Consider the following 115,343-nt stretch of genomic DNA (forward strand, 5'->3'; position numbering starts at 1 on the left):
CGAGCAAGTGGTAGATTAGCTCTTGGGCGTGGGCAAGAATATCCATTGTTCTTGCAGAGTATTGGTTTCACGCCCCTTCTTCTCACCTTTCAAGCCTTGGTGCAAGATGTGAGCTATCCCACCATTTAGGAGAGTCTGGATTGCCGCAGAATCTAGCAAATCTTCATCTCCAGGTTGGGCATCGGTGTGAACTTGGATCTGGTTAGCATTAGGGTCAAAGGTGCCCCACTGTTGCACACCCACGGCGACAAACAGTTGTTCCACCCGTCCATAATAAGCCGCAGAAACTGCCTCTTTCAGATCGTGAGAATTCTTGCCAGTGCCGTTCAGCTCTCGGTAGTGCTCTACTGCTTGTTGTTGGGCTTGCTGGAAGAGAGGTTCCACAATCTGCCAAGCGGCGTCATGGAGATCTTCTGGCTGAGAGATTTTTTGGTTGCCGTTAATCCCTTCTTCCAGCAAGTGAGGGTAGGTGTTAGCTTCGCGATAGAGCGGAAGGAGATATTCCACTCCTGCCAAAACCAAAGGCGCTTTTTGACTCCGCAACGTCTCATGCAAGCTTTCATCTAAGCGATGGAAAAATTGCAGAATATCATTTTGCTTTGCGCCATCGTTGCCCTGACCGTGGAAAGTACCCGGTTGCTGGAATGAGTTGTTGGTACCACCCCGAGAAGTCGCGATTCGCTGCTCAATTCCCTGATCTGGCCCATCGTAATGCAGCGCCTCATTCAAGGTTTTGGGCATATTTTCTACCTTAAGTTCTTGAAGACTGAAGCGGCTGCCTTCAAAGAATTTCACTTCATCTTCTTGACTCAGGGTCAACAGATAGAATTTTCCATCGCCCGTTAAGAATGGCAGTAGGGGTTTGATGTGGAAGCGATCGGTGACGACTACCAACTCATTAAAGCTAGTCGGTAGACGATAGTACCGAAACACACCATTGGCGATAAAAATAGCCAAGCCGTCGCTTTGGTGTTGCCAAAAGTCCTCATGATCAAGGTCATGAGCGGGTTTGAGCAGATCCACAGCTTCGGTAGAGCGCATACCCTGGTTAACCAGTTGTTCTTCTGCTTGCCGAATCAAGTTTTTAAAGCGAATTGGGTTTTGCTGAGTTTCAGAGCCGAGGCGAACCATCGGCATGTATAGCGAAACACACACACCTTGGGTTTGTTCTACTAAGGTTTTTAATTCCTCAGTCGATAATATGTTCATAGCAAGTTGGGTCCTATATGCGTTCTCTTGCTAGTAATTGCTCACAGAAGCTTTGATGGGTGGTCGCAAAATTTCCCGATTCCCCAATCATCAAATCTCTGTCAGAGTGCTACGGTGCCTAACCTTAGCCTAGCGATCGCGCTTAGCTCGTCTCTCTACTGGTTGATGTCTGTTCTCTCAAGAAAACTACATGCAAGGTTCTGAAGCTCAAGATTTTGATGTGATTGTGATTGGCAGCGGGATTGGTGGCCTGACTGCTGCGGCTCTTTTGGCACGCTATGGCAAGCGAGTGCTGGTTTGCGAAAGCCATAATCTGCCAGGGGGAGCAGCTCAGAGCTTTACCTATCAAGGCTTTCACTTTGATGCAGGCCCCTCATTTTATGCAGGCTTGAGTGACCCCAACAGTTTGAACCCGCTACGCCAAGTTTTGGATGTCTTGGAAGAGAGGGTAGAGGCGATCGCTTATGATCCGCTGGGTCACTACCACTTCCCCGAAGGCACATTTCCGGCGTATTGCAATCCTGAACGCTATCGAGCCGCTGTGGCCCAAATTACTCCTCAAGGCGCTCAAGAACTTGCCCAATTTGAACGCAGATTGTTAGCTCTCTACGAAGCCTTGCGTGGCATTCCAGCGATCGCGCTGCGAGCTGATTGGCAAATTGGACCCATCCTAGCCACCCGTTACCTTCCCGCTTTGATCAAGCTATTACCGCAGCTAGGCATGATTCAAAGTTCAGTCGGCAAAATTATGGATCAAACGGTGCGAGATCCTTGGGTGCGGCGGTTAATTGATTTGGAGTGTTTTTTGCTGTCAGGACTGAAAGCAGCAGGCACGATTGCCCCAGAAGTAGCATTTATGCTGGGAGAGCGATCGCGATCGGTGATTGATTACCCTGTGGGTGGCAGCGGGGCGATCGTCCAAGCTTTAATTCGAGGCTTAGAGCGTTGGGGCGGCAAGCTGCGGCTCAAAACTCACGTGGAGCAAATTTTGGTTGAGAACGGCAAAGCCGTAGGAGTGCAACTGCGTAACGGTGAAAGCGTCAAAGCTCCGGTTGTGATTTCTAACGCCACGCTTTGGGATACCTATACCAAGCTACTCAAGCCGGAGAATTTGCCTACGGTCTATCGTGAGAAGGCGATCGCCACACCAGCAGTAGAAAGCTTCATGCACTTACACCTCGGTATCCGAGCCGATGGTCTAGAAGCTCTCACCGGACATCATGTGGTGGTGCATAGCTCTGAGCAAGATATCACCGTTCCGGGCAACACCTGCATGATTTCCATTCCATCGGTGTGGGATGCTGATCTGGCTCCAGCGGGTCATCATGTGGTTCATGCCTACACATTAGAACCCTTTACAGGCTGGCAGCGAGATGAAGACTACGAGGAGCGCAAAAAAGAGAAAGCTCAAACTCTCTTTCGTGCCCTAGAACGGGTAATTCCAGATCTGCGCGATCGCATTGTGGTTGAACTGATTGGTACTCCTCTCACCCATGCTCGTTACTTGCGCCGTTACCAAGGCACCTATGGCCCCGCGATCGCCGCTGGACAAGGCATGTTTCCCGGACCCCAAACTCCGATCGCAGGTTTATATCGGGTAGGAGACAGCACGAGTCCAGGAATTGGTGTCCCTGCAGTTGCCGCTTCCGGGATTTTATGTGCTAATACCCTCGTCTCCCCCCACCAAGTCAAGACATTGCTGGATCAACTACGGCTCTAAGAGTTATGAGGGCGAACCACCGTTCGCCCCTACAGGTATCTCTAATTCTCTAGCAAAAAGAGATGAGAGAGATGCGATCGCTCATCTCAAGCAGAATTAGCCAAGCAAACTAGAACTGTCAACGGCTCCTAAAGGGAGGGTCAAGTTAGAGGACGGATGCAGCGGATTGAGGAGGCTGCCATGTTCCTCGCTCAAGTTGTGGGAGCTTTTACTGCCTACAGGAAGTGCTTTGGCCGTCAATTGCACATCGTCAAAATCAACCTCAATCCCTGGTCCCTGCAACAAGTTGATCAGGCGAATTTCTAAGGATTGACCGATCACCGTATCAGTGGCAGAAGAGGTGTAAGTAATCTTGGAAGTTTTGAATTCTCCTTCTGGAATGTGCAGAGAATTATTATCTACCGCCAAAACTTGCCCACCTGCTAGCAACTCAACGCGGTAGCCTGAGAAGCCTGGGAAGGAAATTCCTGGAACTGGATCATCACCAGTGGGATTACCAACCGCAACCGAAAGAGTATAACGAGTGTTGGGAGCGAGCAGCGTATCGAGAGTTTGGCTTAAACCTGCCTCTCCACTCCCCACAGGATCAACTAAGAAGCTATAGCCAACATTATCTCCCTCTGGAACGCCACCAGGGTAATTGTTGAGGGAGGGGTTAAAGACACCCGTTGCCGAAGAGTCGTCAGTTGTTACATCAGGAATAATGTCATTGGGGTCGTAAACGTCCCAACCAGGCGGTGGCTCAACGGTAAAGGTAAAGTCTTCCTGAGCTGGGTCTTCAAAGCCAGCGTTCTCGATGGGAATGTTGATCTTCGAGTTAGCGCTGTCTATGTCTTTGAGCAAATCAGCAAGTTTGTTAAGGTCAACTATGCCACCTAAACTAGGCTGAAGTGCTGTCAGAATGGTTTCAGCAGATTCAAGCTGCTCCTCAAATGATGCACCTGTTGTATCTTTTTGACCTGCTGCTAGAGAGCGTACGAACTGAGAAATGCTGCTGGCACGGTCCAGGATAGATGGAAAGGTAATGCTACCAAAGGCGTTGTCAGAGTCAGTGAGGTTAAATAGCTCACTGGCTTGAGCAACAATTCCTTGAATGTCAGTCAAATCAACAATTGATGAATCTGTCTCTGGCATAGCTGGAAGTGTCTCCCTATGGGTCTTAAACTAGCGAACCTGTCGAAGGGGGCAACTTACTGCTACTAAAATACCCAGAAATGCTACTTTTCTTTCATTTACTCGAATATGCTCTTGAATCCTATGCCGCCTTCCATTTAGCAGCACAGAATCTTTCCATCCGCAAGCTCAGTTACGACCCAGGTTAGATTAAAGTTGCCACTGTAGTAGTGGGCTGCGATCGCGACTATTGAAATCCTGCCATGCTGACTTTTTTACGTTTGTTCCTTGTCTTAGCTTTACTGTTAGTGGAACTTGTCTGGTTTAGCCAACCAGCGATCGCTCAAGAGTATGAAGGCTGCTGGATGCTGAACTCCGCAGGAGCAGTGATTGACTTAAATGGCTCAGTTTGCCCGCGATCGCCTGCCGCATCTGGACTGACACCACTGATGTTCTCCAATTTGCGGGTTGAGCCTACCGCCAATGGCTTGGTTGCCGTGTCAGGTAGCGTGACGAATCGCAATAATCAGCCTATCCCTCTGGTTTTAGTGGAATACAAACTGGTAGATCAGCAAAGCCAGGAGGTTCTCTACAAAGGAATTTTGCCGCTGGAAATTCCTGGGGCATTACAAGCTGGAGCATCAGTCAACTTTAGCCGTGTCTTGAAGGCTAATCGATTGCCCCAAAAGCCTCTAAATGAAATCACAGTTCAAGTTGCCCGTTATCTTTGATTGGCTTTAGAGCTTTGGGCGCATTTCGGGCGATCGCCTGCCCCTACTCAATTTTGTAGAAAGGCCGAGATCTCTTTCTGAGTTTCGTTAAAAGCTTGATTCACTTCTACCGGGGATTCACCGATAGGCTCTATCATAGTTTTTTTGCCCCAAATTGCAGCAGCAAGCCGAACTTCTCGCCCAGATTTTAGCGTTAGAGCAAGATAATCTCGACCTACATTCACAGATGCGATCGCCGAGATTGGAAACTCAGTCACTGCAATTGGGGGTTTACCAGAGCGCTGTCTGCACGTCACCGTAGCCCAATCTTTCGTCTTATTAAATCTCACAGTATAAATTTCTTCTTTTGCCAGTGACGTATCTACCGCCCGCAATATTACAGCAATAACCATACACCCAAGCACAAAGAGAAATGGCCGATCTATGACGGGCAAAACTCCTGACTGAATCTGAAATGAGGTCTTGCTGGGATTTTGAATAAATTGATTCGCTCTTTTCTTTTGAAAGCGGAGATAGTCATCTGGAAAAGAGATGTCTCCTGCATCAGTCGTCAAGATTACGGTGAAACCGTTACAACTCGATTTTTGCGTGCGGCTAAACCCACAGATGCTTTCGGAGCGAGCCGCTTTTAGTTGAATGTCTCGCTCTAGGGCTAAACCTGTAAATGAGCGGTACGTTAATCTACAACTTGGAGTTTGGGTGCCACCTGGACAAACAATTTCTGGCTTAAAACTAAACCCGACGATCGCTCCTAAGCAGAGGAGCAACAGCCAGCCACCTGCAACCAACCAGCGACCTGTTTGCCGATGGCAGAGCACAAGTTCTTGATAGGTTTGTTTCAAAATTCTCACTGAAGGAACTCTGTGATTACCTGGCGGCCTTTTTCGAGCGATCGCTTTGTCTGAAGGGGTATCCAAAGAAATTCCGCAACTCGCACCTGTTTGCCTGATTTCAGTTTTAGGAGCAGGCAATTAGGGATAAATCGACGTAAATGAACTGTTTCAATGTCTGCGATGGGAAGCTCTGTGGTGACTACCTTTGTGCCATAGATCTGTGTGCAGGCAATCGTCACCCAACCGCTCGATTTATTAAACTGGCACCTGTAAATTTTTTCTTGTCTTAGACAATTAGACAGCAGAATAAACATAACAAAGGGCAGAATAAAAAATACAAGATTATAAGGAGGATGATTCAACGACCAACCATAGATCTCAAGCTGTAACGAAGACGAATTGGATTGGCTGATAAATTGATTCACAACATCAGCTAGGAGATCGGCTTCCATTCCCAAAACATAAACTTTACCCCGCTGAGTTTCTAATACATTTACTTCGCCAAAGCAGTCTGTCCAGCCAAGCTGAGGAGGTACACAGATGGGCGATTTATAAACTGCTTGAACTTGAATCTCGCTTTCTGAGGTGAGACCGCTCAATGAGCCATAGGTCAGAGTGCAGTTTAATGCTGCTTTCGGTAGGGTTGCAGTTCGTTGACAGGAGATCTCTGAAATAATGCTGGTTTTAAGGGCTGCTGCCACACCAACTGCCAAACAAGCGATCGCGATCATCCATCTCCCTGGTTGTCGATGATAAATGATCAGCTCTTGAGGCGACTGGCTAATTTTCATGCAGCCTGAGAACGATGTTTATGACAGATAGAATTCCCAGAAAAAAGATAAATCGATGTCTTAGTAAGAATAGTGTAGCGATCGCCCTAGCTACTCTACTCACAGCTTGTAGCTATCGAGTTTCATTTACTCCACCCAGTCAACCAAAACCTACTTCACAATTGAAACTACAGCCTACTCTGACCCCAGTAGAAGCGTTAGAGGCCGCTTTTTTCAACAAAGATTTTGCCCAAGCCAAACGGTTATTAAAGTCTGTATCGGCTCAAGACATTGAGCGCTCTGAATTAATGCTGAGAGCTGTTCAGACCAATCAGCCAGAGCTGATTCAACTCATGCTTAAGCGGGGCGCAGACCCTAATGCTAATGACGGTGTTTCACCCCTGCGACAAGCTGTACGTACAGGAAATGATCCGCTGGTTCGATTGTTGTTGAAGCACAGTGCAGACCCGAATCAGCAAGATGGGAATACAGATTCTATTTTGCAAGAAGCCTTGTTCAGCAACTCATACATTAGCTTTCTAGATTGGACTAGCCACATAGATCGGTTTCCTCAAGTCAGCGATCAGGGTATGGAAACAATCCGCTTAATCCTTAAAGGAGGAGCCAATCCAAACGACCGCGATCGCGCCAATGGGACAACAGTGCTAATGGTCGCCGCAGGGCACGGCAACAAAGAACTGGTGGAACTGTTACTGCAACAAGGTGCGAATGCAAAAGCAGCTAATGCCTATGGAGAGAATGCACTGCACTATGCCGCTTGGCGGGGTAATTCTGCGATCGTGCAACGACTGCTGTCTGAAAAAGTCAATGTCAATCCTACCCATCACTTGGGGCGGACTCCGCTGATGTTTGCAGTGCGGCGAGGCTCATTACCGATCGGGAAACTTCTACTAGCGCAGGGGGCAAGAGTTGATGCAGCGAGTCGCGAAACTTTTGTGGAACCTCATCGGTTGAGATATGGCTATTACTCTGTTCTGGATCACGCGATCGCCACAAACCAGCCAGAGATTGCTGCTTTATTAAAGCAAAAAGGCGCTAAGCCATACGAGCAAAAATAACTTTACGGGGTTTTTAGCAGGAGAATTATTGCTCCTTTAGGATGACAGTCACTTCAGTTTTTGGCTAACGTGTAGCAGATCTAACAAACTCTAGTTAGGGACTATTTCCCTCACTCGCTATTAAGAAAACTGCTATTAAGGAAGCTTATGAGTCACTCCCCTCTCTTCGACAATTTGGCGCGGGCTATCCGGGTTGCTTTATTTTGCGATCGGCAGCAGATTTCAACTAGCCAAGGTTTAGAGTGGCTCGCCGCGATTGAGGAAGCTGCCGATCGCCAACGGTTGCGTCGCCGGGAGTTGTTAGCGTTAGGCGGTTTGGGAATTGCGGGCGCGATCGCGGGTCACATGGGTCAGGTCAGTGCTGCACCCAAACCGAAATCAAGTGCCACTGTGGGAATTGTAGGAGCAGGATTTGCGGGATTGACTTGTGCCTACGAACTCCAACGTAATGGCATTCTTGCCACCCTCCATGAAGCCAGCGATCGCGTCGGGGGCCGTTGCTATTCATTGGGTAACAATTTCTTCCCTGGGCAGGTAGCGGAGCGGGGAGGTGAGTTTATTGATAACTTGCACAAAACCCTGATCGGCTATGCTCGCGAATTTGGTTTGACGCTAGAAGATGTCAACAAACAACCAGGAGAAGTTTTCTACTATTTCAATGGTCAGCGCTACCCAGAATCAGTGGTAGTGGATGAGTTCCGAGCTTTGGTCTCAGCTATGCAGGCAGACTTACGGACGCTCTCCGGTGAGCCTAGCGCTGATAGCCACACCGAGGCAGATGTGAGACTCGATCGCACCAGCTTACAAGCCTATCTCGACAGCCGCCAAGCGGGTAATGTGGTGAAGGCAGCGATCAAAGCCGCCTATGAAGCGGAATATGGCCTACCGATCGCTCAACAAAGCTGCTTAAACTTCCTCCTGTTTATTCATGCCGATCGCCGTTCTAAATTCACGCCTTTTGGTGTCTTTAGTGATGAACGCTATCACGTAGTCGAGGGGAATGACAAAATCACTCAGGGGTTGCGCGATCGCCTACAAAGTCCAGTCAAACTGGGCATGAAACTGCTGCGGGTGCGAAAAACGGGCACCAATCAGATTGAACTCACCTTCCAGAGTGGCTCTCGCACCACAACCGCTACTTATAATGCGGTAGTTTTGTCCATTCCCTTCACGACACTACGTCAAGTCGAGTTGGATCCAAGCCTGGGTCTGCCTGCCTGGAAGGTTCAAGCCATCCAACAGCTGGGTTATGGCAACAATGCCAAGATGATGCTCGGCTTCAACGGGCGGCCTTGGCTCCCTGCCAGCAACGGCAGCTCTTACTCCGACCTGCCCAACCACCAATCCACCTGGGAAACCAACCCTGCTAAAGCCACCAGTACTCAGGCAATTCTCACCGACTACTCCAGTGGCGATCGCGCTCTGCGTCTCAAAGTCAGCAATGTGCAAGCCGAGGCCGATCGCTTCCTTACGGATCTCAATCGAGTGTATCCGGGGTCAAAAGCAGTCGCTACTAAAATCAATGGTCAATACCGCGTTCACCTAGAGCCTTGGCCCTCTAACCCATTGACCAAAGGCAGCTACACCTGCTACACGCCCGGACAATTTACCAGCATTGCGGGCAACGAAGGCAAACCCGTCGGTAATCTCCATTTCGCCGGAGAACATGCCAACTCTTTCTACGAATGGCAGGGTTTCATGGAAGGAGCCGCTCTCTCTGGCATTCAAGCCGCCAACGAAATTCTCCAAGACCTCAAAGTTGGGAGATTATAGGGATTCATCAGCTCCACGAATCCCATGCTAATTTGGCTCACCCAATTTAAGGGCGAACTAGCCGCGCTGAGTGCGGCATTTTTGTGGGCGATCGCGTCTGTCATCTACACTCGCATTGGGCAGCGGGTGCCTCCCTTGGTTTTGAACTCTGTGAAAGGCGTGATCGCGATCGCTTTCCTCGCCATTACCCTCTGGCTTCAAGGCAGTAGTCTACCCGACATTAACGTTACCGCTTTGGGACTATTGATCCTGAGTGGCGTGGTGGGGATTGGCTTTGGCGACACTTATTACTTTGCAGCACTGAATTTACTGGGGCCAAGGCGAACTCTGCTACTGGAGGCTTTAGCACCCCCGCTCTCCGCTTTCCTCGCCTTACTGTTTTTGCAAGAAACCCTAAAACTGAGCAATTGGTTGGGGATTTTCCTTACCATTGTCGGCGTGACTTGGGTAGTGAGTGAGCGATCGCTGACTGGAACAACCAACTCAGTGACAAATAAATCAGCTCATTCTTTACTAGGAGTTGGTTACGGTTTACTGGCAGCATTGGGTCAGGCAGGAGGGGCGGTGCTGTCTCGTGCCGCTTTAACTCAGAGCACCATTAGCCCCTTGTGGAGCACCCTAGTCCGTTTAGCCGCCGGGGTGTTGGTGATGCTGGTGTGGCTACTAGTGCGACGGCAAGCAGGATTGGTGATGCAAACCCTAGAGTTAGAGCGCGATCGCCGTCGAGGTATGTCTGGGCTAGGCGCGATCGCCGTCACTTCTTTTTTCAGCACCTATTTGGGCATCTGGTTGCAACAAACTTCGCTCAAATTTACGGCAGTTGGGGTAGCCCAAGCCCTCAGTTCCACTAGCCCCCTGTTCATTCTGCCGATCGCGATCGCAATGGGTGAAGTGGTTAGCAGACAGGCCATTCTGGGTGTTTTGGTCGCTTGGGCAGGTGTTTGGTTCTTGTTTAGTTAATGCTGGTTCGGCTACCGCTTCAGAGCTAAGGTTAAGCCATCCGCGATCGGAACCAGGCTGAGCGTGATGCGTTGGTCTTGGTGCAGCTTGGCATTGAAGACGCGAATCGACTCGGTGCGGTTGTCTTGCACTTGCGGGTCTGCCACCCGTCCAGACCAAAGCACATTATCGATCGCGATCAACCCACCCGGACGCACGAGTTGCAGCGATCGCTCGTAATAGTTCCAGTAGTTGCTCTTGTCAGCATCAATAAAGGCAAAATCAAAAGTTTCGGCCTCACCAGCGGCTAAAAGCTGGTCTAGGGTGTCTACGGCTGGGCCAATCCGCAGCTCAATTTTGTTAGCCACGCCAGCGGCTTGCCAGTAGCGACGGGCGATCGCGGTATATTCTTCGCTCACGTCGCAAGCAATGACTTTACCATCAACGGGTAAAGCCAGCGCCACCGCTAAGGAACTGTAGCCTGTAAATACTCCCACTTCCAAAGTCTTCTTCGCCCCCATTAGCTGCACCAATAGCGCCATAAACTGCCCTTGCTCTGGAGCAATCTGCATCTGAGCCATCGGACGTTCAGCGGTCTCCTGTCGTAGTTGCGCTAGAAGCTGCGGTTCCCGCAAAGAGTTGGACAACAGATAGTTATACAGTTGGTCTGTTAAATCAAGTGTTTTATTAGACATAGGGATGTTTTGCTTAAAAATGCAGCTACAAAATTACTATATTGAGTGTGATTTGCTGTAACTGGAAACTCAGAGGAGAGTGGAGTTTATGATCCGAGCGATTTTGGCATTAGTTCTGGTGGGGCTATTAACGGCTTGTGGCAACGGCATTCCGGGGCTGAGCGACCGAGTTGTTCAACAAGCGATCGCTCTACAAGTCAGCCAAACTCAGCAAACCCTCGCCCAACAACTCCGACTCAAAAAGCCCCCCAAAGTAGAAGTGAAGCAAGTCGCGATCGACCAGCAAGACTCCCTAAAGATTCAAGGCTTACCCGCTTACCATCTGCAAGGAACTTACGACCTCACCTTGAAGTTTCCCAGCCGCCAAGTCACTCAGGAAAAAAATCCGTTCGAGGTCTACCTGCAACAGCAACCCGACCAGAAAAATTGGAAGCTAGCTCAGCTTAGCAAATCGGATACAGAAGCTGAATCTACTTGGGTGACAGAACCCCTCCAGTAGACTTCAACTCATCAAATCCAATTTGCCAGAAGTCCCATAAACCTAGGGAGAGATTGACTATGGTTGGGCAAGTTGCGCGATCGCCATTGACCTTTGATCAGTTTGTCAACCAATATCCAGAAGATGGGGGACGCTATGAGCTGCGCAGAGTTGAACTTGATGGCGGATCAGGTGTTTGCAGCGGGACAGTAGGTGTAATTTTAGTGGAATCAACTAAAAATGTTTCAACTCGTTTGAAGAGTTCAGCTACTAAGTAGAAAATGCTAGTAGCCATAAACACAAAAACTTGATTCGCCCAAAAGGACGAATCAAGTTTTTGTAATGAGTTCTAAATTTGTGAGCATCAGTATTCTTTTGCTAGTTTAAATCTAGCAATCGCTAGAAGTATGGATAACCAAACACAACCCACTAAGGGCCAAATCCAAGTTGACATTTTAATGGCGGTGAGGGAACTAAAAGCCCAAATTCAGCAGCTGCAAGATGAGCCTTTAAATAGTAAAGAGTCCAACTTTGAGGACTATCTAAACCTTTTTATTCAACAAACTGAGGAAAAGGTCAAGCAGATAGAAGCAGAAGCAACACAACTGAAAGCACAAAAGAAGGCTCTGTATCAGCAGTTGTGGAGCCAGGCTAAGGAGTTGAAATCCTGCTATCAGGAATTGCAGCATACGAATCAAGAACTATGTCAGGCCTTAAACTCCGATCAAGTTTCTTATAATCAAGCGATCGCGAAAAAAATTTTCAATGAGGATGAGCCTATCAGAGAGGCTTTGGCCAAGTTGCTTCAACTAATTTATGGCCGAGATGGTAGCCCTAGAGATCTGGGAAGGCTGCGGAGATGTCCATCTCCGCAGCCTCGTATTTCTGGCACAGATAACACCTACCCTTTATCCAAACAAGCGATCGCATTTAAGGATGACCACGACCGCCTTAAAGCCCGATCTCTAGCGCTAAAAGCACAATTTCAAAGGTTGCGAACTCAATCTCAGGTATTGGCCGCTCAGTCTCGAGTGTTGCAAAGTCGATATCTTGAGTTAGAAACAGTTGAGCGCGATCGCAACTAGTAAATTCAACGAGCCTTACAGTAAGCCAGCGGTTTCGTAGAGCCTTCTCAGGGTCGCGGTAATTTTAGTGCCGTATTGTAAGTCAGCAGTCCAGCGACCACTCAGTTGATCCACCAAAGGGGCAATACCGCGAGTGACAAAGCGGAAGCGCGGGTCAACCACATCCTGAACTAAAGGCTCGGTGCTGGCATAGGCTTTGAGGTGCTGCACATGCGCCCGAACTCCAATGCGGGCACTGGGGAAAGACGCACCTACCTCAGCACCACCGACTGTTCCCAAGCCAGCAAAGTTGTTCTGCGAAGGTTTGATTTCACTACCAAAGCGTAAAAAGCCAGTCTCCACACACATTTGGCAGAAAGCAATATCGTAATTTACGCCTTCCACGCTGGCTTCTTCTCGGTACAGCTTCGGTAAGTCGGGAAACTGAGCTAAAGCATTCTCGTTGTTAGATTTGAGGAACATCATTAGCTGGACTTCCGAAGTGTTGCCGTTGCTAATGATGCGATCGAGTTGACCAGGACAAATTGAAAGGATCGATCGCAAAATCACTGTCCGGCTGACGCTATCCCAACCCACAGAAATATTAACCTCCCGCAGATCGACCGCTCGGATATAGACAATGTTGCGGTAGTTGATGCGGCGGATATTAGGGGCTTTGGTCAAATCCACCCGCAGGCGATCGGCCAAGTCAATTGGAATGTAAGCATTACCATTGACCACAATGCCCTGCTCACCATAAATAGAGCCATTAATATTGATGTTGGCGGGAGTATAGGTGCCCGTGGGTAAAGGTGTGGGCGTTGGCGTAGGAGTAGGGGTAGGTGTGGGAGTTGGCGTGGGAGTTGTCCCACTTACTGCTCGGCTCCAAGCTGCTAAACCGTCAGCCAGGCCCAAGGCAATATCGCGGCGACGATTTTGAATTAAAAAGCGATCGTCTGGATTGGTCAAGAAGCCTACTTCCATTAACAGAGAAGCAGGAATGATTTGGCGACAAAAAGCTAGGCTACCCACTCCGGTAGCAGTGTCGGGTCTAGCTCCTCGGCTTGGCAGTTGGGGCACCCGACGCAGCAGCGCCAGCAACAACAGCTCCGAGTGAGCTTTGCGCTCGTCATTATTGGCAATATAGAAAACACTGGCTCCCCTCACAGAGGGGTCAGAAAAAGCATCAGCGTGAATTTCTAGGGCTACGTCACCCACACGCCCGCGACTGTTGATCCAGGCGATGGTCCCCGCTAGGCTGAGGTCATCGGGTACGGCCAAAACTTCAAACGCCCGCGATCGCAGTTCAGCGACAATCAAATCCCGTAGCAGAATCAATTCTCTGGCTTCTGTGGTGCCGCCAGCGATCGCGCCTGGATCGATTCTGCCGTTCTCGTTTCCACCATGACCTGCCGAAATAAAGATTCGTCCCATCTGCGCTGTTTCCTCTAGAGCTAAAAATTATTGATATTTAGTGTCTGTTTAATAAAACTGCTGTAGCTTGACCTCTAGAACGGCCCTCTACCCATGACTCTGAATAAATGAAATTACCCTTAACGAATTGATTATGCCCAACCCAAAGCCAGAATACAGCTTCCAGGCAAGATCAACGTGATAATACTCGAACTTCAGCCGTTTGTACCAACGGGTTTAGGCAAATGAAGTCACAGCACGGCTTTTCTCAAAGCACAACGGCTTGGCTGAAACTGAGAGAGCGGTGACAATAGTAAGTGAGTTCTACTTTTCGGCACAGCGTCAATGGACATTCCTCGGCTGCATCCTGACACTATTGAGCAAGTCAAGCAAAAAGCTGACATTGTCGATATAGTTTCTGAGCATGTCGTGCTGCGGAAACAGGGCAAAGACTTTGTCGGACTCTGCCCGTTCCACGATGACAAGTCTCCGAGCTTCAGCGTCAGTCCCAGCAAGCAGTTCTACTATTGCTTTAGTTGTGGAGCAGGCGGCAACACGATCAAGTTTCTGATGGAGTTGGGCAAAAACTCCTTCAGCGATGTCGTGCTGGATCTGGCTCGCCGCTACCAAGTTAATATCAAAACTTTGGCTCCAGAACAGCGCCAAGAGTTGCAACGGCAGCTTTCGGTGCGGGAGCAGTTGTATGAGATTTTGTCGCTGACGGCCAAGTTTTACGAGCACGCACTGCGACAACCCCAAGGAAAGGTCGCTTTAGATTACCTACAAAACTCTCGGCACCTGAGCCAAGAAACGATTCAGCAGTTTCAACTCGGTTACGCTCCGGCGGGTTGGGAAACGCTGTACGGCTATTTGGTAGAGCAGAAACACTACCCGGTGGAGTTGGTAGACCAAGCTGGGTTAATTTTGCCGCGCAAATCTGGGGGTGGTTACTACGACCGTTTCCGCGATCGCCTGATGATCCCAATTTTGGACATTCAAGGTCGCGTGATTGGGTTTGGGGGCCGCACCCTGAGCGATGAGCAACCCAAATACCTCAACTCCCCCGACACCGACCTGTTTGACAAAGGCAAAACCCTATTTGGGCTAGACAAAGCCCGCGCCGCGATCGCCAAGCAAGACCAAGCGGTGGTCGTAGAAGGTTATTTTGATGTAATTGCCCTGCATGCCGCCGGGATTACCAACGCCGTCGCGTCTTTGGGTACTGCCTTGAGCGTGGCCCAAGTCAAACAACTGCTGCGCTACAGCGAGTCAAAGCAAGTTGTGTTTAACTTTGACGCAGATGCGGCGGGGGTGAAAGCGGCTGAGCGGGCGATCGGGGAAGTGGCTGACTTGGCTTATCAAGGCCAGGTGCAGTTGCGAGTCCTCAACATTCCCGAAGGCAAAGACCCGGATGAGTTCTTGCACACACATTCTTCAGAGCATTACCTCAGCCTGCTGGAAAGAGCTCCCCTCTGGTTAGATTGGCAGATTCAGCAAGCACTCCAAGGCCAAGACCTGAAGCAAGCTGACCAGTTTCAGCAGTCGATTCAGGCGATCGTCAAGCTCCTGGGCAATTTACCCAATACCCCTTTACGAACACACTATATTCATCAGTGTGCGGGGTTTTTGAGTCAAGGCGATGCCAGGTTTGCGCTGCAACTGGAAGAAAACCTCCGCACCCAAGTTCGGGGGCAACGTTGGCACGGGCGATCGCAAAAATGGGAAAAACCCACCGATTACAGCTTGCGAGAAGCAGCAGAAGCCCAACTACTCCGCATCTACGTTCATTGCCCTGCCCATCGTCTAGAAGTGCACAACGCCCTCAAAGAGCGTGAGCTGGAGTTTAGCTTGTCTCATCACCGCTTTTTGTGGCGGCAGATCCTAGACATTGAAGAACCAGAAAATCGAGAGCCTCAGGCCGAATTGTCTCAGTCTTACGCCAGTTGGGAAGAGCCCACAGAAGTTGACTTACTCACGGCCCTGCAGGACCGCTGCACTGAGTCGCCAGAGGAAATTAAGCGAGTTCTGCACATTCTGCAACTCGATGAAACAGGAAAGTTAGATATTCTCCGTCCGAGTCTAGCGATTCGCACCGCCACTGCTAGCCTAGAGCGGATTATGTGCGAGAAGCGTTGCCGTCACTTGCTGAAGATGTGGGAAGAAGCCACGCAAGCGATCTTAGCTGACCCTAACCAAGTACAAATCCTAGATTCTTTAGAACAAAGCCTAGATGCGGCCTTCGATGTCGAAGCCTTGCGGTTTCAGAAGCTGTTCTACGACGAAAGACGCTACCTGCAAGAACTCGATCGCCAACGCTGCGTCACCCCAGCCGATCTACTAGAAGTGCCGCAGTTGGGTTAGTTGCAATAGAGCGTGTCGCGGGTGTTGCGGCCAGTCACAGGGTTAGTGCCCTTCGCCACCTTGCAGAGCAAAGTTTGGGCATCTTGTCGAAACTCTACGTCGGTGAAGTCTGCGCCGTCAATCACGGCTCCTTCAAACTTGGCGTTGAAGGCAAAGGCTCCTTCTAGAATCGCATTGGTTAAATTTGCATCTGACAGGCGAGCCGTATCTAGCGTGGCGTTGCTGAGGTTTGCCCCTGCCAAATTGGCAGCTTCCAGATTAGCCCCAAAAAAGCTCACTCCGCGCAAATCACTCTGACTGAGATTGATGCCGCGCATATTGGCCTTAGTAAAGCTGGAGTCTACTAAAACACGGCCCGAAAAGTCGGCCCCCACCAAGAAAGCTTTGTTATAGTCCTCAGCCAAAGCAGGAGCCGCGATCGCCCCCCAAACCAGCAACCCCGCCAGAGTCATCCAGCATAAGCTGAAACAAGCAGTGGCTAGGCGTTGATACCAGGCTGTTTTCACTGGTTTCTGAATTGGCTGCTGAATCAATGGGAAACCGTACCTTCTGTCCATCTCGCGTACTTTACTAAGTGACTGTGACGAATCAGTGAGTCTGGGAGCCACATCAATCTATAGGCTAGCGCTAAGCGCAGCCTAGACTGACCTGAGCGGTCCCATCCCTGATCCTACCCGAAGCTGTCGGTCTCCTTGGTGAAAAAGCACTAGACTCGTAACGAAGGTTAAAGTCTGACTACTTCGTCCTGCGAGGAAATCTGAGTAAAATGCATGAATTCTGGCAAGCCTGAACCCTCGCGATCGCGCCGCTCGTCTCAATCTAAGAGCGAAATCGGGTTGCTAGGAGAAGCCTTTATTTCAGAATGGTTGCAAGCTCAAGGTTGGGGACTGCTGCATCAACGCTGGCATTGTCGTTGGGGCGAAATTGACCTGATTGCCCAACAACCTGCGGCCCAACAATCCACAGCACCGAGACCGATAGCACCTAGGCCTATAGCAACTAACCAGATGCGATCGCCCTCAGCCACGCTTGTATTTGTGGAAGTTAAAACTCGTAGCGGCAACAATTGGGATGCGGACGGTTTGCTAGCGATCACGGCCCAAAAGCAAGCCAAACTTTGGCAGACAGCAGAATTATTTTTGTCCAGTCATCCTGAACTCTCAGAATTACCTTGCCGCTTTGATGTGGCGCTGGTGGCGTATCAAACTGCATCAAAAGCGCGATCGCAACCTGAAAAACTTGGTGTCGATCAAGTTCAGGCTGCGATATTAGCAATGAATCATATGGTTAACCAGAGTCAAGCAGCGATCGCCCAAGGGCAACCTATTGCGATCGGAGGCTGTCAACTAAGCTTAAAAGATTATATCCAAGCAGCTTTCACTTAATTTGCCGTTGTCAGGCTGCTCGAACAAGTGCTGGAAATGACAACCAGCCAGAATTTGCCAGGTGTTGCACCCTAAGCTAGCGTCTCCGGACAATAGCCCAGTCCTAGAACAAACTGCTTGCGGAATTCTTCAATTTCACCGCGATCGGGGCTACCGTGAGAAACCACCGCTACTTGATAGCGCCGCATCACATCAATGGCAGACTGACCCGTTTCCAAGCTCCACAAAGCCATTTGAATACGAATTTCTGGCTCGTAGGGAATACCTAGCTCATTCAAGAAAGCTCGGAAATCTCCATCTTCTTGGGGGCTCAAGTAGCGATTCATCTTGACCTTGACGACCCAGCCATCAATCTGATGAATTACAGTCATGAATCGAACAGGCATTAGCGTGGTGCCATGTAGGTGTTCGACGACTCTTAGGGTGAGGCTGGCATTGCCAAGGTAGTAGAGATATTCCATGTTTCTTCGGACCCAGCGAATGCTACATTTCTATTCTTACGGGGATTTGCTGAAGCCAATAGGGGAGAAGCCCCCGACCTCCTATGGGGGGTTCCACCCAATGTTGTTATAAGTTTTGCACTTCATTGCTTGTCGCAGCCTTACGCTGGTATGAACTTCACGGCCAAACCTCACGATTTTAGTTCCTCAGATCAGCCTGTCACTCCGGCGATCGCATCCGAGCCTACCTCCGACCAATTACTGAGCGCCTATGACTACGAGTTACCAGAAGAAAGGATTGCCCAAAACCCCATAGAGCCAAGGGATCAGGCACGGTTGCTCGTCCTCGACTCCCCAACTCAGCATAGCCACCGCATCTTTCGGGACTTACCAGATCTCCTCCAATCGGGAGATTTACTAGTGCTCAACAATACCCGTGTGATTCCCGCCAGGTTGTACGGTCGTAAGCCAGGGGGTGCCGCGATCGAAGTTTTGCTCCTAGAACCCCAACCCCAACCTAATTGCTGGCTGGCTCTAGTCAAACCCGGTCGGCGGCTGAAACCCGGAGCGGCAATTGAGTTTGGTCCAGACCCAACTGAGCCACCGAGCTTAAAGGCCACGGTCTTAGCGACGGATGCGCCCACGGGAGGGAGGATTTTGCAGTTCGAGGTGCCCGATGGGGAGTCATTGCAAACACGGCTACAAGAACTCGGCCAAGTACCTTTGCCACCCTACATTACCCAATCGGAAGCAGAGCCAGAACGCTACCAAACGGTTTATGCCGCGCAACCTGGAGCTGTCGCAGCCCCAACCGCAGGCTTGCACTTTACCCCTGAACTGTTAGCACGACTACAAGCTCAAGGGATTGACCAAGCCTTTGTTACCTTGCATGTAGGAGTCGGCACGTTTCGGCCCGTCGAAGCGGAGGATATTACCCAACATGCCATGCATAGTGAGTGGGTAGAAGTTCCAGCCGAGACAGTCGCCAAAATTCAGCAGACCAAAGCCCAAGGCGGGCGCGTGATTGCTGTGGGTACGACGGTCGTCCGCACCCTGGAAGGAGTGGCGCAGCAAGCTGAGCAAAATGGCAACCAGTTTGGTGAATTGCAGCCCTACCAAGGCAAGGTGAATTTATTTATCTACCCTGGTTATCAATGGCGCGTGGTGGAGGGATTAATTACCAATTTCCATTTGCCTTGCTCCAGTTTGCTGATGCTGGTGAGTGCGTTGGTAAGTCGTCCGCGCTTGATGGCGTTGTACCAAGAGGCGATCGCGGAACAGTACCGTTTCTATTCGTTTGGGGATGCCATGCTGGTGTTGCCAGAGGCCAGAATCTAAATCATGGGCATGGGGCGATCGCTGATCTTCAAGCTAATCAGGCACTTGATTGCAATGCAATTTCCGCAGGTTCGGTGGATTACGACCGCAGAACTCGCTCAATGGCTCAGCAATCCTGTCCGATCGCAACCGCTCCTATTAGATGCTCGAACTAAAACTGAGTATGCTGTCAGCCATTTGGCAACTGCTCAACAAATCGATCTGATTGCGCCTGACTTGGCCGCTCTAGGCCAGATTGATCAGGATACGCCCCTAGTTGTCTACTGCTCGATTGGCTATCGCAGTGCTAGGGTTGCAGCTCAGTTGGCGCAAGCAGGCTTCACGCAGGTTTATGACCTGGAAGGCAGCATTTTTCAATGGGCCAACGAAGCACGACCGCTCTGGCAAGCCGAGCAGCCTACGACCAAAGTGCATCCTTACAACGCCCAGTGGAGCTTGTTGCTCAAGCCTGAGTATCGGGCGGAGTTGCAGGAAGAATTACCTCTAGATTGAAGGCTATGCCCTAATCTTCGTGCTCCTCCACCTGCTGGATTAATTTAGCAATCAAAGCAGTCCAGCCAGTTTGGTGACTCGCACCGATTCCAGCACCATTGTCGCCGTGGAAGTATTCGTAGAACAAAATCAAATCTTGCCAATGCGGGTGGGTTTGAAATTTTTCTGTGTCTCCATAGACGGGGCGACGACCGGCGGCATCTTGGGTAAAAATCTTTATGAGTCGTTGGGAGATTTCGCTAGCGACTTCCCACAAGTTCATCCATTGCCCAGAACCTGTCGGGCATTCCACTTTAAAGTCATCACCTAAGTAATGATGAAACTTTTGCAGCGATTCGATTAGCAAGAAGTTGATGGGAAACCAAATCGGACCACGCCAGTTAGAATTGCCCCCAAACAAGGCACTGGTGGATTCCGCTGGCTCATAATCAACGCGGTGTTCCTGACCCTGTGCTTCAAAAATGTAAGGATGCTCGGCGTGATAACGGGACAGAGCTCGAATGCCATAGGGACTGAGGAATTCCTTTTCGTCTAGCATTTTCTCTAGAATCCGCCGCAGTTTATCGCGATAAACGATCGCCAAAAGCCTGCGATCGCCGACCCCCTGCCGTTTCATACAAGCAATGTTCTGGGTCAGATCAGGGCGATTGCGAATAAACCACTCTGTCCGCTTCCAGAAACCAGGAAACTGCTCTAGGAGTTCCGCTTCGATCGTCTCCACTGCAAACAGAGGAATCAGGCCAACAATGGAGCGAACTTTCAAGCGCACTTGATGACCGTCTGGGAAATGAAGCACATCATAATAGAAGCCGTCTGCTTCATCCCAGAGGGAGGCTTCTTGTCGGCCCATGCGGTTCATAGCCTCCGCAATGTAGAGGAAGTGCTCAAAGAACTTACTGGCAATATCTTCGTAGATGGGATTGGATTTTGATAGCTCTAAGGCGATCGCTAGCATATGCAAGCTATACATGCCCATCCAACTGGTGCCATCCGATTGGTCAATGCGACCTCCGGTAGGTAGTTCGGAACTGCGATCGAACACACCGATATTATCCAGACCTAGAAAGCCACCTTGAAAAACATTATTGCCCGCTGCATCTTTGCGGTTCACCCACCAAGTAAAGTTGAGCAATAGCTTTTGGAATACTCGCTCTAAAAAAACACTATCGGCCCGACCGTATAGTTTCTGTTCAATCTTGTAGATTCGCCACGCTGCCCAAGCATGGACAGGAGGATTCACATCCCCAAACGCCCATTCATAAGCAGGCAGTTGGCCATTGGGATGCATGTACCATTCTCGCGTCAGGCGATCCAGCTGGTATTTAGCCAGTTCTGGATCAATCATGGCAATGGGAATCACATGAAAGGCCAGATCCCAAGCTGCAAACCAGGGATATTCCCACTTGTCGGGCATCGAGAGAATGTCATCATTAAATAAATGAATCCACTCAGAATTTCTCCCTTTCAGCCGCTCCGGGGATACGGATGGCTCAGCAGGCGCGTTTTTCAGCCATTCATCCACCACGTAGTAGTAGAATTGTTTGCTCCACAATAGGCCCGCAAAAGCTTGACGCTGGATGTTTTGCAAATCGGGCGATCGCGTGAAACAGCAAACCCGTTGGTAAAATTCATCGGCTTCCTGCTGGCGATCGCTAAAAACCCGCTCAAACTCAGCTCCCAAGGGAGAAGCGGTGACAAGCGCTGGAGCCACTTGATTTAATCTGAGTTGAATAGTTTGCGTCTTGCCTGCCTGTACCTGCAAGATATAGTGTGCTGCGGCTTTGGTGCCAACCAATTCAGGATTGACAGCAGTTTGCTCACCCTGAACTACATAGTTGTTGATGCCATCCTTGAGATAAGCCGAAACGTTAGGCGTTCCAAAGACACGCTCTGTATTGGTTTCATTTTCGGTAAACAGCAGGGCTGTAGGCGGGTCGCAATACAACCAGTAGTCACCCAAGCTGGAATGGGAGGCGGCAATGACGCTGTAATTGTCCTTGTCCTTAGATTTCGCTTTAGACAGTAAGGGCTTGTCGGAGTTGGGAAGAGAGGGACAAGCTTGCTTCTCACTCCCAGACCCCTTACTCCAAGACCAAGTGTTACGAAACCACAGCGTCGGCAATAAATGTAAGGTTTGAGCTTCTGGCCCGCGATTCGTAATGGTGATGCGCATCAGAATGTCTTCTGGAGCCGCTTTAGCATATTCAACCAAGACATCAAAATAGCGTTCTTCGTCAAAAATGCCTGTCTCCAATAGCTCAAACTCTAATTGATCGCGACCCCGACAAGCATTCTCGGCCACCAATTGCTCGTAAGGAAATGCCTGGTGTGGATATTTATAAAGGCATTTCATGTAGGAGTGCGTCGGCGTGTTGTCGAGGTAGAAATAGTATTCTTTAACGTCCTCACCGTGATTGCCTTCTTTCCCAGTCAAGCCAAACAGTCGTTCTTTGAGAATTGCGTCATTGCCATTCCAGAGGGCGATCGCAAAACAAAGCCGTTGATGATTGTCCGAAATGCCTGCGATGCCATCTTCTCCCCAACGGTAAGCCCGCGATCGCGCTTGGTCATGGGTGAAATAGTCCCAAGCTGCCCCACTAGCACTGTAGTCTTCCCGAACAGTTCCCCACTGGCGATCGCTGAGATACGGCCCCCATCTGCGCCAATGCGCTTGCCTATGACGGGTTGCTTCTAGCCGTTGAGCTTCTACGGTGGTGTTTTCTGTCATGGCTCTCTCAAGCGATCGCGTGCAGCAAAGTAAATCTTGGCTCAATCGGCCCTCGACTCTTAAACCCCAATCTTTAAAGTTGAGCCATTTTAACGCACCTGTCCTTGCCGACTCAGCCTCTGTCGAATTGTAGAGTTTGGGCTTGTACTTGCCTGTACTCATCTTTAGTTAGAGCCGTTTTAGCTTAAAGTTTCTTTACATCGGTCAGAAGGAGGGCCTATAGTTTCGCACCCTAGGCAGACTGCGGCTTAGAGGCAACTCGATACTATAGGGACATAACAAGTTTGTTAACAAGTTCGTTGAGGAATGTAAATATGGAATCTCGTCCTTCTGCTGATCTACCCACTGTTGCTAACGCTTATAACGGCAAAGATCGGAACGCCTTTTTGTTTGGTTGGAATCCCCAAGCCGAGCTATGGAACGGTCGTCTAGCCATGATTGGTTTCTTGGCATATCTGTTGTGGGATTTGAACGGTTACAGTGTATTGCGTGACGTGCTGCACTTCCTACCCCAATACATCGCTCGTTAGTCACTGGCTCGTTAGTAACTGACTGTTAATCATTGAATAAGTCATAAGCATCCAACCTTGTCGTTAGACTGGTGGCCTTAACTCAGCTTAAGTTGCCAGTCTGACCACAAGGTTTTGCTATGGCCCAATGTTCTATTCATCTAGAGTCTTGGAAGGGTTAAGTTGGAAAATCGACACATCCAACTCCACTTTTTGCATTAGTTCTGCCAGAAAGCCTTGGTTTAGGAGGCAGACGGGATTAAAGTAAATATTCTTCATAGAAATTGTTTACCCACGCTGAGCGGTGGCTGCTTAGCTTTGTATCTGCCTACTTAAGTCAATCGTTATCTGGAGCTGAAGATTTGATTTCCTCTGAGCAAGTATCCCCACCCGCTGCCCCATTAAAAGAAGAGGTAACGATCGCTGACCCCGCGAAAGAAGCAAACCGTAGCCTGATCACTGCAATAGGCATGTTGAGCCTTTGGGCGACGAGTTTAGCTTGCTTGTTGAGCTTAGATATCTCCGCGTGGCCCTTGTTGTGGAAACTGCCGCTGATGGTTTGGCAAATGTTTCTCTACACAGGGCTATTCATCGTCGCGCATGATGCGATGCATGGAGCAGTCTATCCCAAAAACTCCAAGATTAATGATGGGATGGGAGCGATCGCTCTGTCTTGCTATGCCCTGTTTTCCTTCGAGAAGCTAAAGCAAAAACATTGGCAACACCATCAGCATCCAGTGAGCGAACGAGACCCAGACTCCCATAATGGCAAGCACCAGAATTTTTTTGCTTGGTATTTTCAGTTCATGAAATCCCACTGGAGCTGGGTCAGAATATTGGCCTTAGTTGCGCTCTTTCACACCATTCGCTTGACGCTGGCTTTGCCAGCAGAAAACATGACGCTGTTTTGGGTCATTCCTTCGATCTCCAGCTCGGTACAACTGTTTTTCTTTGGCACCTACCTCCCGCACCGAGAACCAGAAGGAGGATACAAAAATCACCATCGGGCTCAAAGTAACCCCCTTCCAGTTTTCTGGTCTTTCATTACCTGCTATCACTTTGGCTATCACGAAGAGCACCATGAGTACCCGCAGCTAGCTTGGTGGCAGTTACCCGGAGCGGCTAAAGCGCAGGGAACGATCTGAGCAAACTATTTGCCAGATTTCTCGGCCTTGGTGTCAGTAGCTTTATCGCTCGCTTTGGCGTCATTCGGTTTATCTGATTTAGGGTCCGATGAAGCTTTAGAGTCCGGTGATTGGAGCGCTTGGTCCAGTACAGTCCGCGCCTCTTCTGCCTGGGCTCTAGCTTCTCGGTAACGGAGGTTGGTTTGAGCAAAGGTTTTCAAGGTTTTGAAGCCTTCTTTAAGGTTGGCGATCGCCTCCTCGCTCACCGACTCATCTGTGAACAGAATATCGACCTGCTCTCGCACTTTGACTGCTTCAGAACGCAATTCTTGCACCTTCAGCTTGAGCGTCGCCAAGTTGCTGAGAATTTGTACTGCCTGGGTGACAGCATCTTCGTCCGCAGAGACCGTTGAGCTTGGTTCTTTCACTTCAATAAATTGTTGAGGGCCAAATCCTTCTGCCAAATCGGTCGGTAACTTGCCTGAATCCATCAGCTCCATCAGCTGATCCATTGCCTTTTCACGGGCTTTGGCAGAATCTTTGCCAGAGACAGTCAGAATAATTTCAGGGCTTTGCGCTAGCGTATACTGAACCATAAACGTACATCTGTACTAAAGTCTTCTCTTCAATCTTAATGTGTTGCAGCCTAGGACTGCGGCAGTTGTCGAACGTGCTACTGGGGCTGGGTCCGAGCTTGTCTCACCATGGCAATCAAAGTTTGGTGAGCATCTTCCGAGTCTTGCAGTTCGTGGTCAAACTCAACCCGAAGCGGGGTTGCCGCTCCCTCAACCTGAGCCATCAAGTTCATCCCTTGGGCATCAATCGAAACCATCTCCGCCGCAGTGGTACTAGTCGCTCCAGCATAGGCTTTGGCATAAAGCACGATCGCTTCGGCATGGTCTTCGTTCATATGTTTGCAAATGCGATCGCTAATACTAGGGGTTAATGGATCAGCCATAACCAAATCTCCTCCATCAAATTATGAGCAAATCATGGGTACCTGTTGGGAAGTTTAGCAGAGGCAAGGGCTAGGGATGGTAAGCTCACAAAGGTCTTGGTTAATGCATTGGAGGAAGAACTGTGTTTGCTGGCAAACGGCCCACTAATCTTGGCGTTCAAAATGGTAGCTTAGCACCCTGCCCAAATACCCCCAACTGTGTCAATAGCCAAAGTACAAGCCCAACTTGTCAGATTGCCCCTTTGACTTACACCTCCACAGCAACCCAAGCGATCGCTGACCTCAAAACGGTGATCCAAAATCTGGAGCGTACAACCATCGTTACGGAAAGGCCTAACTACTTGTACGCAGAATTCAAAAGCGCTCTGATGGGGTATGTAGATGACGTGGAATTTTACCTGGATGAAGTTCAGCAAGTGATTCACGTGCGATCGGCCTCTCGCTTGGGCAAATCGGATTTAGGCGTCAACCGCAAACGCATCGAAACAGTTCGAGCCAAGTTGCAAGCTCTGCAAAGTCAAGGTTAGAACTAGAGCGCTGAGGGATAAGTGTCGGGCACTTCATTATCCTCGACAGGCTCATCGCGGTCTAGCGGTTCAACCGCACGGGTGTCATCAATATGAATGATGGCATCAAACTGGCTGGGTAACTGGGTGTGGAAATAGTGGCTTAGCCGCTCGGAGTGAGGACGGTAAATCACGCCGATTGCCCTCTCTAAGCGGGGTTTTCGTAGCTGAGCGATCGCCAGATTATCTTGGCGGAGATTCAACCAAAAGCGGGGTAATCCAGTTTCATGGAAAAGCGCTTCGTAGCTATTGGGCAGTGCAGGTCTGACTTGCTTGAGTTCAGCAGGGCCATCCCAATCGGTCGCTGCTGTGACGGTGCCAGTATAGGTGCTGAAGCCAACCAACACGGCATCTTCACCGTAACGCTCTCGTACCAGTTGCCCCACATTCCACTCACCCGCTTCTCCCATATCGGTAGCTCTAGCATCGCCTAAATGAGAGTTATGTGCCCAAACCACGATCTTGGCGGGTTGCTGCTGTTTTTCTAGATGGGCTGATAAGTGATCAAGCGTTTCTGCCATATGGCGATCGCGCAAATTCCAAGAAGACACTCTCCCTCGGAACATGGAGCGGTAGTACTCCTCAGCATTCTTGATCAGTCGAGCATTCTGCTCCGCATAGAAGAATTCATCCTCTGCTAAGGGGCCATCTCTTCGCGTATACTCACTCGCCTGTCTTTGCAACTCTAGAAGTTGATCTACCGCTCCACCTTCACAGGATTCCGCCATGCCAGAGCTGGTCGCATATCCGTAACTCTGAGAATCCTCCTCGAAATGCTCGAAACAAGCATAGCGAGAACGCGCTCGTTGTCCTGCTTCTGGATCAATTTGGTCGAGATACTTCAGCACTGCTTCAATGGAACTGTAAAGGCTGTAAAGATCAAGACCATAGAAACCAACTTTAGTCCTCTCTGGCGGCAAAGCTGCATTATATTGATGCAGCCAGTTAACGAAATTCAGCACGTCTGTATTTCGCCACATCCAAGTCGGGAAGCGATGAAAGTTACCCAGTGCTTCGTTACTGGTGGCATCCTCACTCATGCCTTGGACAAAGCGGTTAACTCGGTAAGCATCAGGCCAGTCAGCTTCTACTGCAACTGCTGCAAAGCCTTTTTCTTGAATCAACCGCTTGGTAATTTCAGCCCGCTGCTCATAGAACTCATGAGTGCCATGTGTCGCCTCTCCAATCAAGACAAACCGAGCATTCCCAACTAGATCCATCAACGGGTCGTAATCTGAAGCAGAACCTGAAAGAGGATGGGCGCATTGGCGTACTACATCAGCTAGTTCGGCGATCGATTTTTCTAGCATGGCTGAAGCCCTACCCGCAGACGAACTGCTAACGATTGCATTCATCCTAAGTAGCGAAAAGATTGCTGACCTCTGGCTAAAGGGCTTGCTCTAGAAACATTGCGTTCTATCTAGGGAATGAAAGGGTCTGCGGGATTGCAAAGTTGGTTGGAAGCCTCTATGACACAGCGAGATCAGGCAATACAAAAAAGAGAAGCCAAGGCATCCCTCAGCTTCTCTCAGTTAAAAGGAGGTGGGTCGATTACTGGAGCGGTCGGCCAGTATTTCCTGGTCTATTTGCAGTCATGGCACGACTGGCCATTTGATAGTGATTGTTGATGTTGGGCAGCAGGGCCGAGGCATACTGTTTCACATCAGCCGCTTTTCCTTGCTGAATTTCTGTCCGGTACAAAGCGATCGCTTGCATGTGCAGATTTTCTTGGGTACCCATATAGGCGCGATCGAAGTTTGTGCCCGAGAGCTGGGCCAATTGCTGAGCGATCGCTGCATTGAGAGGACCAGGATCAGTGGGTAGCGTGATCCGATGTTGGGCTGCCACTTGAGACAGGCGTTGGTTTGCCTGGGTATGCTCCCGGATCATCTGCTGAGCGTAGGTTCTCACCATCTGATTAGATGACTTTTGCAAGGCTAGCTCAGAGGTTTGAATCTCGGCATTATTCCCGCGAGCTGCCATCAGGACAAATTCGCGGTCTAAGGCAGTAGGTGCAGTCGCAACGCCCCGTTGTTGATTTGTTGTGCTTTGAGCAGGCCGATTAGCTGGGGTGCTAGGCCGAGGAGTCATCTGCGCCAGCACTGGAAAACTGATCAGTGATGTGAGGGCTGCTGCTCCCACAAGAGTAGTAGCTTTATTAAAGTAGTTGAGTCTTTTCATGGCGCTTAAACCTAGATGTGAAGAGTAAATTGAACCAGCTCGACCGTTTGAATCTAAAGTCATAAAAAACGACCGCCCCATAAGCAGAGTAACGACTGCTATCTAAGCAACCCTCTGTCTAAAGAGCGGAGATAAAGATTATGGGATCACAGGCTAGAAAATCTATTGCACTGTGTTGGCAGACTGATTAAACAATAGATCCCGCGATCGCTCAATATTGAGTGCTTGGTCTTTGAAAGCTTCTGCTTTCTCATAGGCTCGGATCGTGGCTGGGCGCGCTTTAATCGCTTCAAACCAGCGTTGCACCTGCGGAAAGTCTTCTAGCTTTTGGCCTTGCATTTCGTAGGGCACGATCCAGGGATAAATTGCCATATCCGCGATCGAATATTCTCCTGCGACAAATTCGCGATCGCTCAACTGCTTGTTTAACACCGCGTACAAACGAGCAGTTTCATTTACATAGCGATTAATCGCATAAGGAATTTTCTCTGGCGCATATTGGTTAAAGTGGTGGTTCTGACCTGCCATTGGTCCTAGCCCGCCCATTTGCCAAAACAGCCATTGCAACGTTTCAACACGACCTCGGAGATCGGCAGGAATGAACTGGCTAGTTTTTTCTGCTAAATACAGTAGAATCGCCCCAGACTCAAATACAGAAATCGGATCACCACCTCCCACAGGTTCACGATCGACGATCGCGGGAATCCGATTATTGGGAGCAATCTGGAGAAATTCGGGCTTGAACTGATCGCCTGCACCAATGTTAATCGGCACCAACTCATAGGGCAGATTTGTTTCCTCTAGAAACAAAGTGATTTTGTGTCCGTTTGGAGTCGTCCAGTAATAAAGCTCAATCATGATGCTGTCTCCTAATATTGCTTGGGAAAATTACACACCATATTGCTTAAACCAAGCCTGAAGCCGTTTCCAACCATCCTTCGCGTCTCTTTCGCGATAAGAGGGACGGTAATCGGCAAAAAAGGCATGAGGCGCATCAGGATAGACAATAATTTGGGATTTGCTGCGACCCAATTTCAGGCGATTGCGCATCTCCTCCACTGTCTCTAGAGAAATTCCTGTATCCTCTCCACCATAAAGTCCTAAAACTGGGGTCTTCAGTTGGGGCGCAATATCCACCGCATGTCTGGGCGTAAGAGGGCTGCGATCGCCTACCAAGCGGCCATACCAAGCCACGCCTGCTTTCACTTGCGGATTATGTGCAGTATACAGCCAAGTCATGCGACCGCCCCAGCAAAAGCCTGTAATCCCCAAACGCTTACCATTGCCCTTAGCCGACTTCACTGCCCAATTCACCGTGGCATCGAGATCAGACAGCACTTGAGCATCTGGCACTTTTGCCACTACCTTACGGATCTCGTCCACACTGCTTAGCTTCAGCACATTGCCTTGCCGCACAAATAATTCCGGAGCGATCGCTACATATCCCAATTGAGCAAAGCGACGGCAGACATCTTGGATATGCTCATGCACCCCAAAGATTTCTTGGATCACCAAAATAACAGGAAAATTTTGGCCTTTGGCAGGCATCGCTCTGTAAGCAGGAACGTTGCCGTCTTTGACCGGAATTTTTACGGCACCCGCAATCAATCCCTTGCCGTCTGTCCGAATAACTTTGGCCGAAATAGGTTCTACTGCTAAGGCAAAGCCAGTTGCCAAGGCAGCAGTCGTAATAAACTGACGCCGCGTAATTTCTTTCATGACCGAGCCTACATCCCCCCACTGAACACTGATTTCTAGTGTAGAAGGTCAGAAGTTTTTGTGATTTCGCTAAGCCAGTGCAACGCCGGATGTTGGAGGTGCAAAAGAAATATATATAATGACTACCTACCCTAATGAATGCTGCATTCAGCACCCATGTCAGAACATCCTACTCCTCCAACCACCAAACCCAACTCTCCCAATTTCTCCTCCGGGCCTTGCGCCAAGCGCCCTGGCTGGAGTGTGACCAATTTGCAAAATGCTTGTGTGGGTCGCTCCCATCGCTCTGCTGACGGCAAAGCTAAACTCGCAGAAGTCATCGATCGCTCTAAAAAAATCTTGGGTGTTCCTGCAGATTATCGGTTGGGCATTGTGCCTGCTTCCGACACAGGCGCGGTCGAAATGGCCCTATGGTCACTGCTAGGACCGCGCCCCGTCGATATTTTAGCGTGGGAAAGTTTTGGTCAGGAATGGGTAAAAGATGTTTTAGATGAGCTGAAATTACCAAATGTCAACCTAATCAAAGCTCCCTACGGCAGTCTACCCAACTTGGGCCAAGTGGATTTTAGCCACGATGTGGTGTTCCTCTGGAACGGTACCACCTCAGGCGTGAGAGTGCCCAACGGTGACTGGATTCCCAGCGATCGCCAAGGTTTAACCATTTGCGATGCTACCTCCGCAGTATTCGCAATGGACATCCCCTGGGACAAAATCGATGTCCTGACTTACTCCTGGCAGAAAGTCTTGGGTGGCGAAGCTCAACATGGCGTAATTGTTCTTTCTCCTCGTGCCGTCGAGCGCCTAGAGAGTTATCAACCCGCCTGGCCAATCCCGAAAATTTTCCGGCTCAGCCAAAAAGGTAAATTGATTGAGGGCATCTTCAAAGGTGACACCATCAACACACCTTCGATGCTGTGTGTAGAGGACGCGATCGACAGTTTGAATTGGGTCGAGAGTGTGGGTGGCTTATCTGGTTTGATTCAGCGCAGTGAAGCCAACCTCGGCGCGATCGCTCGTTGGGTAGAGCAACGCGATTGGGTAGACTTCTTGGCTGAAAAACCAGAAACTCGCTCTTGCACCTCGATCTGTCTAAAAGTAGCTGATCCTTGGTTTACAAATCTCAGTGCGGAAGACCAAGCGACTTTTGCCAAGAAATGGGCGAAAACTTTAGAAAAGCAAGGTGTTGCTTATGATGTTGCTCCCTATCGGGCTGCACCTCCAGGACTACGGATCTGGGGCGGAGCCACGGTAGAAACTTCCGACATCGAAGCTCTCCTACCCTGGCTTGACTGGGCCTACGTCGCTGTCAAAGCTGAATTCGCTGCTGTGGCCTGATTAACTCGCCTATCGTTAATCAGCAAGCCTGAGACGAGGCATCAATCATCGTAAGCGTTGCCCTATCTGTATCTCTAAACTTGATGAGACACAGATGGGGTCATCAGTTAGGCTAACTGCCTAAGCATCCATCAACGATACAATGCGTGAGAACCAATAAACGACTTCTGGATCGCAGCAGGTCGTAAGCCGAGCAATTTCTACCGCCATTTGGTATGCTGCTTCACCCTTGGGGTGATTAAAGAGACCTGCGTGATTCAGTAATGCCGCTTTCAAATCTCCTGGGTAAGCTGGTGTAGGTCGTGATTCCTTCATTTGCAAGCGTAGCAAAATCGGATTCCAATCAATCTCATTAGCGACAGGATGTGTATCCATAGCAACTTGTCATACTGAATTGTTTATATTTATAAGCTAGTTTCTAAAGACGATAGAAGCAAATGTATATAGTTCTTGAGTTGATAAATTTAATTGATTGAATTCTCTGTCTAAATACAGTTGACTAACTAAATGTGTAGCGCCAAGCGATTATTTAATTAATAATTCAATGTAAACACTGAGATTTTTGGCCATTAGCCTTAGTCGTCTATCCAAAGGTAGATCAAAGGCAGCGGTTACTTCTATAGAAATTACGTTTTTACAGCAATTGAGCAATCTAGAAGTTGGAGGCTGCGTCTTAGGCTCTGCTAATTTGACGCAGAATCTCAATATTCAGTTCTAATTTATTGCCTAGCCATAGAGCATGGTTTGTGTGGTCCAAGACATCATCGCCTGTCTCCGGATGCACCAAAACATCCAACCCCTCGCGATGTAGCATCAGCCAAGGAACAACCCTTACGAACTGATCGGGTAGGAAAGCAATCTGGTACATAGCTTGAGGATGAGGGCCAATCGGGCGATCGTGCCACCGTCCCAAACGCACCTCAAAAGCACCCAGCCCCTCGCGTACCCGCGCTGCAATATCACGAGTTTCAGGATCGTAGTAGATGTGAGCGTGGAATCCAGTGATTGTGGTTGTTGCTTCTACCATTTTTCTCGGCTCCACGACTGATCTCTTTTCACCGACTAGCTTACATCGATTTTCAAGGTATCCAAACTTTGGAAAAGCGTGGCAATGGCTTAAGTCAATTCACATAGCAATTTCCCCTTAAATCCTAATTTGAAAGGATCTAAAGGGAAGTTGTAGGATGTGAATTCGCCAACCGAGTAAACATCATGCTGAACGGCATGGTATTCAGTTAAGTTGGGATACTGTTCTGGCAAAGTTGAAATTCTGTATTTGAAGCTTACTGTAGCAGTTCAAATTGTTGCTGAATCCAGTTAAACCCTCTGCCAATACAACTTGAACAAACCTGGCCTTGACTCTTGCCTTGTTCGTTACAGACAATCACTTGCGCTTCCTTCATGGCAAACGATTGACCGCAGAGCTGACAAAGACTGCTTTTGGAGGGAAACTTATTCGGTTCAATTTGGAGCTGCATAATGTTTTACCAACTTATTTATGTTTGTAGTTCTGAGTTCTTACTAAAAGATTTGATCAAACGATTGATCTTAACAGTCTGGGTTGGCAATCATCCATAGGCTCTCATCAGCGATACACCTCACACCACGAATGCTGTTGTTATAAAGTATGCTGTACTCTTCCCCAAATGTCGTCTAGACAAAGATAGGATCTCTTTTACAGGATGCTGTATTCACTATCACACTGCTTGCCTTAAAGAAAGCCCTTGTACCATTCTTAATGTAATGATTGAGAGTCATCCAGGCTAGGGAACTAAAACACGACCTATTTGTTCTGCGCGATTATACTGTTCCAAAACTTGTTGCGCGATCGCCCCAGCTTTCCCTGCCACCGTCAAGGCAACACAAGCGCCCCCAAACCCTGCTCCTGTAAGCCTGGCACCAAATACACCAGGGGTTTTCTGCAAAATTTCAACTAGCTGATCTAACCCTGCGATCGAAACTTCGTAGTCATCCCTTAAGCTCGCGTGGGAATCGTTCATCAGTTCGCCAAAGCGCTCGGCTGATACACCCTCCCGAGCTTCTAGCACGCGGTTATCCTCTGTAATCACATGACGCGATCGCCGCTTGAGGAGTTCAGGGAGATGGGCAATCGCCTCGACATCACTAATATCCCTCAATGCCCTAACTCCCAACTGTTTCGCCGCTTCTTCGCATTCTTCCCGCCGTTGGTTATAGCCACTGCCTGCCAAAGTACGAGGGATACCACTGTCGATCACTAAAATCTCTGCGCCTGACGGAAAAGGGAGAAGTTCGCGATCGAGCGTTCGGGTATCCAGAAACAGGAGATGATCTGTATCCGCAAGGCTAGAGGCCATCTGATCCATAATGCCGCACTGCACCCCTGCATACTGTCGCTCGGCTTCCTGTCCTAGTTGGGCAATGCGAACATCATCAAGATCAAGCTCTAGCAGCGATCGCAAGCCCCGCAACATCGCCACTTCTAAAGCTGCACTGCTCGAAAGTCCTGACCCCATTGGCACAGACGAGGTGACATAGACATTAAGCGGTGGCACCGTGATTCCCTGTTTCTCCAGTACACCAATGCAGCCAAAGATATAACTCGCAAAGCTCTCTGGAATAGAGTCTGAGGCTTGCACATCGATCTGCTCTTCTAGCTCCTGCGAATAGAAATGATGTTGATCGTCAGGGCTTAGGCCAAGATAAACAGTGGTTTTTTGCGGGATAGCGGTTGGCAATACAAAGCCATCGTTATAGTCGGTATGTTCGCCCAGCAGGTTAACTCGTCCCGGCGCACTCGCTTCAACTTTGGGCGCAGCATTAAAGATCTGTTGAAAGTCCATATGAAAGCTTATAGTTGAGAATTTAAAGTTCTAACGGAACAGGTCGCGATCGCCCTTCTACCTCAACACTAGGCCAGTTCGGGTCAAAGGTAAGATCCTCTAAACTGCCATCTGGGTGCAGCACAAAAGTATCTTCAATTTTGCCTCCCCGCAGACTGGGATTCCAAGCGATCGCCATATTGGCCATGAGACAATCAGTGGTAGCTGGATTAGCCACCACCTCACGCGCCAGATAACCCGTCGTTCCCCCTTGATGATGCTCGTAAATCGATTGAGGATACCCTTGCTGTTCGTAAGCCTGTTGCAAGCTTGCATAAACCTGATTGAGGGGCGTACCTCTACGGCACTGCTCTAAAGCAGCTGCCTCAATCTCCCGAACCTGCCGATGCAGCTCCTTTTGCTCGGCTGCTAGAGAACCGAAGCAAATAAACCGAGTCAGGTTGGCGTAGAGTCCAAAGCCACGAGCACAAAAGACCATCATTACCACTTGACCAATCGGTGCGGCACTAGCAGTAGGATGGCGATAGAGCGGCAGACGGCGTTCTCCAGCAGCCAAAGTTAGAGCGGGATGTAACCCTCGCTTCCATAGGGCGGCGGCTCCTACTCCTGCCAATTGGTGTTCCGTCCAGTCAGGTTTGGCTTGAGTGAGTGCCTCGGTCATCGCTTCGCTAGCCAAACGTCCTACTTGACGGTAGCGATCGAGTTCACTAAGTAGAAGAGTGCGTTTCTGCTGCACCAAAGCAGTAGGTAAAAGCGCTTCAGGGCTATGAGGCAATAAACTCACAGGGCGATCGCTCAGAACTTTCCCCTCTCCAGTCACCTCCGCAACAAAAGCTTCGCGCTTGGTCGATTCTGCCCAAGGGTTGACCTGTAACTGATAAAATTCACCGCGGTCGCCTGTTAACTCCTCATCTCGAAAACGCTGAGCTTCAATTTCATCCGTGAGCACCCAAGCCCCATCAGGAGTCACCAAAACTTCGGCCACCCCAGACTCAGCCGCTAACAACACGGTGTTAGACGCACCTCCCGTTGCCCAAGCAAACCAATCCGTGCCACGTAAGCGAACTCCAGCCGCTCCAGTTTCCTCTAAAGTATCTCGAATGCTCGTAAGCTTCTCAGAAATTTCCGTTCCTGGTTGCATGACCATGGTTGATGGGTTGTTGAGGTTCTTTAATTACTGAGATAGCTGCAACTTGCATCTACAACATCAGCCCTTGGCAGGACTAAGCGGCAGGACTAAGCCAAATTACCCAGCTGTCAGGCTAGGCGTAGGCTGACTCTGCCAAATTCACCACCACGGCTTGGAGATCTTTAGCCTTTTCCTCTGGAAGGGCATCATTAGCAAACATTCCAGCCGCCAGTTCTGTACCCGCCAGATATTTGAGTCGATCAGCAGTGCGGTAGGGCGGATAAAACTCCGCGTGTAGATGCGATTCTGGGTGGAGTTGACCGTCAGTAGGAGCTTGATACCAAGCCATTAAGTAAGGAAAAGGCCGATTCCATAAACCGTCGAATTTTAGAGTAACGGTCTTCAGCGCCTTCGCTAAACTCCTCCGCTGCTCCTGAGTCAGCTCGCCCAAAGTCGGCACAGGTTGAATCGGAGCCACCCACACCTCATAGGGATAGCGGGCACAGATCGGCACAAAGGCGATCGCCCACTCGTCTCGATAAAGAATCCGCTGATCGTCGGTAATCTCTTGCTGAATTAAATCTTGTAGTAATCCCCGCTGATGCCGCTGGTAATAAGCTTGCTGCTGTTCTAGCATCCGAGCGGGCACCGGGGGCACAAAAGGATAAGCGTAGATCTGCCCGTGTGGGTGGTGCAGCGTCACGCCAACTTCAACCCCTTTATTCTCGAAGGGGAGCACGTACTGAATTTGAGCTTGATCGCCCAAGGCTCGCGTGCGATCGCCCCAGACTTGCAGCAGCAAATCGAGGTGATCCAGTTCTAAATTAGAGAGCGATTTACTCGGGTCTTGGGTAAAGACCACCACTTCGCAAGCACCATTAGCAGGCAGGGTATCCACAATAAGATGCGGTGGATCGTGGGCCTGGACTGCCATTGATGGAAAACGATTTTCAAATACCGCAATGTCGTACTGGCCTTGCGGAAGTTCTGTAGGAAATTCAGGGTTTGTGGTGGGGGCGAGTGGGTTGTACTCAGGGGGTGGCATAAAAGTTCGCCCCTGGCGATGGCTGGCATAAGCCACCCACTCACCCCGCAATGGATGCCAACGGAGATGAGGATTTGCCTGAATCGGCTCGTTACCAGGACTGGGAGCCTGGATGTCCGCTGCAATGGGGCATCTGCTGTACAGGGTGAGCTTGCGACCATCCGGCTTGAGGAGTTCCTGGAGGTACATTTTCTGCACTGGACCACGGGGTTGTAACTGATGGTGGCAGTATAGATCTCTCCACTTCTGGATTGTCCCTACCTAGAGTTGCAGATGCGATCGCCTCTAGCGGAAACTTCGGTGTGCGATCGGCGTACAGAAGACCATTGGCTTCCTGGAATGTATCTGTCAACTGGGTATAGCAGAAACCACTAAACATCTGAACCCGATTCACAGTTGAAAGCAAAGCGCTGTATTGCTGTTGCAGTTCCGAGGTGTCTGATGAGCGGGCATAACCCCAAGCTTTGTAAGCTTCCGTATCAGCGGGACGGGTATAAGCAATACCACCAAACTCGGTCAGCATAATCGGCTGGCCTTGATGAGGATAACAGTCCAGCGTTAAGACACGTCCTCCCGGTCGCTGATTGTGCAGCAAATCAGAAATCTTGATTTCTGGGCCATAGCGCTTGGCTAATCTTTGCGGGTTGTTGTCGTAATCGTGAATCGCCAGAATATCAGTAGTAGTGCTTTCCCAGCCATCATTGCCAATCACCGGGCGACTGGGGTCTAAGGTTTTAGTCAAGTAATAAAGTGCCTGGACATAGTGCTGATGCGCCCGAGTTTCAGTGAGGTTAGGCACACCCCAAGATTCGTTGAAAGGAACCCAAGCCACAATACAAGGGTGGCTAGCATCCCGCTCAATCACTTCTGTCCACTCTTTAGTGATCCGCTCCACAGCTTTGGGCGTAAAGCGATAGGCACTAGGCATTTCTTCCCAAACTAGTAAGCCCATCGCATCGGCCCAATAGAGGAAGCGAGGATCTTCAACTTTTTGGTGCTTGCGGACGCCGTTAAAGCCCATGAGCTTGGTCAGCTCAATGTCTTGACGCAGTGCTTCATCGGAGGGCGGCGTCATGAGCGTATCAGTCCAGTAGCCCTGATCCAGCACCAGACGGAGATAGTAAGGGTGCCCGTTGAGCATAAAGCGATCGCGCTGAATCGAGACAGTTCGCATCGCCGTATAGGACTTGACTTCATCTAACAACTCACCGTGACGCCAGAGTTGCACCTGAGCATCAATCAGAGTTGGTTTTTCGGGACTCCAAAGTAGAGCGTTGCGGTAATCATCAATGCCAGGGTCAGACAGCGCAATCCGCCGATGAATTTCACCATTGATCACTTCGTAAACATCGTTCACGAGTAAGCGACTATCTACCGTCAACCGGACACTGAGGCGCAAATCATCGCAGGTGTTGCCAGCAATCAGCGCTTCAAAGCCAATTTCCCAGCGCTCAAAGTGGGGAGTCCAGCGAATCTTTTCTAAGTAGGTTTCTGGCACCGTTTCGATCCAGACAGTCTGCCAAATGCCACTGGTGCGGGGGTACCAAATGCTGTGAGCCTCTAGCAACCAGTCTTGCTTACCTCTGGGCTTGGCGAGGTCTTGGGGGTCATCTTGTGCCCAAACGGTGACTCGCTGAGGGCCTTCAGGACGCAAAGCTGGGGTGATGTCAAAACTGAAGGAAGTGTGACCACCTTCATGTTCTCCAATGAACTGACCGTTGACCCAAACACGAGCGTGGTAATCAACCGCACCAAAATGTAGCAACACACGAGCAGGATGAGCGCTTTGAGTTGGGCTTAATTCAAAGTCGCGCTCGTACCAGCAGTTGGGATGAAACCCTGTGTCACCGATACCACTGCGTTGTGATTCTGGCGCGAAGGGAACTTCAATGGTGTGGGTCCACTCGGCGACATCGGTGGGCTGGACCCAGTTGCTTTCATTATTGAAGGCAAATTTCCAGGCTCCATTCAGGTTGAGCCAGTTAGCTCGCTGTAACTGTGGACGAGGATACCCCGTTTCAAGCTGGCGAAACATCGCGATCGCGCTGGAATCAGAGGGGGCATTGATTTCGAGGCTTCTGCCGAGTAATTTCATCAAACTTGAACCCTAGCTACTTAACGAAGAATGCCCTTTGCTACCCCTGATTTATCTATTTATCAGCTTCGAAACTAAAAATTTTTCGAGCCTTTATTTCTTCGGAAAGGAATTTTTAATTAGGGGAACTTCAGAGCAGTGAAAATTCATCAACAGTAACCCTACTCTTGTGTCCGAGCGAATTACTGCATTCCCTGACATAAACCGCTTTTATCAAGGTCTAGTCAAACTACCTATTTAAATCATACCTAATTACAATCATTCCTGAGATAGAAGCCTGAAATCAGGTTCAAAATTATGTTTGATTACCAAACCAAAATCCTTCTAGCAAGAAATTAAGAATACTTATAGTACGTTTTTGAATTGAATCTGAATAAATAGTGTGACAATCACTACTAACTATCAACACAAAACTTGACGATTCTCAAAGCTACAATTCACCAAATTGTTATTGAAAATTCTTAAAAAAATGGCTGATTCACCACAAATTATTGTTGGCAATAGTTACACCGAAGGAAAAACCCGTCGCGGTTGGTTTATGGGGTACTTTGTGACGCCAGCCGATGATCCCCGCGCTACGTCGGCTGTGGAGGTTAAGTGGGGGACTCACTCCGCTGGGGACAGTAGGCAAGAATGGGGAGTCAATCACCAGGCGACGACGCTTTCAATTTTGATCAAGGGTCGCTTTCGCTTGCAGTTCCCCGATCGCGAGGTAGTGCTGGCTCAAGAAGGGGATTACGCCCTGTGGTTGCCCGGTCTCTCTCATGGTTGGCTGGCAGAGGAAGATTCTACAGTGCTGACTGTGAGATATCCTTCTGTTCCAGAATCTTAAAAACTGTGAGACCTAGCCCCCAGTCCCTTCCCTGCTAGGGAAGGGGAGCCATATAGAACTAAGGCCCCTCTCCGATGCGGAGAGGGGTTGGGGGAGAAGGTCTGTTAGGACTCAAGCCTGCTCCCAAAGCTTCATAAGCTTCACATTGTGGCTACTGTGGCACAGGCGTATGCTGACCGTGCCGTTGTTGGTGCCATTGCCAAGCGTGAGTCAAAATTTGTTTCAAGTCAGCGTATTCGGGTTTCCAACCCAACACATTTCTGGCTTTGTCGCTGCTACCCACTAAAACCGGAGGGTCTCCAGGGCGGCGATCGCGCTCTACTACAGGAATTTCTCGGCCAGTGACTTCGCGAGCGGCTTCAATCACTTCGCGGACTGAGAATCCTAGGCCATTGCCTAAGTTAAATACGTCACTGGCTCCACCGTTTTCCAGATACTGCAATCCTTGAACATGGGCTTGAGCCAAGTCACTGACGTGAATGTAGTCACGGACGCAAGTGCCATCTGGTGTCGGGTAATCGGTCCCTAGAATCTGGATGGCGGGTAGTTTACCTAAGGCAGCCATCAACACAAGAGGGATTAAGTGGGTTTCAGGCGCATGGTCTTCACCAAGTTGACCATTGGGATGCGCTCCAGCCGCATTGAAATAGCGGAAGCGAACTGACTTCAGACCATAAGCTACATCAAAATCCGAGAGAATGTGCTCCACAGTCTGTTTTGTGGTGGCATAGGGACTGATGGGGTCTTGGGGATGCTCTTCTGTGATTGGCACAAACTTAGGAATGCCATACAGCGCACAGGTTGAAGAAAACACAAACTGCTTTATAGACGCTGCAGTCATCGCTTCTAAGAGCGTTAGCGTGCCTGTAACGTTGTTGCGGTAATACTTAGCGGGATCTGTAACAGACTCACCTACAGCAATGTAGGCCGCAAAGTGCATAACTGCGGTAATGGGATAGGTAGAGAATAGTTGATCGAGTAAGGCGCGATCGCTAATATCCCCTACTACTAGTTTTACTTGTAAGACTTCCTCAACAATTTCCCGATGGCCATAAGAGAGGTTATCTAAAACCATCACCTCATAACCTGCTCGTTGTAACTCCATAACAGCATGGGAGCCAATATACCCTGCTCCCCCGGTTACTAAAATCATGAGATTGGTGTGCCTTGATAGATAGGATGTGGATTTCTTTGGGTATTTCTATTTAAGAAACGCTTCAGAATTAAAAACTTAATTTGTCTTAATTCTAAAATAGATTTTTTATATCAATCAATAACATGCAAATCCTTAGATTAAAGATGAGTCAATATAAAATTCAAAGCCAAATCTAATTACTTGCATCAATTTAGTAATTGACATTTAACTTGACAGCCAATTTGGCAATTAACTCAGATTTCTCAAAAGCTTCATATCCTACTAATGACGTAAATCTGGGTGTCCCTAATTGTAGATATTGCAACAAAACTAGATAAAAAGCCAAAAACACTGATATTAAATCACTTTAGCGCCTACAAGGCCTCGAAGCTACAAGTTATTTTAATACTTATCTCTGTCTGAAGATAGATTTCACATCTACCGTTGAATAGAAGCTTTTAAAAGTAATAAGGAATTATTGTGAATTAAGATTAGAGCTTTCCACCTAAATAAAACTAGGTTGAATCATGACTCCACCTGACCCCGCATCAATCAGTAATAGTACTAAGATGAGACCTATAAGAAAGTTATCTTTGCAAGATACATCAACATCAGAATCGCAGACTGCTAGCTTTTCTCTTTCAGATGTTGAATGGTTCTTCCCAGGTACATCTGATTTGGTTTGTTTGTCCCACTTACGGTGGGATTTTGTTTATCAGCGACCGCAACATCTTTTAAGTCGTTGTGCTCAGGGACGTAGAGTCTTTTTTGTTGAGGAACCCATCTTTGAAGCAGGAGATGATTGGTGGCTGGAAGTCGGCAAACGGGAATGTGGCGTATCAGTAGTTGTGCCCCATCTCCCCAGTGGCTTGAAAGCAGAGATGGTCACTGCCATGCAACAGAGCTTGATAGATGATCTGTTTGCTGAGTATGCGATCGCCAACCCGATTCTTTGGTACTACACGCCGATGGCCTTGGCGTTCACCAGTCATTTGCAGGCCGCAGCAGTCGTTTATGACTGTATGGATGAACTAGCTGCCTTTAAGGGAGCCCCCCCGGAACTCAGAGAGTTTGAAGACCAACTATTCCAACGAGCTGATTTGGTATTTACAGGTGGCCAAAGCCTGTACGAAGCGAAACGCCATCAGCATCCTCATGCCTACGCCTTCCCTAGCAGCATTGAAGCAGAACACTTTGCCCAAGCTAGAATGATCAGCGCCGATCCAGCTGACCAAGCAGCTATTCCTCATCCTCGTCTAGGTTTCTATGGTGTTATAGACGAACGGATGAACCTGGATCTAATAGATGGCATTGCTCAAGCCAGACCTGATTGGCATTTGGTGATTATTGGTCCTGTAGTCAAAATCGATCCAGAGACTCTGCCCCGTCACCCTAACATTCACTATCTAGGTGGCAAATCCTATCCAGAGCTACCGCAATATCTAGCGGGATGGGATGTCGCTATGTTGCCTTTCGCATTGAATGAATCGACGCGCTTTATCAGCCCTACCAAAACTCCAGAATATCTCGCTGCTGGCAAGCCTGTGGTTTCTACCTCGATTCGAGATGTGGTGCGGCCCTACGGGGAGCAGGGTTTAGTTCATATCGCTGACACAGCATCTGAGTTCGTGACAGCAACCGAAGCAGCCATGCAACAGGCTGAGCAAGATACAGAATGGCGGCATCAAGTGGATGGTTTCTTGGCCCAAACTTCTTGGGATAAAACTTGGGCAGCAATGTTGCAACTGATTGAGTCGGCGATCGCGAGTAAGCAGGTCGAGTCAACGCCCAAGCCGACAGCCGTTCTCTCTGAATCCGTTTCGGGTGGCTAGCAAAGCCAGTTCATCACTAGTCTTCAAGCTCTAGATGACTAGATATAAAGTGACAGTGATTGATTTAAGACATAAGACCAATACAGACATTTACAAACCCTGCGGTGATGAGTCATAGGTGCCCAGATGCACTGTGAAGACGAATGACTCAGATGCCGAAACTAGAGCTTTCAGCGATGCCAAAGATGGCAACGAAAGCTCTCAACCATTTACTAAAAGAGAGGTACTTCAATGTTCGACTACCTAATTGTGGGTGCAGGATTCTCAGGTAGCGTTCTGGCGGAGCGCTTGGCAAGCCAGTTAGGCAAAAAGGTATTGGTTTGCGATCGCCGCAATCATATTGGTGGCAATGCTTACGACCATTACAACGATGCGGGCATTCTAGTACACAAGTATGGCCCTCACATCTTTCACACCAACTCGCGTGATGTCTTTGAGTATCTGTCCAACTTCACCGAGTGGCGGCGTTACGAACACCGAGTTCTAGCTAGTGTCGATGGTCAATTGGTGCCCATGCCCATTAACTTGGACACCATTAATAAGCTGTATGGCTTAAATCTCACTTCCTTTGAACTGAATGATTTCTTTGCCTCAGTTGCGGAACCTAAAGAATCTATCCGCACCTCCGAAGATGTAGTAGTTAGCAAAGTAGGACGGGAACTGTACGAGAAGTTCTTCCGCAACTACACGATCAAGCAATGGGGCATCGATCCCTCGGAACTCGATAAGTCGGTCACAGCTCGCGTTCCGACTCGCACAAACAGAGACGATCGCTACTTTACCGATACCTACCAAGCGATGCCATTGCACGGCTTCACTCGCATGTTTGAAAACATGCTGTCTCACCCCAACATCAAAGTGATGTTGAATGTGGACTACCGGGAAATCCAAAAGATGATTCCTTTCAAGGAAATGATCTACTCTGGCCCCGTGGATGAGTTTTTTGATTATCGCTACGGTAAGCTACCTTACCGATCCCTCGACTTCAAGCATGAGACGCTGAATGAATCTGTGCATCAGCCCGCAGCGGTGGTTAACTATCCCAACGAACATCTCTACACTCGTGTCACTGAATTTAAGTATCTCACGGGTCAGGAGCATACCAAGACCAGCCTAGTGTATGAGTATCCCAAGGCTGAGGGAGATCCTTACTACCCCGTACCTCGCCCTGAGAATGCTGAGCTTTACAAGCAGTACAAAGCGCTAGCCGACTCGACACCTGGAGTGCATTTCGTGGGGCGATTGGCTACCTACAAGTACTACAACATGGATCAAGTAGTCGCTCAAGCCCTATCTGTCTACGCCAAAATCACAGAGCGACCCAGTTGGCACCCCGAAGAAAGCGTTGCCGCTCGCGTATCGGCTAAATCTCCTAGCAGCGATCGCAGATCCGAAATCAACCTGGATCAAACTTCTCTCACCCATGCTGCCAATTCATCTCCTGCTAAAAACATAGAGAAGAATGGCTCCAGCAAATCCTTATCTACTAAGGCAGACTAGAACGCCTACTTTAGCGGTGGATCTTTCATCAGTCATCAACGAAAGATCCACCTGCTAATTGACCTTTAATGCACTTTTTAGCATGACCCAGAATAAACAAGCATGATAGCCAATACGAGGAGTGAGGAGCAGTCTTCTCCAGTTAATGTTGCGTCTAGTAACTCAGTAGCCAATAGCGCAAATTCAGCCGCTAACCTGGAGTTGTGGGCTGGTATTGAATGCACCGTAAATCGTATCGGCGACCAATACTTTGATCAACTAGAACGTAACGGTCACCTTAATCGGATCGAAGATCTAGATCTATTCGATTCTTTAGGCATTACAGCCATCCGCTATCCTGCCCTCTGGGAACGAATTGCTCCCAATGGATTAGCGCAAGCAGATTGGTCTTGGTTAGACCAGCGATTAGCGCGATTGGATGATCTAGGTATTCGGCCCATTCTGGGGCTTGTGCATCATGGTAGTGGTCCCAAGGATACCAGCTTGCTTGATCCCGCTTTTCCGGAAAAGCTAGCGGAATTTGCTCACGCGGTCGCAACTCGCTATCCCTGGATTACTCATTACACTCCAGTTAATGAACCCCTGACCACAGCTCGCTTCAGTGCTCTCTACGGCCACTGGTATCCTCACAAGCGGGATGGGCTAGCTTTTATCCAGGCATTACTCAATCAATGCCGTGCCGTTGTGCTTTCGATGCAAGCGATTCGGCAAATTAATCCAAGCGCCCAACTGGTACAAACCGAAGATTTAGGCAAGATATTCAGCACTCCTTTGCTGGCTTACCAAGCAGAGTTTGAGAACAATCGCCGCTGGCTCAGTCTTGACTTACTCTGCGGTCGAGTCGATCGCGAGCATCCTCTTTGGGAGTATCTGCGAGAGCTAGTTGGGATTGGCGAAGCCGAACTCACTTGGTTTTTGGACCATCCTTGCCCACCCGACATTATGGGCATTAACCGCTATCTCACGAGCGATCGCTTTTTGGATGAGCGGCTAGAACGTTATCCGGCTCATACCCACGGAGGCAACGGCAAGCATCAGTATGCTGATGTAGAGGCGGTCCGGGTTTGCGTAGAAGGAATTTGTGATGCCCAGATCCTACTGAAAGAGGTTTGGGATCGCTACCAGTTACCGATCGCGGTGACAGAGGTACATTTGGGATGCACCAGAGAAGAACAGTTGCGCTGGCTCAAGGAAATCTGGGAAGCAGCCCAACAACTGCGAACTGACGGTGTAGATATCCGAGCCGTTACTGCTTGGTCGCTACTAGGAGCTTACGACTGGAATAGCCTACTGACGCGCTCGGACGGCTACTACGAACCCGGTGTATTTGACCTCAGATCACCTCAGCCTCGGCCTACTGCCTTAGCTCAGATGCTACGTCAGCTAGCTGAAGGCAACGAATTCCATCATCCTTTGCTCGCTGTTCCCGGTTGGTGGCAACGCCCAGAACGGTTGCTGTATCCGCCTGTGAATTACACTGGAGAACCAGGAGATCAGCAGCTAGAAGGTAAGAATCAGAAGCCTGTAGCCAATAGGCAAGAGTCAGAAGCCAAGCATTGGAAGCCAAGAGTTGGAAGCCAAGCATTGGGAAGTGCTGAAACTTCTGCTGCCTCAACGCCACCGCTTTTGATCACGGGTGCAACAGGGACGCTCGGAAAAGCTTTTGCCCGCCTCTGCGAAGTCCGCGGTATTCCTTACCAATTGCTATCTCGTCAGGATATGGACATCACCAATCCAGATTCTGTCGATCGCGTCATCGCAGAGCTGAAACCTTGGGCGGTGGTGAATACCGCAGGCTATGTCCGAGTCGATGATGCGGAGCGAGAACCAGAGCTATGTCGCTTCATTAATACAGATGGAGCGGCAATTTTAGCGGAGACTTGCGCGAATCATGGAGCTGCCTTTGTTACCTTCTCTTCGGATTTAGTGTTCGACGGCAACCGAGCGGAACCTTATGTCGAAAGCTGTGAAGTGGCACCTCTAAATGTATATGGACACAGCAAAGCGATCGCTGAACAACGGGTACTTGCCAACCATCCCTGTTCCTTGGTGATTCGCACTAGCGCCTTTTTCGGTCCTTGGGATGAACATAACTTTCTCGCGATCGCCCTGCGCACTCTAGCTTCCGGTCAGCCCTTTATCGCAGCGGAAGATGCAGTAGTATCCCCCACCTATGTCCCTGATCTCGTCAATAACACGCTAGATCTTCTGATTGATGGAGAATGCGGTATTTGGCACTTGGCGAACTCAGGCGCGATCGCTTGGTCCGACTTAGCTCAAACTGTGGCGAATCTCGCCGGATTGGATACCGCAGTGATTGAAGCTCGGCCTACTAAAGATTTAGGCTGGGCTGCTCTTCGTCCAACTTACAGTGCCCTCAGCAGTGAACGCGGTATCTTGTTGCCATCTCTAGATGATGCGATCGATCGGTATCTTTGCCAGAGAGCGTAGACCTAACCCCTAGCCCCTTCCCTGCGGGGGGAGGAGAATAGATACGTAGGGCGATCGCTTATTGTTTGGCATCGGAATCAATCAATATCTTGAGGCGTTGGGCATCGCGGATGGCGTGGCCTTCCGGATCGTTGTTGAAATAGACATAGACATTAATGTCCTGCGCCAAGAACGAGTGAATCTGAGCCGCCCAAGTTAGCAATTCGGCATCGCTGTAACCTGTACCTTCCTGACCAGAGTGCATCCGAATGTAAGTCCAGGGAGCGGTGAGGCAAATGTCTAAGGGAACAGTGGGACTAACAGGGAGACACAGCGCCACTCCTGCTTTTTCTAATCGTTGGTAAACTTCTGGAATCAGCCAACTAGTATGGCGAAACTCTAATGTGTACTGCTGTTGCGGATAATTCTGGAGCAAGTCTAAAAATGGTTGTAGGCGATCGAGGTTGAGGTGCCAGGTGTGAGGAAACTGGAACAAAATCGGCCCCAGCTTTTCTTGCAGACCGCTAGCTCGCTCCATTAAGCGTTCTAAGGGCTCCTCAGGGTCTTTCAGCTTCTTCATGTGAGTGAGATAGCGGCTGCCCTTAACGGCAAATAAGAACTTGTCTGGAGTTTGGGTCCGCCAATGCTCAAACACCGATCGCTCTGGTAAGCGATAAAAGGAGAAATTGACTTCTACGCTAGGAAATTGCTCTGCATAGAAAGGTAACTGTTGCTCACCAGGCATTTGCGCTGGGTAGAACAATCCCATCCAATGTTTATAGACCCAACCACTGGTGCCAATTAACAACATGAGTTTCAATCGATTCGGCTAGCTTGGCGATCGCCAACTTTCCTTTTATGCTCTCCTATTAGACATCTCCAACCAACAAAGTATCTCTAGCGCGAGGGTTAGATAAGAATTCATAACCCCTTTCCAAACGGAGAGGGATTTAGGGAGAGGCCTGAAGGATAGAGGGCGATCGCACGGTTACAGCCCCTCCTCTAACTCCTCATCTTTGAAGAATATATTTTGTTTTGTGGCAAAGCCCGTAAGAATCAAGTTCCGCAGCGCTGACACCTCTTCATCTATTTTTTGCGCGTTATTTTCGTATTTTGTTGCTACGGTAGACAAATTGATATTTTTCATCCGTTGAGCCATTTGGCGTGAGAGCGTCACTTTCTCCTCCAGAGCTCGCACAGCCGACCATAAAGTATTTTCTATATTCTTAGTCTGCTCAGACAGAAAGATATTCGCTGTAAAAGCGTGCCCTATATGGCAGCGAAACCGCAGTAAATCCCCATCACCAATTTGCCAAATACTGCCGTTACACTCAGGACAGCTATAGGTTGTACGCTGTCCAATCTTCTCAACATTCTCTAGAAACTGCTGCGTATTCATCTGCTGTTCAGCAATACTAGATTCAAACTCTATTTCTTGAGTGATTGGATACGTTTTCTCCTCCGCTGCGGGTTCCTTGGTCAAAGACACCAATAATTCTGCAATCTCCGCCAAGCACAGGCAGTGGTCTACTGAGGCATACCTCAAGGCGCTGTTAGGCATGCTAGAATACTGTGCCTCGTGAGGATCTTGCACTATAGCAACTCCGCCCCGCTTTTTAACTGCTTGGAGACCTACAGTGCCATCATCCAGATAGCCTGTGAGCACCACACCTACGACTCTAGGACCATAGGCGCGCGCCGCTGAGCGGAACAAGGCATCGATCGCGGGTCTAAATCGATTCTCTTGCGGCCCCCGCACCACTCGCATTTGCCCTTGATACACCAACAAATGATGATCGGGTGGGGCAATGTAAATTCGCCCTTTTTGAAACTTCTCCCCATCTTGAGGGTGCGTAACTGGAAAATCACAAACATCTTCTAGGATGCTTGGCAGCAAACTAGGCTTATCTGGGGCAATATGTTGAACAATAAAGATGACAGCATTGAGGTCAGCAGGTAGGTTACCCACAATTTTGCTTAGTGCCTTCAGCCCACCCGCCGATGTACCAATCACAATGATGTCATGGCCGAACATAGGTACTTCTCATGGTGTTAACCGTCTACTGCTAATTCTAACCTTGGGAGCTCATACTTCTTCAGTCGCCAGGTATCCCACCTCCGGCGATCGCTTTAAGATTCCCCCAAAGATATTCTCAAGACAGTCCTAACTATTCCGCGATAGAGTTGACGTTTGTTCTAAGGCTAGTGCGATCGCTGCAATTAAAGTTTCTGGCTCAACGGGTTTAGCCAAATGTTGTTGAAAGCCAGCCGACAATACTTTTTGGCAATTGTCTTCAGTGGCATAAGCGGTGAGGGCGATCGCTGGCAGATCTCGATTTGGCCGAGAAGAACGAATCTGCCGAATTAAAGCATAGCCATCCATCTCCTGCATCCCAATATCACTCAGCAATACATCAAAATTGGATTGGCTCAGAGCTTGCAGCGCTGCTTGCCCAGAAGTGACAGCAGTAACGGCTGCACCTGCTTCTTCTAGGGCAAAAGTGATGAACTTTAGCGTAAAAGGCTCATCATCTATGACCAAAACCTGGGTGCCTGCCAAACTCTGCGCTCGGTCGGTTGATGAGTTAGGAGCCTCCGTTGGGGAAGTGTGCGGTATGAGGGGAAGCCGCACTGTAAAAGTTGCCCCTTTGCCTTCTCCAGCGCTGTTGACTGTAATGGTGCCCCCATGCGCTTCTACCAACTGCCGCGAGATGGATAGGCCCAGCCCCAAGCCACCAAATTGCCGTGTAATTGAACTGTCTTGCTGACGAAACCGATTAAATACGAACGGTAAGAACTCTGGATGAATTCCCTGCCCACTATCGGTAATCGTGATTTGAGCATATTGCTCAACTTGCTTCAGTTCTAACTGAATGTGACCTTTGTAAGGGGTGAATTTAATGGCATTTGAAAGCAGATTCCAAAATACTTGTTGCAGTCTGCCCGTATCACCAATGGCTGGCTCAACCGTTGGGTCTAGTTTTGTCTCTACTCGAATAGATTTTGCTTCCGCAGACAAACGCACCGTTTCTAACGCCGCAGTAATGGGGGTTGCCAATGATACTGAAGTGAGATTGAGAGTTAATTTACCTTGGACAATCCGAGAGAGATCGAGCAGGTCGTCTACGACTTGAGATTGGCGTTTCGCACTTTGCTCGATCGCATCTAACGCCTCTTGGCGCTTGGCTTCTGACAGCTGCTTAGTTCTCAACATCTTAGCCCAACCCAAAATGGGTGTCAGGGGAGTTCTTAGTTCATGAGAGAGCATCGCCAAAAATTCATCCTTGGTCCGATTCGCTGCTTCTGCTTCATTCCGCGCAGCTTGCTCTTGCTGTAATAAATGCTCTCGTTCTTGCTCTAAGCGTTTGCGATCGCTAATATCTCGTTGAATTGCTACAAAGTGGGTAATGGTTTGCTGAACATCCCGAATCGGCGTGAGGTTCCACTCCACATAATATTCGGTTCCATCCTTTCGGTAGTTGATTGCCTCACCGTGAAAAGGTTCTCCATCAATCAAATGCTGGCGTAAGTCTCGAAGCAGCTGGCGATCCGTATCAGGGCCTTGGAGTAACCGGGGAGTTTTGCCAAGCACCTCCTCGCTGGCATAGCCAGTCATCTCGCTGAAGGCTGGATTAACGTAAACGATTTCTGGCCCTGGCGGATCAACATGGGCCGTGGTAATGATAATGGAGTCGCGCGATTGCTGTACAGCAGACAGAAGCAGGCGAATGGCTTCCTCAGCAACTTGCAAATCTCTTAAAGCTGCGGTCAGCCTCTCCAGGGATTCTGTCAATCGGCTTTTTTGCAGCGATGGCAGTTGGGTAGCATCCTCTTGGAGTTCTGCTACTCGTTGCTGCACATCGTGAATCTGTTCAATAAACTCGTCCCCGTTCACGTAGATCCCTTCGTCCCATTACTTCACCTTTATTGTGAACACTTAAACGGATGAAAGTATTGATACATAGGGAGATTTAAGCAATTCTTAAGTCCATCAATTTTCCAGCTAATGACTGATTGCTGAGATTAGGCAGTCTAGGCAATATCAACTTCTGATTTGAGGCGCAGCACTGGAATTTGAGCGCACTCTGCTGTTTGTAGCTTCGCGATCGCTCTAACCCAATTTCTAAGCAGTTGTGGGGCAAAGTTGATAGAGCACGATGGTTACAAGTTGGATCAAACCTTGAGACTAGAAGCACACTTTACGGCTTGAAGGGCTTGCTCACGAATTTCTTTGGCTTGCAAAGTGCTAGCGACTTTCAAGGCTTGGGTGGGTTGCTGGAAGCGAGCATACTGCACTGCGATCGCCGTTAGTATACTGCCCCGGTCATCGGATGCCTCTATGACAGTTGCGCCATCGGTTCCGAAGCGATCCACCCGTGATTCCTCACCAGGAATGGTTTGGGCAACACGGAAGGCTTGCGCCAGAATTGGCAAGGCTTTGTCTACTTGTTGAAGTTCCCCGTAGCGTTGGGCGATCGCCAGCAGCATTTGAGTTTTGCGATCGGCAGCGGTGATTTGATCTACCACTGGCAACACCAAATCAAACCGATTCTGTTTCAGTAATGCAGTAGCGCTGCTTTGTAATCGGGCAACCCGAATTTCTGGGTTTTTAGTCGCTTGAGCCAATTGTAAAGCGCCGACATATTGCTCGGCTGCCATAAAGAGGGCGAAAGGATTGGGGTCTGGAGGTGCGATCGCTGGATCGCTCATATTGACATCCAGTTGGCTGACTTGCTGAAGCAATCTGCGAGTGGGTTCTGCTTGGTTGCTCTGAGCGTAGACGAGGGCAATCAGCGCTAAAGATTGGGGTTTGAAGCGATCGCGTTCGAGGAGATCGCCTCCTTCGCGTTTAATTCGCTCGTCGTAGGCTCGCAGCAATGGGTCGAGACTTTGTAAAGTTTGCTGGAGCAATTCATTCGCCCATTGGGTTTCACCTTGACGGTGAGCCTCACGGGCGATCGCGGTCATTAGCTTAACCTGTAATAAAGGGCGATCGCTGATGGGCAACTGCTTCGCCCACTGAAGGGCTTGACGGTGCTGTCCTGACTGGGCGTAAGCAGTGGCCATTTTTACTACCCGATCATCTTGTAGACCGTAATCCAGGGCGGCAAGGCGAGGCCATTCCTGACGAACCCAGTCAAACTGTTGCGTATCCATCACCAGCTGCAGCAAGCTCGGTGACACCAACTGCCGATCCCAACTTGGCGGCATCGCTTGAATGGTGCGGAGCCGCTCAGATAACAGTTGCCGCACTGAGTTGGTTTGCCCAGCTTGTGCATAGGCGATCGCCACAGCTCTAATAGCTTCAGTCTGAGACCCTTTCAGCGCAGTTTTGGCTAACTGGAAAGCTTCATCTCGCTGCCCCACTTGCAAATAGGATTCCACGAGCGCTTTTAGCAAAGCTTCCTGGGCAATCGAATCGCGTGCCACCGTGGGCGATTGTGCGAGTTGCACCGCTTGGCGTAGCAGTTGAGTGGCTTTTTGAGGTTGTTTGGCTTGGCTATAACCAACGGCGAGTTTTCCCAGAGCCAATCCTTTTTGTACAGGCGTGGCGATCGTTTGAGCCAGTTGTTCGGCGGTGTTAAGGTTTTGAGCGGCAATGTAAGCTTCTACCACGCCACGCTGAGCAAAAGATTGGGACTCAGAATTTTTAGGCAATCTAGCAACGGTTTGATTGGCTTTCGCATAGTCGCCAATCTGAGCGTAGATGGCTGCTAGTCGAGGCCAAAGTGCGGCTTGCAGAGACTCAGACGTGTTGGGTGGAATCTGCTTCATCGCTTGCTCAACTTGAGCTAAGACTGCCTGAGCCGTTTGGGCTTGGTTCTTACTGGCAGCACTGCCCGAACTCAGCGCCGCATAGCCTGCTGCCACATCCGTAAGGGCTTGGGCTGTAAAAATGGGGCCTTGAATCGAGCGAGCTGCCTGCTGTGCTTGGCTGAGTGCCAATTTTGCCTGTTGAGGCTGACCCAGCTTTACATAATGATGGGCGATCGCGGCTAAAGCTCTGGTTTTGACAAAACTATGGCTGGCGGTGAGGCGATTGGTGAGCTGCAAGAGCTGGTCTAGCAGTGGCTGTATGGAAGCAGATGACTTTTGCATCTCCGCTTGCTGCATCAACCGCTGTAACCGTGAAACCGAATGTCCTTCGTAGGGATCTAAAAGCCATTGCTGAATTAGTTCTGCTTTACCAGCATTGCTCAGTTGGAGGGCATTAGGGAAGGCTGCTTGCAAGTAGCGAGTTGCAGCTTTTGTATTTCTGTTATCTAACTCAATACGGGCTTGATCCAGAAGTGTTAAAACTTCATTGTCCTGTGGCGCTGCCAAATTGCAGGCTGCGACTGGAGGCAGTTGAGCGATCGCTTGGTAACTAGGGAGCGCAAGATTTTCGGCAATGGTGATCGTGAGGACGCTAAGAGAGAGCCAGAATTGGAACCAACGAGACATGCTGTGAGTCTTGGGGTAAGAGGAGAGTTGTAGAAGTAGACACAACTCCCACAGCTACCGTTCCCCATTAATTACCCATCCCCGGAAGTTGGAAAGTTTGGTGAATGCCAGCTGCAATCTGTTGAAATACCTGACTCGCCAAGGCGTTGGGGTCTGCGCTCGCAATCGGTTGGCCTGCATCTCCGCCTTGACAAATCGGAGCCGCGATCGGTACTTCTCCGAGTAAAGGCGCTTGCAACTCAGCCGCTAACTGCTGGCCACCGCCACTGCCAAAAATAGGGGTGCGATCGCCACAACTACCACAAACCAAATAACTCATGTTCTCGATAATGCCCAACACCGGAACTCCCACCCGCCGAAACATATGGATACTCCGGCGGACATCAGCAACCGCAACCTGCTGCGGAGTCGTGACCAACAAGACACCCCGAATCGGACTCTCCTGAATAATCGTGATTTGGGCATCTCCGGTACCAGGGGGGAGATCGATCAATAAATAATCTAACTCGCCCCACTCTACCTCTTGGATAAATTGGGTAATGATTTTGTGGAGCACAGGCCCGCGCCAAGCCAAGGGATGATCGGGTTCTGCTAATAGCCCTACTGACATTACTTTGATGCCGTGGGCTTCTAGAGGGATAAATCGCTGCCCTGCTGGAGTCTCCACAATCTGTACTTCTGTCTGGTTTAGCCCCAACATCTGCGGAATATTAGGACCGTAGACATCAGCATCCAAAATTCCAACCTTCGCTCCTTGTTGGGCCAGTGCTGCTGCCAAATTCACCGACACTGTTGATTTGCCTACGCCTCCTTTGCCGCTAGAAATCGCCAGTGTAGTTTTTACGCCTGGAATTGTGCAAAGCTGAACATAGAGTTTTTTGCACCAAGTTAAATCAGACAAACGCGATCGCACCTTGGCTTCTAGTTCCTGTTGATGAGTCCCAACATACAGCCGCAGATAAACATAATCCTCCACAATGCGGAGATTGCGCACCATACCCAGACTGACAATGTCATTCTGCAAAACAGGTTCTACTACCTGTTTGAGGCGAGCCACTACCTCTGATTGACGTGCCAGCAATGATGGATCAGGAGCAGCTTCAGGGGGTGCTTCGGCGAGACTAGGAGAACGAAAAGGAGAAGAGTGGCTAGACATTAGGAATCGCGTTGAGGGAGTTCTGAATTTTTTGGATAGCTCGTTGGGCGTAGATGCATACATCTCTGTCTGGATCATCTAGCGCCTGATTCAAGGGATTGATGGCCGCAGGATGCAATAGGTTGCCCAGAGCGATCGCCGCTTCTCGCCGCACATCAGAACACTCATCCGCTAAGGCCCTAACTAAGTCAGGCATCACCTGTTCATCAGGTGTCTGCTGAAGTGCTTGTGCCACAGCCTTTCGTACCTGCCAATGTTCATCGCTCAAGGCTTGCTGAAGCGTTGGGGTAGCGGCTGGTGCTGCATGAATTGCAAGAGACTTAGCTGCATTGCGGCGTACCTGCCAATCAGCATCAGTCGTCAGAGCTTGGCTCAACAGAGGCACCACTTCTGCATCAGCCAAATGCCCTAAGGTCAAAGCCGCCGCTCGTCGTACCGTTTCTGATGCATCTTGTAGGAGTGCCAAAGCAGGCTGGCAGCGATCGACTTGGTTTAGATAGCGCAAGGTCGTAATTGCTGCTTCTCGTAGTTCTGGTAGCTCGGCAGCAAAAAATGGCAACACATAAGGAAGAGATTGCACATCATGAATTTTGCGCAGCAGCACCAGCGCATGGAACTGTAGGTTAGTATCCTTTTGCTGCAAAGCATCCAGCAACAACAGTAGATGATCGGGAGAAACCAACTCGCCTAAAGCTGATTGCGCCTCCTCTCGAATTTCCTCATCAGGAGAAGTCAAACAACTGATTAGTGCTGGCACTGCGGCTGGATTGGCCAGTTCCCAAAGCGCTGTTACTGCCAATTTTTGTACCACAGGACTTTCATCTTGCAATGCTGTCATTAGTGGCATGAGAGCTTCTTCGTCACCCAAATGTTGCAGAGTTTTAACAGCTACCAAGCGATCGCTTACCTCAGGCGATCGCAACATCTCCAACCACGGCTCTAGCTCTTGATTCGTCTCTACAGACATCTCTCTTCCTTACCTTAACAAGAATGGAATTTTCACAGTGATCGCATTGGTGGGGCACTCCTTCTCGCAAGGTAAGCAGAACCAACACTCGTCATATTTCATGTAGGCTTTCCCTGTTTCAGGGTTTTTCGCCAAGACATCCAACGGGCAAACCTCAATGCAAGCTGTACACTTTTCCAAGCACTTCGACTCATCCACAATCACAGGCACATCTACCCGTTGTGTCGCTAACGCCATATAATATATTCTCCAAACTTACATTCCATTTCTCTATTTGTTGCTACAACTCTTAAGTAGCCACCTTTTCTATGCTTCACTTACGCTGTCGAACCTTTTTTGGAGGGAGTTTGAGGGATGCAACCGTCCCTCAACGGGGGTTTGGGGGCGAGTGCCCCGAGGCTCGGTTTCAACGAACCGCCACATCATAAACTTCTCGTTCCAAATCTACCTGCACCACATAAGGTTCTACAGGCCGCTTGAACAGATTCATCTCCCCTGTCTCATCTTGCTGCACAATGACATGGCAGAACCACTCTTCATTGTTCTTTTCTGGGCAATCTACGCGATAGTGATACAGACCCCAGCGGCTCTCGCGCCGATACAAAGAAGCTCTTGCCGCCATCTCTGCACAGTCGCGGATAAAATGAACCTCCATACAGCGCATTAATTCATGGGGATCGCGGGCTCCCATTTGGTCTAGGGCTTCGTGATAACGCACAAAATGTCTGAGGCCAATCTCCATTTTGTGATCTACTTTCGGAGGTTGCAGATAATCATTCACCAAGCGGCGTAGCTTAAACTCTACTTGCGTATGCGGGATACCGTCGGGGCGGCTTAAAGGAGCGTAGATGCGCTGTCTCTCGGCTTCCAGAAACTCTTGATCAGGCTCAACATGCTCTAAATCTTGGCCGTATTCCACGGCGTTGGTACCTGCCAAGCGACCAAAGACAAAGGCTCCAATCATATAGTTGTGAGGCACACTCGCCATGTCCCCCGCCGCATAAAGGCCAGGTACCGTGGTTTCAGCTTTTTCATTTACCCGGACACCAGAAGCACTATGACCGCTGCACAGACCAATCTCGGAGATGTTCATTTCGACTCCGTGGGTGCGATAGTTTTCACCTCGCCCCTCGTGAAATCTCCCTCGGCTAGGACGCTCATTCGCCCAAAGAACCGATTCAATCTCAGAAATTGTGTCCTCATCTAAGTGAGTCATCTTGAGTTGCACAGGGCCTTTACCAGAGTTCAGTTCCTTCCAAACCTCCAGCATCATCTGGCCACTCCAGTAGTCACAGCTAATGAAGCGATGTCCTTCTGCATTAGCGGTATAAGCCCCAAACGGGCTAGCTACATAAGCGCAGGCGGGGCCGTTGTAATCCTTCATCAAAGGATTGATCTGAAAACATTCGATGTTGGATAGCTCGGCACCTGCATGGTAGGCCATTGAGTAGCCATCCCCCGCATTGGTGGGATTCTCGTAGGTGCCATAGAGATAACCAGAAGCAGGTAAGCCCAAGCGCCCACAAGCCCCAGTACAGAGGATGACAGCCTTGGCTTGAATCACCACAAAATCACCATTGCGGACATCAAACCCAACGGCTCCGATCGCCCGACCGTCTTTGACTAAAATCCGCGTAGCCATGACGCGATTGGTGACTCTGGCCTTGTGACGCTTTACTTGGCGAGCCAAAATCGTCTTTAAGTCTTTTCCTTCAGGCATCGGCAACACATATTTGCCCACCCGATGCACTTGCTTCAAGTCGTAGTTGCCTTGAGCATCCTTTTGAAACTTAACGCCCCAGCTTTCTAGTTCTTGAATCGTTTCGTAACCGAGTTTGCCCGTTTGGTAAACCGCTCGCTGATCGAGAATGCCATCATTGGCGATCGTAACTTCTCGCACATATTGTTCTGGTGTGGAGTGACCCGGAATCACAGCGGTATTGACGCCATCCATTCCCATCGCGATCGCCCCGCTACGACGGATGTTAGCCTTTTCCAGGACTAACACATCTCCTTCCGGATTTGCTTGCTTAGCCTTGATCGCAGCCATTGTTCCCGCCGTACCGCCGCCAATCACTAGAACATCCGTCTTCAGCCATTGAGTATCCACTCAACCTATCCCTCTAGTAGCGATAATCTATTACTTCAGTAGTAAAAAACTGTCAGCAAGAATAACTTCAAAAGTTAGATCTTACTGAATCTCGAATAACGAAGAAACTAAAACTCATGTTTTCATTTTGAATCAAGAATCACTGTTTCTCTATCCACATTTTTTATTGACTGATAGAATACTTTGATATTGGCAAAATCAAGAAAATTTCAAATAAGGGTTGTGGGGCTGTGGAGGTTTATCAAGTTCGAGTTTTTCTGGAAGTTGCTCGATATTTAAGTTTTACTGAGGCGGCAGATACTCTGAACTTAACTCAGCCTGCGGTGAGTGCCAAAATTAAATCTTTAGAGTCAGAAATTGGCACTTCACTTTTTCATCGTTTAGGTCGCAAGGTTCAGCTTACAGAAGTGGGTCAATTTCTATTTACCGAAGGCCAAAAGCTGATTGATCTAGAGAACCATCTACTCAAGACGATTGAGGAAATTAAACAAGGAAAATTAGGTCAACTGAAGGTTGGCTGCACTACTGCGATCGCGGAACACTGGCTCCCAGAGGTACTCTTTCGCTATCGTCAGCAGTATCCTGATATTCAAACTCAGTGTGTTGTGTTTGATTCAGCCGAAAGTCTGCATCGAGCTTTAACGAGCAACCAAATTGATCTAGGTGTTTCAGAAATTGATTTGGGTGATTTTGCTGAAATCTCGGCTACAGCGATCGCCCCCATTCACTATGCTTTGATCGTGGCAACAAACCATCCTCTAACCAAACAGAAATGGTTAAGTTTAAAGGAGTTGCAAAAGCAAAGATGGGTGGTACTACCTGCTAGTTCTGCAAATCGTCTAGTTTTGGAATCTCGGCTAACCGAATTGGGGCGATCGCTCGCTGACTTTCCTCAAATTGAAACCGTTGATACTTTAAGCTTGGTACGGACTTATTTAACCCAAGGAAACTATGTAGGATTTGCTTCAGATTTAGAATTCAAGTCTGAACGACAATCCCGTATTTTGACGAGCATTCCGCTCCAAGAATTTCCTTTGCCAGGCAATGTATTTTTGTTGCTACCCCAGCGCTTAAGTCAGTCAGTTATACCACCCAGCGATCGCCCCAGTCGTAAATCTCCAAGCTTAAATCCGATCCAAAAGTTTGCGGCTCTCGTTCAACCCGCTCAAACTTCTACTTCTGAGTTAACGGCTGCGTCTCCTGCAACTGAACCCTCCGTGCGCCTGCGATCGCCCAGCTTAATTACGCGATCTCATCAAACTCACCACCCTGAAACGATCACCATTCGAATTGGGATACAGAATGCCACGATTCCCACGGTGACAGGAGGTTTAGTAATTCAGCGCTTGGGCTTGCTAGAACATTTCTTACCCAGGAGCGGTCGCTACAGTTCTACTCAATATCAAATTCAGTGGCAAGATTTCTCCCTGGGTGCCCCCATTATTCAAGGGTTACAGTCAGGGCAACTAGATATTGGCTTATTGGGTGATTATCCTTCTCTGCTCAGTGCCACGTCTCCCTTAGACTCTCCTCATCCAGTCTCTAAAACTCGCTTGGTCAGTTTTGTCTCAGCTAATCCAGATGGCTCTTGCAATGCTGTGATTGTGCCGCATGAATCTAAATTGCAGAGTGTAGAAGATTTGCGGGGGCGAGTGATTGCGGTTCCCTTCAGTTCCTCCGCTCATGGCATGGTGATGCGATCGCTCCAAGCGGCTAATCTTTTGTCAGACGTAACCATTGCCGCACTCGATCAAGCAAACTTAAATCGTCCTTTCCAACACCCAACCAAACTCGCCGATGGTTATGCTCACTTTGCTCCCTTCCACGCGATCGCTTGCCAGCAAGGAAAGTTCCGCTATCTGTTGGACGATGACTTAAGCGGTCTCCCGGCGTTTCATGCTGTCGTAGTGAGCGAAGTCTTAGCAGAACGACATCCAGAGATCGTGATTGCTTACTTGAAAGCCTTGCAAGCGGCTCAATATTGGTGCGCTAACACCTCTGCGGCTTTACCCTTGATTAGTCGTTGGACCCAACTTGATGCCGAAATCATTGTGCAACTGCTCAGCAGTACCTTCCAGAAGCAACAACCAGGACGTTTCTTTTCAGAAATGACCATTCGGCCTGATTGGATCGCTCAACACATCGCGCAACTCAGCTTGATTCCAGGGAATGAGAGCCTAAAAGCGATCGATCTCAACCAATGGGTTCAACCTGATCTCCTTCAAACCGCCAAAGCTCGGCTCTAAGTTACCCTACAGCACACCAAAAATCTACATTCTTTCCCTTCTTCATCCCTCCTTCTACACGTCCATACTCTTCAACGTTTCTTCTCGAATTAGCTCAAAGATCTGACGGTTGAGTTGCACAAATTCAGGAGATAAGATGTCATCAGTGTGGCGAGGGCGAGGTAATGGCACCATCAAGGTAGTCTTAATACGGCCTGGATTTACACCCATGACAAAGATGCGATCGCTTAGAAAAATGGCTTCTTCAATGTCATGAGTTACGAAAACAACAGTTGTCTTTAAGTCGCTCCAAATGCTGAGCAATAGCTCCTGCATCATGTGTCGGGTTTGGGCATCTAGTGCCGCAAATGGTTCATCCATCAGCAACACAGAAGGAGAATTCACTAAGGCTCGCACAATACTGGCTCTTTGCTGCATTCCGCCGGACAACTGGTGGGGATAGGAATGGCGATGCTTATAAAGCCCGACTCGATTTAGGTATTCATGCACCAGTGCTTCGCGTTCCGTCTTAGATAAACCGCGAATCTTTAAGCCAAATTCAATATTCTGAAAGGTTGTCTTCCAAGGTAATAGCGAATATTGCTGAAAGACAAAGCCTCGGTCGGCTCCAGGTTGATCGACTAAGCGTTGATCAACCGAGATATAGCCTCGATTAGGTCGAATGAAGCCAGCAATAGAGTTTAAGATTGTAGACTTGCCACAACCAGAGGGGCCGAGCAAACAGACAAATTCACCAGGATTAATCTTTAAATCGATCAATTCCAGAACCGGAATATGATGTCCCTGACGCTTGAAGGAAACTGACAACTGCTCAACTTCTACTAGCCCTTTTACCGAAGGCTTGCTCGTTCTTTCTACTAACTTTGTCATAGTTCTGCTATCTCTCCACACTCACGAATTCATTAGCAATCCCTAGCGCTATGAAGCTAAGTTCGTTGTTTCTGAGTGATCCGCCAGGGCATGAGTAAGCCAGTCAAGCGATCGACTAAGTAAGTACTAAACAATCCCATCAAACCAATCAACAACATACCCATGACAATGGGGGGATAGTTAGAAGTGACATAAGACTCCCAAGTGATATAACCCACACCGTAGCGACCTGCCAAGATTTCAGCCGTTACTAAACAAAACCAGGAATTCCCCATGCCAATCACCAGACCGCTAGCAATACAAGGCATGGCACCAGGGACCACAATATCCTTAAAGATATGCCACTGCTTAGCTCCTAGACATTGCCCCACTCGGAGCAAAATCACATCGGTTCCCTCCACCCCCCGAATTGTACTAATGAGGATAGGGAAGAAGGCTCCTAAAAAGGTGATGTAGATCATCCCTGCTTCGGACGTAGGAAACATCAAAATTGCTAAGGGAATCCAGGCAACGGCTGGGATAGGCCGCAGGATTTCTAGAGGCAGAAAGATTAAATCTTCTAGTTTCTGGAACCAGCCGATTAAGATTCCTAAGCTCACCCCTAATATAGTGGCAACACTAAAGCCAACTAACACTCGAATTGCGCTGGCCTGAATATGCACCATTGCGTTGCCCGTGAAGAATTCCACAGTCGCGTGAAAGACTTCTAATGGAGATGGCAAAAATTCAAAGCTGACAAAGAAATTAAACTTCGCCATACAGAGCAATTGCCAAATCCCAAAAAAGAGAACCAGAGAAAGGCATTGCCTGAGTACTTTACCTGTAGGAAAGGGCAAACGAGCAGACCGCTGACTACGTTGAGATTGGCTTTGCAGTTGGCTTACAAAGCCACTTAAGCTGCTGAGCCAGGTAGTTTTGCTAGAACGCTTAGAAGAGGAGGAGCTAGACATGCGACATCTTTCCGTGAAAGGAACTCAGGCAATACCCAAAATAGACAAAGTGTGATGTTTCAGGATAAATACGATTTACTTAGCAGCGATCGCGGCGGGCTGAGCACTTTGAGCATAGAGCGTCTGTAGACCATTAAAGTCAGCGACCTTAGTTCCTGCTTTCTCGGCAAAGGCTTGGGCATCGGGTTCTAACAGGAAAGCCGCTACTTCATCACCGTTCTGCACGTAGAAGGACTTTTCGGCAAACAACTTCCAGCCATTGGTGCGATCGTGGACAAACATGACACTAGGGGTTTTACCCTCTTTTTTGAGCTTGTCCAATGCCGTCACCATGTTTTCGATCGAAGCAAAGTTAATTACCTTATCTTCACCTTTAACCCAGACTTGAGCGGCTAACTTAGGCTCTGTAATCGGCTCTTGGGTCAGCGCATCTTTACCGCCGATCACATTCTGATCAGCAAGAGTGCCAAGTTCCGCTTCACTCACGCCCAGTTCTTTAGTTGCCTGTTTCAGATAGCTGTCATCCGCCCAAGTTGCGACATCATCTGGATTGACGCTGGCATCTAACTTGCCAATTTGCTTGAGGGTGGTGACGCTATTTTTGAGTGCTGTCAACTGGTAAGACTGAATTCTGGGATCAAGCTTCTGAATGCCAGAAGGCCCCAGAAACATGTAAACCACTTCTTTTTCAATCCCAGACCATTTCTGAATGTTGCTAGCTACAACTTCTGGCTGCTCGCGGAAGAGTTTGTTTGCTTCCAGCACCGCCTTCAGATACGCCACCACAATTTCTGGATTGGCTTCAGCAAAATCTGAACGCACCACTACCCCGTGAAAAGTGGGTGTGCCTGCTTGGGCACCATCCAAAATCTTGCGGGCGAAACCGCGAAATGGAAACAACTCGCCGTAAGGCACAAAGTCCGCATGGGCATCAATCTGGCTTTTCTGTAAGCTGCTGCCTCCCACTTCCGGAGACTGACTAACGAGCGTGACATCTTTTTGCGGGTCAATTCCTGCATCTTTGAGTGACTTCAGGATCATGCCGTGGGCCGAAGAACCGAACGGTACAGAAATCGTCTTACCTTTCAGATCTTGCAGCGTTTTGTAAGGGCTATCTTTGGGGACCACTACCGCGTTACCCGCGCCGTTGGGACTGTAAGCGAGGGTAGCAATGTATTTAGTTTTGACCCCATTTCCCTTCTTTTGAAATGTAGTGATGTTAATGGTAGAAGGGAAGTCTGCCATCATCCCAATATCAATTTGGTTCGCCAACATTTTGTTAGTCAATGGTGGCGCAGAAGTATAGCTAGACCACTCAATTTTGTATTCTGTATTGGCGTACTTTCCGGTTTTAGGTAAGTATTTCTCTAGCAGTTTTCCTTCACGAATTACCGAGCCACCTGTCACTGTATTGATGGTCTGATCTTGAGTGCCAATAGAAATACGAACTACTTTTTTTCCTGTATCAGCACCCGAACTATTAGTAGCTTCTTTGGAACAGCCACTACTAAACAGTAAGGACACTGTAATCAAACAGGAAACAGCACTTCTCCGAACAATTGAGTTCATAATTCACAGCAAGAACTAAGTTTTGAGCAATGATTCAGCGGCTCTAGAAGTACAGGAGCTTACCTGCTGCACTTGATTGCCGACTGCCCCAGAGCGATGAATGTAGGCACTAACAGGACCCTCTCCAGTAGAATCTTAGGCAGTATACCTTGAAACTACGGTTAATCGATAGGTTTTTTGTAGTTAGTGATTGATTAAGACAATGCCATAGGCAAAACCAAAGTTCAAGCAGGTAGTTCAAGCTGCGAACTCAATTAAATTTACTGACAGGAAAACCGCAAATGTATAGCTTTCAAGCAATTGCGCTAACAAACTAATCTGCGAACGCTTGGTATCGATAAACAAAACGATTGAGTTAATATATTTCTTCTATAGAAGTGCTCTATCTAGCTGAATGTTGTATCGATAAATACAAGCTCTAAATAAAGTCAGGAGTTTTTCATTCTACAGAAGCTAAATCTGAAGAATGACGGTTGTTTGGTGGAAGAGGAGGGGCGATCGCTCTCCACAATCACTCTCTACAATTACTGGCTTTCTAGGCCAGCTCGCTCTACAACTGCAAGGCATGATAGGATGCCATTGATCTAAAATACTATAACTTGATAGAGTTACCGTATATTTTATGCGGGTTTAGCTGGTTCCTAGTCTCCAGCGAAAAATACCTAAGCTTTTGAGAGGTCGAGCAACTATGGTGTTAGCGGATTTTCGGACAATTTACGAGCGAGATCCAGCGGCCCGGAATTGGCTGGAAATCTTATTTTGCTACCCTGGACTGCAAGCCCTACAGTTCCATCGCTTAGCCCACTGGTTACATGGTCTGAAAGTGCCTTTGGTACCTCGACTCATTTCTCAACTCAGCCGTTTTCTAACTGGAATCGAAATCCATCCGGGAGCCGAGATTGGCAAAGGAGTCTTTATCGACCACGGGATGGGAGTGGTGATTGGGGAAACAGCCATAGTGGGCGACTATGCCTTGATTTATCAAGGAGTTACCTTAGGTGGAACGGGCAAGGAAACCGGGAAGCGGCACCCAACGGTAGGAGACCATGTCGTGGTGGGCGCGGGAGCCAAGGTGTTAGGTAATATCCAAATTGGCCATCACACCCGGATTGGTGCAGGCTCAGTGGTGCTGCGAAATGTTCCTAGCTACAGTACTGTCGTGGGCATTCCAGGGCGGGTAATTCCTCAAGATCGCACAAGTGCCGGAATCCCAAGCAATAGCGGATTACGAGATGTGGAAGCGGAAGTAATTCAGCTATTGTTTGAGCGAGTTAAATTCTTAGAACAACAGATCGAGCAGTTGCAAGCGTCTGCTCCTTCACTTCCTGCCTCAAGCGAAGTAGGGGGGTCAAGTGAGAAAGCCAACTCTGACTTGATGATTGAAGAGTTTCTCAATGGAGCAGGCATCTAGCTTTCGTACCTGTCTTCTGAAGCTAGGTTCTCAAGCTAGAGATAAAAAACTTGAATAAACTCATTCAGATTTTCTATCAAAAAATTGACATTTATCTAAACCCCGGTTAGTCTATCGGGATATAGTATTTTTGAAGGCTATGTCTATCTCCGTGCTACCCCGAACTCAAGCCCCATCAACAAATTCCCGGCATTTTGCGCCGCGATCGCTGTTGCCTTTGGAAACGGAGAGCTGCTGGAAGATTGAGACGGGTGTAGTTAGAGCCTTGAGCTGGTTAGAGGATGGCACTGTCGTCACACTGGGCTTGTGGGGAGCAGGAGAAATTGTGGGCAAAACGTTAGCCCAAATCGATCCCTATCAATTGGAGTGTTTGACAAAAGTAGAGGCAACTCGGCTGCAAACCGACAATTGGCTGCAAACTCAATCCGCTTTGCTGGCTCATATTCAACAAGCTGGAGAGTTGACGCTAATTCGCAGCCATCGTCGCGTTGATATGATGCTGCTGAAGCTATTGAATTGGTTAGGCAAAAAGTTTGGTCGTCAAGTTGAGCAAGGACAACTGATCGATCTCCGCCTCACCCACCAAGATATTGCTGACATGCTCGGCTCCACTCGCGTCACTATTACCCGCACTCTCAATCAGCTAGAGCAACAGGGCTTGATTCGTCGCCTATCCCTTCAGCGCATTGTGCTGCAAGAAGAAGAAGTTTGGCACTATGAGATCTAGGGGAGATCTAGGGCAACCATGAGAGGACTATAACGAGTAGATTTTGATGTGGGTCAGAAGTTAATCTTTAGGCGGATGCGAATCGTGTCAACTAGTAGCGAAACTGTGTAGTAGTTGCCCCCTCCTAACCGCGATCGCGCCAGTTGTTCATGTCAACTAGATTTTTTGTATCCGTTGAAGAAAAAACACGGCTATTCCATGCGGAGCTGGTTAAAGCAGGGGTAGAGTATCAACAAGCAAGTCGGGTAGCCAAGGTGCTAGCCCAGAATCAGTTCGAAGAATCCTTGCCCCCTGAAGAAGCTCAACTGACTGAAGAAGCTTGCCGCATTTGGTTGCAGCATCGCCAGCGCCTAAACTTTATCGAACAAACTCTGGCTTCCTTTTCTGCCAAGCCAACTACTGAGATTTCTGCTACCAAGTTAACTGAGTCGAACTGCAAAAATTGTGCAGGTTCTAACCAATCGTTGGGTTGACGTTGCTAAAAGTTTGGCGGGTTTGGTAGAGGCGGGTCTTGTAATTAACTTTCTATGACTGGGGCACTCACAAGCGGCACCGCTAGCACCTTTAGGTGTTGGGTGGTTATGGATGCGATCGCGAGCTAGCATGAATGAGTAGCGCAACGATACAAGTTTTAACCAATGTCATCTATAACGCAGCAAACCGATTAGATTAGACATTAATTTAGAGCTGCAAGCATTCAGGGCATCTGGCAGGAGTTAATCACGATGGCAAGCAAGCAAATTTTGATGTTGGTGGGCGACTACGTCGAAGATTATGAAGTGATGGTGCCTTTCCAAGCGTTACAAATGGTTGGGCATACGGTACACGCAATTTGTCCCCACAAAGAAGCAGGCGACAAAATTCGAACCGCGATTCATGACTTTGAAGGTGACCAAACCTACAGCGAGAAACCTGGGCACAACTTTGAACTCAACGCCACCTTCGACTATATTGACGAAGCCAATTATGATGCCTTGGTGATCCCAGGGGGACGAGCACCAGAGTATATTCGTCTCAACTCGCGGGTGATTGAGATTGTGCGCCATTTTGCGGGTCACAACAAACCAATCGCGGTGATTTGTCATGGCCCGCAAGTCTTGGTAGCGGCTGGTGTGTTGGCGGGTAAGCGTTGTGCGGCTTATCCTACCTGCGCCCCCGACGTGAATCGGGCTGGAGGAGAATATGTAGAAATTGCTGTGCATGACGCGATCGCTGATGGCAATTTGATCTCAGCTCCTGCTTGGCCCGCTCATCCGCGCTGGTTGGCTGAGTTTCTCAAAGCCCTCGGCACCAAGATTGAGCACGAGCAAGAAGAGATGGCAGCTGTTTAATGTGAACTCCAGAATGAATATTTTTACTTACGCTCTCCATTTAGTCGGATCTGCGGCCACAGCCTATGTCTACGCTAGTCAAATTCGCGATCCCCTGACACGGCCTAATATTGTTGCGGGATTTCAATTAGCTGAGTCGGGCTCTGTGCCGTTTCTAGAAGCATTACGCGATCGCGCTGCTGCCGAAGGAGATACCTGGTTAGCGGAGAAACTAGGCCGTCATGCCGCAGATGAACGGCGACATGGGCAAATCTTTGCTCAAGCGTTGAAGCAACTCAACAAGCAAGTGATCGATTTCAAACAACTGGCGAAGCAATCCGAAGATCGCAAACCTGAAGAGCGCCGTAGTCCTTTCTTTGCTGCCTATTTTGAGGGCTATGCCCAGGCTGACCTCAAACCAGAAAACATAGATTGGGCTGTATTTATGGCCAGTACGTATATTCTGGAACTTGATGCCAGCAAAGACTTTGCCCGGATGGCTCAAGTTCTCCCTGACGATGATCTACGGAGTGCCAGCCTGAAGAAAGGGATGTTCAGTATCGCCAAGGATGAAACTGGACATGCCGCCTATCTGTATGAAGCGCTAGAGCGTCGCTTACCTGCTGCTCAAGTGGCTGCACTCGTGGATGAATGGCGATCGCGCAAAGTTAATGCTTTATTGGCAATGGTTGGGAGCCTAGTACAGAAGAGTGGTCAGATGCCTTCCTTAGTACAAGATGGCGCTCCCACAGAAGCCTCTTCTGAAGAACCCGCAATCCAGGTGGCAGCGTAACCGATACTTCTGGTTAATTCGAAAAAAGGCCTTGCACAATGTGAGCCAGAAAGCTGTAGGGGCAATCCCTTGTCTTTGCCCTTAAACATCATCCTGTTACTCTTCCTTGGCAAGTGCCGAAACCAATGCGGGCATATCCAGATTTCTCACAGTAACCCCGTAGAATTATTTCATCTCCATCCACCAGGAACGATCGCTTTTCTCTGGTGGGTAGTTCAATGGGTTGAGAGCCGCGTTGAGTAATTTCTAACAAGCATCCTTGAGAGCCTGGTTCTGCTCCAGAGATAGTGCCACTGGCAAGCAAATCAGCAGGACGGAGATTACAACCATTGCTGGCATGATGAGTGAGCATCTGAGCCAAGGTCCAATACATTTGCTGAAACGAACCCTGACTAAGCCGCACAGGCTCAATGCCTGCCTCTCGCATTTGAGCAGAACATAGAGATACTTCGACAGTGATGGCAATGCCTCCCTGTTGGCGATCGCGCTCAGAAGCTAAGTAGGGTAAAGGTTCTGGATCTCCTTCAGCCCGCTGAAACGCTGGACTCCGAAAAGGAGCCAAAGCTTCTAAAGTTACCACCCAAGGGGAAATGCTGGTAGCGAAGTTTTTGGCGAGAAATGGTCCCAGCGGTTGGTATTCCCAAGCTTGAACATCCCTGGCAGACCAATCGTTAACTAAGCACAGCCCAAACAGATAATCCTCAGCCTGGTCAATTGCGATCGCCTCCCCTAATTCATTGCCAACTCCTATGAAAGCTCCGACTTCCAGCTCGTAGTCCAACATTTGACTGGGGCCAAAGCTGGGCGCTGTGGCTTCTGGTGGTTTGCGTTGACCGTTGGGGCGCTTGATGGCTGTACCGCTGACCACAATGGAAGAAGCCCGCCCGTGATAAGCGATTGGTACATATTTGTAGTTAGGCAGCAAGGGATTGTCAGGACGGAACAGCTTGCCGATGTTGGTCGCATGAAAAATAAACGCATAAAAGTCTGTATAGTCAGCGATCGCCGCAGGTAATAGCATCTCTGCTTCCGACATGGGCAAGAGAAGATTGGAATTGACGGAAGCATTCTGCTGAGGCGATCGCAACAGCTCACTCAAGTGCTGCCGTAATGCCGATGCTGCTAAATTACCCAAAGCCATTAGAGCATTGAGATTAGAGTCTACACAAGCTGCCTGCAGGTTCCCAGGCAATCCTTCTAGAAGCCCACATTCATGACACTGGAGGAGATCTAAAATTTGCTCGCCGATCGCTACACCCAGCCGAGGATATTCGGTGCTGTTGTGTCTGCGAAACACCCCCAACGGTAGGTTTTGAATGGGAAAGTCTGTATTGGGTTGGTTAGCTGATTCTACCCAACTTCGCAAATTTGGATCATGCGTGGCATTGATGGCAAAAGACATAGCACTTTAAACCTTCCTTGTAGAGGCATAGCATTTGAACAGTGATTAAAAGGGGAAACAATTGAGGGTCATTCCAAATGCTATGTCCTTGAGGACAGATCGAGACTATTGAGTTAGCTCAACTTTGCACTGGACAAAGCATTCAGATCAGAGTTTACAGTCGGTGGTTTACACTGCTGGCTGGATGCTTTGTCCCTACGAGTTTTTAGAAAGTGTGAATTTATGCGTGGTGCATCAGTTCTTTGGTGGGCCAAGCGGTGAGTTGTGCGCCTTGCTGGTATTCCTCCAATGAGAAGGCATCTACTTGAATGGCTTCATTACGTGCAGATTCGGCTTCGCGGATTAGGGTGACTTCTGTTGCTGTAATCACTCCAGCTTCCAAAGCGGCATCGATCAACTTTTCGGGCTTAGCAGGTGGGAGTTTACCATCACGGATAGCCGCTTTGATCGTTTTGAGGATAACTTCGGCTTGGATAGACAGCTTAAAGGCTTGCTCCAATCGTCCTAGCGCTTCATCCGGATGCGAGGGAACGTAGATATTGGTGGTGAGGCGATCGCGTACTCCTTCGGGCATCTCCACCGCTTTAGCCAGTGTGCCGCCGAGTTCATCTGTTGGCAGGGTGCCGATAGGATTGAGCCGAGACCACCAAAGGATCGGCCCTCGGAACACTGGGCCAAGGATAGGGATTGATAGATTGGCAAATAACCCTTCAAATGCCAGTTGAATTTGAGCAAAGGCATACTGCATTGACCAATGCACCAGAGGGAGATCTTCTGGGTTGCGTCCCTCTGCCTCAAAGCGGCGTAAGGTAGCCATACCTAGATACATCCAGGAGAGCACATCGGCAAAACGCCCCGTCAGCTTCTCCCGTCGCTTCAAGGAACCACCAAAAGCAATCAGAGCGATGTCTGTGAGGGTGGCAAAGGTAGCAGATGCCCAAGCCAGTTTGCGATAATACTGTGCTGTAGGGCCAGATACGGGAGATTGAGCCAATGTTCCACGGGAAAGACTGAGCACAATCGACCGGATGGTATTGCGGACCATCAAGCCGATATGAGGCCAAAGAGCATGGTCAAAGGCGATCGCATCTCCTGCATTCAGCGCTATGACTTCTTGATAAACATAAGGATGGCAACGAATTGCTCCCTGTCCAAAGATCATCAAGGTGCGAGTGAGAATATTTGCGCCTTCTACTGTAATCGGTATGGGCATAGCGGTGTAGACGTTGGCTAAAAGGTTTCGCGGGCCTTTGCAAATCCCTGAACCGCCCAGAATATCCATGCCATCGTTGACTAACTTACGGGATAACTCGGTAAATTGATATTTGGCGATCGCGGAGACAACGGCTGGTTTTTCTCCGTTATCTACTGCCGCGCAGGTGTAGGCGCGGGCTGCTTCCATCAGGTAGGTCAGTCCAGCAATCCGGGCTAGGGGTTCCTCTACTCCTTCAAAGCGACCAATGGATAAACCAAACTGACGTCTAACTACCGCGTGGGCACTGGTAACTCGCGTGACCAATTTGGCAATCCCTGTACAGGATGCAGGAAAACTAATGCCTCGGCCTGCTGCCAAGCTTTGCATCAACATCTTCCAGCCTTGGCCTGCCTGCTCACTGCCACCAATAATTTGGTCAATGGAAACAACCACATTCTGCCCTTCTACCGGAGAGTTGTAAAACGGCACTCCCATAGGATCGTGGCGTTTACCCAGTACTAGACCGGGAGTATCCGCTGGAATCAAGGCACAGGTAATGCCGACATTCTCACCCTTACCTAAAAGATTTTCAGGGTCGCGGAGCCTGAAAGCCAAGCCGATCAGGGTAGCGATCGCCCCTAAGGTGATATAGCGCTTGCGGAAGTTCAACAGCAGATACAGTTTTTCATCTCCACCCCGGAACACAATGCCTTCTGAGGTGATACTGGCAGCATCAGAACCAGCAGTAGGTTCAGTGAGGGCAAAGCAAGGCATCTCTTCGCCCTTAGCTAATCGAGGGAGATAATACTCTTTTTGCTCTGGGGTGCCGTAATTCAGTAGCAGTTTCGCGGGGCCAAGGGAATTGGTGACCCCAACGGTGGCTGTATGGATAAACGATCGCGATGCTAATTTCACCATCACCGCACTGTAGGCCAAGTTGGAGAAACCCAACCCGCCGTATTCTTGAGGAATCATCATGCCGAAGAAGCGCTCTTGTTTGAGATAATGCCACACTTCTGGCGGCAAGTCTTTACGGCGATTGATCTCCCAATCCGTCGCCATACGGCAAACTTGCTCTACAGGCCCATCTAGAAATGCTTGACTTTCGGTTGACAGTTCTGGATACGACTCACTGTTCATCCGTTTCAGGTCAGGTGCGCCAGAGAAAAATTCTCCATCGACCCAAACTGTTCCTGCCTCGATCGCGGCTTTCTCGGTTTCAGAAATACTGGGTAATAGCTTCAGCGCTTGAATTGCATTCATCAAGGGAACTGTAAGGAGCGATCGCCGCAACAGAGGGAGATTCAGCACCAAAGCTACAATTCCGAATCCTATCCACAGCCAAGTAGGGGCTTGAAAAACTGCCAGAATACCCGTTGTATAAAGTGACCAAGCCCAGAGCGGCACTCCTAAATAAGCGAGAAGTAGGAGGAGAAAGAGGGAAAGAGAGAAGGCGATCGCCAATGGAATAGATATCATGGCTGTTCATCCAAATAGATGCGGATAAATGACCGATGATCGTTGGGCAACGGTAGGGGCGAAGCATTCGGTAGATTGCCATTGGGAGAAGCCGAAAGTCTTGTTCCGAATGCTTCGCCCCTACAAAATGGCAACATCCCTCAAGTTTTGCTTAAAGCATCAGGTTCTCAATCACGCCAGCAGCGCCCATGCCGCCACCGACACACATCGTCACCAAGCCGTAGCGCACACCGCGCCGTTTCATCTCGTGGAGAATTGTAGCGGTGAGTTTAGCTCCAGTCATGCCGAGAGGATGTCCTAGAGCGATCGCGCCACCATTGACATTAATGATCTCCTCGTTGAGACCCAGTTTACGGATCACAGCTAGAGATTGAGCGGCAAAGGCTTCATTGAGTTCAATTAAGCCAATGTCATCTAGGGTTAAACCGACTTGCTTGAGTACCCTGGGAATTGCTTCTACAGGCCCAATCCCCATCACTTCCGGAGGTACGCCAGCCACACTGAAACCTAACAATCGTCCCATTGGTTTCACGCCTAGCTCATCCATCTTGCGTTGGCTCATGATGATTGTGGCAGCAGCCCCATCGGACATTTGCGAGGAATTGCCAGCCGTGACACTGCCTCCCATCCGGAATACAGAGGGCAGTTTTGCTAGAGCTTCCATGCTGGTGTCCGCCCGTGGTCCTTCATCTACTTGGAAGACCATATCTACCGTTTTGGCTTCGCCATCTACATATAGCGTTTCGTGAATGGGGAGCGGAATCGTTTCTTCCTCAAATTTCCCTGCTTGAATGGCGGCCAAAGCTCGCTGGTGCGATCGCAGAGCAAAGGCATCTTGATCTTCACGCGAAACGTGATACTGCTGCACCACATTTTCAGCCGTTAACCCCATTGTGCAGTAGACTTGCGGCGTTGAAGTCATCAGGTCTGGGTTGGGAACCATCGCATGACCTCCCATCGGGATCAGGCTCATGGTTTCAGCACCACCCGCGACCATCACATCGGCTTGTCCTGTCATCACGGCTTGGGTCGCCATTGCGATCGTCTGTAATCCCGAAGCACAGAAGCGATTCACGGTGCAGCCTGCGACGGTGTCGGGTAATCCCGCCCGTTGAGCAATCACCCGTCCCAAGTTAAATCCTTGTTCAGCTTCCGGGAAGGAGCAACCGATGATGATATCGTCAATCTGTTTGGGGTCTAGTCCTTCGACTTTGGCGATCGCTCCCTTGACTGCGATCGCACCCATATCGTCAGGACGCATGTTGCGGAGAGTACCGCGAGGCGCTTTGCCCACTGCCGTCCGAACGCTACTTACAATATATGCATCTTGCATGGTCGTTTCTCCTTAGTTCCGCAGTGGCTTCTTCGTCTTCAACATGTGGGCGATCCGCTCTTGGGTTTTGGGTTGGCTGAGGAGCGGTAAGAAGTTTTCCCGTTCTAGGCGCAACAGGTAGTCTTCATGGACTAGAGCGGGAGCGGAGAGTTCGCCACCTGTCATCACATAAGCCAACTTTCCTGCTAGGTAGCGATCGTATTCGCTAGCAAAACCACCTTGTTGGAAAACATAAGCGATATGTTCTAGCATGGCTCTGGCGGGACGGCCCAAGACCATAATGGCGGTTTGTTCTGGCGGCGGTGCATACCCAGCGCGATCGAGATGGATGACTTCAGCTTTAGCCACTTCTAGGCGATTCTCTCCAGCGATCAAAATGCGGGCATCACAAGGGAGGTATCCCATCTGTTGGGCTTCGTAGGCACTGGTAGAAACCTTAGCCATCGCGATCGTTTCAAAAGCGGCCTTGAGGAACGGTTGAATGTCGCTGGGAGAGTCGCTGGCGGCTCGTTCTGCCACTCGTGCCACAGTCCGCATGATGCCCCCTGCCCCAGGAATTAGACCCACACCTACCTCTACCAAGCCAATATAGGTTTCGGCGGCAGCAACGACATGAGGACAAGCCATCACTAGCTCACAACCACCTCCCAAGGCTCGCCCTTGCAGGGCAATGACTACAGGTTTGGGGGCATAGCGGATGCGCTGGAGAACTGACTGGAACTCCACAATCAGGTCATCCAGTGCTTGTAAGTTACCCGATTGGGCAGTCATCCCCATTTCGGCGAGATTTGCACCGCCAGAGAAATGAGCGCTACTGTTGCCAATCACTATGCCTTTTAAGTCGTCCCGCTCTTCTAGGAGATCTAGAACCTTAGCTAATCCTTCTACTACTTTGAAGCTGAGGGTATTGCCTTTAGAGCGGAATTCATACAACGCTACACCATCACCCAAATCCAGCAAAGCGGCTTCAGCATTCTCCCACAATGTTTTTTGGGGATCTGTTTTGATGGCTCCTAAATCAATCTGGTCTGCTGTAGGGGCGAAGCATTCAGAAGTAGGCTTAGTAGTTGGTTGCAAGGAGTATTGCCCGAATGCTTCGCCCCTACTATGCATACTTTCTACCCATTCGGGCACCAAGATATTGGCTGCTTTCATGTCCGCTAGCACAGTTTCAAAGCCCAGCATCTCCCAAATCTCAAAGGGGCCAACATCCCAGCCGAACCCCCAGCACATAGCTCGGTCGATATCAGCAGGGCTATCCGCAATTTCAGGGATACGACGGGCACTATATCCGAGCAAGTCCAGGGTGGTGTTGCGAAAGAACTGCCCTGCACGACCAGGATCTTTGTACAGAGCTTGCAGGCGACCGCTCAAACCTGAAACCTTGCCCAACTTCTCCACCTCGCCCAAATTCATTGGCTTGGCAGGCTCGTAGCTCATGGTTTCGGGATTAACTGAAAGAATTTCACCCTTCTGTTTCTTGTAAAATCCCTGTCCCCCTTTGGCTCCGATCGCCCCTGCCATGACCAGTTTGTGCAGAACTTCTGGCACTCGAAACATCTCGCGGCTTTCATCGTGGGGAATGGCAGGATAAAGGTTCTTCGTCACATACATCAGCGTGTCCAGCCCCACCAAATCAGCGGTGCGGAAGGTGGCCGATTTGGGTCGTCCTACCAGAGTCCCGGTGAGAGTATCGACCTCCTCAATGGTGTATCCTTGCTCCGTCCATGCTCGTAAGCCTTGCATCGTGGCATACATGCCAATGCGGTTGGCGATGAAGTTAGGCGTGTCTTTGGCAATCACCACACCTTTGCCTAAGCGGGTCTCTCCAAACCAGCGCATGCGTGCGACTACTTGCGGATCTGTTTCCGGAGTCGGGATGATTTCCAGCAATTTTAGATAGCGGGGTGGATTGAAGAAATGGGTGCCTAAAAAGCGTTGGCGGAAGGATTCTGCTCGACCTTCCGCGATCGCATGAATCGGCAATCCACTGGTATTAGTAGAGATAACAGCATCTGACCGCATGACCGCTTCCAGCCGTTGCATCAGTTGTTGCTTGATGTCTAAATTCTCAACAACAGCCTCAATGAGCCAATCTACATTGGCTAGACGATCAAAATGTTCTTCAAAGTTACCTAGGATGACGCGATGAGCCACCTTATCCGTAAAGAAGATCGGTGGAGATAGCTTGCGGGCTTTCTTAAACGCGCCTTCTACCAAATCATTTTTATTCCCTGTCTTGGCAGGTAGATCCAATAGATGCACAGTTAAACCGATGTTGGCGAGGTGAGCAGCAATCTGGCTTCCCATTACACCTGCACCCAGGACGGCGGCGGTTCGAAATGGCTTAAACATTGAGGAACTCTCCCTTGCATTGAGGGTTATGAGCTAATAGATTGGCAATTTTGTGAGTGAATGAGGCGCAGTCAAACTCGTCCAAAGGATGAACGTGATTAAACGATTAATCCGAGGTAGGGATTGGGCAAAGGCAGGACAGGCAGCAGGCGAAACAGACGGATACATGCTCGACAGGTCACTCTCAGGAGCTTGAGGAGATGTAGAAGCTGCTTTCTGCTTATCCTGATCTTTCCCACGGCTTGGCTCTGATTCCCCGTACAAAGCATCAATTTCTTTACTAAAGGTTTTATTAATCTGGGTACGGTTCAGTTGCCCGGTTGGAGTTAATAAGCCGTTTTCTGCGGTAAACGGATTGTTGATTAGTTGAAAGCGCTTGACGATCGCCCAGTATGGTAAATGACAGTTGGCGGTATCGACCAAAGCTTGGTAAAGCGCTATGACGTGAGGATGTGTGAGGAGAGCATCGGGTGGGAGATCAATCCCCACTCCCAAGGCATAGCTATGGAGAGCCTGTAAGTCTGGAACAATTAAGGCAGCACAGAACTTCTGGGCGGAACCCACGGCGATCGCTTGAGCTACCAACGGGAACTGTTGCAATCGCTGCTCAATCGGTTGTGGTGCAATATATTTACCCGTTGCGAGTTTAAACAGAGACTTCTTCAGACCTGTAATTTCTAGGAAGCCATCTGCTGTAAACGCGCCCAAATCACCTGTATGCAACCAGCCTTGCTGATCAACGAGTTTCTGTGTGGCTTCTGGATTCTTGTAATACCCGGAAGTAATACAAGGTCCACGCACTAAAACTTCTTGATCCTCCGCGATCGTTACCTCTATCCCTGCGATCGGTAGTCCCACCGTACCTGCCCGATTTAGGGAGCCACGATTGCAGCACACCACCGCACTGGCTTGGGTGAGACCATACCCATGTAGAATCGGGATGCCAGCGGCGGCAAAGACATTGGCTAATTCTGCCTTCAGCGCTGCTCCGCCACAGATCACATATTTAAGGCGACCCCCCAAGAGCGATCGCCATTTTGACAGCACCAGCCAATCGGCCACCCTGAGCAGTAGAGCATATAGAAGGTTAGGTTGGTGGCCAATTTCATAACGTTTAGCTAAACCAAGCGCCCAGAGAAAGATCAGACGAGTGACTAGAGAACTAGCTTTACTCCCTCTCTCAACAATCTTGCTATATGTCTTTTCTAACACAATGGGCACAGTCACTAAGATGGTGGGTTGAACCTCCTGGAGATGTTTGGTGAGACGGCTAGCACTGGAGAAGTAGATGCTGTGCCCGTAGAGGATATGTCCATAGAGCATCGTCCGCGCTAACACATGGTTTAACGGTAGAAAGGAAAGCACCGTTTCCTCATTACCCTTGCCCAGTGTAGTGATGCCTGAGAAAGCAGCAAAAGCGTTCATGGAGAGGTTTTCATGGGTTAGCATGACCCCTTGCAGTTGCCCCGCCTCATCCGGGATATAGATGATTGTGGCTAAATCCTCAGGTTTTGAATTTGCCTGTAGCTCTGGCGTTGCCTCACTTGTCTCTAGGATGGGTTTGGTACTTTGCAATTCACCCAGAGACATCAATGAAACGGGAAACGATTGGAGCCAGTGCGATCGCTGCTCTGCCCAGTCCTCAGGCACATCCGCCACGATAATATGCCGTAAGTGAGGAGTATCTCCTAAATGTGGCGTGACTTGGACCAACAGCTCTAGGTCGGCAATGACTAAAGCCTTAGCTTCACTGTGTTGGAGAACAAAAATAATTTGCTCTAGGGTATGAGTGAGATCGATGGGTACATCAACCAACCCTGCCCATAGGCAACCCATATCAGCCAAGCCAAATTTGACATCGCTATACATCAATAAAGCGACGCGATCGCCGCTCTCTAACCCTAACCTTAGCAAACCCAACGCACAGGCTTCAGCAGCCGCCCGAAAGCCCTGATTGGAAATGGATTGCCAATTTGTGCCAGTCCATTGATTCAAAGCTTGAGCATTTGGGGCTTGGGCACAAGCCTCATCAAGTAATGAGGGGATTGTACGCCCCAGAACGACCCTGCCAGAGCTAGGAGGAGCCTGGTAAGTCTTATCCATGTGGAAGATCTCCTCGAAGAGTAAAAACCCTTCTCCTCACGAATGATATGTTTCAGCTCCCCAAAGCAATAGTTCTAAAGAGAAATTTGGGAGCGCAAAGGATGCAACGAGAACAGTGCGCTACAAGTTTCTTAAACTATCCTAAAAGTTAAACAATTGATCGAGGTTTAATCGTCAAGGATTCAACAACGCTTCAGAGATGCTAGATGCAGACCCATTAGAAAGTAAAGAACACGACTTCTAAGGCCGGAGTCTTAGTCAATTCCCAGTGTCTCCTTATAACTTGGTAGTAATTAGCAGTAGTTTCTATACAGCTTCAGTCTGGGCAGTACCATACCTAACAAACTGACAGCAATAGATTTTCAGATAATATTTAGTGTAGCTATAAGAAAATCAATTCGCTGATTTTTATACATTTCTTGAACAAAACTAAAAGCAAATCAACCTTTTATAGAGTTAAAGCTAAGGGCTATATATAGCCTTTCTTCTTGATCCCCAATAGCTTATCCTCCAAAAGAGAGACTCAAGACGGCAAGTAAGTGCGTTTTTTCTGTTCCGATTGAGCTGGTAACTAGACAAACAAATTATGTATATCACTAGGTCTACCTCTTAGAACTCTAAGATTTAGCGATCGCATTTTCTTTGTAATTAAACTTTAATCCTAAGCTTAAAAACAGTTTACATATAAAGTACAAGACCAGTTAAGCCAGAGTAATTATCTTCCTTCATAGATTTTCAGGTGATAGTTTCTCAGCGCAACATCACCTGAAAAATCATGAAGTTTAAGGATTTTCTGAAGGGTTTAATAGACGAATCTACCAAGCGAACCTACTAGAGTTTAGGCGAGCTCAAACGCCCACTTCAGCCAACGGTAAATTAGTAGCGCACCACACACAGTCCTAAAGCCTCACAGGATGGACTTCCTGCTAGATGTCGTTCTAGCCAGTTCTCTAAGTCGGTGAATACCTTTTGGTAATCAACATCCACATAAAGATCGTGATAACACCCTGGATACTCATGATGTTCTTTATCAGAAAACATAACTTGCTGAAAGAAAACTCGGCTGCTTTCGGGGTGGATCACTTGATCGGCACTGCCATGCAGCAGTAATAGAGGCATTTGCAAATCCGAGGCATGTTTGTAGATCCAATCTACGGTCGCAAAAAACTCTGTGGCTAATCGGGCACTGCCATACTCATGCCGCAGTGGATCTTGGGTGTAAATTGAGAGAAGCGTTGGGTCACGGGACCCTAGGTCTGAAGGAATCCCTAGTCGTAAACTAAAGCGGGGAAACACTCCTGATAGGAGCCGCCCCACGATCAACTTGCAGCGAGATACAGAGACTCTTCCTAGAGCTGGTGCAGATACAATCAATCCTTGCAAGGAATTTGGCGATCGCAAGGCATAATCTAGCGCGATCGTGCCACCCAAACTATGGCCCCAAAGAAAATAAGGACAAGGGCAACTGGCGCGTAGGATCTGAATATGTTGAAGAAATGCCTGAAGGTCTTCCCGAAACTCCGCCCAAGCGCCAATGTGTCCTCGCTGCCCAGGGGAACGTCCATGACCCCGCAGATCAAAGGCATAAACCTCATATTCCTGTTTAACCAAATACTGCACAACCTGGCCGAACAGACTGCTATGTGCTCCTAAGCCATGTACCATGACGACTACAGCCTGAACCTGTCCTTCTGGATGCCAGCTTTGGTAATAGAGGTCAAGCTCACCAAATCCCTTGAACTTCCCTTCAATATGTCTCATCACAATGCTCCACGAACGTTTTGATATCGTTGTGGTTTTAGGATGCATGGTTAAGTTACTGGAAGCTTATAGCTAGACAACTAAAAGATACTTATCCTGGGCAAAATTCTGCCAAAAAGACATCCCGCTGACTTAAAGTTAGCCTCTCACGCCTACCTCCACTGTGCCATTAGCAGCGGTTGTGCAAGAAGCCAATTTCAGCGACAAATAATTTTGCTTCTATCTATAAGTGGCAACTCAGTAGCGGCAACCTAGACCACGACTACCGTTGAGGAGCCTGAAGAGTACTAAACTTTGACGATTAGAAGTCGTTGTGCATCTACTTAGTAGTATATCTAACCGAAATTGTGGTAACACCAGTATCCTTTGGTAGAAATAGCAGATATCGTTCAACCTAACTTCGCCACTACCTAGCGTTAAGCCCAAACCATAACGCCTTGGACACTGGGCAATAGGGCGACCAAGTTGATGTAGGATGATTTTTCTGGACAGCCCCTAGCCCCAAGTTTGGAAAATCAGAGCGAACCTGCCATCTAGAAAGAAAAATCTAAGAGGATAAATGCATGAGTTTCAAACCCTTCTGGAGGGGGCCTGGGGGACGCAGCCGTCCCTCAGCAGGGGTTTGGGGGCGAGTGCCCCCAAGGCTTGGTTCCCAAATACCAAAACACCCAAAAATCAAGCTTGCAAAATCGTCTTAGAAACAATTCGAGTCTTCTTCCGATCCGCCTCCGACAACTCCTCACCCGACTGCAACCGCGTCGCACTCGTCTGCAAAATCGTTGCTGCCCCCTGATCGCCCATTTGTAGAGCCGTTTTCGCCGCCGTCTGCAACATCGTTGCCGCTCCCACGCGATCGCCCTGCTGCAACTTCGCCTCCGCAATCTGAGTTTGCCGATACTTCGCTAACGCCAAAATGTGATGCTGCACCTCCGCATCCACCGCAGGCTGAAACACACTCAAAGCCGCCGCTTCCACGGGAACCATTTCCGAAACCAGTCCCTCTTGCCCTTGCATTGGGTCGTCATAGCGCACCTGCACCCGCGCGATCGCATGCTGCCCCTCAGGCAACGCTCCCACATACAAATTCGCCAAAATCACCCGTGGCACATCGGTCATCAAGTCGCCCAGCCGCACCGTACACCAAGAGCCTTCCTGCTGCACAGGTAGTTCCACCGTATCAGGAGCTACCTGCGCGATCGGCTTTAGATCGGCCAACCGTACCTGCGGCTCTAAAAACAATTGCAGATAAGCATTGGTTAGGCCTACCGCTTGTGCCCGACTAAACAAGCGACCAAAGACCTCCACTGCCTCGCCCGGATGCTGGATGTACGACAAACTGCCCCCAGCGGCATCAGCAATTTTTTCTAAAATGTCCTGATTCCAGTGATCACCAAAGCCCAAGCTATTCAAAGTCAGATTGTAGCTAGTAGCCAATTCTGCCAACTTGAGACAGCGCTGATTGTCCCCATGCTCGTTTTCGCCGTCAGTCAGGACAAAAGCTTGAGAAACCGTGTCTTTTTTGCCCTTGGCTAATTCCTCAATGCCCAAGCGCATCCCTTCATCGATCGCCGTGCCACCGCCAGCTTTGAGTTGAGCAATTTTGCCCTTAATGCCTACCGGATCATCGATCACCTGATTGGCAACTAGCACTTTGGCCTTGTGGTCAAACACAACCACCGAAATGCGATCGCCCGGAGACAATTGATCAATCAACTGCTGCGCTGCCTGTTTCACCGTTTCTAGAGGCCGCCCATTCATTGAGCCGCTGTGATCCAAGATCAAGCACAGATTCAGGGGCACTGTGCGATCGCTAGCCTCTGGAATGGCCGACACCGAAATCGCCAATTGCCGCTGGCTACTCGGTTGTGTCGCATCTAGATGGCGATCGTTAAGGGCAGGTTGCAAGCTGACTTTCATAACCGAGGCTCCTGGGCAGGCAAATAGAGGAGGGTAGTAGTAACCTCACCATCCACACCCAACGCTACGGAATCAGGAGGCGATTCATCCCATGAATCAAGCTGAAACCGCGCCATTTCGGCTCGGAAAACAGCAGTCCGGCGTTCAGAGTCAAGGGCACGCTACTATTGTTAAAAATAGCGCCATTAATACAGGCAAAGACACGCACAGGCTATGAACTTACCGATCCAAGCCGTTCAATCTCCCTACTATGGAGATGCGTTCTCTCGGACCCCCCCACCCGATTTACCTTCCTTGCTGCTCAAGGAGCGGATCGTTTATCTAGGGATGCCGCTAGTTCCCGCTGTGACAGAACTGATCATTGCGGAATTGTTGTACTTACAGTACGAAGACCCAGAAAAACCCATCAAAATCTATATCAACTCCACTGGGACTTCTAGCTACAATGGCGAGCCCGTCGGCTTTGAAACCGAAGCTTTCGCCATCTGCGACACCATGAAGTACATCAAGCCTCCCATTCACACCATCTGCTTGGGTTCAGCAATGGGGATGGCGGCCATGCTTTTGTCTGCTGGGACCAAAGGCTGCCGAGCTAGCTTACCCAATGCCACAATCGTGCTGCATCAACCCAAGAGCTATGCTCGCGGCCAAGCGACCGATATTCAAATTCGGGCGAAAGAGGTGCTTGCTAACAAAAGAACGATGGTCGATATTTTGGCAGAAAATACTGGCCAATCTCCCGAAAAAATTATCAAGGACATGGATCGGATCTTCTATATCACTCCTCAGGAAGCTGTCCCCTACGGCTTGATTGATCGAGTTTTAGAAAAAGAAGACCTCGCTCATCCTCCTCTGCCCGCAGGCGTTATCTAGACTGTGAGGAGTTAGGAGAGAGGAATGAGGTGTTAAGAACTTATTGACCCCCTCGCTTACTCATCCGCTCACTTGCTCACCCCTCACTTGCCCACCTCTCACCTCATTGACTGACGGAGCATACTATGCCTATTGGCGTTCCTAAGGTTCCCTACCGGATGCCGGGGGAACAATTTACCCAGTGGATCGACATTTACAACCGCCTCTATCGCGAACGAATTATTTTCCTAGGGCGGGATGTGGATGATGAGATTGCCAACCAGATCATTGCGGTGATGCTGTACCTGGATTCAGAAGATCCTGGCAAAGATATTTACCTTTACATCAACTCCCCTGGCGGGATGGTTACGTCTGGCATGGCGATTTACGACACCATGCAGCACATTAAATCCGATGTAGTGACCATCTGTGTAGGTCTAGCGGCCTCAATGGGTTCCTTCCTGCTAGCCGCCGGGACGAAAGGGAAGCGTTTAGCCCTGCCCCACTCACGGATCATGATTCACCAGCCTTCTGGTGGTACCCGTGGTCAAGCGACCGACATTGAGATTGAAGCGCGAGAAATTTTGCGGATTCGTCGTCAGCTTAACCAAATCTACGCTGACAAGACGGGCCAAACCTTGCAGAAGATCGAGAAAGACATGGATCGGGACTTTTTCATGTCAGCCCACGAAGCCAAAGAATACGGCTTGGTCGATCGCGTTTTAGACGATCGCACCCCTTAACCACCCAGTAGGAATCAAGACCTGTGAAGCCTGCACGGATTTCTTGATTCTTGCTGAGATGTCAATCTATCTTTAGTAATGGCAGAATCTGATAATTCTGCCATTTTTTCATTTCGATGAACGTTGCAGATTGCTACCGTCTTCTAGGATTGCGCTCCGGTGCTTCCTTTGCCGAAATCAAAGCTTCTTACCGCCGTCTAGCGCGGCAGTATCATCCTGATGTCAATCCAGGGGATCAGCGTGCTAAGGAAAAGTTTATTGAGCTGACGGCAGCTTACAAACTCCTCTTGACTACAGTGAAGTCCTCAGAGGGACAAGCCAGTCAGGGCCAAGGGACTGCTAGCAATGCCGCTGCAACTTCTCCTACTACCAAGTCTCCGCCTCCCACGCCAAAAGTGACGGTGAAACGAGCCACATCGGAAACTCAGGTTAAGGTAACCAAGAAGCAACCTGGAGTTGAGTTTAATCCGCAGCTTTCGGAAACAGAACAAAAACTTAAGCAGAGAGTTTACGAACAGCTCCAGCAATTACTGAGGGATCAGCGCTTTCCCAAGGCTGTCACAATTGTAGAAGGGTTAGCCCAACGCATCCCCCAAGACCCGGAAGTGCGGCAATGGCAGGCGATCGTGTATCAACGATTGGGTCGGCACTTGGTCAGCCAAAAGCAGCTAGATAAAGCCAGAATTTACCTAAAAAAAGCTCTCCGGACAGATCCTCACAACCGATCGCTCTGGGCCGAAGTAGAACGCGATTTTCGCCGCATAGAACAGATGCTTTAAAGCTGTTGAGCGGTTTAACCTTAACCTATTTAGGTGATGTGAAATTATTCAAGCTTCACTAAGCTATAGTGCAATCTCCAGTGCCTAGACGTAGGCCAGAGGTGGGGTGCTAATGATTGCGGAACGAAGTCAAAAAGAGCTTAGGCGGGGTATACGATCGCTTGCCGTTTCGGGGGTTTTAGCGCTAGCGGGTATAGGAAGTTGGCTGGTTTATAGCCAATTTTGGAGCCAAGTAGCCAAGCCTGTCGTAGCACCTTTAGTGACGGTAGAGCGGGACACGATCGAAACCACGATTAACGAAAGTGGCACTGTAGAACTGCGATCGCAACAAACCTTAAAATCACCTACAGAAGGCGCGGTCGAGCAAGTGCTGGTGCAACCGGGAGACACCGTAAAAGCGGGTCAAACGCTGGTAGTGCTGCGTTATCCTGAACGCCAAACGGCTTTAGCCAACCAACAAGTCAAGATTCAGAAGCAAGCCCTGACCCTGGAACGCGATCGCCAAAAAATTCTAGAACTGCAAGAACAACTCGCGGACGAAGAACGCGAACAGCAAAAGCTCGAAAACTTATCAAAACAAGGAGCACTGGCTCAGCAAAGAGTGCAAGAGCAAGTAACTCAGGTGCGAGAACTGCGAACCACGCTACGCAATACAGAATCGGGTATCCGCACAGGAGCCTTGGAACTGGAAAGTCTACAGCTAGAGAAACAGCGGATTCAGCAGCAGTTGCGGGATACGGTGGTGACTGCACCAATTGATGGCCTGATTCTGGACGTAAAAGTTAAAGATGGGGATGGTGTGGAGTTACGCACCGACTTGCTGACCTTAGGCGATCCGAGTCAAGAACTGGTAACGCTGCAACTTTCCACGCTAAATGCTGTGCGAGTAAAGGTGAATCAACCCGCCCGAATTACCGTGATTGGGCCAGATAAACAGGTATTTACCGGACGGGTGCAAAGTTTGTATCCCCAAGCGATCGCTCCTAACACCCAAGAACAAAACAGCCGTCGTGGTTCTAGCCAGTCGAATCAAGCCACGGTTCCCGCAACGGTTCGCCTAGATAGGCCCACCCGCAGTTTAATTCCAGGCAGTCAGGTGAATGTGGAACTGGTAATTGAAGAGCGTCCCAATGTGGTAGCGCTCAACACCGAGGCAATTCAGCGCACTGGAGCGACCCCGTTTGTTTGGATTCGAGACGCTGAGGGCAAAGCTGAAAAGCGATCGGTTGATTTGGGTTTGGAAGGTCTAGTCACGGTCGAGGTGAAATCAGGATTGCAACCGGGCGAGAAAGTCATTTTGCCACCCCCAGAACCACCGCTAGAACCAGGAATGCAGGTCACACCGCAAACCGAGGCTAAACCCAGTGTTACTCCAGCTTCGCCCTAGTCATGATGGAGCGCGATCGCAAATTTGACCATGAAATGCAGGTGGTGTCATGAGTCTTGCTTTAGCTGATTTGTTGAAATTAACCTGCCGTTCTTTAGCTGGAAATCCACTACGCTCTGCTCTGACCCTGCTCGGAGTATTTATGGGTGTTGGCGCGGTTTATGCCACATTGCAAGTCGGCAGCATTAGCCGAGCGATCATTGCAGCAGAGTTGGCAAAGCGAGATGCCCCTCAAATCACGCTATATCCTAGCTGGAACAGTAGAGGTGATGCACCTGCCCAGTTAAAAGCTGAAGACATGGAGTTTTTGCGATCGCGCTTGACCCACTTACAGGCAATTAGCGCAGCGGATTGGTCAGGCCCAGCTCAAGTGCTGTTTCAAGACCGAGAAGCAAATCCTTTTATGACTGCGGTATCTCAAGAATTTCTGCTGACCTCCGGACGCAATTTGGTGGCAGGTCGCTTTTTTACGGCAGCAGATTTTGCCAATTATCGTCCAGTTGTGGTGATCGATCAGTTTCTGTCCGAAAAGCTATTTGCAGCCCAAGACGCGATCGGTCAACGGATTTATGTGGATAGTCGTCCTTACATTGTGGTAGGAGTAGTGCCAACTCGAACAGAGAGCGAGGAACCACCAGAAGGCGAAATTTGGATTTCGATCGCGCTGCACAGTGCGCTGACAGGCAGCCAGGACGTTGGTGGTTTGCGGCTTCGCCCTGACGAAATTCAAAACTTAGAGAATCTAGGTAAGCAAGCCGAGCAACTACTGATGCAGAAATTCCCCGGTAAGAAGTTCTGGGCTTGGAACAATGTCGAGGATATTGTGGAGCAGCAGCAAACCCTGGAACTCGCTTCGCAGGCACTCGCTGTGGTAGGACTGATCTCGTTACTGGTTGGTGGTGTAGGCATCGCCAACATTATGATCGCCTCGGTGACAGAGCGAACGGCTGAGATTGGCTTACGTCGGGCGATTGGAGCGACTCAGCAGGACATCCTGCTGCAATTTGTCTTGGAAGCGGCAGTGCTCAGCGTGGTAGGTGGTGTTGTGGCTTTAGGGATGGTGCATGGCCTGACGGCAACGGTGGCAAAAACTTTTAAGCTGCCCTACCAGTTTGAATCTGGCACCGCAGCTTTGGCGCTAGGCTCAGCGGTTTTAGTGGGAATTGGGGCTGGTTTGCCTCCTGCTTTACGTGCCAGTCAACTCGATCCAGTAAAAGCTCTACGCTCAGAGTAATTCAGCAAATTCCATAAACGAGTTAGATGTCACGATCGCAACTTACTGTAAATGTAATGAGATCTGACAGATAAGTGGCTATGGCTGAAGCAACGGTGACTGTAACTGTAAAACTATTCGCGGCTTACCAGGAAGCCTACGGATTACCAGAACTGGCTTTAGAGCTGCCAATCGGGGCAACGGTGGCTGAGGTGCGCGATCGCCTGATCCAAGAGCATCCAGAACTAGAGCGCTGGCGTGACTTAACTCGCTTCGGTGTGAATTTGCAATTTGTGGAACCCAATACCTTGTTACAAGCGGGCGATGAAGTGGTGCTAATTCCGCCTGTTAGTGGTGGGTAACGAGCTGTGTTGCGGTTTTTAACAGCAATATGAGCGATCGCTCACAAAAATTTCTCTGCATTACTCAGTTAATTGTGAGTAAAGTATAGGCCAAATCCTGATGGAATTGGCTAAAAGCTTTAATCTATAGGAACTTAGCTCAATCCCGACAAAATAAGTCGGGTATATTTGACGCTGTTTTGGAAGGCGTGTTACTATCTGAACCACTGCCGACGCGACAGAACTTCAAAGACCGTAATTCTTGATTACAAGAGAGCTGTGACCATGACCCAGGCAACTCACACACCCACCCTATCCACTGCTGCCACCTTCAGGGCATTGAAGTGTAAAGAATGTGGCGAAGAGTACGAACTTAAAGCCACCCACGTTTGTGAGTTTTGTTTTGGGCCGTTGGAAGTTGCCTACGACTACAGCGCTATCCAACGGCAAGTCTCTCGCGCCAGTATTCAAGCTGGCCCCAACTCCATTTGGCGCTATCGGCCCTTCCTACCCGTAGCCACCGACAACCCCATTGATGTCGGTACTGGCATGACTCCTCTTGTCCAAGCCAATCGCTTGGCGCGTCGCCTCGGTCTGAAAAAGCTCTATATCAAGAATGATGCCGTCAACATGCCCACCTTGAGTTTCAAGGATCGGGTCGTTTCTGTCGCTCTGACTCGTGCTCGTGAGCTGGGTTTCACCACTGTCTCTTGTGCTAGCACAGGCAACTTGGCAAACTCCACGGCTGCGATCGCGGCTCATGCAGGTCTGGATTGCTGCGTCTTCATCCCCTCTGACCTAGAAGCAGGAAAAGTCCTGGGTACCTTAATTTACGGCCCGACGGTAATGGCAGTGCAAGGTAACTACGACCAAGTGAACCGCCTCTGCTCAGAAGTTGCTAACACCCACGGTTGGGGCTTCGTCAACATCAACCTGCGCCCTTACTACTCCGAAGGTTCCAAAACCCTTGGTTACGAAGTTGCTGAGCAACTCGGTTGGGAACTGCCTGATCACGTAGTCGCTCCTTTGGCTTCTGGTTCTCTCTTTACCAAGATCTACAAAGGCTTCCAAGAATTTGTCAAAGTTGGTTTAGTAGATGAGAAGCCAGTGCGCTTTAGTGGCGCTCAGGCTGAAGGCTGCTCTCCTATTGCTCAGGCTTTCCGCGAAGGTCGTGACTTTATCTCTCCTGTCAAGCCCAACACGATCGCTAAGTCGATCGCGATCGGTAACCCTGCTGATGGTGTCTATGCGGTAGACGTGGCGAAGAAAACTAACGGCAATATCGAGTCGGTCAACGACACAGAGATTATTGAAGGCATCAAACTGCTGGCTGAAACTGAAGGCATCTTCACCGAAACCGCAGGTGGCACCACGATCGCAGTGCTGAAGAAGCTAGTAGAAGCAGGTAAGATCAACCCTGATGAAACCACCGTTGTTTACATTACGGGTAATGGCCTCAAGACTCAAGAAGCGTTACAAGGCTGCATTAACGAACCCCTGACTATCGAACCCAAACTCGACAGCTTCGAGCGAGCTTTAGAGCGCTCCCGCACCCTCGATCGCCTAGAGTGGCAACAAGTATTAGTCTAGAAAGAATAGAAAGACGCTAGCGTCTTTCTATCTTTACCTATCTCATCCTTTTTCATCCTTTCAATTTGTCCTATGTCCGTTAAAGTTCTGATTCCGACTCCTCTGCAAAAGCTGACCAATAACCAAGCCACGGTTGAGTGTGCGGGTACTAACATTAGTGAACTCTTGGAGTCTTTAGAGCAAAGCTGCCCTGGCATCAAAGCTCGTCTTTGTGATGACCAAGGTGAGTTGCGCCGCTTTGTCAACTTCTACGTCAATAACGAAGACATCCGGTTCTTGGATGGGCAAAAGACTCCACTGAGCGATGGTGACGAAGTGAGCATCATTCCAGCGATCGCAGGTGGTTGAGTTTGAGCGATCGCAGCTTGCCGTTAGATTGAAATTAGCGGTACTCCCAGCAGAAATATAGAATAACTTAACCCTTGCAGCTTTACGCTCAGGGGTTTTTTTGTGAAATCTGGTTTTATCACGCTGCCTCGTACTATTTCGTTACATTTTAAGTCAGCGTGAGAATCCCCCTGGGACAATGAAGATCAATGCAGATCCGTTGGGTGCCGTCTGAGTATGATTTGTTGCCTGAATCCGAACTGTAAGCAACCCCAAAATTCTGATAGCGCCGCTGTCTGCCAGAGCTGTGAGACAAAGTTGATTCCCTTACTCAGAGATCGCTACCGGATTTTGCAGCCGATTGGGCAAGGTGGTTTTGGGCGTACTTATTTAGCGATCGATGAAGACCGTCTCAAGACTCGTTGCGTGGTGAAGCAGTTTTCACCTCAGGTGCAGAGTGCCCGCTCGTTAGATAAAGCAATTCGTTTATTTGATCAAGAAGCAGTACGGCTGCATGAATTGGGTGAGCATCCTCAAATTCCAGCTTTGCTGGCTTACTTTGAGCAAGAGCAGCGCTTGTACTTGGTGCAGCAATTTATTGAGGGGCTGAATTTAAGCCAGGAACTTCAGCAACAAGGCAGGTTTAGCGAACAAAAAATTCGGGATGTTTTGGCTGATCTCCTGCCCGTTTTGCGGTTTGTGCATGAGTGTCAGGTCGTTCACCGAGACATCACACCTTCCAATATCGTGCGGCGCAAGTTAGACCATAAATTGGTGCTGATTGACTTTGGCGTAGCCAAGCTGCTGAGAGATGTCACCTTGGCACAACCAGGCACTAAAATTGGCACCGAGGGCTATTCACCGATTGAGCAACTGCGGAGCGGCAAAGCCTACCCAGCCAGTGATTTGTACAGCTTGGGTGCGACCTGTCTTTACTTAATGACCCGCGTGAAGCCAGAGGATCTCTACGATCCTTTGCAAGGACGATGGCTGTGGCGGGATTACCTGGCTAAGAAAGGGACCAATATCAGCCAACAATTAGGACAAATTCTGGACAAGCTGCTCAAGGATTTAGTTAGCGATCGCTATCAATCGGTAGACGAAGTGCTGCAAGATTTACAAGCTGTGGCTGCTCCCCTACCGGACTCGGCACCGAAACCATCTAACCCACCGCTATCCAGTATTCCTCCCACTTCGCAACCGCCGCGATCGCGACCTCTAACTTCCCAGCCACCTACATCACGGCCTTCTGGCTACTCTATTTCTAGTTTCACTTCTGGACCAAGCTCGTCCACGCCAGTTTCCCAGCCAGTTTCTCAACCTATAACTGCAAACCCCTCTGCGGGGCGCACTTTTTCGGGGCCACGGCAGTCCCAAGCAGCTCTGTGGCGGTGTGTCGGCACGTTGACAGGGCACTCTTCTTGGGTGATGTCACTCGCTATGAGTTCTCGCAAACAAATCCTTGCGAGTGGCAGCTTGGATGACACAATCAAGGTCTGGAATCTGCAAACGGGCAGCTTGATCCGCACCTTGCCAGGTCACCTCAAGGCGGTCAATTCTGTGGCGATTAGCCCGGACGGGCAACTGCTAGTTAGTGGTAGTGATGATACAACGGTCAAGATTTGGAACCTTCAGACTGGTGATCTGCTCAACAATCTGGTCGGACATTCTAGAGATGTCAACTCTGTCATGATCACCCCCAATGGTCTGCTTTTAGCAAGTGGCAGTGAAGACAGAACAGTGCGGTTGTGGAAGGTGCGAACGGGAGAGTTGCTCCGCACCTTATCTGGAACTGCGGGCATGGTGAAGTCGGTTGCGATCAGTCCCAATAGCTTGTTGTTGGCTAGTGGCGGGCTGGATAACCAAATTAAGCTGTGGCATTTAGGCAGCGGGGAGTTGACTCGTACGCTCTATGGACACTTCAACTCGGTCAATGCGGTGGCCATTACCCCGGATGGACAAATCTTGGCGAGTGGCAGTAAAGATAAAAGCATTCGCTTGTGGAATCTGAGTACAGGGGAGTTGGTCCGCACGCTCACAGGCCATTCCGATATGGTGAACGCGATCGCCATTACCCCGGATGGTCGCATGCTGATTAGTGGCAGTAGCGACAAGACCATCAAAATCTGGAGTATTGGCACCGGAGACTTAATTTGTAACTTAACAGACCACTCTAATCCGGTTAGTGCGATCGCGGTGAGTGCGGGCGGGCAGTTGTTTGCCAGTGGCAGTTGGGACAACACGATTAAAATCTGGCAACTGACTTCTTAAGGAGTTGGAGCAGTGGAAGGCGCAACTAAGGCAAACCCCTCAGCATTGCCTAAAACTCGTTGGCTAGAAATCTGCAAGCTATTGAGCACCGCGGTATCTAGCAACAGATAATGCTGGGTGGCTTGGAGCCGCTGCAAATCTGGTAGCCCCGCAGGCAACACTAGGCGATCGCTGTAGAAATTCAGGCTGGGACGGTGATTGGGAAATGAGGTGTAAATGGTAGTTCCCGGTGGGGTGTGAGTGGCAATCAGGGTAGCCACGGGTTTAACAGGGTAGGCTTCGTTCAGCTCCCACAGCCAAAGCGGTGAACTCATCAGTAATCCTAGGCTGAGGTAGCAGCCTACCAGCAACACCGTAATGAACTGCTGTTGCTGCCGTAGCATCCACCAAGCAGCCCAACTAAAGCTCACACCGACCGTTACAGCGATCGCCAACAAAACAGGTTGAGAATCAGCCCAACTGCCATAAGCTCCCCCCGCGAAACCAGCGATCGCTAAGAATCCTAAGAAGCCTACTGCTACCTTGGAGTATGGGCGATCGCGGTGCCAAAGCTGATCGAGCTGGGCTCCCAAGGCTAAAGACACGAAGGGATAGAGTGGGAGCACATACCAAGGCAATTTGGTCGTCATGACTGAAACAGCGCTCAGATAGATCCCGATTCCTACTAAAACCAAATGGCTCCAAGTCAGTTGCCGCTTCTGCCATGCCAAAATCAATCCACTCGGTAAGAAGATCAGCCAAGGCCAAGTGTATTTCAGCAACTCTAAAAGGTAATACCAAACAGGGCCAGTGTTGCTGTTGACCGATTCCCAAACCCGATTTACTGATTGCAGCAGGAAATGCACTTGTAGAAAAACAGGGCCGTAGTGCTGCACTTGCGCCGCATACCAAGCGAAGACTGGCACTGATCCCAAAGCAATTCCAGACCACAAATAGGGACTCCGAAGCAAAGCATACTGCCGATCTACGACTAGAAAAATGAACGCGATCGCTCCTAGAAGCAGCGCCAAAATTCCTTTGGTCAGAGCCAACAAGCCTAGTGCGATGCCCACTCCTAAAGCCCAACGGCGATCCTGTCGCGCTTTCAGCAGACATCCCAATAACAGCAGCAAGAAGGTGACAGTGATGCCATCGCGCATCGCCAGTCGTCCATGCCGCACCACAGGCAACAGAGTGAGATATACGGCAGCCGAGAACAGAGCTGGTAGGCGCTGGCTAAACACTTGTCGCCCAACCCAATACAACAGCGGTACGGCGCATGCACCCAGAAGCGCAGCGGGTAAGCGAGTCGTAAAGTCACTCACCCCAAATAGCTGGTAACTACTAGCAATCAACCATTCCAGCAGCGGTGGCTTGTTGAGATAAGGACTGCCGTTGATCATGGGGTAGAGCCAATTGCCAGTGCGGTACATAGCTTTGGCGATCGCTGCATAAGTACCTTCGTCCCAGTCTCGCAGCGGCACCCCACCCAAGTTGATCCCCCATAGACCACAAGCCGCAACTAGTAGCCCCAAGCTCCAACCTAAATCTGAATTGAGCCACTTAGAATCCTGACCCGCTGGGTTACTCAACGCTCCTACTCCCGATTTCCACGTAACTCCCGATTTCCACGTAACAGTTAGCCTCTAGCAAAAAGGGACGAGCGATCGCTCATCCCTGATTCCTCAAACTGATCTCGAATTTATGGAGATGCCCTGGCATCAGAATAAAAGAAAATGGTTTCTACCGACGCTTTTGGGCTTTCCAAGTGCCGCCATAGACATAAAATGGATTGCCTTGGCTCACTTCAGGCCAGCAGCGATCGCAGACAAACCGCCATTGTTCGGACTCATCTAGCTTGACGCGGTAGAGCACAGCCGCAGAATTAGCACAGCGATCGCACAGCTTGACTCTGGTGGCTCGTACCATCAGTTAAGCCACAATTGAAGACTTGGGTCGAGCAAAGATCATCCGACCCGCTGAGGTTTGTAAGGCTCCCGTGACCACCACTTGCAGTTCATCCCCGATGCGGTTGCCCCCTTCTTCTACCACCACCATTGTGCCGTCGTTCAGATAACCAACCCCCTGAGCAGGTTCTTTGCCTTCTTTGAGGATCTTCAAATCTAGGTAATCCCCTGGCAAATAAGCAGGTCGTAGCGATTGAGCCAATTCGTTGATGTTTAAGACTGGCACACGCTGGAGGCTAGCGACTTTATTTAAGTTGTAGTCATTGGTGAGCAGAGTCGCATTGATTTCCTGGGCCAACCGTACTAGCTTCGCATCAACAGTCGAGACATCATCGTAGTCTGCCGAATGAATCACCAGTCGTTCAGGATAAGCTTCCTTCATGCGATTGAGGATGTCTAAACCTCGTCGTCCGCGCACCCGTTTCTGATCACTAGAGGCATCAGCCACTTGTTGCAGTTCCAGCAAAATAAACTGGGGGATCAAAATCTGGCCTTCTAGAAACCCGGTACCAAGAAGTTCTTCAATACGTCCGTCAATGATGCAGCTAGTATCCAAAACTTTAGTTGCGGCGGGTTTCAAGGTACCTTCTGCCAGCAACATGGTTTCTACAGAGTGGGGATTGATCAGCCGTAGCAAGGCTCGACCGTGAGTATCGGCCAAGGACATCCCAGAGAACGCAAACAAAATGCTGCCAAGTACGGCTGCTAATGGCTTAATAAAGGCGAATTCCCAGGGGATCGGTAGCAAGAAAATGGGCGCTAGCATCAGGTTGGCGACCAAAAGCCCCAAGACTAGCCCGACAGAACGGCTGAGCAAAATATCAACGGGCATTTGCCGAACTTGTTTTTCTAGCCGCCGATAGGCAGTCTGAGCCACAAGGCCAAAAGCCATGCCAATCAAGGCTCCGAAGCCAGCGGTGACCAAGCTCAAACCTTCACGATTACTGACTTGTGCTAAGGCTGTGTTGGGTAGGAGATCAACGCTGAAGAAGCCTATCCCCCCCCCTGCTAGTATGAATGAGAAGATGATCAGTGCATCGAGCATATGTATAGCCCATTGGGATGGATGGGATGAATGTCTAGTCCCAATAGACAAGCTCTGGGAGGGACTAGAAGAGAGTTAAGCGATCGCTGAGCGTCGTGTTAAGCCGATTGAATTCACTTTCAATATTTGGAAGGGCTTCAGCAGCGACTTGAACTCACTCAGCTACTAAAAATTTACATGGCTCTATTTTATATCTTCGACTTCCTTAACTTTGTAATAGCTGTTGTTCTAGCTTTTGATGAAATTGCACTTCATGAAATAACTTTTCTGCTTGCTTTATCTCAGCAGTTTTAGTTTGGCAGGATAACGCTTAATCGTGAATGTATTGATTTCATTAGATTTTTGGTTAAAACAACAGTCCTAAATCATTCATTAAATTGCTGTTAGACAACACAAATTCTTTGGCTCCAACCTTCGATCGCGATCGCCCGAAAGCGGCTTATCTGCATATCCCTTTTTGTCGGCGGCGGTGTTATTACTGTGATTTTCCAGTATCTGTGGTGGGGGATCAGGCTCGGGGCGAGAATTCTGGGGCGATCGCCCAGTATGTGGAAGTGCTCTGCCAAGAAATTGAGCTGCCTGTAGAGCTACCTGTATTAGATAAAGCCGTTCCTATTCAGCCTTTAGAAACCATTTTTTTTGGGGGTGGGACTCCGTCTCTACTCTCTGTAGCGCAGCTCGACCGCATTCTGCAAACGTTAGAGCATAAGTTTGGTATCGCTGCGAATGCCGAAATCTCGATTGAGATCGACCCAGGCACCTTTGATCTGGCTCAAATTCAAGGTTATCGAGATGCTGGAATCAATCGAGTTAGCTTAGGTGTGCAGGCATTTCAACCGGAATTGTTAGCGCTCTGTGGTCGCACCCATTCGGTAGTAGATATTTATGCGGCTGTGGAATTAATCCACCAAGCGCCGATGGTTAACTTTAGTTTAGATTTAATTTCGGGGTTGCCGCATCAGACCCTAGATCAGTGGCAAGCCTCCATCGAAGCAGCGATCGCTTTGGCTCCGAAGCATCTTTCCTGCTACGACCTGATTGTGGAGCCTGTCACAGCCTTTGGTCGGCAATATCAACCTGGAGACCAGCCACTACCCTCCGATACATCTACGGCTGAAATGTATCGCTTAGCCCAACAACTGCTCAGCACTGCGGGATACGAACACTACGAAGTTTCCAACTACGCGCAACCGGGGTTCCAGTGTCGTCACAATCGCGTTTACTGGAAAAACCAGCCTTTTTATGGTTTTGGCATGGGAGCCGCTAGTTACCTGCAAGGCCAACGCTTCACCCGCCCCCGCAAAACCCGTGAATACTACGAATGGGTCAAAGCCCAAAAATCCAACCTCTTTAGCTCTCCTTCTACCTCATCCCTCCAAGACCTTCTCCTGGACACATTGATGCTGGGTTTCCGTCTTGCCGAAGGTCTCAGTCTAGTAGAGTTAGCGCAACAGTTTGGCAAACCTAGCTTAGATAAAATCTGCCATTCTTTGCAGTCGCATTATGTACAAGGCTGGGTAAAAGTCGTCGGAGTCGAGTGGAAAGCGATCGCCCAGCTACCTTTAGAAGCGCTACCGCCAGAAGCTCGGATCAAGCTCAGCGATCCAGAAGGCTTTCTGTTTTCCAACCAAGTTTTAGCTGACCTATTTGCAGACCTAGAGTAGGCTAGTTGAAACCTTGAGTCTGCTCTCGCCATGATTCCCATCGGTGATAACTTACCCCGGCGCTCTCACCCGATTGTGACCTATGGCTTGATTGGACTTAGTGTTGGTTTATTTTTGTGGGAGTTGCAGTTAGGTTCGCCCGCCTTAAATGATTTTTTACAGACTTGGGGCGTGGTGCCAGCGCGGATAGCTGCTCTGAGTCAAGACGCGATCGCGGGTCAATGGTTGGCGCTACCCTTGCTTGTTGCTTCCCTCGTAGCGAGTTTATTTTTGCATCAAGGCTTTGCCCAACTGCTGGGAAATTTACTTTTTTTTAGAGTTTTTGGAGCCCAAGTTGAAGCCACGCTGGGACATGGAGCATTTCTAGCTTTTTTTGTTCTAGCCGGGATCATGACTAGTAGCTTACAAGTCTTGATTAACCCAACCCTACAGGCTCCATTTATTGGTGCCAATGGTGCGATCGCCGCAGTTTTGGGAGCTTACTTAGTTGGTTTTCCCAAAGCCAAAATTGACTCCATTCTGCCCTTGGTAGTCGTTTTTGTGCCGCTTGAGTTACCTGTATGGTTTTACTTGTTTTGGTGGTTTATTCAGCAGGCAACTTATGGGTTAGATAGCTTCACTATACCCAGTGGCATTAATCCGTCTGGCTGGAGTTACTGGACGCAAGCCATCGGGCTACTTTTAGGAGCGGCTGGAATGAAATTTAGGTTAATGAATATCAGGACATCGGGTTAGCGTAGACACAATCTATTAACGGCAAGCTCCGAGTATGAGCAATTGACTGAGCCGTTTCGTAGGCAGCTTCGTAGTTTTTACAGGTACAAATCAAACGAGCTTCGGCTGTTGAATCATCACAGCCTGGTCGAAGTTCAATCCCTGACTGGGTTTGGTAAACCGTAAAAAAAGATGATTCCACTTGTAATAAACCCAATTTCAAACAATAATTTTATACTTTTTAAAGGTTCCTCTCAGTGTTTTTGAGGAACTTAACTCCTAATTCTACTGGCAAAGCTTCATCGTTGTGCGGATAGAAACATTAGAAAATTTGTACGCGAAGAAGAACCTATCTAACGCAAGCTGAGTCTGCAATTCAGCGATCGCCTAGTTTCTATTTCACGGACTATTCCACTGGCGCTCAAGCCTACCTAAGTAACATCTACTCAAACTTAAAGTCGAATCATCTCATTAAGTTAACAATATTTATTAATGAAAGGATTACTAAAGCCAACCTCTAAAAGTAACAGTTAAAACTGATAAATTTTAGCTCAAGTAAGTCAGCTTGATTGCCTTGAAGTTTTTGGTAGCGAATCGCTCAACCGTGAATCCACAAACTTCTAGAATATCTATCACTTGAATGGCTTATCTGTTGTCTCATCCAGGGCCAGACCAACTAGTACAACACCAGCAGTAATTGTTTACGATACTCCTTTGTCAAAGGATGATCATCCCCCAATAGGTCAAAGATCATGATCATGGCTTTTCGGGCCCCATCCCCCCGATAATTCCGGTTTCGACTGACTAACTCTAAAAATAGATTTAGGGCTGCGGCATAATCTTCAGTTAAAGTCAGGCGAATCGCCTTAAAAAACAGTTCATCTAGTTCATTTTCAGCGGCGGATTCTGTCACTATTTGCTGAAACTGAATCAAAGCCTTTATGGCCTGCGCTTGAGCGAAATACTCTTTGTCATCGGCTTGAATTGCCGTCAATAACTTGGTCGCTGACTCGAACTTATTTTGGCTAACTAGAAACTTGGCCCCCGCCAAAATTAAGCGGCGATCTTCAGGATATTCCTCGCTCAATGCTTGCAGCAGTTGCTTAGCGGTGGCTACGTCGCCCGTTTGAATTGCAGTTTGTAGCGTTTCTAACCCTTGCTCTAGCTCAGACTTTAGGCTTAACTCTGAAAGCAGCGATCGCAGCTTGGGTTCCGGTAGAACACCAACAAAGCCATCTCGCATTTCACCTTGCATCCAGATTTTGACATCTGGCACCCCTTCCACGCCGTAAGTATTGGCTAAATCTGGGCTTTGGTCAATGTCAACCTTGGCTAAGACGAAATCGTACTCCTGCACCAACTTCTCTAAGATTGGCTTCAGCATCTGGCAGGGGCCGCACCACTGGGCAAAAAAATCGACTACGACTGGCTTTTCGTAGGACTTTTGCACGACCTCAGCGGCAAAGTTGTCGCTATTAACCTCAATAGACACACCCATGACCACTACTTCCCTAACTGACCTGCTCGTTGTCCAATTTTAGGACAAATCCTCCACCAGGCTCAGCACTACACATATTGCTTAGAAGGCAGGGGGTTTAGGGCGGGTTGTTTATCTCGCGATCGCGGCTGGAGTTGCACTGGTTCAGCCAGAGGTGGGATGGACCTGAGAGCTGCCGAGCTAGGAATTTCGATCACAAATTCTGTACCTTGACCTGGGATGGAGTGGCACTTTAAGCGACCTCCATGCTTCTCCACCACAATTTGGTAGCTGATGGACAAGCCTAATCCCACCCCACGCCCGACTGGTTTGGTGGTAAAAAAAGGGTCGAAGAGTCGCCGTTGCACCGTTTCACTGATGCCAGGCCCGTTGTCAGCAATACGAATGACTACCCACTGATCGGCCTGCACAGTCGTGCAAACATGAATCACCCCTGGCTGCTCAGCAGACTGGTCTTGGGAGTCCTCCAAAACATCGATCGCGTTACTCAGAATATTCATGAAGACTTGGTTGAGCTGTCCAGCGTAACACTCCACGAGGGGGAGGTCGCCATATTCTGGCAGCACCGTAATTCCAGGATGACCCGCATGGGCTTTGAGCCGATTTTTCAGAATCAAAAGCGTGTTATCGAGACCTTCATGAATGTCTACTGCTTTCATTTCCGCTTCATCCAAGCGCGAGAAGTTCCGCAGAGACAAGACAATTTCGCGAATCCGTTCCGCCCCAACCTTCATCGATTGCAGCAGTTTTTGCAAGTCTGTAGCTAGGAACTCTAAGTCAATCCCTTCCAAAGCCGCTTGCAACTCACCCACCGGATCGGGACATTGTTGTTGGTAAAGCGTCAGTAAATCTAGCACTGTCTGGACATACTCGTCGGCATACCTGACGTTGCCGTAAATAAAGCTAACCGGATTATTGATCTCGTGCGCGACTCCTGCGACCAACTGGCCCAAACTGGACATCTTTTCCGACTGAACCAGTTGAGATTGAGTTCGTTGTAGCTCATGTAAGGTGGACTCTAGCTGTTGAGCTTGCTGCTTCAGTTGCGCCTCTGACTGTCTGAGCGCTGCTTCCATCTGCTCCCGCTCGGCAATTTCTTGCTTGAGCATGAAGTTTGCTTGGGATAGCTCGCTAGTCCGCTCGTGGACCCGCTTTTCTAGTTGATCAAAGGCTCGTTGCAAAATCGATTCCGTTTGCTTGCGCTCCGTAATGTCTCGCGTCACTTTCGCAAAGCCTTGGAGTTGGCCGTGGTTATCTCGCAGCGCGATCATGAGCGCATTCACCCAAAATCTGGAGCCATCTCGGCGGACCCGCTCACCTTCTACTTCACACTGACCCAAGGTAGCAGCTTGCTGTAGTTCCCACGCAGGTTTGCCTTCTTGGACTTGTTCGGGTGGATAAAAACAAGAGAAATGCCGACCAATTACTTCTTCAGCACTGTAGCCTTTGATCCGCTCTGCACCTGTGTTCCAACTAATGACCACGCCATCTGAGTCGAGCATATAAATGGCATAGTCTTTAACGCTTTCTACCAGGAGTTGAAATCTTTCCTCACTGGAGCGCAGTTGTTTCGCCGATCGCCTGCGTTCCGTAATGTCGTGGGCGGTGGCATAAATCAATTTTTGGCCTGGCAGCGCTTGAGCTTTCCAAGATAACCAACGATAGGAACCGTCTTGGCACAAGCACCGATTCTCAAAACAAATGGGTTCTGCACTCAGGAGGAGTTGTTGAATATAAGCTTTGGTCAGAGCGCGATCGCTAGGGTGCACAAATTGCATTGCAGGAGTGGCGAGTAGCTCAGCAGCAGTAAAACCCAAGGTTTTTTCGCAAACTGGATTCCAGCGCTTGAAATAGCCGTCGAAACCCACCACACAAAGCAAATCCAGAGATAGTGTAAAAAAAGGGTCTAATAACGGTTGATCAAAACTTGCTGTTGCTTTTACTGCTGCCGTTTGGGTTTCTATGTGCACTATTTCACTCCTGCCGACTAATAAGTTGTTCTATGACACTGAGCCTCCCGGAAACTTCGCAGTTATTTAGAGGACGGTGGCAGAAAAACAACTGGACACGGAGATGCACCCAACTCATTAGCGTTTATGCTCTTCCACTGCTTCTATCTCTGGGGGGAAGTGGAGACTCCTCCAGAGTGAAAAGCTTTAACGTTAGCCCTATCTTAAAATGAACTTTCTTTAATTTATTCAAATGTTTCAGAAAGTAACTATTAATAAAGTTGATTGTATAAATTGCGTCACCCGCACCTTCCTGTGCTCTTCCAGGTTGGCAAGAGATTAATTCAGGCTTCTTTGGGTTGATAGGCAAGGGAACTGATGTTAACTACTACAGAAGTGCGTTGGTTTCAGCTATGTACGATTCTAGAGGCGATCGCTAGCTCACCTGAGGGCTCGAAAGAATAGTACAGTGGAGAGCTACAATCCTGATTGCTTGTTGGTAAACCTTGACTGTTATTCATCCAATTACTTGGGACGCCTTAGTCAACATCGTTGCCAGACTGAGTTTGGCTTTGCTCGTTGGCGGCGTCATTGGCTTTGAGCGGGAAATCCACCATAAACCCGCTGGCCTGAGAACCCACATGCTCGTTAGTTTTGGCTCGGCGCTTTTAGTGCTCATTCCTATCCAATTAGGGCAAACCGAAGCCAGTGCCGATGCCCTCAGCCGGGTCATCCAAGGCATAGCCGCCGGAATCGGCTTCTTAGGGGCAGGGGAAATCCTCCAGCAGGCGAAGCACAAATCTGAGCAAGTGCGTATCCGAGGGCTGACCTCGGCTGCGGCAATTTGGGTTTCAGCAGGGTTAGGGATTGCCGCAGGTTGTGGTTTGCTAGCCCTCAGCTTAATCGCTGCCCTCATGGTGCTTTTTGTGCTGACTGTGTTGAAGCGGTTTGAGCCGCGTGGTTAGCCTCGGAAAAACAATTCATACAGGGTCAGCAGAATTTCGACCACGATCAAAATAACGATGTACCACTCTACCCGCTGGCTACTATTGCGTTGCAGCAAATCCAGCACAGTTTCAGCGGTGCGCGAAATCAACTCTAATTTGCGTTGTAAGGCTAAGTTGCGTTCGCTAATTTCATATTCATCTTCCATGCGGAGGTAGAGGCGCTCTAATTCTGGGCGCTCCCAAAGGGTTTCTGGCTTTTCGCCAAAGGCTACCAGTCCCACCATTTTGTGCTGAATCAACAATGTGCCCCCGATATGGCGCAGCAGTTCTCGGTCTTGGCGTTTGCCTCGGCCTTGGTATTGCAGGTCAGCCGCCAGGGGTTCAATGCGATCGAAGAAATCAGAAATGCTGGCTTCGTAGTGGGACAGAACCACGCTTTTAGCCAAAACATCAGCTACAATCTGCAGTCGCTCTACTGTAAACTCGCTCAGGAGAATAATGCCGTCTTTAACCCGAGAGGCATCAGCGGGGCTGAGCTGAATCTGATCGGCTTCCGTTTCCGGTTTTTCAAACGGCTCAATTACAGAAGGCTTGAGATTGGCTAGAAAAGCGTCAGTTTCTTCTGGAGTTAAGTTAAAGAGCACCACAGCTCCATAACGAAATATCACTGCACAACCTTGCTCTCCTGCGGTCACCACTAAAGGTAAAACGGCTAAGCGATCGCCTTTTTCTAAGACTTTGATGTCAATCCGCTCACCTAAAAATAGCGTCTGCACCCCAATCGTAGTTTTGCCTGCAAAGAGAGTGTCAGATTCGTGAGCTGTGAAAATTTTCTGCATATTAACTGGAAGATGAACTGTCCATTGTATTCAAGAGGGCCTTAAGGCCGCGCAACTGCTCTATCACTAACTGGGTTAACCAAGATAGCGGTGGAGACTCTCTTCTTCTCCAGCCTAAGGTGAGGGCTGGTAGAATGACCACTTTTCTTACTTCGCCTTTACTCACTTAGTACTGGTTGACTTTGGACGTGCTGCCTCTTGAGTTCGTATTGTGCCTCGGTGTCGCCAGATTTCGATACTGAGGATGCAGGTCATCAACCACACCAAACCTGCTGCATAGCCCGCCAAAACATCTGTGGGCCAGTGAACGCCCAAATAGAGCCGACTAAACCCGATCGCGGCAATTAGAACTGCTGTCGAGATCAGAATCCCGACACGCCACCGCTTAAAGTGAGTCGCCAGCAAATAACCCAGCAATCCATAGACCACCACCGATAGCATGGCGTGACCACTAGGGAAGCTGTAATATTTCACATCCACAATCCTGGCCCACAAGGCGGGGCGGGCGCGCGCAAACACATCCTTCAGCAAAACATTGAGTCCCGCTGCCCCTGCTGCCGCGATCGCCAATGTAGTCGCTTCAGAACGTTGCCCTCGCCAGAGCAGCCAAGCCCCTAAGGCCAAACTCATAATAGTTAGTTCTGTTGGCTCTCCCAGAAACGTAATCGCGATCATGAGGCGATCGAGCAGGGGGTTATGTAGCTCCCGCAGACTCAGCAAAATTGTCGTATCGAATGCTTGCGTTTCTTTTTCTAAAACCTCATCGGCTATTTCGGCAAAGCCCCAGAGAGCTAAACCTGCGAGCACCAAACCACCAAGTCGCACTGTAGAGAGCAGCGGCAATAGTTTAGGGCCGACGCGATCGCGCCAAACTCGAATAACTTGGGCACTCAGATCCTGCATTAGCCGCTGGTTCGCTTCAACGCTCTTAATTGCATAAGTCAAGAACTCGTTCCAGAACTATGGTAGGCTTTGCCAGGCTTGAGCCACGATGTCGCTGAGCCAACGGCGCTGAGCCGCATCGAGCAAGCTGTCGTCTGTAAGCACTTCTGTTGTCAAATCTTCTAAAGAACGACCTTCAGAGCGTGTAATCAGGACCACACCCGCGATCGCGGCGGCCACCAACTCTTCGTCAACTGGCTCTTGGCGAAGCGCAACAATTTCTTCAGAATTCACAGGGATGGGATAATTCATGGCTAGTTAATTAAGGCGATCGCCGCCTAGAAGCTATATGAGAATGTTGTAAAGTTTCTTAAGTAATTTAGTATTCGGAAGTTTAACGTAATTTGGGGTTCTGTCAACCCTGCCTTGCTACGTAATTTGTTGGAGTAAATCCCCCAAATAATCCCCACGATGAAAGAAATTCTTTATATTGAAGTTCCTACCCCAGACACAGAAGCTGTGTGTCAGTGGCTACAACAAGACTTTCACTCAGAGCTGGGCGAGAAGATTGTGACGCCCAATGGCTTCCGCGTTAGATGTTCCAGGACTACAACGGCATCTAAGACGATTTCAGATCCAGCGAGTGCCCTAGACCCAGAGCTGTCAGTTTTTGTCTGGTCGTTACAGCGAACAACCTATTTAAAGATTTTCCGGTGGGCAGAGAGCGCAATTTCAGGAGAGCAGAAATTTCTCCAGCAACTTACGACCGAGATTAGGCAGCAGTTTCCAAATCAATATCCAGTGCCGCCTGCGATCGACCTAACGCAGCAATCGATCTTTGAAGCTTTGGCTCCTCGCTATCCCCGAACGGTGAAGTTCTTTCAGAAAATGCCGAATGGAGAATATGACTTAACTCGCGTTTACTGGTGGGAGCAGCGCTGGCGGGAGGGCGTCCGTAATCCTCAGCAGCCGCAACAGGTAATTTTTCGCTCAGAAGCGGGTCGGGAAGGGCGAGAAGCTAGGAATTCAGATTCGCAAAACCCCAATGTCGATTACGACTTGATCTATATCGGTGGCGCGTTGGGGGTGATCCATGCTGCGGTGATGGCTCGGCTGGGCTACCGGGTGCTGTTGGTGGAGCGCTTGCCCTTTGGTCGCATGAACCGAGAATGGAATATTTCTCGTGATGAATTCCAGAGCTTGATTGATTTGGGGCTGTTTACGCCTGCTGACTTTGAATCCGTGATTGCCAGAGAATATATCGACGGATTCCATAAATTTTTTGATGCTAACAATCCGTCCCAAGCCAAGGCTCCAATTCTGCACACGCCGACTGTCTTGAATGTGGGAATTGATGCTGAGAAGCTGTTGCGAGTCTGTGGCGATAAGTTCCGAGCGGCAGGTGGCGAAATTTGGGATGAAACTGAGTTTGTCCGGGCTGATGTCAGTGCGGAGCAAGTGACGGTAACACTGACTCACCTACCGTCGCGATCGCCCAAACAAGTCACGGGTCGCTTACTCGTCGATGCAATGGGTACGGCTTCCCCGATCGCTTGGCAACTGAATGGCGGTCGAGCCTTTGACAGCGTTTGCCCCACGGTAGGAGCCGCGATCGCGAGTGGTTTCGAGCCGGAAGTGTGGGATGCCAAGTATGGCGATGTGCTCAACAGTCATGGCGACATTTCTAAAGGGCGACAACTGATTTGGGAGTTGTTCCCAGCTCACGGCGAGGAGCTCACGATTTACCTATTCCACTACCATCAGGTACATCCTGATAATCCTGGCTCGTTGCTGGAGATGTACGAGGACTTTTTTACGATTCTGCCTGAGTATCGCCGCTGCGATATGGATCGGCTAGTGTGGCGCAAGCCGACGTTTGGTTATATTCCAGGGCACTTCACGGTGGGCAGTCGCGATCGCCAGGTGGCTTTCGATCGGTTGGTAGCGATCGGGGATGCGGCTTCGTTGCAGTCTCCTTTGGTTTTCACCGGATTCGGCTCTCTAGTACGGAATTTGGGCCGTTTAACTCACTTGCTCGATACGGCTTTGCAGCATGATTTGCTCAGCGCTAAGCACCTCAACCGCATCCATACGTTTCAAAGCAATGTCTCCGTTACATGGCTGTTCTCTAAAGGCATGATGGTGCCCACCCACCGCTTCCTGCCGCCAGAGCGCATCAACGCCATGCTGAATACCTTCTTTGGCATCCTAGCAGCGGAATCTCCAGCGGTAGCAGATGCCTTTATTAAGGACCGAGCTGATTGGGTATCATTTAACCGCATGGCGATCCAAGCCGCATGGCAAAACCCTGCCCTATTGATCTGGATCTGGCAACTGGCTGGCCCAAAAGACTTTTTCCGCTGGATTGGTAGCTATGTAAACTTTACCGTTGCCGCCCTAATGAGTAGCTTAGTGGGTAGTTGGCTACCGTCACTGACCCGCTGGAGCCAACCTTGGCTAGAGACGCACTACCCTGGCTTTTGGTTGTGGTTTTTGAGCTGGAACTATGCGCTAACGGCGGGCCTAGGTCGTCCTCAAGTTAGCCTCAAGCGATCGCTGTCCAACCTCTCTGCCTCTCAGTCTGAGCCACCTGAGATATCACCATCTGCCAACCTTGGCACGAGTAGCCCTTTAGCAGGCAAGAAAGGTTGATAACGTGAGTTCTGCAAATCTTGCTCCCCTTCCCTCGTAGGGAAGGGGCTGGAGGTTAGGTCTCAATCCAACTAAGGACGAGGCTGGGGAAAGCTGGGTAGCTCTACCGCCGCCATTGAAGCGCGTTTTTTGTGCGATCGCAGGGGATACAGGGTGGGGGAGGGCCAACTAGAGGAAAAGGTAAAAGAGGCTGTACTGGTTGACTCCCCTGGGTCTGCGATCGCCTTCGACTTGTCTGTGAGTGGCTCGACGGTCTCTGCCGTAGCGCTAGGTGTAGCAGCAGGTGCTACTTCTGCAACATCAATCAGCTTGGCTAAATCGTGCCAAAGTTCCTCTTCTTCAGGAAGATTGGTGCCGAACGTGAGTGGGGTGACGACCTCTTCTCCAGCCGCAGTTGGCTCCAGCAATGTAGCCTCCACGAGATCCTCTGGCTCCTCTGGCAAATCCTCTTGCCAACCTGCTACATCAAATGGGGCGAGCGCCTCTACCTCAATTGTCGGGTTAGCCTCAACCGGGTTAGCCTCAACGATGACGGTAGGACTGATCAATTCATCATCGATAATGATGAGTTCGTCTTCTGCAACCGCTTCAGATGTAATGGTTTCGGACTTAGCGGTTTCAGATTTAGCGGCTTCAGATTCGGTGGTTTCAGAGGTCACAATCACTTCAGCAGAGGATTGCTCAGAAAGTGCTTGCTCTGCGGTCTCAGTGGCTTCTGATATTTTCTTTTTAAGGTTGTAACTAATCGAAAGCTGAGCCTGAGAATCCGCGATCGCCTGATCCCACAGGGGATGATTGGCACTGAGATCATCAGGATCTAAGGTATCGGTAGCGGGAGATGACAACAAATCTTGCAAAATAGGTGCGATCGCGGATGGCAGCTCTAGCAAGGAATCGTCTGCCAAGTCAGCTCCAACTCCTGACCAATCAGAGACAGCATCAGCGGTTGTAGAACTCAGATGTGACGCTGACGCAGCAAAGTCTCCCTCACCCTCTAAATCGGCATCCAGCAGCCAAGGTTGCGCTGACCAGGGTTGAATTGAGTCTACTTTGGGCAAAAAGGCGGGGTCTGAGGCAGCAGGTTTTTGGGTGGAACGAGCTTTAGTCGGGCTGGGGATCGCACTAGAAGCTGTTAGGTCAGGATGCGCTTCATGGCAAGGAGAGCTAACATCCAAGCACTTTTCTAGAGCTGCTTTGAATTGCAATGTGTAGCGCTGTTGGCGGTGCAAGCGCGATCGCAAGTCTCGACAAATATTTTCTGCTTGCATCACAGCGTGAGTTTGCTCGTTGTAGCGCTGTTGTGTCAAAGCACATTCGCGCTCTAGCTGAGCTACTCGCTCCTGGCTGTTCTCCAGTTGAGCCGTGATAGTTTCTACTAAAATCTGTTGGCGCTGAGCCGCTTGATGAGAGCATTCCAATTCGTGCATCAAGCGGGCAATATGCTCGTCTGCTGCGGTCAGTTCTTCGCTTTGCTGCGCCAGAATGGTTTCTTGCTCTTGAGTGCGGCTGGCTTGAGCTTCTAGCGTGATTTGGCACTCGTTTAGAACTACTTCCAACTGAGTCACGCGGCTCAGCAAGTAGCCGTTGCGCTGTTGCAGCTCTTGCATGATGGTGACAATTTCATTCACCTCTGGGAGGGAGAGGGAAACCAGCGACTCCTCCAACTCAGATTCAGGTTCGCGGCTCTCCGAGGCAACTTCAACGACAGGATGGGCGATCGCATCAATGCTGATAGCATTCGGGAAATCGACGGTTTGCCAGTCTTCTTCTAGCATCTCTGACCGTTGGGGCGGCAAATCCGTCGGCTCGGCGCTGAACTCAGCAGGGGCAGGATCAACAACGTTGAAATCGGTTGGCTTCGGTAGCTCTGGGCCATTCGTTGGGGTGTCAGCTTCACTCATCACTCTCATCCAAAAGGTAAGGAATCCTAGTCCAGATTGAGCACCGCCTTTTCGGGACTAGCAGGCAGGAGCCACTCAATTCTCCGTAATCCGTAACAAGCTAAATAGATAGCCTGACCTACGTTGCAACCTCAGCTCGACCAAGTCAGAACTTCAGTATCTGCAACACAGGCGAAATTGTTAGTTAATCTTGTAGGCTAGCATCCGAAAACCATTACGGCTGTATTGCCCAAGAAATTATTAAAAATTGAAAATTAGCCGAAACTAAAAGTTAAGGACGGACGATCGACTCAGGGTTAAGGAGTTTTTCAACAGAGAGAGCACACCGAACATTAAAAAATCTAGCGGAATCAAGGCTCTAGGTCTAGCCTCAAATCAGGGATTTTGAAAGTTATTATTAATTTTTCTCAAGATTAAATTAATTAAGGTCATTCTCAATGGTTGAAAATTGTCCGAAATCCAACGTTGATTAGGAAGCCCAAATCCAAGAAATATTTCCCACTTCAGCATCAACTCTTCAGCCATCTAATTCTTTAAATTGATATTAGTTAGCTGGGTCAGGCAGACTCTACAAACCTCGTAGGGCTTGATGCAACAAGTCGCGGTGCATTAAAGCCCGATCCACCAAGGAATGAATTTGATTCGCCGAGAGAGGAGCACCGTTGGCATAATGCTCGACCCAAGCTTGACTAATGGTGCGGGGATCGCTTGGGATCGGGGCATGCTGCGAGTTGCCAAGCAAATCCCAACCCGGAATATCTAGTTCACTCATCAGTTGGCTCACTTTAGGGTCGTAGCTGAGAGCAAAACAGCGGCACCCCTCGGCTGCGGCCATAATCAGGCCGTGGTAGCGCATCGCGATCGCCATTTCTACACCCCGAAACACGCCTTTAAGCTGCTGGGGATCGCTCAAACTGAGAATTTTGCTGGGTCCAGGCAGTTGAGGCTGAATGGTTTCAGCGATCGCTAAGTCTTGGGCAGCTTGAAAGGGTACGAGCAAAATACAAGTCTGGGTCGACTTTTGAAAATCCACTAAAGCCTGGGTCAGGATTGCGAGTCGCTCTGGGGTCAAGGAGGAGTGCGATCGCAGCGCCACAGCCACTCGTGGGGCTGGCAGATCCCACAGTCCTTCAACAGGTTTGGCTTCTAAGGCCCACACGGGGTCAGGCGCGAGCAGGAATGGTACCTGCCATTCAGACAAAAGAGCAGCAGACCCTTGATCCCGCACGCTCACCGCGTCACAGTTGGTAAAGGCTTGACGAGCTAACCAGCGGGTAAAGCTGCGATTTAGAGGGCCAATACCTTGCGCCCAAGCAATGGTCTTGAGGCCAAACCGCTGCGCGAGTCCCATTAACCCACCGTAATAAACTGGGCTGGCGGCGCTGGTTACGTCTTGCATCAGGCTACCACCGCCCCAAATGAGTACGTTGGCTTGCTTGAGGGCGGGAATTAGAACTTGAGGCGTTTTGCGATCGCAGGCTTCTACGCCGTAAGCCGCTTGAGTTTGGGCAGAGTCGCCGGACAGCACGATTGGGGTGACATGGTTAGGGAGCATTTGCAGCAGCGAGGCTAGCAGGGCTTCATCTCCCCCATTGCCTTTGCCATAATAGCCACACAAGACCGCCCGTACTGATTCCATCCTCTGACTCCCGTACTGTCACCCTTACAATACCGGAGTTCCGGAAGCGGTAGCATAAAAAGTTAGGGACACAAGTTTGTGTCTGAACTTGCAGTTTGGGTGATGGGTGGCTGACATGCACGCACTTTCAATTCCTACTTGGATTATTCACATTTCTAGTGTGCTGGAGTGGATGGCGGCGATTTGGCTGATCTGGACTTATGCGGAGGTGAGCCAAAATCGAGCTTGGCGATCGCTTTCGTTGGGAATGTTGCCTGCTTTGGTGAGTGCGATGTGTGCTTGTACTTGGCACTTTTTTGATAATCTGGCTGCGTTGGAGTGGTTGGTGACGCTGCAAGCGGCAATGACGGTGGCAGGGAATTTTACGTTGTGCTTGGCGGGCTGGTGGATTTGGCGGGCGAGCCGGAAGGGTGATGTGGTTACGCCTCTAGATTCAGAATAATTTCGGTCATAGTTCCAACTCTAAAATCCGAACCTTGGGGGCACTCGCCCCCAAACCCCCGCTGAGGGACGGCTGCGTCCCCCAGACCCCCTCCAGACGGGTCTATTTGTGAGTGCTTCGATATCCAAGCAGATTCCTAACCCCAACTCATAACTCCTCTTTCATTCCTCATCACATTTCACTCCTCACCACTTCCATGTCTAAAGAATCTCTTTTCGCTATATCGCTCTTTCCCTACTTGGGATTTCTCTGGTTTTTGACTCGTTCTGGGCAAACGCCTCGGTTGGCTTTGATTGGGTTTTATTTGACGTTGCTGTTTGTGGCAGTGACGATTCCGGCAGGGATTTATGCCAAGGTGGCTTATGGGGCAAATTTGGCGGATATTGATTGGCTACATGGGGGGGCGGAGTTTTTCTTGACTCTGTCGAATATCTTTGTGGTGCTGGGGTTTCGGCAGGCGGTAGTGGAGAAACAGCGATCGCTGCCCTAAATGCTCTCTTTGCCGTGGCATCAGGATTCTCCGCTATAGTTGGGAAAGCAACTGGCACGTTGCGAGAAGTGAACATGCCAGAAGTGGAAACGCCACCCGTCAAAACGCTACAACTAGGAACATTGGAGTTAACTCGGCTTTGCAGATAACGTTTTTAGGAACTAGCTCTGGAGTCCCCACGCGATCGCGCAATGTTTCGAGCGTGGCCCTGCGTTTACCGCAACGAGCAGAAGTTTGGCTGTTTGATTGTGGGGAAGGCACTCAACATCAGTTCCTACGCAGTGACCTCAAAGTTAGTCAGTTGTGCCGCATTTTTATCACCCACATGCACGGAGATCACATCTTTGGCTTGATGGGGTTGTTGGCGAGTTGTGGATTGGCGGGAAGCCCAACTCGGATTGATATTTACGGCCCACCTGGCCTGGATGAATATTTGCGAGCTAGCGGGCGTTACTCACAAACGCATTTTTCCTATCCGATCAAGGTCCACACAGTGCAACCGGGAGTGATTTATGAGGACGATGAGTTTGTGGTTAGTTGTGGGCCGCTAAAGCATCGGATTACGAGTTTTGGCTATCGCGTGGTGGAGAAGGATCGAGTGGGGCGCTTCGATGTAGAAAAGGCGAAGGCTCTGGGTATTCCTTCGGGGCCACTCTACGGCAAGCTAAAGCGGGGTGAGACGGTAACGCTACCCGATGGCCGCAAAATTAATGGAGCCGAGCTCTGTGGCCCCACAGAAGCGGGTCGGAAGATTGCTTACTGCACAGACACAATTTTTTGTGAGGGCGCGGTGGAGCTAGCTGAAGAGGCAGATGTGGTGATCCATGAGGCTACGTTTGCCCATCAGGATGCTGAGTTGGCTTATCAGCGCTTACATTCCACCTCGACAATGGCGGCTCAAGTCGCACTAGCAGCTCAGGCGAAGCGGTTGATCATGACGCACTTTAGTCCCCGTTATGCCCCGGGCAATGCCATTCAACTGAGTGATTTGCAAGATGAAGCACGGGCTATTTTCCCCAACACAGAAATGGCCTACGATTTCTTCACCTACGAAGTCCCACGACGGCAGGCTACAGAGCCGATTTCTACCTCATAACCTGCTGTCTGAGCCTTAGGTGATTTCTAGCTGATTTTTAACTGGCTCTCGACTCGTTATCTTCAGCGGTTGCCCGATGGCGCTGGCTTTTCATTAAGCGATCGCGAATTTCAATCAAGCGGGATTGGCTACTAATGGGGGCGCGGGGCAGGGGCACTTCCATGTTCGGCCAGTTGGGTAGGTCGATGCAGGGGCACTCTAAGTCAGGGGTGCCAATGATGGGTAGAGGTACGGGCATGGAGCAACGGGCACAACCCATAATGTCCCAGGCGGGAGAGAGCAATTCGGCAATGCTTTGATGGGTGCCTTCTAGATGGCAGTCTCCTGATTCTGGAGCGCGGACGAGTTGCCAGCAATCTTCAAATTCTTGGCTGTACCGATCGCCTTGAATGACAGGTTCTGGCAGTAAAGCAGTTTGACCATTATCAATCACAACTTTCTTACCTAACTGAAACCAGTAGGCCAGATACTGTCTAACTTGCTGTTCCGATGCCATAAGTGCAACCAACGCTTGGTTTTACCAAGTTATGAAGAGGTTAGTACCGCTGAATAAATTGATTTGATTTGCTTAAATTTATGGCACGTGTTTTAACATTTAGACTTCTCACTTAAGGTTGAGCTTGAGGTGCCAAAGTCTTTATATAGCAAGGATTAGTCCCATGCTATCGGTATCTGCACCTGATTGTAATTCTCGCAACTTAGCTTCAGCCTGAAGTCACTAATATCTTTAGATTTAATTACGATTTATCTCTCGCGCTTTTCAGCGTCCCCTTTAGCGCTTTCCACTAAGGCCTTAGATAGTGGAGTACCTAGCTGAGTCAAATTGAGCACGTAACCACCTGTCACCAGATAAGTAGCACCCGTGATCGCTCCTATGTAGCGCACTAGAGTGCCGAGGCGATCGCGGAAAGTTCGTCCGATCGGGTAGGCAGGCACCACGCCCCAGCCCGTTTCTTCGGCCACTAAAATAATTTGACCCTGGGTTTGTTGCAGGCTGTGTAGCAGAGCTTGTTGAGTTTGCTCCCAAGCCGTCTCGTCTTGCTCTAGCAAGTTAGCAAGCCAGGTTCCTAGCGAGTCCACCAGCAAGCATTGTTCTGGTTGCGCCTGCTGAATCACTGTGACTAGCTCAACAGGCTCTTGAACCGTTTGCCACGTTTCTGGACGGCGATCGCGATGCCGTTCGATCCGGGCTTGCCACTCTGGGTCATTAGGGTTTGTTTGAGCAGTAGCCACATAAACCACGGCTCTGCCTGACTGGATTGCCAGCGCTTCGGCCCATTCACTTTTGCCAGAGCGAGCGGGGCCAGTGACTAAGCATAGTGAGGAAGTGGAATGAGGCAGTAAGTTCATGGCAAGGCTTGAAAATCAGTGGGAGCGGGAGTGGCAAGGCAAAGTTTGAGGTCAGATGAGAATTGCTCGAACTCAGAGAAAATTATAATTTTCTGCGATCGCCACCAGTTACAATGCCGTCAAGGTTAATGTCGGTTAAATAGCTTGCGGAGTCAAAAAGTTACGATAAACTCAACTCCTAAGCAGAGAAATTTCGGCAGAGAGATTGAGCGACGCATCAGGGCGGATTTCTAGGAGTAAGGTAACGAAATTATGAACCCAGATCTACAACGAATCGAGGCAACCCTCCATCAGCTAAAAGGCCCCGCTGCTGCACCGGGTCAACCTGCCTCTTCTGGAAATCGTGCCTATTCATTTACGGTCGGCTCCAAGCCCCAAAGTGCTGCTCCAGGTCAGGCAGCGATCGCGGTGCAGCCTTTTCCCGCCGACCACGACAAGACTCCCAGCTTGCCAAGGCTCAAGGTTCCTAACTTTACCAGTCATCGCCATGCTGCTAATCCCGCGCTGGCCTTAAACTTGCTTAAGGAAATTGAAGGGACTGCTTCTGGTTGGTATACGGCGCTGAATCAAGTCGTGCAGCAAATCCAAGAGCTTTACCTTGAAGGGCCAATTGTAGACGGTTGGCTAGAGTCCCACCCACGCAAACCAGAGGCAGGCTCTGAGGAAACCGCAGGAGTACAACCCGCAGAGGTAGACTCGCTGATGAGCTACGTGGCAGAACTTTGCGACATGCCGCAAACTAACGTGACTTGTGAATCTCCTCAACCCGGTTATCAACTCTGTGGTCTAGACGGGGATGGCAAAGTTTGGTCCAAGCCTTGTCCGCCAGAGCAGGTTGCCAGTGTGGGTTTAGCGATCGCTCGTCATCAACGCCTCCGTCAACTTTTAGCTCGTAAGCGGCAACTCGAAGCTCGTCTAGGTCGCCTCGCAAAAACTCTGATCGTGCTTCACAGTCACATCCAAGAGCGCTAAGTATTGCCTGCGTAAGGCTTTGGCTCTATTCTTAGACCCGTTTTGATCCAGCCCCCTCGTCGGATCTTTGCGCTAGTTTAAATATCTTCATCAAAAATTGACTTAGTAACTGCGGGTTTATGAGGTAAATAGAAATAGCTGAGACAGCCACTTTGTAGCTGAGTTGTCACTGAATCAAGTGCATCACTCAGTATCCGTAAGTGTTGAGAGCTGACTTGCAGGAGCTTGACTATATGCCTGATCCGCAGATTTCTGCCGTAATTTGTACCCACAACCGGGAGCAATATTTAGGTGCAGCAATTGATAGCCTGCTGGAGCAGGATTTCCCCCATTTTGAAGTGATTGTGGTGGATAACGCCTCTACCGATCGCACCCGCGAGATTGTGGAAGCGCGTTTGTCTCATCCCCGCTTGCAATACATTTACGAGCCAGTCCCCGGTCTTTCAGTCGCCCGCAATACTGGGGCGAAGGTGGCTAGAAGTAGCATTATTGCTTATTTAGATGATGATGCGGAAGCTAGCCCAGGATGGCTGAGTGCGCTTTATCGAGCTTACCAAAGCAATGAAAGACTCGCGATCGCGGGTGGAAAGGTGACGTTGCTTTGGCCTCCGAATGTCACGGCTCCGCGCTGGTTGTCTCCTGGATTGGCGGCAAACTTGGGCGACTATGACTTAGGTGACGCGATCGTCCAAATTCAAAACCCCAACCTCACCCCGCGAGGCCTCAACTACTCGGTGCGTCGGACTTTCTTAGATCAAATTGGTGGGTTTGATGTCAATTTAGGACGGGTAGGCAAAAATCTCCTCTCCAATGAGGAGCTCTACCTGACTGAGCAAGCCTTAAAGCGAGACTGGCAAGTCGCTTACATTCCCGATGCGCTAGTGGCTCACAACGTCTCTTTGGAGCGCACCAAAGCTGCTTGGTTCCTGAATCGAGGCTGGTGGCAGGGAATTAGTGAGCATTACCGCGAAAAAGTGTCAGGCCGTACCGGAGCAGGCCAGCTACGCCGGGGTGGAGAGCGTCTAGTGCGAGGGTTGTATAAATCCGTCAAATATTTTGCTGACCCAGCTCAGCGCTTTGATAATTTTGTCTACGCTTACTGTCAAATTGGTTATCTACAGGCTGTCATTCAAGGCATGCTAGCCACCTCAGACAGCAAACAACCTGAACTCAGTGCTTCAGGCACTAAGCGACCTGACTCGTAACAAAGTTCTGGAAATTAAGGGGGATTGCACGTGGCAGAAGCCAAACCCACAATTTTGGTAACAGGTGGAGCAGGGTACATCGGCTCCCATGCGGTCTTAGCACTCCAGCAAGCGGGCTACGAAGTCGTAGTTCTAGACAATTTGGTCTACGGGCACCGTGATTTGGTAGAACAGGTGCTAAAAGTTGAGCTTGTGGTGGGAGATACTAGCGATCGCGCCCTCCTAGACCAAGTCTTTGCCACTCACAACATTGCAGCGGTGATGCACTTTGCCGCCTATGCCTATGTGGGCGAATCGGTCACAGACCCAGCCAAGTATTACCAAAACAATGTCATGGGGACGTTGACGCTGCTAGAAGCGATGTTAGCCGCCTCGATTAAGCAGTTTGTTTTTTCCTCCACTTGTGCCACCTACGGCGTTCCCACAACGGTACCGATTCCGGAGGATCACCCGCAGCAGCCGATCAATCCCTATGGGGCGAGTAAGCTAATGGTGGAGCGGATATTAGCAGACTTTGATGTCGCCTATGGTCTCAAGTCTGTGTGTTTCCGCTACTTCAACGCAGCAGGAGCCGATCCGGGTGGCTTACTGGGAGAAGATCACAACCCCGAAACCCATCTACTACCCCTGGTCCTCATGACCGCTCTGGGGCAACGAGAGTCTGTGTCAATTTTTGGCACTGATTATCCGACGCCAGATGGCACCTGCATTCGCGACTACATTCACGTCGCTGATCTGGCTACGGCTCATCTTTTAGGGTTAGAGTATCTGCTGCAAGGTGGCAACAGTGAGGTATTTAATTTGGGGAACGGGAATGGCTTTTCGGTGCGGCAGGTGATTGAAGTTGCTCAACAGGTAACTGGGAAATCTATTGCCGCCGTTGAGCACGATCGCCGCCCGGGTGATCCCCCTAGTTTGATTGGCAGTGGCGACAAGGCGCGATCGCTGCTGAATTGGCAACCCCAATATTCCAGCCTGCATGATATTCTGTCTCACGCTTGGCAGTGGCATCAGAAGCGCCATCGGACCTGTCACTGATAGACCCCGTTTAATCTCCAATTTACTTTTTCTCGTTTTTTGTCACGTTCACCCTGGGCATTGTTACCATGACCTCCAAGCTCTCCAAGCTTCCAGTCTCCGTTCTAATTCCGGCTAAAAACGAAGAAGAAAATCTTCCAGCTTGTCTGGCTAGCGTTGCTAGAGCCGACGAAGTGTTTGTGGTCGATTCTCAAAGTAGCGATCGCTCGATCGAAATCTCCGAAAGCCTGGGCGCGAATGTGGTGCAATTCCACTTCAATGGTCGCTGGCCCAAAAAGAAAAACTGGTCTTTAGAAAATTTACCCTTCCGCAACGAGTGGGTGCTAATCGTCGATTGTGACGAGCGGATTACACCTGAGCTATGGGATGAAATTGCGGCTGTCATTCAGCAACCCGACTGTAACGGCTACTACCTCAATCGCCGAGTGTTTTTCCTGGGTAAGTGGATTCGTCATGGTGGCAAATATCCCGACTGGAACCTGCGTTTGTTCCGACACGCCAAGGGCCGTTACGAGAACCTCAATACCGAAGAAATCCGCAACACAGGGGACAACGAAGTCCACGAGCATGTGGTTTTAGAAGGCAAGGTCGGCTACCTGAAAAACGACATGCTGCACGAAGACTTCCGCGACTTGTTCCACTGGTTAGAGCGCCACAACCGCTACTCCAACTGGGAAGCTCGCGTTTATCTCAACTTGCTTACGGGTAATGGTGAGGATGGCACGATTGGCGCTAACTTGTTTGGCGACTCGGTCCAACGCAAGCGTTTCTTGAAAAAGATTTGGGTACAGTTACCCTTTAAGCCGCTGCTACGCTTTATTTTGTTCTACATCATCCGTCTAGGCTTTTTGGATGGCAAAGCGGGCTACATCTACGGGCGCTTATTGAGCCAGTATGAGTACCAAATCGGAGTCAAGTTGTACGAATTACGTGATTGTGGTGGCAAGCTCAACACGAGCAGCACGCCCAAAGCTGTGCAACCTGCACCTCAACCGGAAGCCGCGCCTACCCAGTCTCCTCTATGACCTCTACTCCCAACCCTGGCCTAGAACCTCAGCTCAGCGACGCGATCGCCAACCCTCCAACCGAAACCAGTCAACCGACCGCGCAAGAACCTGAAGCCTGGATGGATCTGCGGCGCTACGACCAATCTAGGTTCGATCGCGGTCGTCCGGGCTGGTACGTGCTGATCTGGTGGTTGGTGCAGGCGATCGCCTTTCCGCTCACGCCTCACCCAGCCAATGGGTTACGCCGGAGTTTGCTCAAGCTGTTTGGGGCAGAGGTTGGGGTAGGAGTGGTAATTCGGCCTACCGCTCGGTTTACTTACCCTTGGAAGGTCGCGATCGGGGACTATAGCTGGATTGGGGATGATGTGGTTTTTTACAGCCTCGATCGCATTCAAGTCGGTCAGCACTCTGTCATTTCGCAGAAGTCGTATCTTTGCACTGGTAGCCACAACTTTCAAGACACGGCCTTTGGGCTAGTGACGGCCCCAATTACAATTGGCAACGGTGCTTGGGTCGCTACCGACTGTTTTATCGCCCCTGGCGTACAAGTGGGAGCTAATGCTGTGGTGGGTGCGCGCAGTAGTGTCTTTAGTAGCTTACCTGAGGGTCAGGTTTGCTGGGGTACGCCTTGTCGGCCTCATTACCCCAGACAAATGACCTGTTAATTTTGCGGTGAGGGTGATGTGGAATTGA

At 49.5% G+C, this 115,343-nt stretch carries 102 protein-coding genes; 47 read left to right on the forward strand and 55 right to left on the reverse strand.

The features are described from left to right. Nucleotides 1-15: 15 nt before the first annotated feature. The gene (locus H6F68_RS06435) at nt 16-1,209 is read right to left on the reverse strand and encodes a hypothetical protein (RefSeq protein WP_190557466.1); all 1,194 of its coding nucleotides are present in this window, start codon (nt 1,207-1,209) and stop codon (nt 16-18) included. 190 nt (nt 1,210-1,399) lie between these two features. Here H6F68_RS06435 and H6F68_RS06440 point away from each other — a divergent pair, with 190 nt between their 5' ends. After that, nucleotides 1,400-2,929 (forward strand): NAD(P)/FAD-dependent oxidoreductase, encoded by a 1,530-nt coding sequence (locus H6F68_RS06440; protein WP_190557468.1) that lies wholly within the window; start codon nt 1,400-1,402, stop codon nt 2,927-2,929. 96 nt (nt 2,930-3,025) lie between these two features. Here the strand turns inward: H6F68_RS06440 and H6F68_RS06445 are convergent, their stop codons facing one another. Continuing rightward, a complete protein-coding gene (locus H6F68_RS06445) occupies nt 3,026-4,063 on the reverse strand; it encodes a hypothetical protein (RefSeq protein ID WP_190557470.1) in 1,038 nt (345 codons plus the stop codon). A 242-nt stretch (nt 4,064-4,305) separates the two neighbouring features. Between H6F68_RS06445 and H6F68_RS06450 the strand changes: the two genes are divergently transcribed. Next, on the forward strand, nt 4,306-4,773 hold the full coding sequence (locus H6F68_RS06450) for a DUF3426 domain-containing protein (RefSeq protein WP_190557472.1): 468 nt from the start codon (nt 4,306-4,308) through the stop codon (nt 4,771-4,773). Between the two features lie 47 nt (nt 4,774-4,820). On the opposite strand, the gene H6F68_RS06455 is transcribed toward H6F68_RS06450, so the two are convergent. Further along, on the reverse strand, nt 4,821-5,624 hold the full coding sequence (locus H6F68_RS06455) for a hypothetical protein (protein WP_190557474.1): 804 nt from the start codon (nt 5,622-5,624) through the stop codon (nt 4,821-4,823). Further along, nucleotides 5,621-6,397 carry a hypothetical protein gene (locus H6F68_RS06460; protein WP_190557476.1) on the reverse strand — a complete coding sequence of 259 codons (777 nt, stop codon included), beginning with the start codon at nt 6,395-6,397 and terminating at the stop codon, nt 5,621-5,623. Before H6F68_RS06460 ends, H6F68_RS06455 begins: the two co-directional genes overlap by 4 nt. Nucleotides 6,398-6,417: 20 nt before the next feature. Here H6F68_RS06460 and H6F68_RS06465 point away from each other — a divergent pair, with 20 nt between their 5' ends. The 3 genes from H6F68_RS06465 to H6F68_RS06475 all read left to right on the forward strand — a co-directional run bounded on the left by H6F68_RS06465 (nt 6,418) and on the right by H6F68_RS06475 (nt 10,188). Beyond that, entirely contained in the window at nt 6,418-7,455 is a 1,038-nt protein-coding gene (locus H6F68_RS06465; protein WP_190557478.1) for an ankyrin repeat domain-containing protein, read from the forward strand. Nucleotides 7,456-7,602: 147 nt separating this feature from the next. After that, nucleotides 7,603-9,228, forward strand: coding sequence for an FAD-dependent oxidoreductase (locus tag H6F68_RS06470; RefSeq protein ID WP_190557480.1), 1,626 nt, complete (start codon nt 7,603-7,605; stop codon nt 9,226-9,228). A 24-nt stretch (nt 9,229-9,252) separates the two neighbouring features. Further along, nucleotides 9,253-10,188, forward strand: coding sequence for a DMT family transporter (locus H6F68_RS06475; RefSeq protein WP_190557482.1), 936 nt, complete (start codon nt 9,253-9,255; stop codon nt 10,186-10,188). Between the two features lie 11 nt (nt 10,189-10,199). Here the strand turns inward: H6F68_RS06475 and H6F68_RS06480 are convergent, their stop codons facing one another. Further along, nucleotides 10,200-10,862: a class I SAM-dependent methyltransferase gene (locus H6F68_RS06480; RefSeq protein WP_190557484.1), complete on the reverse strand. Its 663-nt coding sequence runs from the start codon at nt 10,860-10,862 to the stop codon at nt 10,200-10,202. A gap of 88 nt (nt 10,863-10,950) precedes the next feature. On the opposite strand from H6F68_RS06480, the gene H6F68_RS06485 reads away from it, so the two are divergent. From H6F68_RS06485 to H6F68_RS06495, 3 genes are all read left to right on the forward strand, one after another. Then, complete coding sequence (locus H6F68_RS06485) at nt 10,951-11,361, forward strand: hypothetical protein (RefSeq protein ID WP_190557486.1); 411 nt, start codon at nt 10,951-10,953, stop codon at nt 11,359-11,361. Nucleotides 11,362-11,420: 59 nt separating this feature from the next. Next, complete coding sequence (locus tag H6F68_RS06490; RefSeq protein ID WP_190557488.1) at nt 11,421-11,618, forward strand: hypothetical protein; 198 nt, start codon at nt 11,421-11,423, stop codon at nt 11,616-11,618. A 129-nt stretch (nt 11,619-11,747) separates the two neighbouring features. Further along, nucleotides 11,748-12,425 (forward strand): hypothetical protein, encoded by a 678-nt coding sequence (locus tag H6F68_RS06495; RefSeq protein ID WP_190557490.1) that lies wholly within the window; start codon nt 11,748-11,750, stop codon nt 12,423-12,425. A 15-nt stretch (nt 12,426-12,440) separates the two neighbouring features. Here the strand turns inward: H6F68_RS06495 and H6F68_RS06500 are convergent, their stop codons facing one another. Then, nucleotides 12,441-13,838: an N-acetylmuramoyl-L-alanine amidase gene (locus H6F68_RS06500; protein WP_190557492.1), complete on the reverse strand. Its 1,398-nt coding sequence runs from the start codon at nt 13,836-13,838 to the stop codon at nt 12,441-12,443. Between the two features lie 324 nt (nt 13,839-14,162). On the opposite strand from H6F68_RS06500, the gene dnaG reads away from it, so the two are divergent. Then, nucleotides 14,163-16,178 (forward strand): DNA primase, encoded by a 2,016-nt coding sequence (gene dnaG / locus H6F68_RS06505; RefSeq protein ID WP_190557494.1) that lies wholly within the window; start codon nt 14,163-14,165, stop codon nt 16,176-16,178. On the opposite strand, the gene H6F68_RS06510 is transcribed toward dnaG, so the two are convergent. After that, on the reverse strand, nt 16,175-16,684 hold the full coding sequence (locus H6F68_RS06510; RefSeq protein WP_313930047.1) for a pentapeptide repeat-containing protein: 510 nt from the start codon (nt 16,682-16,684) through the stop codon (nt 16,175-16,177). The two genes, dnaG and H6F68_RS06510, sit on opposite strands and share 4 nt — an antisense overlap. A 264-nt stretch (nt 16,685-16,948) precedes the next feature. On the opposite strand from H6F68_RS06510, the gene H6F68_RS06515 reads away from it, so the two are divergent. Beyond that, a complete protein-coding gene (locus tag H6F68_RS06515) occupies nt 16,949-17,563 on the forward strand; it encodes a YraN family protein (protein ID WP_190557496.1) in 615 nt (204 codons plus the stop codon). A 71-nt stretch (nt 17,564-17,634) separates the two neighbouring features. Here H6F68_RS06515 and H6F68_RS06520 read toward each other — a convergent pair whose 3' ends face one another. Continuing rightward, on the reverse strand, nt 17,635-18,024 hold the full coding sequence (locus H6F68_RS06520; protein ID WP_190441687.1) for a hypothetical protein: 390 nt from the start codon (nt 18,022-18,024) through the stop codon (nt 17,635-17,637). 150 nt (nt 18,025-18,174) lie between these two features. Here H6F68_RS06520 and queA point away from each other — a divergent pair, with 150 nt between their 5' ends. Then, nucleotides 18,175-19,341 carry a tRNA preQ1(34) S-adenosylmethionine ribosyltransferase-isomerase QueA gene (gene queA, locus H6F68_RS06525; RefSeq protein WP_190557498.1) on the forward strand — a complete coding sequence of 389 codons (1,167 nt, stop codon included), beginning with the start codon at nt 18,175-18,177 and terminating at the stop codon, nt 19,339-19,341. Nucleotides 19,342-19,395: 54 nt separating this feature from the next. After that, nucleotides 19,396-19,833, forward strand: a complete 438-nt coding sequence (locus H6F68_RS06530) for a rhodanese-like domain-containing protein (protein ID WP_199299945.1) — start codon at nt 19,396-19,398, stop codon at nt 19,831-19,833. A 10-nt stretch (nt 19,834-19,843) separates the two neighbouring features. Here H6F68_RS06530 and H6F68_RS06535 read toward each other — a convergent pair whose 3' ends face one another. After that, nucleotides 19,844-22,723 carry an MGH1-like glycoside hydrolase domain-containing protein gene (locus tag H6F68_RS06535; RefSeq protein ID WP_399313074.1) on the reverse strand — a complete coding sequence of 960 codons (2,880 nt, stop codon included), beginning with the start codon at nt 22,721-22,723 and terminating at the stop codon, nt 19,844-19,846. Between the two features lie 152 nt (nt 22,724-22,875). Between H6F68_RS06535 and H6F68_RS06540 the strand changes: the two genes are divergently transcribed. Further along, nucleotides 22,876-23,091 carry a chlorophyll a/b-binding protein gene (locus tag H6F68_RS06540; RefSeq protein WP_190441681.1) on the forward strand — a complete coding sequence of 72 codons (216 nt, stop codon included), beginning with the start codon at nt 22,876-22,878 and terminating at the stop codon, nt 23,089-23,091. Between the two features lie 132 nt (nt 23,092-23,223). Here the strand turns inward: H6F68_RS06540 and H6F68_RS29290 are convergent, their stop codons facing one another. After that, entirely contained in the window at nt 23,224-23,349 is a 126-nt protein-coding gene (locus H6F68_RS29290; RefSeq protein WP_277876024.1) for a hypothetical protein, read from the reverse strand. Nucleotides 23,350-23,432: 83 nt separating this feature from the next. Between H6F68_RS29290 and crtW the strand changes: the two genes are divergently transcribed. Then, nucleotides 23,433-24,215, forward strand: coding sequence for a beta-carotene ketolase CrtW (gene crtW / locus H6F68_RS06545; RefSeq protein WP_190441680.1), 783 nt, complete (start codon nt 23,433-23,435; stop codon nt 24,213-24,215). Between the two features lie 5 nt (nt 24,216-24,220). Here the strand turns inward: crtW and H6F68_RS06550 are convergent, their stop codons facing one another. Then, complete coding sequence (locus H6F68_RS06550; protein ID WP_190557502.1) at nt 24,221-24,790, reverse strand: hypothetical protein; 570 nt, start codon at nt 24,788-24,790, stop codon at nt 24,221-24,223. Nucleotides 24,791-24,867: 77 nt separating this feature from the next. Continuing rightward, nucleotides 24,868-25,152: a DUF2470 domain-containing protein gene (locus tag H6F68_RS06555; RefSeq protein ID WP_190557504.1), complete on the reverse strand. Its 285-nt coding sequence runs from the start codon at nt 25,150-25,152 to the stop codon at nt 24,868-24,870. Nucleotides 25,153-25,274: 122 nt separating this feature from the next. Here H6F68_RS06555 and H6F68_RS06560 point away from each other — a divergent pair, with 122 nt between their 5' ends. After that, on the forward strand, nt 25,275-25,679 hold the full coding sequence (locus H6F68_RS06560) for a DUF1499 domain-containing protein (RefSeq protein WP_190441677.1): 405 nt from the start codon (nt 25,275-25,277) through the stop codon (nt 25,677-25,679). 2 nt (nt 25,680-25,681) lie between these two features. Here the strand turns inward: H6F68_RS06560 and H6F68_RS06565 are convergent, their stop codons facing one another. The 4 genes from H6F68_RS06565 to H6F68_RS06580 all read right to left on the reverse strand — a co-directional run bounded on the left by H6F68_RS06565 (nt 25,682) and on the right by H6F68_RS06580 (nt 29,618). Further along, on the reverse strand, nt 25,682-27,073 hold the full coding sequence (locus H6F68_RS06565; RefSeq protein WP_199299946.1) for an erythromycin esterase family protein: 1,392 nt from the start codon (nt 27,071-27,073) through the stop codon (nt 25,682-25,684). 196 nt (nt 27,074-27,269) lie between these two features. Next, entirely contained in the window at nt 27,270-27,899 is a 630-nt protein-coding gene (locus H6F68_RS06570; RefSeq protein ID WP_190557506.1) for a DUF4142 domain-containing protein, read from the reverse strand. A 162-nt stretch (nt 27,900-28,061) separates the two neighbouring features. After that, on the reverse strand, nt 28,062-28,757 hold the full coding sequence (locus H6F68_RS06575) for a glutathione S-transferase N-terminal domain-containing protein (protein ID WP_190557508.1): 696 nt from the start codon (nt 28,755-28,757) through the stop codon (nt 28,062-28,064). A 30-nt stretch (nt 28,758-28,787) separates the two neighbouring features. Beyond that, entirely contained in the window at nt 28,788-29,618 is an 831-nt protein-coding gene (locus H6F68_RS06580; protein WP_190557510.1) for a dienelactone hydrolase family protein, read from the reverse strand. 156 nt (nt 29,619-29,774) lie between these two features. Between H6F68_RS06580 and H6F68_RS06585 the strand changes: the two genes are divergently transcribed. After that, nucleotides 29,775-30,953: a phosphoserine transaminase gene (locus tag H6F68_RS06585; RefSeq protein ID WP_190557512.1), complete on the forward strand. Its 1,179-nt coding sequence runs from the start codon at nt 29,775-29,777 to the stop codon at nt 30,951-30,953. 120 nt (nt 30,954-31,073) lie between these two features. Here the strand turns inward: H6F68_RS06585 and H6F68_RS06590 are convergent, their stop codons facing one another. From H6F68_RS06590 to H6F68_RS06620, 7 genes are all read right to left on the reverse strand, one after another. Beyond that, nucleotides 31,074-31,328 carry a hypothetical protein gene (locus H6F68_RS06590; protein ID WP_190557514.1) on the reverse strand — a complete coding sequence of 85 codons (255 nt, stop codon included), beginning with the start codon at nt 31,326-31,328 and terminating at the stop codon, nt 31,074-31,076. 298 nt (nt 31,329-31,626) lie between these two features. Further along, the gene (locus tag H6F68_RS06595; RefSeq protein ID WP_190557516.1) at nt 31,627-31,980 is read right to left on the reverse strand and encodes a DOPA 4,5-dioxygenase family protein; all 354 of its coding nucleotides are present in this window, start codon (nt 31,978-31,980) and stop codon (nt 31,627-31,629) included. Between the two features lie 256 nt (nt 31,981-32,236). After that, nucleotides 32,237-32,431 carry a hypothetical protein gene (locus H6F68_RS06600; protein ID WP_190441661.1) on the reverse strand — a complete coding sequence of 65 codons (195 nt, stop codon included), beginning with the start codon at nt 32,429-32,431 and terminating at the stop codon, nt 32,237-32,239. 285 nt (nt 32,432-32,716) lie between these two features. Continuing rightward, on the reverse strand, nt 32,717-33,775 hold the full coding sequence (gene galK, locus H6F68_RS06605) for a galactokinase (protein ID WP_190557518.1): 1,059 nt from the start codon (nt 33,773-33,775) through the stop codon (nt 32,717-32,719). A gap of 22 nt (nt 33,776-33,797) precedes the next feature. After that, the gene (locus H6F68_RS06610) at nt 33,798-34,922 is read right to left on the reverse strand and encodes a Xaa-Pro peptidase family protein (protein ID WP_199299947.1); all 1,125 of its coding nucleotides are present in this window, start codon (nt 34,920-34,922) and stop codon (nt 33,798-33,800) included. A gap of 115 nt (nt 34,923-35,037) precedes the next feature. Continuing rightward, nucleotides 35,038-36,138, reverse strand: a complete 1,101-nt coding sequence (gene galT / locus H6F68_RS06615; RefSeq protein WP_190557520.1) for a galactose-1-phosphate uridylyltransferase — start codon at nt 36,136-36,138, stop codon at nt 35,038-35,040. Then, nucleotides 36,041-38,044: a glycoside hydrolase family 2 protein gene (locus H6F68_RS06620; protein WP_190441653.1), complete on the reverse strand. Its 2,004-nt coding sequence runs from the start codon at nt 38,042-38,044 to the stop codon at nt 36,041-36,043. Before H6F68_RS06620 ends, galT begins: the two co-directional genes overlap by 98 nt. A gap of 469 nt (nt 38,045-38,513) precedes the next feature. Between H6F68_RS06620 and H6F68_RS06625 the strand changes: the two genes are divergently transcribed. Next, on the forward strand, nt 38,514-38,876 hold the full coding sequence (locus tag H6F68_RS06625) for a signal peptidase I (RefSeq protein WP_190441650.1): 363 nt from the start codon (nt 38,514-38,516) through the stop codon (nt 38,874-38,876). 151 nt (nt 38,877-39,027) lie between these two features. On the opposite strand, the gene galE (H6F68_RS06630) is transcribed toward H6F68_RS06625, so the two are convergent. Next, entirely contained in the window at nt 39,028-40,029 is a 1,002-nt protein-coding gene (gene galE, locus H6F68_RS06630) for a UDP-glucose 4-epimerase GalE (RefSeq protein ID WP_190557522.1), read from the reverse strand. A gap of 668 nt (nt 40,030-40,697) precedes the next feature. Between galE (H6F68_RS06630) and H6F68_RS06635 the strand changes: the two genes are divergently transcribed. From H6F68_RS06635 to H6F68_RS06645, 3 genes are all read left to right on the forward strand, one after another. Continuing rightward, on the forward strand, nt 40,698-41,843 hold the full coding sequence (locus H6F68_RS06635) for a glycosyltransferase family 1 protein (RefSeq protein WP_242065388.1): 1,146 nt from the start codon (nt 40,698-40,700) through the stop codon (nt 41,841-41,843). A 231-nt stretch (nt 41,844-42,074) separates the two neighbouring features. Next, nucleotides 42,075-43,343, forward strand: a complete 1,269-nt coding sequence (glf, locus tag H6F68_RS06640) for a UDP-galactopyranose mutase (RefSeq protein ID WP_190441643.1) — start codon at nt 42,075-42,077, stop codon at nt 43,341-43,343. A gap of 102 nt (nt 43,344-43,445) precedes the next feature. Further along, nucleotides 43,446-45,794, forward strand: a complete 2,349-nt coding sequence (locus H6F68_RS06645) for a family 1 glycosylhydrolase (RefSeq protein WP_190557526.1) — start codon at nt 43,446-43,448, stop codon at nt 45,792-45,794. Between the two features lie 58 nt (nt 45,795-45,852). Here the strand turns inward: H6F68_RS06645 and H6F68_RS06650 are convergent, their stop codons facing one another. From H6F68_RS06650 to H6F68_RS06685, 8 genes are all read right to left on the reverse strand, one after another. Continuing rightward, the gene (locus tag H6F68_RS06650) at nt 45,853-46,584 is read right to left on the reverse strand and encodes a DUF72 domain-containing protein (RefSeq protein WP_190557528.1); all 732 of its coding nucleotides are present in this window, start codon (nt 46,582-46,584) and stop codon (nt 45,853-45,855) included. 177 nt (nt 46,585-46,761) lie between these two features. Next, nucleotides 46,762-47,808 carry a chemotaxis protein CheB gene (locus H6F68_RS06655; protein WP_190557530.1) on the reverse strand — a complete coding sequence of 349 codons (1,047 nt, stop codon included), beginning with the start codon at nt 47,806-47,808 and terminating at the stop codon, nt 46,762-46,764. A gap of 129 nt (nt 47,809-47,937) precedes the next feature. Further along, a complete protein-coding gene (locus H6F68_RS06660; RefSeq protein ID WP_190557532.1) occupies nt 47,938-49,668 on the reverse strand; it encodes an ATP-binding protein in 1,731 nt (576 codons plus the stop codon). A 278-nt stretch (nt 49,669-49,946) separates the two neighbouring features. After that, nucleotides 49,947-52,217, reverse strand: a complete 2,271-nt coding sequence (locus H6F68_RS06665; RefSeq protein WP_190557534.1) for a hypothetical protein — start codon at nt 52,215-52,217, stop codon at nt 49,947-49,949. Nucleotides 52,218-52,284: 67 nt separating this feature from the next. Then, nucleotides 52,285-53,373, reverse strand: coding sequence for an Mrp/NBP35 family ATP-binding protein (locus H6F68_RS06670; protein WP_190557536.1), 1,089 nt, complete (start codon nt 53,371-53,373; stop codon nt 52,285-52,287). Next, entirely contained in the window at nt 53,366-54,340 is a 975-nt protein-coding gene (locus H6F68_RS06675; protein ID WP_190557538.1) for a HEAT repeat domain-containing protein, read from the reverse strand. Before H6F68_RS06675 ends, H6F68_RS06670 begins: the two co-directional genes overlap by 8 nt. 9 nt (nt 54,341-54,349) lie before the next feature. Then, the gene (locus tag H6F68_RS06680) at nt 54,350-54,577 is read right to left on the reverse strand and encodes a ferredoxin family protein (RefSeq protein WP_190554764.1); all 228 of its coding nucleotides are present in this window, start codon (nt 54,575-54,577) and stop codon (nt 54,350-54,352) included. Nucleotides 54,578-54,746: 169 nt separating this feature from the next. Further along, nucleotides 54,747-56,450 (reverse strand): fumarate reductase/succinate dehydrogenase flavoprotein subunit, encoded by a 1,704-nt coding sequence (locus tag H6F68_RS06685; protein ID WP_190557540.1) that lies wholly within the window; start codon nt 56,448-56,450, stop codon nt 54,747-54,749. A gap of 230 nt (nt 56,451-56,680) precedes the next feature. On the opposite strand from H6F68_RS06685, the gene H6F68_RS06690 reads away from it, so the two are divergent. Beyond that, entirely contained in the window at nt 56,681-58,696 is a 2,016-nt protein-coding gene (locus H6F68_RS06690) for a LysR substrate-binding domain-containing protein (RefSeq protein WP_190557542.1), read from the forward strand. 54 nt (nt 58,697-58,750) lie between these two features. Here the strand turns inward: H6F68_RS06690 and H6F68_RS06695 are convergent, their stop codons facing one another. The 3 genes from H6F68_RS06695 to H6F68_RS06705 form a co-directional block, all read right to left on the reverse strand. After that, nucleotides 58,751-59,566: an ABC transporter ATP-binding protein gene (locus H6F68_RS06695; RefSeq protein ID WP_190557544.1), complete on the reverse strand. Its 816-nt coding sequence runs from the start codon at nt 59,564-59,566 to the stop codon at nt 58,751-58,753. Between the two features lie 56 nt (nt 59,567-59,622). After that, entirely contained in the window at nt 59,623-60,516 is an 894-nt protein-coding gene (locus H6F68_RS06700) for an ABC transporter permease (protein ID WP_190557546.1), read from the reverse strand. 75 nt (nt 60,517-60,591) lie between these two features. Then, a complete protein-coding gene (locus H6F68_RS06705) occupies nt 60,592-62,085 on the reverse strand; it encodes an ABC transporter substrate-binding protein (RefSeq protein WP_190557548.1) in 1,494 nt (497 codons plus the stop codon). Between the two features lie 688 nt (nt 62,086-62,773). Between H6F68_RS06705 and cysE the strand changes: the two genes are divergently transcribed. The 5 genes from cysE to H6F68_RS06730 all read left to right on the forward strand — a co-directional run bounded on the left by cysE (nt 62,774) and on the right by H6F68_RS06730 (nt 66,326). Continuing rightward, entirely contained in the window at nt 62,774-63,496 is a 723-nt protein-coding gene (gene cysE / locus H6F68_RS06710; RefSeq protein WP_190557550.1) for a serine O-acetyltransferase, read from the forward strand. 139 nt (nt 63,497-63,635) lie between these two features. Continuing rightward, the gene (locus H6F68_RS06715; protein ID WP_190557552.1) at nt 63,636-64,223 is read left to right on the forward strand and encodes a Crp/Fnr family transcriptional regulator; all 588 of its coding nucleotides are present in this window, start codon (nt 63,636-63,638) and stop codon (nt 64,221-64,223) included. Nucleotides 64,224-64,372: 149 nt separating this feature from the next. Next, nucleotides 64,373-64,696, forward strand: coding sequence for a hypothetical protein (locus H6F68_RS06720; RefSeq protein ID WP_190441624.1), 324 nt, complete (start codon nt 64,373-64,375; stop codon nt 64,694-64,696). Between the two features lie 252 nt (nt 64,697-64,948). After that, on the forward strand, nt 64,949-65,554 hold the full coding sequence (locus H6F68_RS06725; RefSeq protein WP_190441623.1) for a DJ-1/PfpI family protein: 606 nt from the start codon (nt 64,949-64,951) through the stop codon (nt 65,552-65,554). 13 nt (nt 65,555-65,567) lie between these two features. Further along, nucleotides 65,568-66,326, forward strand: coding sequence for a ferritin-like domain-containing protein (locus H6F68_RS06730; RefSeq protein WP_190557554.1), 759 nt, complete (start codon nt 65,568-65,570; stop codon nt 66,324-66,326). Between the two features lie 88 nt (nt 66,327-66,414). Here H6F68_RS06730 and fahA read toward each other — a convergent pair whose 3' ends face one another. The 7 genes from fahA to H6F68_RS06765 form a co-directional block, all read right to left on the reverse strand. Next, nucleotides 66,415-67,728, reverse strand: a complete 1,314-nt coding sequence (fahA, locus tag H6F68_RS06735; protein WP_190557556.1) for a fumarylacetoacetase — start codon at nt 67,726-67,728, stop codon at nt 66,415-66,417. A gap of 220 nt (nt 67,729-67,948) precedes the next feature. Then, complete coding sequence (locus H6F68_RS06740; RefSeq protein ID WP_190557558.1) at nt 67,949-70,402, reverse strand: acyl-CoA dehydrogenase; 2,454 nt, start codon at nt 70,400-70,402, stop codon at nt 67,949-67,951. Nucleotides 70,403-70,553: 151 nt separating this feature from the next. Continuing rightward, a complete protein-coding gene (locus tag H6F68_RS06745; protein ID WP_190557560.1) occupies nt 70,554-71,735 on the reverse strand; it encodes an acetyl-CoA C-acyltransferase in 1,182 nt (393 codons plus the stop codon). 12 nt (nt 71,736-71,747) lie between these two features. Continuing rightward, nucleotides 71,748-74,090, reverse strand: coding sequence for a 3-hydroxyacyl-CoA dehydrogenase/enoyl-CoA hydratase family protein (locus H6F68_RS06750; RefSeq protein WP_190557562.1), 2,343 nt, complete (start codon nt 74,088-74,090; stop codon nt 71,748-71,750). A 33-nt stretch (nt 74,091-74,123) separates the two neighbouring features. After that, nucleotides 74,124-76,193 (reverse strand): long-chain fatty acid--CoA ligase, encoded by a 2,070-nt coding sequence (locus H6F68_RS06755; RefSeq protein WP_199299949.1) that lies wholly within the window; start codon nt 76,191-76,193, stop codon nt 74,124-74,126. An 876-nt stretch (nt 76,194-77,069) separates the two neighbouring features. After that, nucleotides 77,070-77,954: an alpha/beta hydrolase gene (locus H6F68_RS06760; RefSeq protein ID WP_190557564.1), complete on the reverse strand. Its 885-nt coding sequence runs from the start codon at nt 77,952-77,954 to the stop codon at nt 77,070-77,072. Between the two features lie 675 nt (nt 77,955-78,629). Beyond that, complete coding sequence (locus H6F68_RS06765; protein WP_190557566.1) at nt 78,630-79,871, reverse strand: VWA domain-containing protein; 1,242 nt, start codon at nt 79,869-79,871, stop codon at nt 78,630-78,632. Nucleotides 79,872-80,084: 213 nt separating this feature from the next. Here H6F68_RS06765 and H6F68_RS06770 point away from each other — a divergent pair, with 213 nt between their 5' ends. The 9 genes from H6F68_RS06770 to H6F68_RS06810 all read left to right on the forward strand — a co-directional run bounded on the left by H6F68_RS06770 (nt 80,085) and on the right by H6F68_RS06810 (nt 89,374). After that, nucleotides 80,085-80,744: an ATP-dependent Clp protease proteolytic subunit gene (locus H6F68_RS06770; RefSeq protein ID WP_190441612.1), complete on the forward strand. Its 660-nt coding sequence runs from the start codon at nt 80,085-80,087 to the stop codon at nt 80,742-80,744. A gap of 125 nt (nt 80,745-80,869) precedes the next feature. Beyond that, nucleotides 80,870-81,466, forward strand: a complete 597-nt coding sequence (locus H6F68_RS06775) for an ATP-dependent Clp protease proteolytic subunit (protein ID WP_190441610.1) — start codon at nt 80,870-80,872, stop codon at nt 81,464-81,466. Nucleotides 81,467-81,582: 116 nt separating this feature from the next. Beyond that, on the forward strand, nt 81,583-82,245 hold the full coding sequence (locus H6F68_RS06780; protein WP_190557568.1) for a J domain-containing protein: 663 nt from the start codon (nt 81,583-81,585) through the stop codon (nt 82,243-82,245). Between the two features lie 112 nt (nt 82,246-82,357). Beyond that, a complete protein-coding gene (locus H6F68_RS06785) occupies nt 82,358-83,632 on the forward strand; it encodes an efflux RND transporter periplasmic adaptor subunit (protein ID WP_190557570.1) in 1,275 nt (424 codons plus the stop codon). A gap of 49 nt (nt 83,633-83,681) precedes the next feature. After that, nucleotides 83,682-84,866 (forward strand): ABC transporter permease, encoded by a 1,185-nt coding sequence (locus tag H6F68_RS06790; protein ID WP_190557572.1) that lies wholly within the window; start codon nt 83,682-83,684, stop codon nt 84,864-84,866. A gap of 80 nt (nt 84,867-84,946) precedes the next feature. After that, entirely contained in the window at nt 84,947-85,207 is a 261-nt protein-coding gene (locus tag H6F68_RS06795) for a MoaD/ThiS family protein (RefSeq protein ID WP_190557574.1), read from the forward strand. 264 nt (nt 85,208-85,471) lie between these two features. Further along, nucleotides 85,472-86,776 carry a threonine synthase gene (thrC, locus tag H6F68_RS06800; protein ID WP_190441600.1) on the forward strand — a complete coding sequence of 435 codons (1,305 nt, stop codon included), beginning with the start codon at nt 85,472-85,474 and terminating at the stop codon, nt 86,774-86,776. 72 nt (nt 86,777-86,848) lie between these two features. Continuing rightward, entirely contained in the window at nt 86,849-87,124 is a 276-nt protein-coding gene (locus H6F68_RS06805) for a MoaD/ThiS family protein (RefSeq protein WP_190441598.1), read from the forward strand. Between the two features lie 216 nt (nt 87,125-87,340). Further along, on the forward strand, nt 87,341-89,374 hold the full coding sequence (locus H6F68_RS06810) for a serine/threonine-protein kinase (protein WP_190557576.1): 2,034 nt from the start codon (nt 87,341-87,343) through the stop codon (nt 89,372-89,374). Here H6F68_RS06810 and H6F68_RS06815 read toward each other — a convergent pair. The 3 genes from H6F68_RS06815 to H6F68_RS06825 form a co-directional block, all read right to left on the reverse strand. Then, nucleotides 89,371-90,945: a glycosyltransferase family 39 protein gene (locus H6F68_RS06815; RefSeq protein WP_190557578.1), complete on the reverse strand. Its 1,575-nt coding sequence runs from the start codon at nt 90,943-90,945 to the stop codon at nt 89,371-89,373. The two genes, H6F68_RS06810 and H6F68_RS06815, sit on opposite strands and share 4 nt — an antisense overlap. A gap of 151 nt (nt 90,946-91,096) precedes the next feature. Beyond that, complete coding sequence (locus tag H6F68_RS06820) at nt 91,097-91,282, reverse strand: hypothetical protein (protein ID WP_190557580.1); 186 nt, start codon at nt 91,280-91,282, stop codon at nt 91,097-91,099. Between the two features lie 3 nt (nt 91,283-91,285). Next, nucleotides 91,286-92,365 (reverse strand): PIN/TRAM domain-containing protein, encoded by a 1,080-nt coding sequence (locus H6F68_RS06825; RefSeq protein WP_190557582.1) that lies wholly within the window; start codon nt 92,363-92,365, stop codon nt 91,286-91,288. 401 nt (nt 92,366-92,766) lie between these two features. On the opposite strand from H6F68_RS06825, the gene hemW reads away from it, so the two are divergent. Beyond that, nucleotides 92,767-94,029, forward strand: a complete 1,263-nt coding sequence (gene hemW / locus H6F68_RS06830) for a radical SAM family heme chaperone HemW (RefSeq protein ID WP_190557584.1) — start codon at nt 92,767-92,769, stop codon at nt 94,027-94,029. 30 nt (nt 94,030-94,059) lie between these two features. Then, complete coding sequence (locus H6F68_RS06835) at nt 94,060-94,764, forward strand: rhomboid family intramembrane serine protease (RefSeq protein ID WP_190557586.1); 705 nt, start codon at nt 94,060-94,062, stop codon at nt 94,762-94,764. On the opposite strand, the gene H6F68_RS06840 is transcribed toward H6F68_RS06835, so the two are convergent. The 3 genes from H6F68_RS06840 to H6F68_RS06850 form a co-directional block, all read right to left on the reverse strand. Then, nucleotides 94,748-94,945 (reverse strand): hypothetical protein, encoded by a 198-nt coding sequence (locus tag H6F68_RS06840; protein WP_190441585.1) that lies wholly within the window; start codon nt 94,943-94,945, stop codon nt 94,748-94,750. The two genes, H6F68_RS06835 and H6F68_RS06840, sit on opposite strands and share 17 nt — an antisense overlap. A 474-nt stretch (nt 94,946-95,419) precedes the next feature. Continuing rightward, a complete protein-coding gene (locus H6F68_RS06845; RefSeq protein ID WP_190557588.1) occupies nt 95,420-96,241 on the reverse strand; it encodes a tetratricopeptide repeat protein in 822 nt (273 codons plus the stop codon). Nucleotides 96,242-96,309: 68 nt separating this feature from the next. Beyond that, nucleotides 96,310-98,211: a PAS domain S-box protein gene (locus H6F68_RS06850; protein ID WP_199299950.1), complete on the reverse strand. Its 1,902-nt coding sequence runs from the start codon at nt 98,209-98,211 to the stop codon at nt 96,310-96,312. Nucleotides 98,212-98,696: 485 nt separating this feature from the next. On the opposite strand from H6F68_RS06850, the gene H6F68_RS06855 reads away from it, so the two are divergent. Further along, a complete protein-coding gene (locus H6F68_RS06855) occupies nt 98,697-99,155 on the forward strand; it encodes an MgtC/SapB family protein (protein WP_190441581.1) in 459 nt (152 codons plus the stop codon). Here the strand turns inward: H6F68_RS06855 and H6F68_RS06860 are convergent. The 3 genes from H6F68_RS06860 to H6F68_RS06870 form a co-directional block, all read right to left on the reverse strand. Continuing rightward, nucleotides 99,152-99,976: an RMD1 family protein gene (locus H6F68_RS06860; RefSeq protein ID WP_190557590.1), complete on the reverse strand. Its 825-nt coding sequence runs from the start codon at nt 99,974-99,976 to the stop codon at nt 99,152-99,154. The two genes, H6F68_RS06855 and H6F68_RS06860, sit on opposite strands and share 4 nt — an antisense overlap. Nucleotides 99,977-100,138: 162 nt before the next feature. Further along, a complete protein-coding gene (locus H6F68_RS06865; protein ID WP_242065390.1) occupies nt 100,139-100,921 on the reverse strand; it encodes a phosphatase PAP2 family protein in 783 nt (260 codons plus the stop codon). Between the two features lie 15 nt (nt 100,922-100,936). Continuing rightward, nucleotides 100,937-101,170: a hypothetical protein gene (locus H6F68_RS06870; protein ID WP_190441575.1), complete on the reverse strand. Its 234-nt coding sequence runs from the start codon at nt 101,168-101,170 to the stop codon at nt 100,937-100,939. A 159-nt stretch (nt 101,171-101,329) separates the two neighbouring features. On the opposite strand from H6F68_RS06870, the gene H6F68_RS06875 reads away from it, so the two are divergent. Further along, nucleotides 101,330-103,510: an NAD(P)/FAD-dependent oxidoreductase gene (locus tag H6F68_RS06875; RefSeq protein ID WP_190557592.1), complete on the forward strand. Its 2,181-nt coding sequence runs from the start codon at nt 101,330-101,332 to the stop codon at nt 103,508-103,510. A gap of 71 nt (nt 103,511-103,581) precedes the next feature. On the opposite strand, the gene H6F68_RS06880 is transcribed toward H6F68_RS06875, so the two are convergent. Together H6F68_RS06880 and csaB are read right to left on the reverse strand one after the other, a co-directional pair. Further along, nucleotides 103,582-105,411: a hypothetical protein gene (locus H6F68_RS06880; protein ID WP_190557594.1), complete on the reverse strand. Its 1,830-nt coding sequence runs from the start codon at nt 105,409-105,411 to the stop codon at nt 103,582-103,584. A gap of 568 nt (nt 105,412-105,979) precedes the next feature. Further along, nucleotides 105,980-107,050 (reverse strand): polysaccharide pyruvyl transferase CsaB, encoded by a 1,071-nt coding sequence (csaB, locus tag H6F68_RS06885; protein ID WP_190557596.1) that lies wholly within the window; start codon nt 107,048-107,050, stop codon nt 105,980-105,982. Nucleotides 107,051-107,165: 115 nt separating this feature from the next. On the opposite strand from csaB, the gene H6F68_RS06890 reads away from it, so the two are divergent. The 3 genes from H6F68_RS06890 to H6F68_RS06900 all read left to right on the forward strand — a co-directional run bounded on the left by H6F68_RS06890 (nt 107,166) and on the right by H6F68_RS06900 (nt 109,078). Then, nucleotides 107,166-107,492: a DUF2499 domain-containing protein gene (locus H6F68_RS06890; protein ID WP_190557598.1), complete on the forward strand. Its 327-nt coding sequence runs from the start codon at nt 107,166-107,168 to the stop codon at nt 107,490-107,492. A 196-nt stretch (nt 107,493-107,688) separates the two neighbouring features. Beyond that, entirely contained in the window at nt 107,689-107,982 is a 294-nt protein-coding gene (locus H6F68_RS06895; RefSeq protein WP_190550148.1) for a DUF3593 domain-containing protein, read from the forward strand. Nucleotides 107,983-108,121: 139 nt separating this feature from the next. Then, nucleotides 108,122-109,078, forward strand: coding sequence for a ribonuclease Z (locus H6F68_RS06900; protein WP_190557600.1), 957 nt, complete (start codon nt 108,122-108,124; stop codon nt 109,076-109,078). 37 nt (nt 109,079-109,115) lie between these two features. Here the strand turns inward: H6F68_RS06900 and H6F68_RS06905 are convergent, their stop codons facing one another. Together H6F68_RS06905 and cobU are read right to left on the reverse strand one after the other, a co-directional pair. Further along, entirely contained in the window at nt 109,116-109,574 is a 459-nt protein-coding gene (locus H6F68_RS06905) for a hypothetical protein (RefSeq protein ID WP_190557602.1), read from the reverse strand. A gap of 248 nt (nt 109,575-109,822) precedes the next feature. Then, on the reverse strand, nt 109,823-110,428 hold the full coding sequence (cobU, locus tag H6F68_RS06910) for a bifunctional adenosylcobinamide kinase/adenosylcobinamide-phosphate guanylyltransferase (RefSeq protein WP_190557604.1): 606 nt from the start codon (nt 110,426-110,428) through the stop codon (nt 109,823-109,825). Nucleotides 110,429-110,680: 252 nt separating this feature from the next. Here cobU and H6F68_RS06915 point away from each other — a divergent pair, with 252 nt between their 5' ends. The 5 genes from H6F68_RS06915 (at nt 110,681) to hpsU (ending at nt 115,315) form a co-directional block, all read left to right on the forward strand. Then, complete coding sequence (locus tag H6F68_RS06915) at nt 110,681-111,400, forward strand: hypothetical protein (RefSeq protein WP_190557606.1); 720 nt, start codon at nt 110,681-110,683, stop codon at nt 111,398-111,400. 233 nt (nt 111,401-111,633) lie between these two features. Further along, nucleotides 111,634-112,605 carry a glycosyltransferase family 2 protein gene (locus H6F68_RS06920; protein ID WP_190557608.1) on the forward strand — a complete coding sequence of 324 codons (972 nt, stop codon included), beginning with the start codon at nt 111,634-111,636 and terminating at the stop codon, nt 112,603-112,605. Nucleotides 112,606-112,635: 30 nt separating this feature from the next. Further along, nucleotides 112,636-113,643, forward strand: coding sequence for a UDP-glucose 4-epimerase GalE (gene galE / locus H6F68_RS06925; RefSeq protein ID WP_190557610.1), 1,008 nt, complete (start codon nt 112,636-112,638; stop codon nt 113,641-113,643). Between the two features lie 68 nt (nt 113,644-113,711). After that, complete coding sequence (locus tag H6F68_RS06930) at nt 113,712-114,668, forward strand: glycosyltransferase family 2 protein (protein ID WP_190441554.1); 957 nt, start codon at nt 113,712-113,714, stop codon at nt 114,666-114,668. Continuing rightward, entirely contained in the window at nt 114,665-115,315 is a 651-nt protein-coding gene (hpsU, locus tag H6F68_RS06935) for a hormogonium polysaccharide biosynthesis acetyltransferase HpsU (RefSeq protein ID WP_190557612.1), read from the forward strand. Before H6F68_RS06930 ends, hpsU begins: the two co-directional genes overlap by 4 nt. Nucleotides 115,316-115,343: the final 28 nt, after the last annotated feature.

This window comes from Trichocoleus sp. FACHB-262, from assembly GCF_014696035.1.
In the GTDB taxonomy this organism is placed as follows: Bacteria; Cyanobacteriota; Cyanobacteriia; order FACHB-46; family FACHB-46; genus Trichocoleus.

Coding starts and splice junctions, on each gene's coding strand:
- H6F68_RS06565 (WP_199299946.1), bottom strand. CDS start 27,073: ATGAATGCAATCGTTAGCAGTTCGTCTGCGGGTAGGGCTTCAGCCATG.
- H6F68_RS06720 (WP_190441624.1), top strand. CDS start 64,373: ATGTCAACTAGATTTTTTGTATCCGTTGAAGAAAAAACACGGCTATTC.
- H6F68_RS06495 (WP_190557490.1), top strand. CDS start 11,748: ATGGATAACCAAACACAACCCACTAAGGGCCAAATCCAAGTTGACATT.
- cysE (WP_190557550.1), top strand. CDS start 62,774: ATGGTGTTAGCGGATTTTCGGACAATTTACGAGCGAGATCCAGCGGCC.
- H6F68_RS06730 (WP_190557554.1), top strand. CDS start 65,568: ATGAATATTTTTACTTACGCTCTCCATTTAGTCGGATCTGCGGCCACA.
- H6F68_RS06480 (WP_190557484.1), bottom strand. CDS start 10,862: ATGTCTAATAAAACACTTGATTTAACAGACCAACTGTATAACTATCTG.
- H6F68_RS06475 (WP_190557482.1), top strand. CDS start 9,253: ATGCTAATTTGGCTCACCCAATTTAAGGGCGAACTAGCCGCGCTGAGT.
- H6F68_RS06820 (WP_190557580.1), bottom strand. CDS start 91,282: ATGGTACGAGCCACCAGAGTCAAGCTGTGCGATCGCTGTGCTAATTCT.
- H6F68_RS06915 (WP_190557606.1), top strand. CDS start 110,681: ATGAACCCAGATCTACAACGAATCGAGGCAACCCTCCATCAGCTAAAA.
- H6F68_RS06650 (WP_190557528.1), bottom strand. CDS start 46,584: ATGTTGTTAATTGGCACCAGTGGTTGGGTCTATAAACATTGGATGGGA.
- H6F68_RS06895 (WP_190550148.1), top strand. CDS start 107,689: ATGTCTAAAGAATCTCTTTTCGCTATATCGCTCTTTCCCTACTTGGGA.
- galE (WP_190557522.1), bottom strand. CDS start 40,029: ATGATTTTAGTAACCGGGGGAGCAGGGTATATTGGCTCCCATGCTGTT.
- H6F68_RS06705 (WP_190557548.1), bottom strand. CDS start 62,085: ATGAACTCAATTGTTCGGAGAAGTGCTGTTTCCTGTTTGATTACAGTG.
- H6F68_RS06760 (WP_190557564.1), bottom strand. CDS start 77,954: ATGAGACATATTGAAGGGAAGTTCAAGGGATTTGGTGAGCTTGACCTC.
- H6F68_RS06875 (WP_190557592.1), top strand. CDS start 101,330: ATGAAAGAAATTCTTTATATTGAAGTTCCTACCCCAGACACAGAAGCT.
- H6F68_RS06805 (WP_190441598.1), top strand. CDS start 86,849: ATGTCCGTTAAAGTTCTGATTCCGACTCCTCTGCAAAAGCTGACCAAT.
- H6F68_RS06740 (WP_190557558.1), bottom strand. CDS start 70,402: ATGATATCTATTCCATTGGCGATCGCCTTCTCTCTTTCCCTCTTTCTC.
- H6F68_RS06540 (WP_190441681.1), top strand. CDS start 22,876: ATGGAATCTCGTCCTTCTGCTGATCTACCCACTGTTGCTAACGCTTAT.
- H6F68_RS06590 (WP_190557514.1), bottom strand. CDS start 31,328: ATGGATACACATCCTGTCGCTAATGAGATTGATTGGAATCCGATTTTG.
- H6F68_RS06620 (WP_190441653.1), bottom strand. CDS start 38,044: ATGAAATTACTCGGCAGAAGCCTCGAAATCAATGCCCCCTCTGATTCC.
- H6F68_RS06795 (WP_190557574.1), top strand. CDS start 84,947: ATGGCTGAAGCAACGGTGACTGTAACTGTAAAACTATTCGCGGCTTAC.
- H6F68_RS06625 (WP_190441650.1), top strand. CDS start 38,514: ATGGCTGATTCACCACAAATTATTGTTGGCAATAGTTACACCGAAGGA.
- H6F68_RS06715 (WP_190557552.1), top strand. CDS start 63,636: ATGTCTATCTCCGTGCTACCCCGAACTCAAGCCCCATCAACAAATTCC.
- H6F68_RS06670 (WP_190557536.1), bottom strand. CDS start 53,373: ATGTCTAGCCACTCTTCTCCTTTTCGTTCTCCTAGTCTCGCCGAAGCA.
- H6F68_RS06665 (WP_190557534.1), bottom strand. CDS start 52,217: ATGTCTCGTTGGTTCCAATTCTGGCTCTCTCTTAGCGTCCTCACGATC.
- H6F68_RS06835 (WP_190557586.1), top strand. CDS start 94,060: ATGATTCCCATCGGTGATAACTTACCCCGGCGCTCTCACCCGATTGTG.
- H6F68_RS06680 (WP_190554764.1), bottom strand. CDS start 54,577: ATGGCGTTAGCGACACAACGGGTAGATGTGCCTGTGATTGTGGATGAG.
- H6F68_RS06825 (WP_190557582.1), bottom strand. CDS start 92,365: ATGCTCGATGCACTGATCATCTTCTCATTCATACTAGCAGGGGGGGGG.
- H6F68_RS06765 (WP_190557566.1), bottom strand. CDS start 79,871: ATGAAAGTCAGCTTGCAACCTGCCCTTAACGATCGCCATCTAGATGCG.
- H6F68_RS06485 (WP_190557486.1), top strand. CDS start 10,951: ATGATCCGAGCGATTTTGGCATTAGTTCTGGTGGGGCTATTAACGGCT.
- H6F68_RS06770 (WP_190441612.1), top strand. CDS start 80,085: ATGAACTTACCGATCCAAGCCGTTCAATCTCCCTACTATGGAGATGCG.
- H6F68_RS06920 (WP_190557608.1), top strand. CDS start 111,634: ATGCCTGATCCGCAGATTTCTGCCGTAATTTGTACCCACAACCGGGAG.
- H6F68_RS06700 (WP_190557546.1), bottom strand. CDS start 60,516: ATGTCTAGCTCCTCCTCTTCTAAGCGTTCTAGCAAAACTACCTGGCTC.
- H6F68_RS06580 (WP_190557510.1), bottom strand. CDS start 29,618: ATGAAAGAAATTACGCGGCGTCAGTTTATTACGACTGCTGCCTTGGCA.
- H6F68_RS06890 (WP_190557598.1), top strand. CDS start 107,166: ATGCACGCACTTTCAATTCCTACTTGGATTATTCACATTTCTAGTGTG.
- H6F68_RS06595 (WP_190557516.1), bottom strand. CDS start 31,980: ATGGTAGAAGCAACAACCACAATCACTGGATTCCACGCTCACATCTAC.
- thrC (WP_190441600.1), top strand. CDS start 85,472: ATGACCCAGGCAACTCACACACCCACCCTATCCACTGCTGCCACCTTC.
- H6F68_RS06585 (WP_190557512.1), top strand. CDS start 29,775: ATGTCAGAACATCCTACTCCTCCAACCACCAAACCCAACTCTCCCAAT.
- H6F68_RS06610 (WP_199299947.1), bottom strand. CDS start 34,922: ATGGTCATGCAACCAGGAACGGAAATTTCTGAGAAGCTTACGAGCATT.
- cobU (WP_190557604.1), bottom strand. CDS start 110,428: ATGAACTTACTGCCTCATTCCACTTCCTCACTATGCTTAGTCACTGGC.
- H6F68_RS06775 (WP_190441610.1), top strand. CDS start 80,870: ATGCCTATTGGCGTTCCTAAGGTTCCCTACCGGATGCCGGGGGAACAA.
- H6F68_RS06460 (WP_190557476.1), bottom strand. CDS start 6,397: ATGAAAATTAGCCAGTCGCCTCAAGAGCTGATCATTTATCATCGACAA.
- H6F68_RS06755 (WP_199299949.1), bottom strand. CDS start 76,193: ATGGATAAGACTTACCAGGCTCCTCCTAGCTCTGGCAGGGTCGTTCTG.
- H6F68_RS06785 (WP_190557570.1), top strand. CDS start 82,358: ATGATTGCGGAACGAAGTCAAAAAGAGCTTAGGCGGGGTATACGATCG.
- H6F68_RS06880 (WP_190557594.1), bottom strand. CDS start 105,411: ATGAGTGAAGCTGACACCCCAACGAATGGCCCAGAGCTACCGAAGCCA.
- H6F68_RS06745 (WP_190557560.1), bottom strand. CDS start 71,735: ATGCAAGATGCATATATTGTAAGTAGCGTTCGGACGGCAGTGGGCAAA.
- H6F68_RS06695 (WP_190557544.1), bottom strand. CDS start 59,566: ATGACAAAGTTAGTAGAAAGAACGAGCAAGCCTTCGGTAAAAGGGCTA.
- H6F68_RS06790 (WP_190557572.1), top strand. CDS start 83,682: ATGAGTCTTGCTTTAGCTGATTTGTTGAAATTAACCTGCCGTTCTTTA.
- H6F68_RS06445 (WP_190557470.1), bottom strand. CDS start 4,063: ATGCCAGAGACAGATTCATCAATTGTTGATTTGACTGACATTCAAGGA.
- H6F68_RS06810 (WP_190557576.1), top strand. CDS start 87,341: ATGATTTGTTGCCTGAATCCGAACTGTAAGCAACCCCAAAATTCTGAT.
- galK (WP_190557518.1), bottom strand. CDS start 33,775: ATGGACTTTCAACAGATCTTTAATGCTGCGCCCAAAGTTGAAGCGAGT.
- H6F68_RS06470 (WP_190557480.1), top strand. CDS start 7,603: ATGAGTCACTCCCCTCTCTTCGACAATTTGGCGCGGGCTATCCGGGTT.
- H6F68_RS06500 (WP_190557492.1), bottom strand. CDS start 13,838: ATGGGACGAATCTTTATTTCGGCAGGTCATGGTGGAAACGAGAACGGC.
- H6F68_RS06465 (WP_190557478.1), top strand. CDS start 6,418: ATGACAGATAGAATTCCCAGAAAAAAGATAAATCGATGTCTTAGTAAG.
- H6F68_RS06930 (WP_190441554.1), top strand. CDS start 113,712: ATGACCTCCAAGCTCTCCAAGCTTCCAGTCTCCGTTCTAATTCCGGCT.
- H6F68_RS06575 (WP_190557508.1), bottom strand. CDS start 28,757: ATGATTGAGCTTTATTACTGGACGACTCCAAACGGACACAAAATCACT.
- H6F68_RS06555 (WP_190557504.1), bottom strand. CDS start 25,152: ATGGCTGATCCATTAACCCCTAGTATTAGCGATCGCATTTGCAAACAT.
- H6F68_RS06515 (WP_190557496.1), top strand. CDS start 16,949: ATGAATTCTGGCAAGCCTGAACCCTCGCGATCGCGCCGCTCGTCTCAA.
- H6F68_RS06535 (WP_399313074.1), bottom strand. CDS start 22,723: ATGAGTACAGGCAAGTACAAGCCCAAACTCTACAATTCGACAGAGGCT.
- H6F68_RS06600 (WP_190441661.1), bottom strand. CDS start 32,431: ATGCAGCTCCAAATTGAACCGAATAAGTTTCCCTCCAAAAGCAGTCTT.
- H6F68_RS06780 (WP_190557568.1), top strand. CDS start 81,583: ATGAACGTTGCAGATTGCTACCGTCTTCTAGGATTGCGCTCCGGTGCT.
- H6F68_RS06645 (WP_190557526.1), top strand. CDS start 43,446: ATGATAGCCAATACGAGGAGTGAGGAGCAGTCTTCTCCAGTTAATGTT.
- H6F68_RS06550 (WP_190557502.1), bottom strand. CDS start 24,790: ATGGTTCAGTATACGCTAGCGCAAAGCCCTGAAATTATTCTGACTGTC.
- H6F68_RS29290 (WP_277876024.1), bottom strand. CDS start 23,349: ATGAAGAATATTTACTTTAATCCCGTCTGCCTCCTAAACCAAGGCTTT.
- csaB (WP_190557596.1), bottom strand. CDS start 107,050: ATGGAATCAGTACGGGCGGTCTTGTGTGGCTATTATGGCAAAGGCAAT.
- H6F68_RS06725 (WP_190441623.1), top strand. CDS start 64,949: ATGGCAAGCAAGCAAATTTTGATGTTGGTGGGCGACTACGTCGAAGAT.
- dnaG (WP_190557494.1), top strand. CDS start 14,163: ATGGACATTCCTCGGCTGCATCCTGACACTATTGAGCAAGTCAAGCAA.
- H6F68_RS06490 (WP_190557488.1), top strand. CDS start 11,421: ATGGTTGGGCAAGTTGCGCGATCGCCATTGACCTTTGATCAGTTTGTC.
- H6F68_RS06530 (WP_199299945.1), top strand. CDS start 19,396: ATGCAATTTCCGCAGGTTCGGTGGATTACGACCGCAGAACTCGCTCAA.
- glf (WP_190441643.1), top strand. CDS start 42,075: ATGTTCGACTACCTAATTGTGGGTGCAGGATTCTCAGGTAGCGTTCTG.
- H6F68_RS06675 (WP_190557538.1), bottom strand. CDS start 54,340: ATGTCTGTAGAGACGAATCAAGAGCTAGAGCCGTGGTTGGAGATGTTG.
- H6F68_RS06570 (WP_190557506.1), bottom strand. CDS start 27,899: ATGAAAAGACTCAACTACTTTAATAAAGCTACTACTCTTGTGGGAGCA.
- H6F68_RS06440 (WP_190557468.1), top strand. CDS start 1,400: ATGCAAGGTTCTGAAGCTCAAGATTTTGATGTGATTGTGATTGGCAGC.
- H6F68_RS06845 (WP_190557588.1), bottom strand. CDS start 96,241: ATGGGTGTGTCTATTGAGGTTAATAGCGACAACTTTGCCGCTGAGGTC.
- hpsU (WP_190557612.1), top strand. CDS start 114,665: ATGACCTCTACTCCCAACCCTGGCCTAGAACCTCAGCTCAGCGACGCG.
- H6F68_RS06520 (WP_190441687.1), bottom strand. CDS start 18,024: ATGGAATATCTCTACTACCTTGGCAATGCCAGCCTCACCCTAAGAGTC.
- queA (WP_190557498.1), top strand. CDS start 18,175: ATGAACTTCACGGCCAAACCTCACGATTTTAGTTCCTCAGATCAGCCT.
- galT (WP_190557520.1), bottom strand. CDS start 36,138: ATGTACCTCCAGGAACTCCTCAAGCCGGATGGTCGCAAGCTCACCCTG.
- H6F68_RS06860 (WP_190557590.1), bottom strand. CDS start 99,976: ATGCAGAAAATTTTCACAGCTCACGAATCTGACACTCTCTTTGCAGGC.
- fahA (WP_190557556.1), bottom strand. CDS start 67,728: ATGTCTTTTGCCATCAATGCCACGCATGATCCAAATTTGCGAAGTTGG.
- H6F68_RS06435 (WP_190557466.1), bottom strand. CDS start 1,209: ATGAACATATTATCGACTGAGGAATTAAAAACCTTAGTAGAACAAACC.
- H6F68_RS06905 (WP_190557602.1), bottom strand. CDS start 109,574: ATGGCATCGGAACAGCAAGTTAGACAGTATCTGGCCTACTGGTTTCAG.
- H6F68_RS06450 (WP_190557472.1), top strand. CDS start 4,306: ATGCTGACTTTTTTACGTTTGTTCCTTGTCTTAGCTTTACTGTTAGTG.
- H6F68_RS06750 (WP_190557562.1), bottom strand. CDS start 74,090: ATGTTTAAGCCATTTCGAACCGCCGCCGTCCTGGGTGCAGGTGTAATG.
- H6F68_RS06870 (WP_190441575.1), bottom strand. CDS start 101,170: ATGAATTATCCCATCCCTGTGAATTCTGAAGAAATTGTTGCGCTTCGC.
- H6F68_RS06655 (WP_190557530.1), bottom strand. CDS start 47,808: ATGTTCGGCCATGACATCATTGTGATTGGTACATCGGCGGGTGGGCTG.